We start from the raw sequence: 83,191 nt of genomic DNA, 5'->3' as shown, positions 1-83,191 counted from the left end.
CATCAAGCGTCTCGAGTCGACATTGAAAATTAACTTATCAATTATTTTCTAATATAATGTTCATTGTATATAATCGGACTTCCAGTGTTTATAAATGTTACTTTTATATGATGGTTCATATCAATTCCTCTATACTCATATTATCTATTCCAACTCTTCTATTGATTTTAAAACTATGCTAGGATTATCCAACGTTTCATCGTTAACGATTTAATTAACCATCACTCAACTTACATCATTTCATCTATAATTGACCAACATACCACTCCTTTCAATCATAATTCTTTTTAATTTCCCTAATTTTCTCACTCGCACATCTTTTATTTTTACACTTATGTAGCAATTGCATATTTATCGTACATTATTTTTCAGATTTTTTTGATTAAAAGTTAAATTTGAGGTTTACAGGCTATACGCATCTATGTATAATAAAAAACATATTGAAAAGCTAATAATTCAAAGATGAGGAGCATCAATCATCAGTAAATGTTAGACGGCCTTGATTTCTTTTTTGCTAATAATTATCTGAAAAGGAACACTATTCCCTACCTGCTAGTAGCTAACATTGAAAGGGTGCGATGCCGAAGTGATTTCTCTTAGCAGAGGGAGATCATTGGACTTTCTTGTTAATAGCAAAGAGTCTGTCATTATTGTTAGATAATGGAGTGCATCACTTGTAGATAGATTGAGGACAAGCTCGCATTCCGAACTTGTTCTTTTTTTATTACTGTGATTCTCCCCTAATTGAGGAGGATATTGAAATTGAAACGAAGTGTTTTAAAATTTGGGGGTTCTTCTGTCAGTGATTTTCACAAAATTAGAAATATTGCTGACATGCTGAAAAGTCGAGTAGAGGCAGGAGAACAACTCATCGTGGTAGTCAGCGCAATGGGCAAGACAACGGATGAGTTAATGAACAATGTCTCAACGCTTACTACAAAGCCTAAGGAGCAAGAACTGGCCCTACTACTCACAACGGGTGAACAGCAAACAGTATCATACCTTTCAATGGTACTGAATGATATCGGCGTAAATGCTAAAGCGATGACGGGCTATCAAGCAGGTATCAAGACTGTTGGACATCATCTTAAAAGTAAAATTGCGGAAATCAATCCACAGACGTTTGATCACGCATTTGAAACCAATGATGTACTCGTCGTTGCTGGCTTCCAAGGAATTAACGAACATCATGAAATTACTACGCTAGGTCGCGGGGGTTCAGATACGACCGCCGTAGCATTAGCAGCGAGTAACCAGATTCCTTGTGAAATATATACCGATGTAGATGGCGTTTATGCGACGGACCCGCGTATCTATAAAGACGCGAAACGACTTGAATATGTCTCCTTTGAAGAAATGATGGAGATGAGTGCATTAGGCGCGGGTGTGTTAGAATCGAGAAGTGTTGAAATTGCCAAAAATTACAATATTCCAATTTATCTTGGCAGAACCCTATCAAATGTGAAAGGAACTTGGATCATGTCTAGAACAGAGTTGTTAGAGAAAAAAGCAGTAACCGGGGTTGCATTAGATCGCAACATGATGCATGTAACGATTAGTCATCCCCTACCCGATAATCGTCTGTTGACCGCCCTCTTTGATCAACTAGAAGCAGGGTCAGTCAACGTCGATATGATTTCACAAATTATTAATATCGAAGGACTTCAAATGTCATTCACTATTAAAGATACTGACTTAGGACAAATTAATGGAATTCTCGAACATTTATCGAATGAGTTTAAAGCGTTAGATTACAAGATTAATGATTCTTACGTTAAGATTTCGCTCATCGGTTCAGGCATGCGTGACATGTCGGGCGTGGCATCTCGCGCGTTTATTACCTTAATCGAGAACGACATTCCATTTTACCAAACAACAACGTCAGAAATTAGTATTTCAAGTGTGATTGATGAGGAGAATGGTGATAAAGCTGTTTCCGTCCTCTACGAAGCATTTGATATTTAAATCAATCCAGAGGAGTGTATATAGATGACAAGATTAGCTGTAGTTGGTGCCACAGGACTAGTGGGAACAAAGATGTTAGAAACGTTAGATCGCAAAGCCATTCCATTTGATGAACTCGTATTGTTCTCCTCTGCTCGTTCAGCAGGTCAGGAAATCGATTTCCAAGGACAAACGTATACCGTTCAAGAGCTCACTGAAGCACGAGCGCAAGAACATTTCGATTATGTTCTTATGAGTGCTGGCGGAGGTACGAGTGAGCATTTCGCTCCCCTTTTCGAAGAAGCAGGCGCGATCGTTATCGACAATTCAAGTCAATGGCGTATGACAGAAGATGTGGACTTAGTCGTTCCTGAAGTGAACCAACCACATTTTACTAGAGGGATTATCGCTAACCCAAACTGTTCAACGATTCAATCTGTCGTGCCGTTAAGACTCTTGCAAGAACGTTTCGGACTTGAACGTGTGGCTTACACGACTTATCAAGCTGTTTCAGGTTCAGGCGTTAAAGGTAAAAGAGATTTAACTGAAGGTGCGAATGGTAAAGCTCCAGAAGCCTACCCTCACCCAATCTATAACAACGTCTTACCACATATCGATGTGTTCTTGGAGGATGGCTATACGAAAGAAGAACAGAAGATGATCGATGAAACACGTAAAATCTTGAATGATGAGACTTTAAAAGTGACAGCGACATGTGTGCGTGTTCCAGTACAAGATAGCCACAGTGTTCACATGAGTGTGACGTTAAAGGACACAGCATCAGTCGAAAGCATTCAACAACTATTTGATGAAGATGACCGTGTCGTACTCATCGACAATCCAGAACAAAATGAATATCCTCTAGCGATTCATTCTACAGGTAAAGATGAGATCTTCGTTGGACGAATTCGTCGCGATGATACTTTAGACAATACGTTCCATGTATGGTGTACATCTGACAACCTATTGAAAGGCGCTGCGCTCAATGCAGTTCAAATCTTAGAACAAGTCATGCAACTAAAGAAATAACCGAATTGCAACAATATTAACAACTTGAAAGGAGTTATATATCATGACACATATCTTTGAAGGCGTGGGTGTTGCTTTAACAACCCCTTTTACCAATAACGAAGTAGACTATGGTGCATTACGTGAGCACGTGACATACTTACTAGAGAATAACGCGAAAGCGATTGTCGTTAACGGAACTACTGCAGAAAGCCCTACCCTAACGGATGAAGAGAAAGAGCAAATATTAGAAACAGTTGTAGGACTCGTGAACGGCGAGGTTCCAGTTATTGCAGGTACAGGTACCAACAATACAGCGAAATCAGTAGCAGCATCGAAACGTGCGAAAGAGTTAGGTGCAGATGGCGTAATGTTGATTACACCTTACTACAATAAAACGAATCAACGTGGCTTAGTTGAGCACTTTACGACGATTGCGAATGAAGCTCAAATTCCAGTGGTACTTTATAACGTGCCTTCACGTACGAATATGACGATTGAGCCAGAAACGATTGAAACGTTGAGTAAAAATGAATACATCGTAGCATTGAAAGATGCGACAAATGATTTCGATTACTTTGAAGAAGTGAAACAACGTGTCGATACAGATCATTTCGCTTTACTCAGTGGTAATGATGATAATGTAGTTGAATTCTACAACCGTGGTGGTCATGGCGTGATTTCAGTTATTGCGAATGTGATTCCACGAGATTTCCAAAATTTATACGACGCTAAACAAAATGGGGAAAATATTGAAGAAGCATTTCAACCAATTGGTCGCTTGCTAGATGCGACGAGCATTGATGTGAATCCTATTCCAATCAAAGCTTTAACAGCTGTTGAAGGATTCGGTAAATATGAGTTGCGTTTACCGCTCGTGCCACTTCCTGAAGCTGAGCGCAAAGGATTAGAAGATGCATATCAAAGTTATAAAGCAGGTGATTTATAATGAAGATTCTCTTAATTGGCTACGGTGCGATGAACGAACGTCTGGCACGCTTAGCAGAAGAGAATGGCCATGAGATTGTCGGTACGATCGTAAGGGATGCGTCGAAGTCGTATCCCTACCCGACTTTCCAACATATTAGTGAAGCTAAAGAAGCAGATGTGGCTATCGATTTTTCAAATCCTGAATTATTATTACCTTTACTAGATGAAGATTTCAATCTTCCTTTAGTCGTTGCCACTACTGGTAAAAAGGATGAGATTATCGATAAGCTCCAAGCACTTGGTAAACAGATGCCCGTCTTCTTTAGTGCCAACATGAGTTACGGTATACATGTGTTGACTAAATTATTAGAAACAGCAGTACCTTTACTTCAAGACTTCGATATCGAACTCACTGAGGCGCATCACAATAAGAAAGTTGATGCGCCAAGTGGAACACTCGTTAAGCTATATGATGTAATTGATGAGTTGAGACAGGATTTAGAGCCTGTGTACAATCGACATGACAATGATGAGAAACGCCAACCGAATGAAGTGGGAATTCACGCGATTCGTGGAGGCACTATTGTCGGTCAACATGATGTCTTATTTGCAGGTCAAGATGAAACGATTGAACTCACTCATCGCGCTCAATCTAAAGATATTTTTGCGAATGGCGCATTAAATGCAGCGACGAAGTTAGTAACTAAAGAGAATGGTTTCTATACATTTGATAATTTATAAACAAAGGAGAGAGATGGATGGTACAACATTTATCAGCAGAAGAAATTATTCAATATATTAGTGATGCGAAGAAATCAACGCCTTTAAAAGTTTATGCGAATGGGAACTTTAGTGATGTCACTTTCCCGGAACAATTTAAAGTCTTCGGTTCAGATGATTCGAAAGTCATCTTCTGTGAAGCGGCAGATTGGAAACAATTTTACGAAGCAAATGCATCTGCTATTGAAGAATTAGAAATTGAGATGGATCGACGCAACTCAGCTATCCCTCTCAAAGATTTAACGAATACGAACGCACGTATTGAGCCCGGCGCATTCATCCGTGAACAAGCTATTATTGAAGATGGCGCTGTAGTAATGATGGGTGCTACAATTAATATTGGTGCCGTCGTTGGCGAAGGTACAATGATCGATATGAACGCAGCATTAGGTGGTCGTGCAACGACAGGTAAGAACGTCCACGTAGGTGCTGGTGCAGTCCTTGCAGGTGTCATTGAACCTCCAAGTGCTTCCCCTGTTGTCATCGAAGACAACGTGCTTATCGGAGCGAACGCAGTCATCTTAGAAGGTGTCACAGTCGGCGAAGGTGCAATCGTTGCGGCAGGCGCAATTGTTACTCAAGACGTGCCAGCGGGTGCAGTAGTAGCTGGTACGCCAGCGAAAGTCATCAAACAGACATCAGACGTTGATGATTCTAAACGGGAAATTGTTTCAGCATTAAGAAATTTAGATGATTAAGTATTCAATAATGATAGCATTAAAGATAATTTAAGTGATACTCGGTAGGATTGTGTGAATTTATCGTTATGTAAAATGATTATTTTTTAAGAAACGCTTACACATACTTAGAAGATATTCGTTCACTTCTGCCGAGACATATCACACCAACTTTAAGGGATAACTTTAGAACACTTCTAGCTTTAGACGGTTGTAGCAATGATTTAACTATAACTTGTGTAGAGTGAGGACGCAGTTATCCCTTATACATATTTTAAACAAAGGATAGGATTGTTATGAGTGAATTAGAATTTGTTACGCACCATCGTCGCCATTTACATGCACATCCAGAACTGAGCTTACATGAGTATGAAACGACTGAGTATATCGTGAAGTTTCTTGAAGATTTAGGTATTCATTATGAGCGCCCTCTCGATACGGGTGCTATCGCTTTTTTAGAAGGTAACGGGAATCATACAATTGCTTATCGCGCAGATATCGATGCTTTACCTATCTTTGAAGAGAATGATGTTGACTATCGCAGTCAAGAAGACAACGTGATGCACGCGTGTGGTCATGATGGACATACAACGGCGCTCATGTTGTTCGTTCAAAGATGTAAACGTCTGAGTGACGAAGGTCGATTGCAACAAAATGTCGTGTTTATCTTCCAACCTGCTGAAGAAACAGGCGGTGGTGCAAATCGTTTAATCAAAGCGGGTGCATTTGAAAGTTATGATATTGAAGCTATCTTCGGTATTCATGTTATGCCTTTCGTCGATGAAGGTCATGTCGCTTTACGCGATGAAGAAATCACAGCTAGTGCGACAGAATATCGATTTTTCTTGAATGGCCTATCTAGTCACGTAGCGGACAAAGAGCAAGGGCGTTCATGTGGTGAAGCGTTACAGCACGTGTTGACGCAAGTAGGACAAATTCAACAATTTCATCTCAACGGCTTGAAACGTAATATCGTGCATATGGGACACTTTGAAGCGGGAGAAGCGATTAATACAGTGCCTAGTCATGGTTATTTAGAAGGTACAATTCGTACATATGACACACAAGATCTAGCTATTGTTAAAAATCAAATGGAGCGCATTGCCGAAAGCGTGAAAGCTCTCTTCAATGTTGAATGTGAAGTGAAATTTGAAGAAGGTTATCCCCCTACTTACAATGCGCCTGAACTTAGAAAGTTTGTAGATAAAGGTTTAACTGAAGCAGGTTTAGGTATTATTGATAAACCAACGCCGTACCTCTTTGGTGAAGATTTCAGTTTCTATAGCCAACTGGCGCCAAGTTATTTCGTCTTTGTAGGTACGCGAGATGAAAGTAAAGGTTACGTTACAGGCTTGCATACGTCTCATTTGAACTTTAATGAAAGTATGCTGATTCGTGTGGCAGACTATTATGAACAAATCTTAATGAATTATGAAGAGGTGCTAGCAGAATGACAGCGATTTGGTCAGTAGATCGACAAACTTTTATAAATAATGCGCAAAGCGTTAAAGGTAATAACAATGTGATGGCTGTTGTGAAGAATAATGCATATCACTATGGATTAGAATTCGCTGTTGAATCCTTTCTAGAAGCTGGTATAGATACGTTTAGTACGACTTCTTTAAAGGAAGCAGTTCGTGTACGTGAGTTAGCGCCAGAAGCAACAATCTTTCTTATGAATCCGAGTTATGAGTTCGACACGGTACGTCAGTACGACATTCAAATGACGTTACCTTCTTTGGATTATTATTATCGTCATAAAGAACAACTGCAAGGTATTAAAATTCATATTGAATTTGAGAACTTGCTACATCGCTCTGGCTTTAGAACACTAGATGAGATTCATGAAGTGTTAAGTGCGATCGAGCAAGAAGATGAAGATCAACGCGTGATTGTTGAAGGGTTATGGACGCACTTTGGTTATGCCGACGAATTCGATGTGCCAGAATATCAAATAGAGCGAGAAGCTTGGTTAAAGATTGTCGATACACTGCTTTCAGAGGGCTATCATTTTAACCTGATCCATGCGCAAAATAGTGCAAGCTACTATCGCGAAGAGGGCTTACTCCCCCACCATACTCATGCGCGCATAGGCATCGCGCTCTACGGTTCAAGACCTTACAGCTCGCTTGATCAGAGTGAAATCACGCAAGCACTGACACTCAAGGCGAATGTGATTCAAATCCGAGATGTACATCAAGGCGATTATTGCGGCTATAGCTTTGCTTTCGAGGTGACTGAACCTCATACGCGTTTAGCAGTCGTTGATATTGGTTATGGCGATGGCGTCCTTAAGTCTCGTGCAGCGCATGATGTGTTGATTCACGGCCGTCGTTTCCCTATTCGTGCTTTAATGATGAGCCATATGTTTGTAGAAGTAGATGAGACAGTCCATGCAGAAGATGAGGTTATATTATATAATGGTGATATACGTGTAGATGAATTTACATTTAAAGGTGTGGGCGCGAATTCTGAACAACTCAGTGCGCTCAATCATCATTCATTGATAAAGGAGATACGATAAGTTATGGCTGTTAAATATAATGAGTATGGCGAATTAACGATGGGTGGTACGAGCTTGAAGACGCTCGCTCAGAGCTTTGGTACCCCTGCTTTTGTTTATGATGAAGACGAAATTCGTAATCAAATGCGTCGTTATCATGAGGCTTTTCGTAAAAGTGGTCTGAACTATAATATTTCTTATGCTTCAAAAGCTTTTACTTGCCTACAAATGGTCAAATTGGTCGATGAAGAAGATTTACAATTAGATGTGGTGTCTGAAGGAGAACTATACACAGCACTCGCTGCAGGTTTCGACCCAACACGAATTCACTTCCATGGGAATAATAAGACGAAACGTGAAATTCAATATGCATTGGAAAATCATGTGGGTTACATCGTGATTGATGCACTTGAAGAAATTGATTTGATCAATAAATACGCGAGTGAACCAGTAGATGTGGTCGTACGCTTAAATCCTGGCGTTGAAGCACATACACACGAGTTTATCCAAACGGGTCAAGAAGATAGTAAATTTGGACTTTCAATCAAGCATGGTTTGGCTAAAGAAGCGGTCGAAGCGATTAATGACAAAGAGAAATTGAATCTCAAAGGGGTTCACTTCCATATCGGTTCTCAAATCGAAGGTACTGAAGCAATGATCGAAACTGCGAAACTCGTGCTTCAATGGTTAACAGATAATAATATTGAAGTTGATTTACTCAATTTAGGTGGCGGCTTCGGTATTAAGTATGTAGATGGTGACACAAGCTTCCCTATCGAAGAAGGCATTGCAGAAATTACGAGTGCGATTAAAGAAACAGCTGAATCATTGAATTACCCTGTGCCAGAAATTGGTATTGAACCAGGACGCTCTATCGTTGGTGAAGCGGGCGTGACTTTATACGAAGTCGGAACAATTAAAGAAATCCCAGGTGTAAATAAGTATGTTTCTGTAGACGGGGGTATGAGTGATCATATCCGCACAGCGTTATATGATGCTGATTACGAAGCGCTATTAGTCAATCGTGAAGAAGAAGCGGATGAAACAGTGACGATTGCTGGTAAACTTTGTGAATCTGGCGATATTATCGTACGTGAAGCAAAACTCCCTTCTTCTGTACAACGTGGCGATTATTTAGCTATTCTTTCAACAGGGGCTTATCATTATTCTATGGCTTCAAACTATAATCAAATGCAGAAACCACCCGTATTCTTTATGAAAGATGGTAAAGCACGTGAAGTGATCAAACGTCAATCTCTACGTCAACTCATCATCAATGATACGAAATAAAGATAAAGACACAAAAAAAGAGCCTTAATTAAGGCTCTTTTTTTGTGTCAATTGGTATTAAAATCTATAATTATAGTTTAACAACGTTTGCAGCTTGAGGACCGCGGTCGCCTTCAACTACTTCAAATTCAACTGATTGACCTTCTTCTAATGATTTGTAACCTTCTTGGTTAATAGCTGAGAAGTGTACGAATACGTCGTTTTCTCCTTCAACTTCGATAAAACCAAAACCTTTTTCAGCGTTAAACCATTTAACTGTACCTTGTTTCATATCTGTGAAACCTCCAAGACTAAAATTCAATCAATATGCGTTATTCGCATATTACAAAAAATACGGTTTCACAGTCAAACTGAAATACAATATTCTTTGCAATATGGAATAATACTTATTGCTTGATTACCAGTATACGTTAAAGCATGTTAAAATGCAATACAATTATCAAAAAAGGAATTATTCAATAATTGGTAGATTATAATAAACTTCGTTATTATTTAATACAATGAAACTATAAAATATTTGTAGGTCTTCATCACAGTCTTCACAGAACCCTAGTTCACAGTTATTATAAAAGGCATGAATGTTGTACTTTCCTACAATGTAGTTATCATAGTATGCTTTAGCCTTTGCAATCATTTTGCGATAAGCATTTAACATCTCAGCGTAAGTTTCATAGTTGTAACGTTCAATAATACAGTCTGTCCAGTCACTAAAAAGCCACCAACCTTCGTAATCAGCTCTGATCTTTGTAACTGTCCACATCCCTTATTACATCCTTTCGATTATGTCGCTATACGTAATTTGAATACCATCCTTATGAGACGATACCTAAATATTCAGAGAGTTTCACTACTCATCTCATCAAAGTGAAGATGAGCGATAGCGCACTTTACGTATGTAACAAAGTAACTATAATATTTTCAGAGTTTATAAATCAAGTTTTACGACTCATACTTTTGACCGATGTTACACTCAACGTGCAACGCAAATATTAGTTTTGCGCCTTAAAATTTCGTATAATAAGTATATGAGGTGATATGAATGGAACGTAAGCATATGAAAGTGTATGGTACTGTTCAAGGTGTTGGATTTCGTTACTATACACAAAAGTTAGCTAAAAAGTATGGAGTAGTCGGCACAGTACAAAACGTACAAGACTACGTTGAAATATATGCGCAAGGTGACGCAGAAGCTCTAAATCAATTTGTCGAAGCTGTATCACAAGGCGCTTCCCCTGCTTCTAAAGTCGAAGATGTCGATATTGAAGTATTAGAAGTTGACGAAAGCTTAAAGAAATTTAAAACAATATAAAGGAAGATGAAACTTGAGATATAACATTTCTCGTATTATTGGAGCTGCCTTTGCATTTCCAGTTGCTGTCATCGCTTGGATTGTCAGTTTGTTTGCATTAGACATCTATGTCATTATCGATGTGTTAATCTCAATTGTGACGTTTGGAATCGTTTACTTCCCTACTCAACGTCTTTCTTCACGCAAGTATCTTCAAGAAATCGGTTTATCCCGTAGAGATTATAGATTCGTTCGTCATCAACTTAACGACGCGCAAGATAAGATTAGACGTATCTTGAGAACGTTTATGAATGTACGTTCGATTAAAGATTTTAAACAGGTCAACGAGATTTATCGCATTGCGCGAGCGATTTATTATACTGTAAAGCAACAACCGTCGAAGTTCTTTATCGTAGAGAGTTTCTTCTATTCGCATATCGATAATGCGTTGAATCTTATCGAAGCTTATACACGTCTCACACGTTCACCTAAGAAGACGACGACAGAGAAGCAAAAGCTTGAGCAAACACGTATTACGCTAGATGAAGTCAAGCGTACATTGACAGCAGATTTGAGACGCTTGAATGAAGATGACTATCAAACTTTAGATGTCGAAATGGAAGTTAACCGTATGGAGCAAAAGCGCTATCGTAACTAAAATGTATGAAGAAATGGAGCGAATGACATGTCTAAAGACAAAGATATCATGAATTCTCACCCCTTAGATCAATATTTAAATGATACCTCACAGACAGAAACTCATTTGCACAAACAACAAGATAATTTTACTACTGAAGAGCAACAACAAATCGATCGTTTAGCAGAGCAAATTACTCCGATGGAACATGAATCGTTGTTGAATTATGGTACAGAAGCACAGAACCAAATGTCCCAGTTCTCACATCGTATCTTGAATGAGGTTAAATCAGCAGATGTGGGACCTGTAGGCGAAACATTAAATGGGTTGATGAAAAAGTTAAAGTCTGTGAATCCTGATGATTTAAATGTGGAGAATCAATCCAAGCTCAAACGTTTGTTTAAAAGAGCTAAGGCATCAGTCAATGAAGTATTCTCTCGCATGCAATCAGTGGGTGCTCAAATAGATCGTATTTCAATAGAATTAGATAAGCATAAAGGTAACTTGAAACAAGATATCGATTTACTCGATGAACTTTATGAGCAGAATAAGCACTATTTCGATGATTTAACGTTATATATTGCAGCTGCTCAGAAGAAACAGCAACAGATTGAAAGTGAAACGTTGCCTGAATTAAGAGCGCATGCAGAACAGACAGATAATCAGATGGATGTACAAGCCATCGCCGATATGGAGCAGTTTCAAGAACGTTTGAGCAAACGTATTTATGACTTACAACTATCACGCCAAATTGCCTTACAAACTGCACCTCAAATTCGTATGATACAAAACGTTAATCAAGCTTTAGCGGAGAAAATTCAAAGCTCTATCTTAACGAGCATTCCATTATGGAAGAACCAAATGTCTATTGCACTCACTTTGATGCGCCAACGTCACGCTGTGTCTGCGCAGAAAGCAGTTACAGATACGACGAATGATTTATTAAAAACCAATGCGTCCATGTTGAAAGACAATGCTGTTGATACTGCACGTGAGAATGAACGTGGCGTGGTCGACTTAGAAACATTGAAGACGACACAAAGCGATATTATTGAGACAATTCAACAAACCTTACAAATACAACAAGAAGGACGTGCTCAACGTCAAAAAGCAGAACATGAACTCGTGGGACTGGAACAAGATTTAAAGCAACAATTATTATCAATGAAACAAAACTCTCCACGCCAGTGAGTTGAATAAAGCAATTAAAAGAGATGGAACGATAGCGGTTCCATCTCTTTTCGTATTTATATAGATGTGGCTAGACGTTAGTTGTCTATAGTTTGTTTCATTTTTACTTTGAGACAACCGTATCAATGTGTGCACCCCATCCTCCCTCTCTGCTTCACCACGCTTCTGTATAAATCCAAAAAATGCTAGGATGACTGTTCTGATTCACCCTAGCATCGCTATCATAACGTCTATTCTTTTTCATAATGAATAGGTTCTTGTTTTTTTACAAATGTAGAAATAATGTAGCCAATAATGACTGCAACCACTGCAATTGGGAACCACTCAAGTGAATAGTCTTTTAATGGTAGATTTGACATAAATGGTATTTTAACCCAACCTTGACTGTCAATCACCCCAAGAATTGAGATAATCGTTACGATTAATATCGTGAAGCGCTGTACAATAGGTTTCGTCGGTATGAAACGCGCAAGTAGTATTAAGATTACTACTGTAATAGCGATTGGATAGACCACGCTGAGTACCGGCACAGACATTTTAATCACAGAGTTAAGACCCATATTAGCTAAGATAAAGCTGATCACTGTAAATAGGATCACGTAAGATTTATAAGAAATCTTCGGAAGAATTCTATGGAAGTATTCCGATACAGATACGACCAGTCCGCAACCCGTAGTCAGACACGCAAGTGCAACGATAATACCAAGCAAATATTTACCGAACGAGCCGAAACCGACTGTCGCAATCGTTGTGAGTAGATATGTACCGATATTCTGGTCATTCGCTTTCAACTGATGCATTTGACTATCTGAAATATGCATATGGTTACCGATTGAGCCGACACAAATATAGATAATGATTAAACCAATTGCTGCAATGACCCCTGCCATGGCTGTTTGTTTAAAAATGTTATCGGCATGTGATACACCTGTCGCCTTCACTGCGTTCACTACAATCATTGAGAATGCAATCGCTGCAATCGCATCCATCGTTAAGTACCCTTCAGTAAAGCCTTTAGAAAAGCCACCTAAAGCTGAAGTATAAGGTGTTACGGCCGTGCTTTGTGCATTGCCACCGAAATCAATAAAGCCTTTGATAATCATAGCAAGAATGGTGATGAGTAATAGTGGCGTGAGTAATGAGCCCACTCGATCTACCATCTTATTAGGATTAATACACAAATACAATACGATTAAGAAATAGATTAAACTGAAAATAAATAGTGCTAAACTACTATTTGTATGCGCGATTGGCGTTACTGTCATTTCAAATGATGTAGACGCAGTACGCGGAATTGCGAACAATGGCCCTATTGTAAGATAAACGACCATTAAAAAGATAACTGAAAACTTAGGAGAAATCTTATTTAATGAGCCGATATAACCCTGTTTATCTACTGCGCCGATAATTACAGCCATTAAAGGTAAGCCAATGCCTGTCAAAGCAAAGGCGATAATGGATGGCCAGAAGAATTGACCACTTTCAAGTCCTACATTTGGAGGAAAAATTAAGTTCCCTGCTCCAAAGAACATTGCGAATAATGTAAATCCAATAATCCATGTATTCTTTCTCATGTTAGTACTCCTTTAACCAATTCATTAACAATATTTTATATTCTAACATGATAAAGAACGGGCGTCTATAAAAGTTTCAGAATATTTAAAAATAGTTATGTTAATTGTAGTTTACAATGACTCTATTACTAAAAAGATTTCAATAATAGTTTCTTTAGTAATGGTGCGAGATGGCTTGGTAAATTCTGCACACCTTCAACAAAGATTGAAAATGTACCGTAAATGTTATGAATGGTTTCTTCTATGTCTTCAGTAATCGGATCTTGACTAAGAAAGACATTGAAGACTTCTATACCCATTTTACGTGCAGTTTCAACAGCTTCGTACGTATCTAATATACCATCCTGACTATAGTTGTATGCAGACGGTTCACCATCTGAGAAGACGATAAGAAAACGTTGTTGATGAGAGCGACGAAGTAAACGTTCACTTGCGAGACGTATTGCGACACCATCTCGGTTATCATCTTGTGGTGTCAATGCCATGATACGCGCACTTTCTCTATCAAAGTGTGAGCGATCATAATTGATAATTTCATCGATAATATTAGGTTGTTCTCGATCATCTGCTTCGAAAGCGTCTTCATTGAAAGCGAGAATCTCATGTTTCACTTGTAAAGCTTTAAGCGTTTCGTGGAAGAGCACTACGCCCTTAATGGTTTCATCCATCTTGTCATGCATACTGGCTGACGCGTCGACTAATAGCGTAAACGTGGCGTCAAATTGACGACTGAGATCTTGCTTTTTATAGAATAATTTATATTGGTCGTCGATAAACCAGTTGATGAGATCCCTTTGTAGCCGCCCTTTCGTTAAGTTATGACGCTCATCTTGACGTTCACGTTCAATCGTTTTCTTAATAATTTGAGTGAGATCCTTAATTTCGTATTGTACATCTTTTTCAACTTCTAAATAGTCACTGTAATATTCAGGTAAAATGTCAGGGACATTCCAATCAACAGAGACGTTCTCATTAATACCCTTTAACGCAAAGAGTGAATTCTGACCTACCAAACCACCGAGTTCATTATCAACAGTTTGACGGCTCCCCTTGCCTTTGGTAGAGGCTACGTCAGTAATATCATCGCTCGCATCGCCTTCTCTAGCTGTATCATTATTTGATACGCTATCGCTCGTCTCACCCTCATGCAATTCCATCTCTAGATAAGAACCGCCTTCTGATTGACTGTCTTGTGCTTTCGCTTCAATCTCTGCACTTACAATATCTTCACTTGATTCTTCTGAATGTTGGTCAGTTTGACTGGCGTCCACGCGCTTCAACTGATTATCTTGCCATTCTTCCAATTCAGCATAGACCTTCTTAGGAAGATAATAATATTCATTCAACATATCTTCTTTTAACAAATCATCAATTTGGAACATGATTCTTTGCGCCATATACATACTATCTTCGGAGCATGTACAGTTAAAGAAGTCTGGTAGGTATTGGTACATTGCTACAAAGATGTCATCTAGTGAAGGATGTATCTCAGGTACATCGAAAAAATTTTGCTTGAGCACAGAGCGTTCTAAATGTAGTAGCACTAAATCAGTATACGTCGTCTTCGTTTCATAGACCTTGATTTGCGATTCAGTGTAACTCAATCGTGTCTGATTACGTAACTCAATCGCTGCACGTGTACTCGGTCGTTCTTCCACGATTTGATTCAAGATACGTTGATCTTCCAACATTTTAAAAATCTGTTGATAAAGCTTAGGATGTTTGAATTCTTGTTCTTCTATCACTTCGTTGACAATCGACGTATCCATCCAGTGATAGCCATATGCAGCAAGCATGACATCTGTCTTCAAGCCATTCGTTTCGATATCTTTAGGACGATGGGACCAGAATGTACTCGTAATCAGTGTGTTCTCAATCGGATTATAGTAAGGAAACTTTTGAATCTTCACTTGAGTTTGCGGATTGCGCAGTAACAACCGAGCTAAATCCTGCAACATCATCACTTGTTTCGCATCAAGTTGTTCGTCGTTAAACATGATAAAGCGTTCATTCATAGTTATCCCTCACTAAAAGTTTAGTTCAACTGCATTTTCAATGGCTTGCTGTTCCCGTTCATCTTCAAGTTTGTCGATAATTGTACGTTGAATCGCACGTCTGACTGGCATCACTGTAGCAAGATCACTCAAATCGATTAAGGCACGGATACTCGCAGCATCCTCTGAGATTTGGCCTTGTTTCGTCATCGTACGTAAATCGCTATTGAATTGCACGATTTGTTTAATGAGTGCCATGTCATCCAAACGAGATTGTTGGCGAATAACATCACTTAATATTGAACCATCGATATAATCCACTTGAATGACAACAAAGCGGTTTTTTAATGCTTCGTTCATCGGTAGCGTTCCTATGTAACCTTCGTTAATCGCTGCAATGACATTAAAGCCTGGTGCAGCATGAATCACTTCACCTGTGAATGGATTCGTTAATTTACGGCGATAGTCTAGTACACCATTAAGAATAGGCAACGTTTCAGGCTTAGCCATATTAATTTCATCGATGTAGAGAATATGACCTTGTCGCATCGCTTGAATCACCGGTCCATCGATAAAGACGATCTCTTGTTCACCTTTGTCATTAGTTTGAATCGTCTTGAATCCGAGTAAGCTTTCAGCATCTAAATCAACGGAGCAATTGACTTGGTGCATTGGGATGTCGACAGTTTCACTTAGTGTTTCGGCTAACTTCGTCTTCCCTGAACCCGTAGGCCCTTTAAGTAGAATGTTTTTATTCAAAGCCATTAATGATTGGGCATCTTCGAATACTGTCGCATCATTATTGATATATTGTCCTTGTGCCAAGATGTAAGCACTCCTTTTACCTATAGTTGTATACAGAAAAGAGACTGGGTAACTACGAGTAAGTCACTCCCCAGCCCTTTCCACAGTTCAATATCTTTAGATTTCTTTAAAATATGTCTTGTAGTAACCACCGACTAAACCAGAGTTATCAATAATTTGATAGTACTCTTCTGTCTCGTTAACTACATCATATTGTTGACCGACTGTAAGCATGTCTGACACTGTAAACTTATCAGCATCTGTATGCACAACTTCTACACGCTTTATCGGCGTCTTAGATTTCCATTCTTCATGTAACATAACTTTCGTTCCTTTCACTAAACTAACTATTTAATTATATTCTAAAGTTAAAATGAATGAAATACCACTCGCTTCATTAATTCGTAACGATTTTGTACTTTCTTGATCTAGTGTTTGATATGGAATACCAATATCATCAAGTTCCTCTTTAGCGAGTTGGAATTGACCTTGATCATCTGTCGCGAACTCAACCTGTTCCCCAATACCATAATCAGGTAAATCTAAAGTTTCATCAGATTGATACATGTGCAGTTCTCCGCCTAAGCCACCGTCACCGATTTGGAAGACGAGGACATCTTTATCTTCATCTTCAGACAATGTATATTCCGCAAATGCTTCAATATCAAAGACTCGGCTAAGCACTGAGCGTGTGAGCAGTAAATCATTCACGCGTAGCACTACTGGACCCAAGCCTTGAATTTGATGAAGCGGATTGACTGAACTGTAAGTGGACGGCGTTCCTAAAAGTTCACCGCTATTGTGTTCGTCAGAATAAATGACGACACGATGTCCTTCTGGGCTCATGAAATGAAAGCACTTATGCGTATTCAACATCGTGATCTCACTGTATTGGATACCATGTTCACCCAGAATCGTTTGATATTCCTGTAGTGCTTCATCAGTAGGAACACGTAAACCTAAACTGTAGATGTGTTGGTCTTTCGTGCTGTAATGTGGTATCTCTACAAAGTGAACGCGTGTTCCTGGACTTAAATCAGCATCGCCAAAGCGCAATGCTTCCCCCTTTGTCTTCACACTCATACCCAATTGATCATGGAAGAGCTTAGAAATCTTTTTCAAATTTTTAGCACCAAGTGTTACACTTCGTAACCCTGTCATATTACCACACCCCTTTTATATCTATTAACTTTAATTATAACGTATTCTGATTATGATTTATATGTTTAGACATTATGTGTGATGGATTTAAGTAGTAAAATAAGTTGTTGGAGAATTAACTATTTCTATATTAAAATATATTATAGAATAGTAGTAACGTTAAGTTCAGACGAAGGAGGTCTGTCAGTATGTTTAACTTTTGGGTATTGTTTGGAATAACGTTGTTGATTGCAGTGTACTGTGGTATTACATTCTTTAGTAATATGTCTCAATCTGTGCAGAATCGTAAAGATAATAAGAGCAAGAACAAGAATAATATTTATGGTATTGTGTTTGGTATTTTTATTGTGCTTGCAATTATTGAATTACTTGTCTTTATCTTTGTCGGATAATATCGCTTTATATATTTCAATGACTAGATCCAAGTTGGAAACATTACATTCCTGGCTTGGATCTTTTTTGATGAAAAGTCTTCCAATTAAAACTTATTGCTTTAGTGAAAGTGTTACTGTTTTCAATGCTTTCGCTTTATATATTAATAAAGCTCGGTCGTAATAGACCATTAAGAATAATTACAAATCGACAAAGTAAAGCATTTCCTCATGAACATCTCTAACGTGATTAGCAATGCGAAGAGTTACTTTCTATAGTTGATGTTGTACGATTTGCATTGTGAATCCACGTCAAAAAGCCCTTGAAGATGATTGCTCACCTTCAAGGGCTTTGTCTTATTCAAATTATGATTCAAGTAATAAGTCTTCAGGATTTTCAATTAAGTCTTTAATTGTTTTTAAGAATCCTACTGCTTCTTTACCGTCGATGATGCGGTGGTCATAGCTTAATGCTAAGTACATCATTGGACGGTTTTCAATTTTATCATCTTCAACAGCGATTGGGCGTTTGATGATTGAGTGCATACCTAAGATAGCAGCTTGGTTACCATTGATGATTGGTGTAGACATCATTGAACCGAAGATACCACCGTTAGTGATAGTGAATGAACCGTTCACCATGTCATCTAAGCCTAATTTCTTATCGCGTGCTTTAACAGCTAAGTCTGCGATTGCACTTTCGATTTCAGCAAAGTTTTTCTTATCGCAATCTCTTACGAATGGTACTAATAAACCATCGTCTGTAGATACCGCAATACCGATATCGTAGAATTGTTTAGTAATCATGTCTTCGCCGTCGATTTCAGCGTTAACTTCAGGATATTTCTTCAATGCAGCTACTGCTGCTTTAGTGAAGAATGACATGAAACCAAGTTTAGTACCGTCGTGGTCTTTGATAAATTGTTCTTTCTTGCGTTTACGTAAGTTCATTACGTTTGTCATGTCTACTTCGTTGAAAGTAGTTAACATTGCTGTTTGGTTAGAAACTTCTAAAAGTTTCTTAGCAGCTGTTTTCTTACGACGTGACATTTTTTCACGTACAACTGGTTTAGAAGGTTTAGATGATTGAGCTGGTTTGCTGTCTTCTTTAGATGAAGAAGATTGGCTGCTAGAACCACTTGGTTGATTTTGTTTAGAATCAACGTCTTCTTTTCTAACTACATCTCCTGATTTGCCCGCTAATTCGCTAAGGTCAATACCTTGTTCACGTGCATATCTACGTGCAGATGGTGTAGCGTTAACACGTTGACCTGATTGATCGCTTGAATCATCTTGTGATTGAGTATCTTTGCTATCATCACTTGATTTAGCATCATCAGATTTAGATTCTTGTTTGCTGTCATCAGAAGAAGATGAACCTGAATTACTTGGTTGACCTTCACCTACTACAGCGATAGCTTGACCTACTTCAACAGTGTCACCTTCGTCAAACAAAGTTTCTTGTAATACGCCGGCATCTTCTGATACGACCTCAACGTTAACTTTGTCTGTTTCTAATTCAACGATAGCTTCACCTTTATCAACGCTATCACCTACACTCTTTAACCATTCTGCAATGGTACCTTCTGTAATAGACTCTGCTAGTTCTGGAACTTTAACCTCTGGCATGTTGTACTTCCCCCTACTTATTATTTGTACTTTGTTCAAGTATCATATTTTGTACAAGTTTATGAATTTCGCCATCACCTTCTGCTGGAGCAGAACGTTGTATTCTTCCATGATAACTTAAATCGTATTTATCTGCAGTTAATTCTTTGAGACGTGGGTAAACGAATGACCAAGCACCTTGGTTCTTAGGTTCTTCTTGTACCCATGCAACGTGTTGTAAATTAGATAACTTATCAAGTTCAGCTTGAATTTCTTCTGAAGGGAAAGGATAAAGTCTTTCCACTGCGATAAGCTGAATTGATTCGTCAGGATTTTTAGCTAAATACTCTTTAAGGTCGATAAACATCTTACCTGATGCAAGGATGACTTTCTTCACGCTATCTGCATCGCCTGATTCTGGTAAGATCGGTTCGAATGTACCTTCAGTAAATTTACTGATAGGTTGAGAAACTGTCTTGTTACGTAACAAGCTCTTAGGTGACATCACGACGAGTGGACGCATTGCATCTGTACCTAAGCTTGCTGCTTGTGCTCTGAGTAAGTGGAAATAGTTACTAGAGCTAGATAAGTTAACAACTGTTGCGTTGTTCTCACCTGCAAGTTGTAAGAATCTTTCAAGACGTGCAGAAGAGTGTTCTGGTCCTTGACCTTCAAATGAATGAGGTAAGAATAGAGTTAATCCTGAAGTTTCTCCCCATTTAGCACGAGCACTAAATAAGAAGTTGTCAAAGATCATTTGTGCCATGTTTGAGAAGTCACCGTATTGTGCTTCCCAGATTGTCATACAGTTCTTATTCTCAACATTGTAACCATATTCAAAGCCTACAACTGCAGCTTCTGATAATGGTGAGTTGTAAACAGAGAATGTCGCTTGTTGATTAGGCACATGGTGTAATGGCACGTATTCTTGGCCATTCTCAGAATCGTGGAGCACAGCATGTCTATGACTGAAAGTACCACGTTCACTATCTTGGCCTGTTAAACGGATTGGTTTACCATCTTGAGTGATTGTAGCAAACGCAAGTTGTTCCGCTTGAGCCCAATCTACGAGACCATCTTCTTTTTCAAATGGTTCACGACGTTTTTCAAGTACTTTGTTGAGTTTCTTCAAGACATTGAAGTCTTCTGGATAAGATAACATTGCATCGTTGATTTCTTTCAGATGCTCGAATGAGAATGATTGGTCGTCACCTTTAAGTGGTTCTGCAATCGCATCAGGTTTTTGCATGTCAGGATTATCCATTTTATCGTTTTTATCAATCTTATCGTGAGCAGAACGTAATGTTTTCTTCACGCCATCGATAACTTCGTTCATTTGGTCTTCAGAAATAACGCCTTCTTCAACTAACTTTTTACCGTAAAGGATTTCAACTGAATCGTGTTTACGGATGTGTTGATATTGAACTGGGTTCGTAATTGAAGGTTCGTCCATTTCGTTGTGACCATAACGACGGTAACCTACTAAGTCGATTACGACATCTTTATGGAATTCTTTTCTAAACTCCATAGCGATTTCGATAGCTTCAATTGTCGCTTCTACATCGTCTGCGTTAACGTGCATGATTGGTACATCGTAACCTTTAGCGATGTCAGAAGAATAAGTTGTAGAACGGCCGTCATTAGGTTCTGTAGTGAAACCGATACGGTTGTTCGTAATAATGTGGAGTGAACCACCTGTTGAGTAGTCTTCTAAGCCACCTAAGTTCATAGATTCAAAGTTAATACCTTGACCTGGATATGCTGCGTCACCGTGAATGAGGATTGGCATTGCATCCTTAAAGTTTGTAGTGACTGCACCAGCTTGTTCAGTATCATCTTGAACTGCACGTGTCTTACCTAAGACAACTGGTGAAACGATTTCTAAGTGACTTGGGTTGTTTGCAAGTGAAATACTTTGTTTGATGCCGTAAGAATCTGTCGTCTTCACGCCACCTAAGTGATATTTCACGTCGCCAGACCAACCTGAAGTGAGTTCTAAACTGCCGTCTTCAGGTAAGAATTTCATTGGGTCAGTGTGCATGAACTCTGAAATCATCATTTCATATGGCTTTTCAAGCACGTGAGTTAAGACGTTTAAACGTCCACGGTGCGCCATACCGATTTCGACATTAGAAATACCTTCGTCACTAGCTAAGCGTAACGTTTGTTGAAGCATTGGTACGAGTGCGTCAACACCTTCAATTGAGAAACGTTTAGCTCCTACGAAGTTTTTGTGTAAATACTTTTCGAAACCTTCTACGTGCGCTAAATTTTTAAATAATTCAATTTTTTGTTCATTGTTTAGTGAAGCTTGGTATGGTGTCTCAATACGACGTTTCAACCATACACGTTCTTTACTATTATTAATGTGTGTATATTCAAAGGCAATTGGACCTTTATAGCGGTCTTCCATGCGTTCGATAGCTTCGTATGCATTATCGTAAATATCTTCAAAGTGATCAGATACGATACCTGCAGAAATTGTTTCTAAAGTTTCTTTGTCTAAATTAAAGTCTTCAATGTTTAATTTAGGAACATGTTCTCTGACTGGACGATTTACTGGGTAAATGTCAGCTAATAAATGCCCGTATTGACGGATGTTGTCGACTAAGCGCATAACACGTTTAATCGTGCTGTCGCTTTGTGAACTAGTTGCATCCGAGCTTGCTTTGTTTACGATGTTAGCTTCACCGTCTTTAATTGTACTAAAAAGGACTTGTAAATCTTCAGGAACTGATGATGGATCTTGTAAATAAACATCATATAGGTCTAACATATATCCAAGATTTTGCCCGAAATTTACAGGTGCCTCAGTTACCTGTTTTTCGTTGCTCATTTATTACACCCTCCACAAAATAGTTGAAACGCTTACAACACAATAATAGCATTAAAAGTGTTCAAATTAAAGTACTTATCACACCTTATATAAAAAAGCAGGACTCCGAATTATAAATTTTTTAATCAAGGTACGATGACCAAGATTGAATTTAAACTTAGAGTCCTGCTAAGTACTGTTACTTACTTTATTCACAATTATTTACAATTCAAACATCAATACGCGCTCATACGACTAGAAACGAATATGGAACGTCGTATATTCGCCTACCACACTTTCAACTATAATTGAGCCTCCATTATGTTCGATGAGTTTCTTCGCTATGGATAATCCCAGTCCATTACCACCGAGTTTGCGTGAACGTGACTTGTCTACGCGATAGAAACGGTCGAAGATAAACTCTAAATCTTCTTGAGGAATTCCAACGCCATGGTCAGTAATGCTAATCGAAATTTGCTTGTTGCGTAATTGAGTTTTGATCTTAATGTATTTATTGTTCTGGTCATATTTAATCGCATTATCGATGAAGATGATCAGTATTTGCTCAAGTTGATAGCGATTAATTTCTTTCAGTAATGGCTTAGGGTAAGGCTCAAATTTAAAGGTGTAGTCTTCATGTAAGCGCGCCAGTGATTTAATTCGCTGTTTAATTTCTTTATTAATATCGACACACTCTACTTCAGATGCGTGTTGTGTGACATCATCTTTCGTGAGTAAGAGGAGTTCTTCAACGAGTTTCGTGATACGTGTCATCTCTTCAAGCGAGATATTGAGTGATTCTTCGAGGACTTCCGGGCTTTCCTTACCCCAACGTTTAATTAAATTCAGATGTCCTTGAATGATTTGCAGTGGCGTTCTGAGTTCGTGTGACGCATCTTCTACGAATTGACGTTGTTGGTTAAAAGAATCTTCTAAACGGGTCATCATGGCGTTAAAGGTTTCGATTAAATTGTCTGTTTCGACATAATTGGTCGGTAACTGTATCTTTTCTTGAAATCCATTACGTCGAATGAGCTGCATTTTATCTGATAAAGTGACTAGAGGCTTTGCAATCTGAGATGAGAAAAAGTAACTGATGAGTGCTGTGATTACTGTAGCCAAGATTCCAAATGTCACCGCAAAGAAGTATAACGAATTAACGAGCGTATTATAGTTCTCTAACGAGTGAATAACCACACTATAGCCGTGGAATTTAGCAGAATCGATGCGCTGTGTGAGAACGAAATAAGCGGTGTGATGATTCTTAACCACTTTCACCTTGTTTAAATGATGCGTGTGTAACTGAGGATGATACGTAATCGAATTGTCATTGGACGCATCAATTAGTTCTTTGCCTTTGTCGTTAAAGACGATGACCTTCTGGAAGTTGCCTAGAGAGGCATTTAAATCGACGGTCGAGATATGCTTGTAAGGTGTTTCTTCAAATAATGAACCGATATCGTTAGAACTACGTTGCGCTTCCTCTAACTCATTGTTGCGTAATGCATTACTCAAATAGAAGATAATGATGATACTAAAGATGAGGATGGTCGTAAATGTAATGGTCGTAGTGATGACCATCCATTTGGTACGTAATCGCCGTTGCTTCATTGTCGTATCACATATCCTACACCGCGGACGGTCTCAATGTATTTATCCATATGATAAGGCTTTAATTTGTTACGCAAATAACGGATATAAACGTCGACCACATTCGTTTCTACTTCGGTGTTGAATCCCCACACGTTTTCAATGATTTGTTCCCTGTGCATGACATGATTACGATTGGTCGCAAGTAAGAAGAGAAGATCATATTCCGTCTTGGTCAATTCTAAAGTGTCATCATCTACCGTCACTTTAAAGGCGTCGATATCGATGACGAGACCATTAATATTAATTATATTCTTCTGCGGTTGTCTACGCATCGTTGCACGGATACGCGCCAACAATTCCTCTATTTCGAAAGGCTTCACAATATAATCGTCTGCGCCGTAGTCAAGGCCAGTTACTTTGTCATATGTATCGCTTTTCGCAGTGATAATAATGATAGGCGTTTGTTGCTTTTGGCGGATTTGACGGCAGATTTCTAATCCGTTCACGTGTGGCAACATTAAGTCTAATAAGATTAAATCATAATTGTGTTGGAGCGCACGATCTAGTCCACTTCTACCATCGTTCTCAATATCTACTAGATAATTCTCATGTTTGAGTTCGAGTTCGATAAAACGTGCTAAGTTCTGTTCATCTTCAACAATGAGTATTCTCGTCATATTTTACACCTCAGAGTTTAATTCATATGATTACGTAATTGTTTGTAAACAACATCATATCGCAACTCGGTTAAAAGGTAAACGTCTTTTTTCTGACAATCTTTAGAAAAATGAAAGCGTGAGATTGCTTTAATAGCGCCTTTTAAGAAGAAGTTAAAAATTTTCTTGAAAAAAGTTGCCATTTCTAATTGACAACCATTCTCAGTCATGTATAATTGTAGTTGAAAATGATTATCAATACCAAATGAACTATTCCCCCCACACATATTTCGTTCTAATTGGATTGATCATTTTCACAATATCCCCTTTTATATGCCCGTAAAAGACTAACGTTGCGAGACAACGTGTTATTAAATAAAAACCGGTTTGCCATACATAAACCGGTTTTTATCATACGTATTACAAAGACTTAAAGACACATGAAAGCGACACAAAGTTTCCAGTGAACGGAAATTGTGTCGCTTTTTTGTTGACTAAACGTGTACTCAAACTTAAGGAGATGAACGCCCTCCTACTACACCCTTAAAGTTTTCTATCTATAAAATACCGCTCTAGGCCGTTAACCATTCTAGAGCGGTACTCATATGATATATATTTACTTTGTTATCACTAGTGAGTTTTATTTTATACAACAATAACGTCACTAAATCTGCAGTTTGTGTCGTAAAATGAGTGTCGAAAGTATCAAGGAACTGCCGCCACCTAATAGTCCTGCCATGATATCAGTCGGATAATGTACGCCTAAATAAATGCGTGAAGAACAAATACCGAGAATAAATAGCGTACAAATGATATAAACGACAATTCTTGCTTTCGATTTGATTAAACGATGAGCTAAGTAAATCAAGCTACCAAAGAATGCAATGGAGCCCATCGCATGCCCGCTCGGAAAGCTATAACCTGATGCTTCAACGAGTCGCAATACAGTCGGTCTTTCACGATCAAAGATGTTTTTTAATAGCGGATTGAGAATCGTTGAAAGTCCCATCGTAAACACGAAGAACAGCATTTCTACATAATAGCGTTTGAGCGCAAGATAGATGACCAAGATCAATGATAAGACGGCCATCGTATAAACTTCACCGATCTTCGTAATTCCTATGAAGAACGTAGTTGTAAGAAAGCTTTCAGATGAGAAGATGAAATGATAGACACCATTATCAACTTCACGTCCGATTTGGGCGCCGTGATATAAGGCGATTAAACTAAAGAGTATGATACAAATGATCAATATGAGTATACGTTTCCATCTCGTCATAAATACTACCTCTTTCGTTTAACCTAATGCATCTGTAATAAATTTATTAAATAAGTCTTCTTTAGTATAGCTTTCTTTGTAATCATGCATTGCATCAATGATCGTTGAACGATGTGCTTCGATATCTTGCAACTCATCAATCAAACGATGTTCAGTGAGTTGATCTTCAGCTATCATACGTCCGTAACCTTTAGCTTCAAAGTTCTTCGCATTATCAATTTGGTCGCCACGTGATTGGTCTAAGCCAAGTGGAATGAGTAACATTGGGATATTTAATGTTAAAAACTCATAAATGGCATTAGAACCGGCACGACTGATAACCGTATGCGTGATAGCGAGCAAATCAGTTAAATCATCTTTCACGAATTCAAATTGCTTATAACCTTTCACATCATTGAGTGACGAATCGAGCAATCCTTTACCTGTTAAATGAATAACTTGGTATTTTTCGAGTAATAAATCGAGATTTTGACGAATAATGTCATTTAACTTTTTACTTCCTAAGCTGCCACCCATCACCAATAAGACAGGTTTCTTATCAGTGAACTCAGTGAGTTGGTAACCACGACCTTTGTCACCGTGAAGTAAATCTTGGCGTACCGTGGCACCAACGAAGTCAGCCTTGTCTTTCGGTAAGTATTTGACTGTATCCTCAAACGTCGTATAGATTTTTTTGGCGAATTTGAGTGCAATCTTATTCGCTAAGCCTGGTGTTAAATCAGATTCGTGAATGATCGTAGGAATCTTTAAAGATTTCGCAGCGATAACTACAGGGACTGACACAAATCCTCCCTTAGAGAATAAGGCATCAGGACGTTCTTTCTTCAGCACTTTGCGCGCATCTAGAATGCCTTTCAGCACTTTAAAGACATCTTTAATATTTTCGAAAGAGAGGTAACGTCGTAGTTTACCACTTGATATTGTATGATACGTGATATCAGGAAGTTGTGACTCAATCATTTCTCTCTCTATTCCTTGCTTTGAACCGATGTAGAATGCTTGATGGCCTTGTTCGATAGCAGTGGGAATAAGACTGAGATTGACTGAAACATGTCCAACTGTTCCTCCACCTGTAAATGCTATTTTTGCCATAATTCAACCTCTATTCTTCTAGTTTTTTATAATATGCGTAAAAGGGCTCGCCCTTATTAAACGGATGATAATCAATTTCTGCTTCTCCAGCTTTAGAGAAACCGAACTTTTCAAACAAACCTTGAGCCGGCTTATTTAAAGCGAAAGTGTCAGTTAAGAGCACATGGATATCGTGATCGAGCGCGAGATTCACCGCAAAGTCAAAGAGCGCTGTCGCTGCTCCTTTATAATCTTGAGAGCCTGCTAAGCGATGAATCACGTATGCACCTTCACGATCGACAGGCCAATCAATCTTATCATACCAGTCAGATTGAACTTGGTCGATGACGATAAAGCCATAAATGTGCTGGTCAATATCTAATACATAAAGCGTTTCTTTCTCGATATCTTCTTCAAAATGTTCTTCCAAAGGATAAGCATCATCCCACTGATGATTATTGTCCTGCTTCATCAACGCTTTCGCTTCTTCAACAAGTTCAAGAATTGTCGGAAGATCTTCTGTCGTCGCTAATCTTATCATAAGGGCAACACCTCTTTATTATTGTAGTTTGTGTAATAAGTCATCTAATACAGTATCATGTTTATTTGATTTATCGACTAATGCTTGAGTAAATTTCTCATTTGTTGATTTATCAAACTCACCTGTTTCATCTAACTGATGATCTTTCTGGAAAGCTTTCACTTGGCGTTCTAAATTAGAATCGAACGTCTTACTTTCATCATCAGTGTGATAACCTAAGGCATTCAAACCAATCTTAATCGTTGAAACATGTTGATTGTTATCACCGACTTTTAATGTTTTATCCGTCGGAATCACACTCAGTTGTTGATATTTAGGTGGTTTGATTGTGTGGTCAGGTTGAATGCCTTTTTTATGAATGTAATGGCCTTTCGGAGTTAACCATTTCATGTTGGTAAATTTCAAGAGTGAGCCATCTTTAAATTCATGCGTTGTTTGTACGATACCCTTACCAAATGACTTAGAACCATAAATTGTAGCTTTATTATAATCTCTCATCGCACCGGTAAAGACTTCAGAAGCACTGGCTGAACCTTCGTTAATGAGGATAGACACATCCATATCTTGTGCTTCTTTAAGTGTATTATTAGATGTTTTAATTTTCTCTGTATGGTCGCCCTTTTGAAGTTCAACGGCAGTTTTATTTTTATCGACGAAGACATTAATCATCTTCACAGCTTCATCTAAGAGCCCACCTGGATTGTTTCGTAAATCAAGCACGACCTTATTAATACCTGCTTTATGTGCTTTAAGCAATGCTGATTTCAATTCTCCTGAGGTGCTACTTTGGAATTTATTAATTTTGAGCACAGCGACACTGCCATGTTTGGAATAATCGACACTCTTCACATGAATTTTATCACGTTTGATTTTGAAATCTTGTTCATGTGTACCACGTTGAATCGTTAACGTCACAGTGCTGCCTTTTTTACCTCTAACCTTTTTCACAATCGCTTCTAAAGGTTGCCCTTTCACAGATTTACCATCAACTTTTTTCACGATATCTTTAGGTTTCAACCCGGCTTTTTCAGCGGGTGATCCTTTCATTGGACTAGTAATTTGAACGTGTTGATCTTTCTTCTGCATTTCTGCACCAATGCCAACGAAATCTCCCGACACGTCCTCATTGAAAGACTTCGTTTGGTCTTTCGTCATGTATTCAGAATAAGGATCGTCGAGTTCTTTCACCATGCCATCAATAGCTGCTTTCGACAATTTATCGGGATCTTTCTTTTTATAGTAATCATTCGTTAAGGTTTGATACACATTTTCTACTTTGGAAAATGACTGTCGTTGATGCTTGTCTAAACCACTGCGCCAATGTTGGAAACCTAGAGTAGCCGCAACAGCGATCAAAGTAGTGAGAATGATAGTGACGAGTAAAAGTAGTACTAATCTGCTCTTTCTTATATGTAAAGGTCGAGCTGAACGCTGTTTCTTAGGGGGATTGCTCTGTGTCTCATGTTCTTTAGAATTTGCCATCGCATTCACTCCTTCCTTTTAGTATAAAATTGAAACAATAATAAATTTATAGTTACTTCACAATAAAGTAAGCTAAGGTTAGAACATAAACTGGCGTAGACGTAATTAACTCTACTTTGCACATGTCGGAATGGCGCTACCAAAGCTTGTGCCAACAACGTGTGTGAGTCAATCACAGAACTACTACAGTGAGATTGACTGTCATAACCTTAGCTTAGAGTATGAAATTGCGTATTCATTTGCTGATAGATCTGGCTTATCATCTCACGTGTCGAAGTACGAGAGATAGACCTATCATGCTCTTCTGAGTAATGACAATTACAATGGTTAAGTGAACTAGAATTTCAACCACTCTTGGTAGTCCTCGTACATATCATCAAAGACGGACATGGATACTGAGTAACCACCTTCTGTTTCAATATAATCACTTAGCACATTAAAGTCTGATTCTTGTTTGGGAAATGCCAAATCATCAAAGATTTCTTCAGCGAGTACACCTTTGTCATCTTTTTGACCTCGAACTGTCATTGCATAATGATAGAATGAATGATCTTTCATTAGCTCATAGTCACATCAGCAAGTTTCGTTTCACCTTTAACTAAAGCTTGCGCATCTTCGAAATGCACTGAAGCAGCTTGGTCTGAGTTAGTAATAATAACTGGTGAAACAGTGGATTTCGCATTGGATTTGATGTGTTCAAGGTCAAATGTGAGTAAAGGATCTCCAACAGATACTGTATCTCCACTTGCGACTTCGACTTCGAAACCTTCGCCGTCAAGTTGAACTGTGTCTAAACCAATGTGTACGAGCAATTCAAGCCCGTTATCTGCTTTCAAACCGATAGCGTGTTTCGTTGGAAAGACGTTATCTACTTTACCATTGATTGGTGAAACAACGTGACCTTCAGTAGGGTCAATACCAAAGCCTTCCCCCATCATTTTTTGAGCGAAGACAGGGTCAGGGATATCGTCGATTTTTACATATTCGCCTGTCATCGGCGCATAAATTTCAATATCTTTACTTACTTCTTTATCTTTACCAAATAATTTCTTAAACATGTTCTAATACTCCTTACTTTTTAAAATGAGATACTAATTCGCCATAGCCTAGCTCTTCAAGTTTATCATACGGGATAAACTGAATCGCAGCTGAGTTGATGCAGTATCTCAGACCGCCTCTATCTTTAGGACCGTCGTTAAAGACATGACCCAGATGGCTATTTGCATCTTCAGAACGGACCTCTGTTCTAAGCATACCATGAGATTTATCCGCTAGCTCGATAATTTCGTCATCATCGAGTGCTTTTGAGAAACTCGGCCAGCCACAACTGGATTCGAATTTGTCCTCAGAAGTAAATAGCGGTTTACCTGAAATCTTGTCCACATAGATGCCTTTCTCAAAGTGATTCCAATATTCATTCTGGAATGGCGGTTCTGTGCCATCTTCTTGTGTTACAAGATATTCGATATCATTTAAATCTGCTTTATCTTTTTTAATCATTCTGTTTCCCCCAGTGCTTTTCAATAAATGCTTGTCTGCCTGAACCGCGTTGATACTGTTCGTAATGCATCGGATTCTTTTTATAAAAGTCTTGATGATACGACTCAGCGGGATAGAAGTTCTTATACGGACGAATGGGTGTAATGACAGGTTTGTTGAATATCGCAGCTTCGTTGAGCTCTTGAATCTTAGCTTCCGCTGCTTTCTTCTGTTCTTCATCGTGATAGAAGATTACTGGAGCATAGTGCTCACCACGATCGAAGAACTGTCCACCGTTATCAGTGGGATCGAACGTTTTAAAATAAATATCTAATATATTGTCGAAACCAGTGATGTCTGGGTCATAAGTGATTTGTACAGCTTCAACGTGGCCTGTTTGATCAGAACATACTTCTTCATAAGTTGGGTTCTCTACATGACCGCCACTGTATCCTGAGACGACACTTTCAATGCCTGGATAAGAAGTGAAGGGCTTCACGAGACACCAGAAACAACCACCGGCTAATGTTGCATAGGCCATAGTTAACCTCCTTTGATAAGCTGTCAGATTGATTCTCTAACAACGACAAAGCCAATCGCACCTTGTCCAGTATGATTAGAGATTACTGGCGTAGTTGTATTAACATCGAAATCATCAAACTGAAATTCTTCTTTAAATTGTTCTTTAATCTTGTCGACAAACTCAATGATATTAGCATGAGCGATGCCGACTGATTTCAATTGATGACCTTCAATAAATTGATGTACTTCTTTTTTAAGAAATTGAATCACAGATTTCTGCGTTCGTGAATTGTGAATCATCTCTAGTCGACCATCGATTAATGTGCCGATGGGTTTAATCTTTATCATATTACCGATTAACCCTTTGGTCTTACTGATACGACCGCCTTTGATTAATTGACTGAGTTGACCGATGACGACAAAGAGTTTCGTATTATCTTGTAAATGTCGAATCTTCTTGAGTATTTCATCTACAGTTAAGCCTTGTCGTGTCCACTCTATTAAGTGTTTGATTTGATAACCTAGACCGAACGAAATCGATTGAGAGTCGACTACAGTAACGTCACTGTCACTCATATGACTCGCTTGCACAGCTGTTTGATACGTCCCACTAAGTTGTGACGTCATATGGATGCTAATAATCTTTGAGCCATCAGCCCCAAGATTGTTATAAGTTTCGATAAATTGTCCAATAGCAGGCTGGCTCGTCTTCGTATCTGCACCTGCTTCAAGGCGCTTGAGAAACTCATCTGACGTAATATCAAGCTGGTCAGTATACGACGTTTGATCAATCGTTATGTTTAATGGAATCACATGCACGTCATGTTGTTGTAGAAACGATTGTGGTAAATCTGACGTAGAATCAGTGACGATTTTATATTTAGTCATTTAAGGAAGTCCTCCTAGTTCTCTGTCTTACGCTTGAGGTGTAAAAATGTATGTGGAATCGTATTCTTCTCATCAAGCTCGCCTTCTTCTGAAGACTCTACTTCCCAATCTTCAAAAGTATATGGTGGGAAGAATGTATCCCCTTTATGTTTACCTTCAACCACAGTAATATACATATCATCGACTTTATCAATCATCGCTTCAAAGAGAGATTGACCGCCGAAGATAAAGACGTGGCCTGGCAGTGCTTTAATGTCATCTAAAGAATGGATGACATCGACACCTTCAGGATTGAAAGAATGATCGCTCGTGAGTACCACATTACGTCGATTTGGAAGGGGTTTACCTATAGATTCATACGTTTTACGCCCCATCACGAGTGTATTACCAGTACTTAACTTCTTCACGTGTTTCAAATCATTCGGTAAATGCCAAGGTAGTTGATTGTCTACACCAATGACACGCTGTTCGTCGTGTGCAACGAGAATAGATAATGTCATAATAGTCATCTCCTTAAAGTATAGTTCATCTCAAATCTTACACAGCAATCGGTGCTTTAATAGCTGGATGAGATTGATAGTCGACGATTTCTAAATCTTCATAATCGATATCAAAGATCGATGCATCTGAGTTGATACGAAGTTGAGGTGGTTCATAACCGTCGCGTGAAAGTTGTGTGTTCACAGCGTCAAAGTGATTACTGTAAATGTGTGCATCACCAAAGGTATGGATAAATTCTCCAACCTCTAAACCACATTCTTTCGCGATAAGATGCGTTAATAAGCTGTAACTTGCGATGTTAAACGGTACGCCGAGAAAGACGTCGGCACTACGTTGGTAAAGTTGGCAGCTTAATTTACCATCATGAACATAGAATTGAAACATCGTATGACATGGCGGTAAAGCCATGGTATCAATTTCAGCTGGATTCCATGCTGAAACGATATGACGACGTGATTCTGGGTGGGCTTTAATTTGTTCAATGACTTGTTTAAGTTGGTCATAATGGTTGCCATGTTGATCCACCCAATCGCGCCATTGTTTACCGTAAACATTACCGAGATTGCCATAACGCTCAGCAAACGCATCGTCCTCTAAGATGCGTTCTTTAAACTGCTTCATCTGTTTCTGATATTCTGCTTTAAACTCAGCATCTTGCTGTGCTCGATGCCCGAAATTCGTCATATCTGGACCATCATAATCAGATGATTGTACGTAGTTCTCGAAGGCCCATTCGTTCCATATATTGTTATTGTATTGCAACAAATAACGTATATTTGTATCTCCTTTTATAAACCAGAGTAGCTCAGTTGCTACGAGTTTAAAGGAAACTTTTTTAGTAGTGAGAAGCGGGAACCCTTTGCTGAGATCAAATCTTAGTTGGTGACCAAATTTAGACCGCGTACCTGTCTTGGTACGATCATCTCTATTATTGCCACACGCAAGGATTTCCTCGCATAAGCTATGATAAGCTTTATCGAATGAATTTAACAATCGTTGGCTACTCCTTTCGAATATCCTTTTATCATTATCCTAAAATAAATCGCTCTGAAATGGAAATATCTTATATACCTAAGGCTCAACTTTTTCTAGAGAATAACTGATAATGAAATAAAAAAGACAAAAACAGTACGCTTGCCACAATAAGAAGAAAAGGTTTGTTATGTTAATCCTCCTCTTATCGTGATGAGCTCGTGTTTTTGTCTCCTTACTATAGCTATTTATTTAGCAATGCTCATCAAAGGCATCTTTAATATCCATACAGATATCTTGGATGTCTCGGCCTTCAATGTGTTCGCGTGGAATAAAGTGCTTCAGTTCTTGCCCTTTAAATAACGCATATGATGGGCTAGATGGCACTTGATAAATATATTCGCGCATTGCTTGAGTTGCTTCTTTGTCTTGACCAGCAAAGACAGTGACTTTGTGATCAGGTTTCTTATCGTTCTGTTCAGCCACAGTTACAGCTGCAGGTCGCGCAAGTCCAGCTGCACAACCACATGTTGAGTTGATAACTACAAAGGTAGTTTCATCATCGTTTACTGATTGCATATAATCATTCACTGCATCGGCAGATTCTAAGCTAGTGAAATCGTGTGACGTGAGCTCTTCACGCATTTGTTTAGCTAAATCTTTCATGTAAGCTTCATAAGCATTCATCATAGAATCTCCTCTCATTATTTGTTTCTATTAGCGATTTGTTTCCAGACAGAACCGAGTGCTTCGTCGCCACTTTCAATTCGAGAAATAGCCATCTCGATTTGCAGTTTAACTTCATAAGCTGGATCATCTTCGTGCGCTTTGAGTGCTGGTAATTGATCATGACCGCCTTCATCAAATAAGAACATCGCGGCACGCCAACGCACGATTTTTTGCGGGTCATCTAAAGCCTTTTCCATCTCTGGAAGCGCATCTTTAAAGCCTAAATCACTGAGACAGTCACCTGCTGTACGTCTGACAGCTGGACTTTTATCGTGCAAACCTTTATAAATATATGGCAACACTTCTTGATCTTCAATCATGCCCAGTAACACGACTGCTTCACGACGAAGCGGCACTTTAGTTTCTTCATCTAACACGTAACCGAGTAAGTCAAAGTCTTCTTTCGTCGGTGTAGTAAAGTTCTTCAACATTCTCAAACGTGCTTTCCAATCGTCTGTTTGACGATACTCATCTAATGTCACGTGTTGATATTGCTTTTCAGGAATCACGACATCCGTATTTAACGCTTCAGTGACCAAGCGTTGTAATTCCTCATCTGGATAAAGCGCTTGGATCTCTTCAGAAATATCTTCCATGATATCGTCAAGTTCTCCGTAACGGATACCGAAATCTTCCCACTTTCTTAAAAATACAACGTTATCACTATCTTTTTGAGCGCTTAACATACTATCTACGAAGCGTTCAGGTAATTGTTTACGTTGTTCATCTTCTTGTGTCGTGAGTTTAATTTGATACGGGATACCTTTAAACATGAGCACTTCTGCTTTAACTTCACCATAATGTTCATCAGGTGTAGCTTCTGTAGTTTCTGCTGTTTCGTCGTTAATCGCAGCAGTGACTTGAGGTAAGACGTCTTCCCAGTCAAATTTCGGTTCTTTATCGACAGCGAGAAAGTCCATAACGTGGAAGATGGATTTCACACCTTCAAGTTCAAGTACATTATTAATATATGTTGGCTGGTCGTCTTGTACTTGTGTGTATGTGTTTGATTTATTATCTTCGCGTTTTTCACTTAAGACAATCTTCATCGTATTTGGACTTGGTGTCGGTTCAACTCGTACTATTTCCATAACGCTCACTCCCTATTGCAGTTCATTGCCTAATTGTTTAATCTCTTTGCCTATTGAGCATTCATTGATGCAGAAATAATGGGCTTGGTTTTTACCTTGGGTCTTTCTTAAGTGTGTTTTTAAAATGCAGTCTTTGCAATAATCGTTCATTAATTGATCAATTTCATTAAGTGCTCGTTGTTCGGTTGGTGAAAACAATGTATCACACTCCTACCTGCGAATCGTGGATTATCATATCTTGAATGCGTGTGAAATACAAGGATTCAGCCTAAGAACAAGAAGGCGATATTATGTCTTATTATATCATTAGTGCCCTATCTTGTTTAATATCTGAAATGAATTTTTTGGATAGATGCTGGGTTGTTTGTTAGTAAAAGCTTTGACATTTTAATTTAGGAGTTCAACATAATTTTGTTTTCAGTTTGACGACTTTCCCTTGCTTATGGGGCTGCATTCAACTAATTTTTTCTCACTTTCCAAGTTCAAAAAAATGGATTTTCATTGCAGCCTTAATCCATCAAGCGTGTCAAGTCGTCTTTTGAAAACAATAGAGTTCGGGGCAATAAAGATATATAAATCTAACATAGTATACAAATAATTCTGCTCGATATTAAACTACGGATTGTTGTATAGACATAATAAACACATCTCACTTCTTATAATTTTCAAATCTCTAATGAGATATAAATGAATATTATTATCGTTAGTTATTTAAGTTGAAATACTTACTGCTTTCATATTTTTAATATTCAAGCGCTTAGTAAAAGCTTTGACATTTTAATTTAGGAGCTCAACATACTTTTGTTTTCTCTTTGACAATTCTCTCTTTCTTAGGGGGCTACACTCAACTAATTATTTTCGTTGTAGCCTTAATCCCTCAAGCGTATCGAATTGTCTTTTGAAAACAAGTATATTGCTAAAGTATTTAATAATTAATGAATGTAATTGTAATATTAAAAATATTTCATCGGTATTAAACCTAAATTTTTACCATATATAATAAGACAAAATCGCTCCTTCTTATCTTTAAATTTATTAGAAGATCTCAGTAGTTATTACAAGAATACTCACACTTAATTTTAAGTATAGGGTATGTGAGTATTTAGAAGCTCCATTTTAACCTAAGTAATGAACAGTTGTACATCATTGACGAATGTAAATGTTAGCTTTATTCCTTTTAATTTTATCTCTGACGCTATTGATTTCTCACTATTTTAGGTATAGAATGAGCAAGTTAGTTTAACGCGGTTTCTAAACACCCGCTTAACCAAAATTTAGGAGGAATTGAATTGTTTAATGAATTATTTGGTGTGCTCACTTTTCTAGTGACGTTTATCTTACTCGTCTTGATGTATCGTCTCTTTGGTAAACATGGTTTGATAGCGTGGATTGCGATTGGAACTGTGATTGCTAATATTCAAGTTATCAAGACGATTGATTTATTCTCAATATCAGCGACGTTAGGAAATGTGATGTTCGCCTCTATCTATCTGGCTACGGATATTCTCAATGATATTTATGGACGTCGTTTAGCTAAGCGAGCGGTGTGGCTCGGTTTCAGCTCAACTTTAGTGATGATTATCGTGATGCAAATGTCGCTCACTTTCATCCCTTCACTGGTCGATCACACACAACATGCTTTGGAAACGATTTTTAACGTCGTTCCACGTATTGCACTCGGTTCAGTGATTGCTTATATTATCGGTCAACATCTCGACGTCTTCTTATTCCGTATGATTAAGCGTGTCTTTAGTTCAGACCGCACTTTCATTGTACGTGCTTATGGGAGTACGCTCTTGAGTAATATCGTCGATACAGCGTTGTTTGTGTTGATTGCTTTCGCAGGTTCAATGCCGGCTATGGCAGTTTTTGAAATCTTTATTACTACTTATCTACTTAAAATGATTTCAACTATTTTCAACGTGCCTTTCGGTTATGTAGCGAAGTCGATGTATCGTAAAGGTAAAATTGATCACATAGATGCCTTTGATAAGTAAGTATTTGAATTCATATCGTCAATAAAATAATTGTAAAATGAAAGAGTGAAACGTGCATCGTTGCGATGTTTACGTTTCACTCTTTGAGTTTATTCTACTTATCTATGTTAACTAACATATCCTTTAAAGCTTCGAATGAGGTAAAGCCTTCACGCGCAAGGAAGTGACCTTGATGTTGCACGATAGTAGTTGAAATATTTAACCCATGTGACACTCTATTCGTTGCAGCTAAAGGTACAGCCGGGTCTTCGGAAGCAGCAATCGTATACATATGTTGTGCTTGGACTTTACTAAAGCGCACATCACAACGATGAATAAACGTATCAAGTTGTGGAATGTGTGGTAGTGGTTCATTGAAACCGGCTACAAGGAACAGCCCTTTTAATTTGATAGATTGTGGTAAAGATGTGAGGTAACTTAAGATAGCAATCACACCTAAACTGTGGGCAACGATGATTGTGTTCTGATCAATGTGTTGATCTAAATATTGATGTAATGTCGCTTGCCACTCTTCATATTGTGGTTGATCAGAATGAGGTAACGGAATTGAAGTTGTTTGATAACCTTCTTTACGCATTTCTTCGGCTAACCAAGGGAACCAATGATCTTGAGGTGTGGCTTGGTAGCCGTGGACGATAAATAATTGTTTGTTCATTGTTCTCACCTTTTATACAAAATATTAAAGAATATAAACCCAACTTAGTCTAAAGTGAGCTTATCATAAATAAAGTTTAACTTAATTTGTGCTTTATACATAATATTATATGATAAGATGGTTGCGACAGATGTTGTAAGCTATTGATAAAGGAAGTGAACCATGGCTAAGATTTATTTCGACGCAGCGACGAGTGGTAACCCAGGGCCGAGTGTCGGTGCCGCAGTCATTATAACTGAGACCGAACGCAAGATTGAAACGACGTATTTAGGTGAGATGGACAATCACACGGCAGAATGGGCGGCTTTCAAATTTGCTTTAGAACTGGCCTCTCAACACCAAGTCGACAATGCGTTAGTCTATACGGATTCTAAATTAATTGAAGATAGCATGCAGAGTGAATCAGTGAAGAATCCCCTCTTCAGACCGTATTTCGAGCAAATTCAACAACTTGAATCCCACTTTCTTCTTTTATTTGTAAAATGGATTCCGAGAAAGTCTAACCGTGAAGCCAATCACTATGCACAACAAGGATTATTTCAATATTTAAAGAGCAATAAGAAACGCTAATGTCGCATACGCCTTCATATCGCATTAAAAAACGGCTCATCGAATATTTCACCTCTTCTTGCAAGGTGAATATCGATGGAGCCGTTTCTTTCTGTGCATTTAATTATTACTAAATCACTTTTATAGAAAATGTGTCGCAAGATAACTACCTGAAACTTTGAGCTCATGGTACTCACACACATCTAAAGCATGAGAGATATCGTTATTATAAACTAAATGTTCGAGTAGTTGTGTCGTATCGATAGGAACTTCTGTATGAATTGTCGCTAACGTTTTAGACATCTTAAGTGCGGCCATATCTTGTTCAATCTTCTTCTGCTGTCCTGGCGTAAGTTGATCTAAAGACTCAATGACTTGTTCTACAGAACCATATTGTTTAATGAGCTTTAATGCGGTTTTTTCTCCAATTCCTTTGACACCTGGATAACCGTCTGAACTATCACCCATAAACGCTTTGACATCGATTAACTGATGCGGGGTAATACCGTATTCTTCTTCAAATCGATGTAGGTCATATTTGTTATAAATATTAAAACCTTTCTTCGTAAGCCAAATTTCAACATTTGAATTGAGACATTGTAATATATCCTTATCCCCGGTAACCACGAAGACGTCATGTGCGTCAGAATAGTTGCGGGCTAAAGTCCCTATGACATCATCAGCTTCGTAATTCGTCATTCCGATATTTGCAAAGCCTAAAGCTTCGGACACCTCTTTGACTTTGTCGAATTGGGGAATGAGCTCCTCAGGCGGTGCGGGGCGATGTTGTTTGTAACCTTCAAACATGTCATTACGAAACGTCGCTTGCCCCATGTCCCAACAAACAGCAACATGTGTAGGTTGGATGTCATCGATTGCTGAGAAGACGTGACGGACGAAACCTTGAATGCCATTGGTAGGTGTTCCTTGAGAGTTTCTCATAAATTGCTGTTGTAAACTTGTGGCATAGAAATGGCGAAATAGTAACGCCATTCCATCCACCAGTAATATTCTATGTGTCATAACTACGTGCCTCTTTCTAGTCGTCGATTGATATTGCAGATTTAAGATTTGTGTTTGCTTCTCGGATTTGATTGATGAGCGAAGCATCGATATCGAATGCAAGCAGTGACTCAATTTGTGATTGAATGTCAGCTTCAAGTTGATCGAAATCAGTTTCTGATGTTTGAATCATTTGGTCGACGTATTCTGCAAGTGCTTGTCTTAAGTTGCCGATTTGTGGTTTTAACAACTCAGTCGTATTGTCAGTGATGGTCTGTTGGATATCACGCTGTACTTTCGGTTGAATGATCTTCTTCTTCGTCAATGATTTAGGTAACGCATTAAACATATCATTAAGTTCTAAGTGCATATATGGTTCTGTAATATCACTTTCAGCGAGATTGAAATCTGGGTCAATAAAGACGTGCACTTGATTGAGTGAGCGTTGAAGCGGTGCAAATTCGTCTTCAAGCTGCTCTAGATAATATTTCTTCGTACGCTCTACGAGTAAGGACTGTTCGAGATATAAACGTTGATGGATTTGATCTAAATACAATTTCGTTGAACGTCTCTTCTCTTTATTAAAGTCATCAAATTTCGTCATCTGACTATTATAAATTGACTTCACTTCATCTAATAATTGAAGATTTAAACGCTGAGTTAGATGATAAATTTGGTCTTCCACTTCATTTTGACTACGCTGTTGTACTGTGTTGAGTAAATTCGGTTTCAACACACGTTGTTGAGAAAGTTGGTTGAGTTTCTTCTTACGTTCTTCAATTTGAGATTGATTTGTTTCAAATTCATTGATCATTTCCTCAAATGCCACAGAGACCTGTTTCAACTGATGCATCATATGATCTTGAAGAATAAATTTAGATTCTACTGAGGCGAAGTGATCGATACTATCGCGTAAAGCGTCAATTCCCTCATCTCCACTGCGTAATGCTTCACGACTTGAAACGCCGAAGATTTGAGATTTCATATTAACTTGAGCCAGCGCATCACGGACGTAATCCTTAACCGCATTGAGATCGTCTTCACTTTCAGCTAAGTCAGTCGCATTAATAATCATCTTGAAAGCTTGATTCTCATTCAACTGATTCATGTCTTTCATGTGTTCAATAAAGCGTTTGTCGTTATCAGTAAATGAGTGGTTAAAGTAGCTTACGTAGAGAATTAAATCAGAAGACGTCAGGATCTTCTCAGTTTCATTCGTATGACGTTGGTTGTTGGAATGTAAACCGAGTGAGTCCACGATAATCTTATCTTTGAGCCAGTCAATCGGTAGCTGAATGTGCACAGTGTTGACGAACGTCGCATATTCGTCCTCTGAACTCCATTTACGTATTTCTTCCTGTCCAATTGTATGTTTCTCGCCAGATTGCAACATTTCTCTGTAGTCATCATAATTTTTTTCAATTGCGTTGATAAAGGCGAGTTGGTTCTTTTCAAGTTTGTCTTTCAATTTCTTCGTATTAGATTGTAAAAATGTTTCAACTGACTCAAATGATTCATCATGTACTTCAAATACGTTGTTCAATTCTTCGAGTAATTGTTCATCTGATTTGAGTGTAATCGCACTATCTTCACCATATGTGAGTTCTGTTGTTGCCGCCGTTGTTGGGTTTGGTGAGCTTACTAAATAGTTATCACCAAGTAAAGCATTAATCAGACTACTTTTACCTGCACTGAACGTACCAAAGACACCAATCTTAATTATCTTGTTCTCGAGACGATTCAACGTACCCTCGATATCTTTCTTCGTCTGATCGAAGAGCGGAACATCTTGTATCGCTTTGAGTCCTGCAACGATCTCGCTACTTTGATCTTGACTAGATGTTTGGCCTGTATCCGCATCGTTCGCCTCTTCTGTACCGTTGTCGGCTGTAGTTGATGACGGACTGTATTGAATTTCTGTACGGTCGATCAGTTTGTCGAGTGAGTCGTGAAGATGGATGTAATAGTGTTGATAGTTGCGTGTCGTCAGTGACTCTCTCAAGTTACGCAACTGGATAAAATGCTCATAGTCATTCATATCTTGCTCATCATCCATAGCTAAGTCCTCAGCATGCGCATGTTCAATCGCATCTTTAAATAATGGCTCGGACTCTTTCTTCACAAACTGTTTGATAGATTTCATTAAATCATCTGAGAATGTGAGCACATATTGGTTACTGATGTGAATTTGCTCTTGATAAAGAGATGTAATAATTTCAGGTTGAATTGTATAGTGTTGATTTAAGATACGTTCATTCACTTCAGTATCGTTGATAAAACGAGTGAGGAATGACATGTCTTCACGCAACGGTTGTCTAATTTGTTGGTCGACTTTCTCTTGTAATTGATCGACCACATTATTAAGGCGTGTTTCTTGTGCTTCAGCCGTCTTTTTCTTCTTATTAAACAAACCGCCTACTTTGAAATCTTTCGTTCTACTTTCGAGATAAAGACGAATCGTTTCCCGCGTGTCATGTGTCATGACGTAGGCATTATCTAATATGTCTTTACGCTTTTCTTTTAAAAAGTTATAAAGCTGATCAGGATTATTTAATAACTGCGCTTCTTCGCTGACCTCTTGATGTTGTTGGAAGTTTAAATAAGCTTGGTCGAAATCTTCTTCATGAATATCCAACGTATCGAGTATTTGTTGGATTTCAGTTTGAATATAAGACAGCTGTTCATCTGTGATAAATTGAACGATGCGTTCAACGTAATCCTCAATACTTTCGCGGTGGGTATCTTTCTCAACCATGTAATCAGAGAGTGCCTGCATCTGGTTCTCTGGGTGGTCGAATTTCGTTACGTAAAAGATCTTATCAAGGTTAAGGTCCCAATCATGAACCGACTTCTCTACACGTGATTTGAACGTATCAAACGTAATTTCCTCTTCGTTATGTTTATCAATCTGATTAATGACGAAGACAACTGGAATTCCGGCTTTGTTGAGCTGTTTCATAAACTCAAAGTTCAACGCGGACTGAACGTGGTTATAATCGACCGTGTAGAAGATAATGTTACTTGTATACATGAACTGTTCTGTACTTGTCTGGTGAGTAGCGACGTTGGAGTCTACCCCAGGTGTATCTTGGAGTGTGAACCCTTTATTGAATTTCGATGATTCAAATTTAATCTCTACAGACTCAACATCGACATTCTCACGGTTCATCACTTTCACTTGATCATAGTTATCTAGAATGGTGTAACGTTGCTTATCTAAGTTTGCGATGATTCCCGGTTCATCAGAAACGGAAACGATGGCAGTGTTACTCGTCGTAGGAACGGGTGAACTTGGTAAGATGCTTTGTTCCAGTACGGAGTTAATTAATGTAGATTTACCTGCTGAGAAATGCCCTACAAACGTCGCAGTGTATTGTTCGAGATAAACTTTCTTAATTACTTGGTTAATGATATGTACGAGTCGAGAATTATTTGATTTCTCTACTTCTTTCTTCAATTTATAAAGTATGTCTAATTGTTCGGTGTTCGCCATGCTTGTAATCCCCTTTACTACCGATTGTTGATTAGTTTAATTGTATAATAAAAAGTGATGTGTCTAAAGTGTTAAATTCAGTGAGCGTAGATTATTGACTATAGAAAGAGACAATTTCTATAGCCTATCCATAGAAATTGTCTCTTTAGCATTAATATAGTGATATAAAATTTAATATCTTATTGAAATTGTAATACTTTTAAATTATAAATCTCGTGGTGCATCTCCATCGGTATTGGGCTTGTTTACACCGATATCTTCACGTGAATAGAGCTCTGGATGTTTCGCAATTTCCACCATGAGCGCACCTATACTTTTACGAGAAACCTCAGTACCTTTAAATGTTTCGTCCTTTTTAGTGATTTCGTAATCGACTTCGTTTAAGTTTGTTAACCAAGCAGGACGAATCAATGTGTAATCAAGACCAGATTGTTCGATCGTCTGAGCTGCTTTACGGTAAATATCTAAACGATTACCTAAGTGTTCTTCAACCCAATCTTGGAACGGTTGAGGGACTTCGTTATTCACACCTAGCGCAGTGACAAAGAGCAGACGTTTCACTTCGTTCTCTTGCATTGCTTGGACAATCGTTTCAGCTTCTTGATCTAAGTCACCTGAAAGACTTGCAATAACGATATCGACATCTGCCATTGCTGCACTAACAGCTTCGAAATCTGTCGCATCGCCCTCTCTTACACGAATACGGTCAGATGCATAGTCTGGCAATCTGTTTGCATCTCTGAGGAAAAGTCTTAAAGTATAAGTTGTATTTTCTAGAAATGAATTGATAGCGGCTTTAGAAACTTTGCCGTTTGCCCCTAATATGAGTACACGTCGTGTCACTATTAATCACTCCTATTCTAAAGATAGATATACTACATATTAATCATTAAAGTAATTTCAATCGCATTTTTAATATGGTGCTTGAAAACGAGAACAGAATTTTGCTATTTAGGTTGATCTTCGTTCAAGCTCTAATTATTACTTTTATAATTGATTTTAATTAATGATTATTTAATGCTAACTCTCTTTCTTTTCCCATATACCTTACTACACTTTGATAAATATTACTAATTAAATACTTATAATTACCGAAGTTATAACGTGATTGAAATGTATAATTAATGTAAAGGTTTTCAAGTTATTTAACTAACGGATTTTTACTTTTCTTCATTTTAATATACTGGGAGATACTGTACACGATAATACCAACCCAGATAAAGACAAAGGTGATAAACTGATGGATATCGAATGGTTCTTTGAAGACAAAGATACCGAGTATAAAGATTAACGTTGGACCTACATATTGAATAAATCCTGTTAATGACAACGGGATGCGTTGTGCACCTGCAGAGAATAGGATGAGTGGAATTGCTGTTATGGCACCTGAGAATAACAACCAGAATGTTGGCATGTTGATACCAGATGTCATATGACCTTGTTGCCAGATCACCCATAAATAAATGAGACCTGCCGGCGCAGTCACGATACATTCGATAGTGATACTACTGATAGAGTTCATTGGTACTACCTTTTTAATCAACCCGTAAAAGCCAAATGAGAAAGCGAGTAATAGAGATATCAATGGGAACTCGCCGACTTGAATTGTCATGTAAACGACGCCAACGAACGCAAGAATAATGGCTAACCACTCAAACTTATTAAAGCGCTCTTTCAAGAAGATGAGCGCGAGTAAGATGCTCACGAGAGGATTGATATAGTAGCCGAGACTCGTTTGTAAGACGTGCCCATTGTTGACGGCCCAAATAAATGTCCCCCAGTTAATCGTTATCACGTAACCCGCGACGATAATCGCTATGAGTTGTATAGGATGTTTGAAAAGTTGATTCACATCTGCACCGAAATGTGTTTGTTTGGAGACAATCGCAACGATGAGCATGAAAATCATCGATAGGACGATACGAAATGCGAGAATCTCGAAAGGTCCTATGCCGTGAATTAAATGCCAATAGAGCGGCAAGATGCCCCATAAAATATAAGCAGATAGTGCAAAGAATATGCCCTTTTTCATTTCGTTATTGTGCATATAGGCCCTCCTTTAAATGATTACTTCTTAGCACCCCAATATTGGTAATATGTGCATTCGATATAACCGTTAAAGAGCTTACGACGCTTTGTAGCTTTACGGTTTACAAGATGTTCGAATTCTTTATTGCTCGTTAAGATATAGGCAGAAAGATGTGGATGAGCTTTCATTAGCTTTCCAATGTAGCGATACATCGTTTCTACTTCTTCACGATCTCCGATACGTTCACCATATGGTGGATTACCTATTAAAGCGACAGGGTCGTCATGATCGATAGAAAGCGTGTTAACATCTTTGACTTTGAATTGAATAATTTCAGAAAGCCCCACTTCTTCTGCGTTTCGTTTAGCGATTTCGACCATTTCTGGATCGATATCATAAGCATACACTTCAACTTCTCGATCGTAATCTGCAGCTTGATCTGCTTCAGCTCTGAGTTTGTCGTACATATCGTCAGGCATAAACTCCCACGATTCAGAGACAAATTCACGATTGAAGCCAGGTGCAATATTTTGAGCAATCAAGCATGCTTCAATTGCAATAGTTCCTGAACCGCAGAATGGGTCGATCAGTGGTGTTGAACCTGTCCAGTTCGCGAGTTTCACTAGACTTGCAGCCAACGTTTCTTTCAGTGGCGCTTCACCTTGAGCGACACGATAACCTCTTTTATTCAAACCTGAACCAGAAGTATCGACCGTGAGTAAGGCTTCATCTTTCAACAAAGCGACTTCAATAGGGTATTTAGAACCTGTTTCATCGATCCAGCCTTTAATATTAAAAGCTTGCTTTAAACGTTCTACGATGGCCTTTTTAACAATCGCCTGGCAATCTGGAACACTGTGCAATGTGGACTTCACACTACGACCTTGTACTGGGAATTGACCGCCCTCTTCGATGATCGTTTCCCAAGGTAATGCCTTAGTAGATTCGAATAAATCTTCGAATGTTGTAGCTTTAAAACGCCCTACGACAAGCTTGATACGATCGGCCGTACGCAACCATAAATTGCACTTCGCGATCGCTTCTTCATCACCTTCAAAGAATATACGTCCGTTCTCCACTGTCGTCTCATAACCTAAATCTTGAATTTCGCGTGCGACGATAGCTTCAAGGCCCATCGGACAGACTGCTAATAATTGGTACATGATTTCGCTCCTTTATCTCTTCTTGTATAGTTATATTATCAAATGTTACAGGGATTGAATATGCGATAATAGCTATTCTTATATGTAAAAAAGCTCTCCTGAGCATACAGGAGAGCGATCAACTAGTGATGGTATTTATATAAGCCATGTTCTGTACCATCGTACTGCTACGTGCACTAGTTACACTTGTACTCCGGTGGTAATCATCTGTCTGAGATGAGCACATGACTCATCTCCTCGTTAATACGTTGAATTCCGCTTAACAAGTGCTCCTACCAAATTTGGATTGCTCACTCGAGGGGTTTACCGCGTTCCACCTTTTGTGTTTCCACAAAAGCTACGTCACTGTGGCACTTTCAAACTATTCTAATCTTATCTCTCGACTTAGATTATTTCATTGCCGTCAATTATTTGCCTTGACTTATGATTTCATCAAGCACGAACACTACAGTCGTCTCAGACTGTGTGAGCATGGACTTTCCTCTATATTGCTATAGCGATTACCCTAAATACCATCTTTCAAATTATATCATTTCACTGGGTCACTCACAATAGACATACCTTAATCCGATAAAATGCGAGTCTACGACAATCACTAGATTTGATTGCACTTAGACTCGCGATTATGTGTTTTACTGTACGTAAATGTCCTTGTTTACATAAGTATTATTTCTTTTGTCCAAAGACTGCTTTTTCTAAATTAGATAAACGTTTAAGAATATCCACGTTGTTATTGCCACTATTTGAAGAGAAACTTTTATTCTCTTGTGGACGTGAAGTAGCAACACGTAAACGTAATTCTTCAAGTTCTTTCTTTAGTTTATGATTTTCTTCTGAAAGTTTAACGACTTCACTATTAAGATCAGACATTTTTTGATAATCAGCAATGATGTCGTCTAAGAAAGCATCCACTTCCTCACGACGATAACCACGTGTCATTGTTTTTTCGAAGTCCTTTTCATAAATATCCTTTGCAGTAAGCTTTAAAGATACATCTGACATATCTCTCACCTCATTTATAATATTCATCAAAAAATTAGGACACCTTGTTATCTATTTCTCATTTATATAGCTTTACTTTAGCGAGATCTTCTCACGCGAAATGTGAATATACATCGAATAAAGATGATGTAGAGTTAAACGCTTCACGTATGCATATGCATGTCGCTAAATAGGTGTGTCCTAATATTAAATTGCATATAACATTATATTACCCATTCACTTTTAAAGTATGCTTGTCCTCATACCTTATCTTTATCATATAATCGAGCCATGCAATGGAATCGACGACCTTTCAGCTACGGCCTATTCTACTGTTAAAAATCACTTTGTTCCCATTGCAAATCGTTCACGAACTCGCTCAAATCGTCGAGTGTAACAATGTCACAAGTATAATTTGTTTTATCCATAAAATCAACTAACTTCTTCTTGAAAAACTTTGGTGTGGCCTCTCTCTCATCATCATAGACTAGAAGTGTCATGTCTGTGTGATCTAACATGAACTGATCCGTGCGTTGAAACTGATATGGACCTTGGTACCCCTCATGAAATACGCTATCGACGAAATCTGCTTGTTCAGTGATTTGCATGTACTTGAGTTGATTTGTCTCATTCCAACGCTCAGTATGGTGTTCAAATGGTGTGACAATGCCGAGTTTCACCTCTGGGTACGTCTCTTTAAGTTGGATGACTGTTTCAGCTGCCCAGAGCTCAATTCCCATTTGACCTTGAATCAATACCCACTCTAAACCTTCCTCTATCAACGCAGTTAGACGACGTTCAAGGAATGCTTTAATGTAATAGACTGCCGGATCGTCATCTTTGAAGATGCCTAGTTCGAATGATTTATATCCTGTTACGTAAATCGTCTTAATCATTGCATTCACCATTTCGTTTAATTTGATTTAAATCATAGCGTACGGCTTTTAATTTCTCATTAAAGAGTTTACGGCTTGTTCGTGCGAAGTGACACTCTACTGACAAGTCTTGAAGATTTGAAATGAGTAAAGAGAATTTGGATTCATTAAAGTAATTCACTTTCTGAGTAATTACATTTTGATATGTTTTTAAGTCAGCTATGAGTGCATCAATACGTTCAGCATACGGTAGCACTATACTATAGAATGAATCCTCTTCCTGTTCATGTTTCACTGCATCGAAACGTTGTTCCATGTATTGGAGTTCATCAAGAAATTGATTGATGAGTTCGTACAATTAAATCACCTACCTCATTTAATTTATCACATTCCTCAGTTCCACGTCATGTCGCACTCTAGTCCACGATGTATTTGTTTAAAGTTGATTTTAAAGGTAAAATAATGAGAGGAGATGCGTCGCCACAACATAAGGATGCTCAACTCAAGAAATGATTCATCTCAAATATAGTTAATTTAAACTCACCATTGAACTACAGTGAGAGCGTAAACATCGTCCTTGTTTAAGTGTGGTATGGCGAATTGATTTGGAAAACACGCATTTTTAATGTATAATAAGTAAAGTTTTGATTAACTATTAAAAGTGGTGACAATGATGAATTATCCAAATGGGAAGCCATTTTTGAGAAATAAGACTCAAGACGGACGTTCTAAGCCTAAGCAACATAGTAACATTGACTATGGTGGCCGAGGTATGACGCTTGAGAAGGATATTGAACGTTCGAACAAGTACTATTTGCGTGAAGGTCGTGCGGTAATACATAAGAAGCCGACGCCCGTTCAAATTGTCAATGTTCATTATCCTAAGCGCAGTAAGGCTGTGATTAACGAAGCTTATTTCAGAACACCGTCAACCACAGATTACAATGGAATCTATAAAGGTTATTATATTGACTTTGAAGCGAAAGAGACAAAGAACAAGACTTCCTTTCCATTAAGTAATATTCACGACCACCAAGTTGATCATATGCAGGCGTGTTATTTACAACATGGTCTGGTGTTTTTACTCATTCGTTTTAAGACGCTTAACGAGGTCTATCTCCTACCTTTCTCGAAGTTCAAATACTTCTGGGAGAGATATAAAAATGGAGTGAAAAAGTCGATTAAGGTTGAAGAAATGCGTGAAAATAGTTACTATATTCCGTATCAGTATCAACCGAGATTGAATTACCTCGAAGCTGTAGATAAGTTGATATTAGATGAAAGTGAGGACCGCGTATGACGGAAAAGAAAGGGGCTTCTCAATCTAATAAGAACAATGGGAAGTCCAATCAAAAAAAGAATAGAAACATCAAGAGAACGATTATCAAGATTATCGGCTTTATCATCATCGCGTTTATCATCCTAGCACTCGTAGGTATCTTGCTTTTTGCTTACTATGCATGGAAAGCACCTGCTTTTACCGAATCGAAACTGCAAGATGATATCCCAGCGAAGATTTATGATAAAGATGGCAATCTGATGAAGACCTTGGATAATGGTCAGCGTCGTGCACACGTGAAGTTAAATGATGTTCCTGAGAACATGCGTAACGCTGTTCTGGCAACAGAAGATAACAGCTTCTACAAACATGGTGCGATCGACTATAAACGTTTCGTCAAAGCGGCGTTAAGTAACGTCACTGGTGGCTTTGGTGCCCAAGGTGGTTCCAGCTTAACGCAACAAGTTGTGAAACGTTCCTTCTTAACTGATAAGAAGACAATTGGTCGTAAGGCGCAAGAGGCATACCTATCCTATCGTCTTGAACAAGAGTACAGTAAAGATGAAATCTTCGAAATGTACTTGAACAAGATTTACTACTCTGATGGTGTAACTGGTATTAAAGCAGCAGCTAAATACTACTTCAACAAAGACTTGAAAGACTTAAACTTAGCTGAAGAAGCTTACCTCGCAGGTTTACCACAAGTTCCAAACTCTAACAATATTTACGATTACCCTAAACAAGCGGAACATCGTAAAGACGTTGTGCTTTATCTCATGGCTCGTCACCATAGAATTTCTGATAAAGAGAAGAAAGAAGCACAAGATACGTCATTACAGAAGAACTTGGTTAAACGTAGTGCAGAGGATCGTCAAGTTAAAGACGAAGATAAGAATCCAGAGTATGCTTCATACATCAACTTTGTGAAATCTGAGTTAATGAACAACAAAGAATTCAAAGGTAAAAACCTCGGTGATGTATTAAACAGTGGTGTTAAGATCTACACAAACATGGATGCCGACGTACAGAAATCGTTACAGAACCGTATTGATAACGGTAACTACTACAAGAACGATGACCAACAAGTTGGCTCTTCTATCGTAGACAGTCAATCTGGTGCCCTAGTCGCTATTTCAGGTGGACGTCATTTCAAAGACATTGTTGATCGAAACCAAGCGACAGATGCTCACCCTACTGGTTCATCACTTAAGCCATTCTTAGCTTACGGACCAGCAATTGAGAACATGCAATGGGCAACAAACCACGGTATCCAAGACGAATCTTCTTATCAAGTGGATGGTACGACATTCCGAAACTATGACACGAATGGTCACGGTCTCGTGAAGATGTATGACGCATTACGTCAAAGTTTCAACATCCCAGCGCTTAAAGCTTGGCAACAAACGAAAGAGAATGCCGGTGAAAGTGCTCCGAAAGATTTCGCATCTAAAGTCGGACTTGATTATGAGAAGAATCCAACTGCGCCAGACGTTCTTGGTGGTGCGTCTTCAGAATTCTCACCTACTCAATTAGCTTCTGCATTCGCATCATTAGCTAATGGCGGTGAGTACAACAACGCACACTCAATCAAGAAAGTCGTTAAGCAGAATGGTGATACAATCGAATACGACCATACAAGTCATAAAGCAATGCAAGACTATACGTCTTACATGTTAGCTGAAATGCTGAAAGGTACATTCGAAGCATACGGTTCAGCTTACAATCATGGTGTAGACGGTGTTAACCTTGCTGCTAAGACAGGTACAAACAACTACGACCCTAATATTCAAGCGAAATACGGTTTACCAGACAACGCAGCACCTGATACTTGGATTAACGGTTTCACTCCTAAATACAGCATGTCTGTATGGATGGGCTTCAATAAAGTTAAACAAGGTGGTACGAACTCATTCGTTGGTCACAGCGAGCAAGAGTATCCACAATTCCTCTTACGTGATGTCATGAGTGACATTTCACCTAAAGATGGTAAAGACTTTAAGAAACCTAGCTCTGTATCTGGTGATTCTAAAGATAGCCTTTCTGTTGCAAACCATCCTGACGGTAATACAACAAGTCAGAAACCAAATGGCCAAGGTAGCAGTAGCTCTAGTAGCAATAGTAGTTCTAGCAACTCAAGCAGCTCAAATAACTCAAATAGCTCTAATCGCCAAGGTCAACAACAAACAGGTCAGCAACAACAAGGTAATCAACAACAGACAGGACAACAAACTGGTAACAACGGTGGCAATGCACTAACAAGATTGTTCCATTTAAATTCAGTCTTTGATTTCTTCAAAGCATCATAATTAAATGAGAGCATAATAAATACCCTTCAGTTATTTCTTAATTGAAATAGCTGAAGGGTTTATTTTTTAGTTTGAGGACTTTTTCTATTTAGTTGCTTAACTTCAGTTACGTAAGCATGCTATCCTCTTTTCTCTCTCTTGCGGCGAATTTGATACGACGCGTTCATTTTGATGAGCTCATCTTTCATCGTCTTCATTTGACGATAACCCATAAAGTGGTATTTACGCATTTGAATATAATCATAACGTTCTTTGAAGTTCATAGGAACGACAGGATAATCGTTTAAGTGGTCAAAGTCGATCTCGTCTATTTCGTTGATCATTTTAAAGAACGACAGGATTAACTCTAAATATTGATCTAAAAGTTGTTGAGCTTCAGAAGATTTCAGTTGTTTCCGTTTCACATAGGGATCGATTTGCGCTTCAAGTTGTTCGAAATCCGCTTTCTTAATCATGCTTTATTTCGCCTCTCTTAACTTCGCTTTATAGCGTTTCTGCCCTTCTCTACAATCATCAAATAAAGGACATACATCACATTTGGGTGAACGAGCGAGACAGTGATAGCGACCGAAGAAGATGAGTTGATGATGCGTACGATTCCAACGTTCACGTGGCACGACTTTACAGAGTTTCTCTTCAACTTGACGCACATTATCTTTCCAACGACAAATACCAAGACGTTTAGAGACACGTTCAACGTGTGTATCCACGGCTAAGGAAGGTTCGTCGAACGCAACACTCATCACGACATTCGCTGTCTTACGTCCCACTCCAGCAAGACTTTCGAGCTCTTTATGAGTTCGCGGGATTTCCCCATTAAACTTATCAAGAAGTGAACGACATAGCTTTTGAATATTCTTCGCTTTGTTCCGATAAAGCCCAATAGTGCGAATATCATTCTCTAACTCTTCTTGAGGCACTTGTAAGAAATCCTCAGCTGTATGATATTTTTGGAATAACTTTGCTGTGACTTTATTCACGGAATTATCCGTCGTTTGAGCTGAAAGGAGAACTGCAATCGTCAGCTGAAATGGGTTGTCATGTTTCAGTTCACATTCAGCATCAGGAAACATGTCACTGATGACATCTATCATTTGTAACGCTTTCTTATTACTTACCATCTTTACTCTCTCCATTTAACCAATCAAACTTCGGTATTTTTTTAACTTTGTGGGTCATTTGAGGCTGTCGGTACTGTTGACTCACCTTTTTAGATTCTTCCACAGTCTTAACATCTTTCTTCTTCCAATTGAGTAATATGCGATCCATATATTTAAAACTGAGCTTATCATGACTCTCAGCCTCATTTAACGCTGCTTGAATAATTTCTAAATCGTGTTGATCAATATCTATCCACTGATTCAGCGTCTCGATTTCATAAGGAGATAATGGACGTCCAAAGGCTTGTTCAATTCGTTGAAAGAGCGTATTAAATTGCAATTTCGCTTCATCTTCAGCTTGAGTAAGTTGTGTGGCTTCGATTACCTGACTGAGCTTATCGTAAAATGGATCGAGATTCATATACTCTGTGAACTTACCTTCTTCATTTTTATTTACGTTCAACTCAAGAAGTTCACATTGTATTAAGCGCTGAATAATAGCCGTGATTTCTCTAGCGGCTAAAGTTGTACCTTGTTGTAAGACTTCGATTGAAGGTTGCTTATTTGACGTTTCAGCAGCGTACAATAACTTAATGAGTATGACGAAATCCGTTTCGTTGATACCTAACTCGTTGTAATGATCTAACAATGCTTTGTGTATCACAACAGGACGCTCTCTTAGTTGGTACTTATCCACTTCTATCTCCCTCCTTTCTCGGCGCGCTATTTATTTTAAAGTTATTATTTATTCCGTAACTTTGATAGAATTTTTTCAAACTGTTTAATATTGCCCTGACGTTGATGGTAGCTTTCTAACGCTTGTGTGAAGAACTTACGATAGTTGCTCGTCGTTAAGCGATTATCGAATGATACGATAATGCCTTGATCATCTTCACTACGGATCAAGCGGCCTAATCCTTGTCTAAAACGCGTTACTGCATCAGGCAGAATGTAGTCTTTAAATGGTGAGTCAAATTCAGATTGCATTAACCAATAGCGCGTGCTGTGTTGATTCATGAATGGTAGTTTGGCAATCATCACACATTTTACCCCGTTCGCTTGGAAGTCAAATCCTTCAAAGAACGTATTTGTGCCAAGCAAGATCGCTTTGTCAAAGCTGTTGAACTGCTGTACCACTTTGTAGTTCTGATTCTGCTGTTGGGTGAGCAGAATGTAGTCTTCAAATTCTGGTAAATCATAGAGCATTTCGTAAACTGCATACATCATGCGATAGCTAGTGAATAGTATGAGACACTTAGACTCTACTTGTGTGACATAAGACACGATGTAGTTAATCATTGAGTGAATATAATCTTCAGTACTTTGAGGATTATAGCTTGCTACATCATTGGGTATGAAGACAGTCGGACGTTTCTTCGAAGACAACGTAGGTGCGTCAATTTCATAGCTTTTCATCGGTTTATCTGTATTAAACCACTGTTGAAAATGCTTAAACGAATGATTAAATGTCAGTGTACCAGAGATAAATGTGAGTGCTTTAAATTTATCAAGCACTTGAGACTTCAAGATATCTTTCACTGCAAAGTCTTTGATATGCAGCTGAATTGTTGATTTTTCATATTTATTTTTAAGCGACAGATAACAAGTGTGTTGATCTTTCAAACTTTGATAAATCGCTTTAAATTGATCGTTAATATACAGAAGTTGTTTACGGAAGTTCTTAATGATCTTATGACTCATTCCGTTAAAATATTCTAAAGTCATATTCAGTTTATGAATAATAAGCTTAATCTTCTCTTGAATTAACTCCGTATCAAATTCATAAACGAAGTGCAGTTTCTGTGTTTCATCGTCATACATATGCTCAGGAAGTATCGAATTATAAATTTCTGTGAAAAGTGCTTCATTTAACTCATGAAGTTCATTAATATCAGTTTTCAAGCCAAAGACATCAATCGGTGGAATATCTAATTTCTCTAGTATGCGTTGTTGTTCCAGTTGATCTACATCATAAAGCATCTTCTCATTCTCTGTCTTTCCTATTAAACCGAGTTGATACTTCACATCAGCATAACTTAGCGTCGTTGTAACTTGATTTAATGCGTACTCAGGTAAGCGATGTGCTTCATCAATGATACAATCGTCAAAGAGTTGATAAATTGCATTATCTTGAGACGCGTGAATAAGATGAGCATGATTCGTAATACCGATTTGAATATTATGCGCATTACGTTTGATGTAATTGTAATAATGTAAGTCATTTTTGACAGGCACATACGTCTCAATCTTTTGGTCAAAATACATCTTTTGACCACCCTTGAGATTGAGCTCGTGAATATCCCCTGTTTGCGTCTCAGTAACCCAGATGAGAAGTTGCATTTTTAAAATATTCACTTCATAGTTCGTTGACGGTTCTTTTAAAATTTCGCTGATTAAACCAAGTGAAATGTAATCTTTCTTACTTTTAATCATAGATGCATTAATTTTTAAATTTAGCGCTTCTTTCAGTTTAGGTATATCTTTTTCTAATAATTGATGTTGCAGCAACTTCGTATTCGTAGAAATCATTACATATTGACCTGTTTCAAAGTTGTACATTAAAGCCGCCAATAAATAAGCGAGAGACTTTCCACTACCGAGTGGCGCTTCAATCATCGCTTTATCGCTATGCATGAGCTGCTCTAATATAAGCTCAGTTAGATATAATTGTTGCGGTCGATAAGTCAAATCTAAAGCTGCAGTCACTTGTTCATATAACGATTTGAGTGAATGAATCGTAGGCTTTGAAGGTGCTTTGAAATCCACTTGCTTACGATATAGGACTTGCTCGAATTGCTCGAAGTCTTTGGAAATCGTTGTTTGATTGCTGTGACGTACCATATTAAAGATGATATCGTGCAAATCATACTTGAGATTTTTACTTAAATAATATATTTGCTTTAACGTATCGACAGGGAGCTGCTCTAGCTTTTGAAATGCAGTAATCATCAGTTGAGCTGTCGTCGTTGCGTCCTCATCCGCACGATGTGCATGCGCCAAGTCGATATTGTGTCTTTCAGCAAGCTCACTTAGTTGATAACTTTTATCTGTAGGAAAAGCAATCTTGAATAATTCAAGTGTATCTAGCACTTTCTTTGGTTTGTAAGTGATATGACAGTTTTTAAAAGCACGTTGAATAAAGTTCAAGTCAAAGGCAACGTTATGTGCCACGAAGATACAATCTTGCAACTTCGCATGTACCGTTTGAGCTATATCTTTAAAATAAGGTGCTTGATCAATCATTTCTTGTTCAATAGCTGTTAAAGCCTGAATGAAAGGAGGAATCTCAATATCCGTATTGACCATTGAATGGTACGTATCGATAATTTCATTGTTACGAACGAAAGTGATTCCAATTTGAATAATGGCATCTGTCTCTAGCTGGTTTCCGGTCGTCTCTAAATCGACCACGGCATAGCAAGGTTGCATAGAGTGTCCCTCCTCTCTGTGTTAAAGCTCTATGTCTGCACTCATTAATTTACGTTGTTGGCCTTGTTGATCTTCGATGATTAAGAAACCATCCTGATCAATATCAATTGCTCGTCCATCAATCGTTTCATCGTTTTCAGTAAATCTTAAAGATTTATTCCAAATATTTGAAGCTTTGATATATTCTTCTCGAATGTCGCTGAAGGGTTGTTTCACGAATTGATTGTAGCGATAATTAATTTCTTTGATTAAACGTTGTAAGAATGCATAGCGATTAATCTTCTCATTCGCATGTAGGCGCATACTTGTGGCTTTAGTGCTCAACTCGCCCTCAAAGTCTTCCGCATGATGGTTCATATTAATCCCAATACCACATATCACGGCTTCAATACCATCATTATTTGCAACCATTTCTGTTAAGAAACCACAGACTTTGCGCCCATCAATATAGACATCATTAGGCCATTTTACCGTTACTGGATCGAGTGAGAAAGGTTGAATTGCATCTCTTATACCTAAAGCGATAAATAAATTGAAAGTCGTGATCATTGAGAATGGCACTTGAGGTCTCAAGACGAGTGACATCCATAATCCTTTCCCTTTCGACGAATTCCAAGGGCGGTTGAAACGTCCGCGTCCTTTCGTTTGTTCGTCGCTTAACACGAGATAAGAATCATTGTTGCCGACTAACAATTGTTTCGCGAGTAACTGAGTTGAATCGACGGTTGAGTGAACTTCAATGTGGTCGAAGCAATCTTGCTGCTGAATCAATGGGAGCACGATTCCACTATACCATTTGTCTGGTAAATCAATTAAGCGATACCCACGCTGATTGACGGATTCGATGTGGCATCCCTCTTCTTTCAAACGATCAATGACTTTCTTCACAGCTGTGCGTGAAATGCTGAGTTGTGTTGCAATATATTGACCGGAGATATACTCTGATTGGTGTTCGTATAACATTTGTATAACATCTTTACTGTATTTCGACATGTTGATCCATCCATTCTAATAATGCTTTGTGTTGATTGATGACCTGTTCATTAACTACAGCGAGTTCTAACTCTCTGAGTGCATGTTTCACCCATTTGCCGCCTTTAAGCCCTGTATGAGACATTAAATCTTTGCCAGTTACATCAAGCTCGTTACGTTGACGAATCGGAAGTTGTTGTGCAATTTCTTCTATCGTTTGCATATTAAATATGAGTGGTGAAGCAGTAGCGATATCATTGGCTATGAGAGATTCTTGTAATTGGAAACACATCTTAGCTTCTTTGGCGCCATAATCATAAATATATGTACGAAGTTGTTTCTTCGTAGTCAGTGACGGGAGTGCTTGAATCATAGCTGTTAATTTTGCAACTTCTTTTTTCTCGTCATTACTTATTTTAAGATGTGCAAGCGGCATCTCGAGCGGTTGCTGTACGTTCAGTATCGCTAGAAATGTAGTGAATGCTAAAGGTTCAACGACTTGCATCTTGTTCATATCATAATGGTTAAAATAAGGTAGATAATTGAAAGCTTCCATACCCACCATATTACGATAACCTCTCGACGCTTCATCACCCGATAATAATTTACGTAATTCGACGACCACTCGTTCTACAGAAAGATACTCAAGAGACGAACAATTCTCTTCCATAGCAGTATAAGTTGTTTGCTCGATATCAAAACCTAACTGTGCTTGAAAACGCAATCCACGAAGTATACGTAATGCGTCTTCATCAAAGCGTTCTTGCGCCTCTCCTACTGTACGAATCACCTTGTGATGGATATCTGTACGCCCGTTAAAGTAATCATGCAATTGATAATCTGTATCCATCGCAAGTGCATTCATTGTGAAATCACGTCGTTTTACATCTTCGTATAACTCGCGTACGAAATACACTTCACTTGGTCTACGATGATCAGTATATTCAGCTTCGGCTCTAAAGGTTGTAATTTCGTAATTCTCACCTTGATAAACGACATTTATCGTACCGTGCTCCTTACCTACAGGAATAGTCTTATCAAATAGTGCTTCGACTTCGTCAGGTGTAGCGCTTGTCGTGATATCAATATCATGAATAGGTCGCCTCATTATATAATCACGAACACACCCACCAACGTAATAAGCTTGGTAGCCGTGATGTTCTAACTGTTCTAAAAGTGGTTTCGCTTGTTCAAATAACGTATTAGTCATAAACTCCCTCGATTAACTGTTGATAATAATGTTCGTATTGATCTGTGATGAGTTCAGAACCGAAGCGCTGTTCAATATCTGCCAACATACTGTGTTGCAGACGTTGATATAACTCTTGATTGTTAAGAAGTTTCAAAGCATAACGGCTCGCTGCATCACTGTCACCTACGTCGACGATATAACCCGTTTCGCCATGTTTAATCACTTCTTTGATACCGCCAGCGTTAGACCCAATAGGTACCACACCTGTCTTCATAGCTTCAAGTAAAGTTAAACCGAAGCTTTCTTTCTCACTGAGTAATAATACTAAATCAGCCATTTGATAGAACTCACTGACCCAATCTTGCTTACCTAAAAATAGAATGTCATCTTGGAGATTCATTTCATGTGCTTTCGCTTTCATATCCATAAGTTCTGGTCCATCGCCGAGTAAGAGTAATTTAGCTGGTTGCTCTGCTCTCACTTTAGCAAAAGTGTCAATAATCGTATCAATACGCTTTACTTTCCGGAAGTTGGATACATGGATTAGTACCTTTTCTTCAGGCTGAATATTATAATATGATTTCAACGAATCGTCATGTTTCGTTTCAAATTCCGTTTCTCTAACGAAATTGTAGATTGTTACAATGTCTTTATCAGGTTGGACGATATCATAAGTTTGTTGTGCTAAAGCATTGCTGACACTGGTAACGAGATCACTTTGTTCAATACCGAATTTAATGCCATTTCGCAACGTATGATCATAACCGAGCACGGTGATGTCAGTACCGTGTAAGGTTGTCATAATCTTAACATCTTTCTTCTTCGCCATTTGTCTGCCTAATATACCACAAACTGCATGGGGCACAGCATAATGCATGTGCAGAATATCTAGGTCGTATTCATCAATGACTTCAGCGATTTTGGTGCTGAGTGTGATATCGTACGGTGCATAGCGAAAGACGGCATACTGATTCACTTCGACCTGATGGAATGTAATATTTGGAAGCGGCTTACGTATTCTAAAAGGTATGTTAGACGTGATGAAATGCACGTCATGGCCTCGTTCGGCAAGTTTAATTCCTAATTCAGTTGCTATAATTCCTGAACCACCCATCGAAGGATAGCATGTGATACCTATCTTCATACGTGGGCCCTCCTTTATCTCTCTTAACGGCTCTACATATTATTTACGTTCAAAACGATTTTTATCACGAGTATTGAATTTCTTCATCGTTTCATCAAAGCTTTGTGTCATATCAATCCCTAATGAATTGGCGATACATAATAACACAAACAGGTTATCGCCTAGTTCAGCTTCAATCGTATTCTCTTCTTCTGTCGATTTCTTTTTCTTTTCACCATAATAATGATTGATCTCTCTAGCTAACTCTCCAACCTCTTCAGTGAGACGGGCTTGAAGTGCGAGTGGTGAGAAATAACCGGTCTTAAATTGGCTGATATACTCATCCACTTCCTGTTGCATTTCTGACATCGTCTTCATGTAAACTCGCTCCTTGATTTAATAAAGATTTCTTATCTAGTATAGCTTAAAACGAGTGTCGATGCATTATTCATGCAATGACTTTAGGGGATGTATTAAGGTTCGAAAATATAGGCACTTCAGGTGATATTGGTTAGTAGGTTTGCATTTTACGAAGAAAAATATGGGGAATTTAAAAAGGAATGTAGATAGAGAACGCCTGAAAACGCGCCGCATTGAACGATAAAAAAGAACCGTCCCAAAACGCTAAGGAACGGGACGGATCAGTATTCATTGATAAGCTATCTAAGGTTATTCACTATTACGTGCCATTAAGATAAATCTTGCGAGTTCGGCCATAGCTACTGCAGTTGATGCAACGTAAGTCATTGCTGCAGCTGATAATACTTTCTTCGCGTGCTTGTGCTCTTTCTCATTCACAATGTTCAAGCGTTGAATTTGTTTCATCGCACGATTACTTGCGTCAAATTCAACTGGTAATGTAATCACTGAGAAGAGTACCGCGAGTGAGAACAATGCCACACCGATCCACATTGCTGTTGAACCGAGTGGTGAATGTACAAAGCCAGTTAAAATGATACCAGCAAAGATACATAAATAACCGAAGTTACTGCCAATATTCGCAAGTGGTACGAGCGCTGAACGGAACTTTAAGAAGAAATAACCTTCCGCATGTTGAATAGCGTGACCAACTTCGTGGGCCGCAATCGCTGTACCAGCTACTGATGGGCGATCATAGTTCTGTGGAGACAAGACAAGGACTTTCTTACTTGGATCGTAATGGTCAGTTAGGAAGCCTTCTCCTCTCGCAACCTCGACATCATAAATACCATTGGCGTGAAGGATTTCGAGTGCGACTTCACGACCTGTCTTACCACTAGTTGAACGCACTTGCGCGTATTTTTCGTAGTTCGACTTCACTTTGTGTTGTGCCCATAATGGAATAACCATCAGGACGATAAAGTATATAATCATATAAATAAAAGACAAAATACTCACTCCTTAATCATTATTTTACTGACTTCCTTTAAACCGGTCAACTAATTGCTCCCCTACGTGACGCGTCATTACAATGTACAGAATGATAGCGCTGACACTTAACCAAAACGTGAAATAAGCAATCAGATTTAAATGTGAAGCGATAAATGGATAAACTGGGTATTGTAAAAAAACGTAGTCAATCACATCATTATGGAATAGCCAAATTACTGCAATGATAAGACCTAACCAACTAAAGCGCATCCTCGGACTCAACAGTATAGCTTCAAGCGCCATTATACCGTGTGATAGCATCAACAACATGCCAGTAATCGTCCACATATCGTAATTAATCATGAGTATCAAATTAATGGCTACTGCCCATATACCGTATTTAAATAAACTTGTAAAAGTAAGTGCTTCGACGACGGTAGACCTTTTACCCAACAGATAAAGACCAAGTATGAGAGTCAGAAATAAAGTCGCTGTTGGACTATCTGGCACAAATACTTTAAATAACCAAGGTGCGACCACCAATTGATCTTTGTACCAGATATAGCCATAAATGGTCCCTGCTAAGTTGCAGATAAATAGCAACCAGAGCATGCGTTTAGAATACAGTAGATGAAACCAAATCGTTTGATAAACCATAATATTAGTCTCCTGATGACGAATTGAGTGAGCGTAAAGAGAATTGGTTGAGTAAATGTGAGAATTGGAAAAAGAGTTCACGTTCGTTTAATTGTAAACTTAAATCAATATTATCTTTCAAGTAATCAATAATCAATTGCTCTCGCTGCGTAGTCAAATTCAAGCGTTGAATATCTTGGGTATAAGCTCGATAATGCGGTGAGTGTAAGAGTTGTTGTAACAGTAACTCGTCTAACCGTAAGTCTCTCACTGCATCTTGAGGGAAATGAAGTTTGATATCAAATGACTCTAGCTCCGAAGTGATTTCGTAAAAGATTTCGTTCGTATTAATGAGCGTAGAATAATCATTTGAAAAACGAATGCCTTGAGCAGCTGCACCTTCCATACTTAATTCAAGTGTGGGATGAGACGGAATCATTTCATCTACGAAGTGTACTTGGCTAAGTAATTCTGGCGTTGCTTTGATGTAATTCAGCACCCATACACTGATTCGCGATTTGAAGTGATAGTTAAACAGCAAATATTCAATGTAATTGACTTTAAACTGTGTTAATTGGTTCATACCCACACCTCCTTTACCGTGATATAGCTCAACTATCAAGCGACCTATATTGCACAATTATTACAGACATAGCCTTACTCGTTGTTGGATCTTTTAAACTTTGATTTTACACACACGTCACTCTATCAACCATTATTGTTGTAAACGTTCAACTTCCTCATGCCAAGTTTCGTTTGCTGGATCAAGGTCGAGTAAGCGATTTAGAATTTCTCGACCTTCTTCTACATGACCGATTTCGATAAGATAGAAGTAATAATCGCCTAAGAAAGCGGATTGCGTCTTAAGTGTTGGATAAGCCAATTTGAAGAAATGTTGTGCTTCTTTGTCGCGCTCTTCATGACCGTACGCCACTGCGAGATGCCATTCAAACACTGGATCGAGATCCTCTTCGTCTACATAGGATAAGAGGTTAATGATGGATTCATAATCTTCTTCTTGACGGTAAAAGTCACTGAGTACAAGCACGGGTTCGTGATATGCAGGATCTACTTCTAATGCTTGAATTAAGTGTTCAACGCCATCATTGGCATCACCGTGTTCTAATTCTAACGTACCTGTTGAAACCATCAATTCTTTGTAGAACTGACTTAAACGTAAGCCTTCATTTCCGATTTCAATGGCATCTGGATAATTTTTTTCTTCTGAATATAGATGTTGTAAGTAGAGATACCCTTGCATGAAATCAGGGTCTTTAGATAATAACGTACGCACGAGTTTTGTCGCTTCTTGTATTAAATCATTTTTCTCATAAGCGATAGCTTTCTTGAAGTAATCCTCAGAATCCATTTCTTCTTCGCTCATCTCATCGAAGAGTTCAATCGCGTCCGTATAGTTACCACTTTGTAAACTACATACTGCTAAACGCGAGAAGAGATTCACATGATTAACTTCATACTCCCCTGTTTCAAGCACGGTTTCGTATTCACTCGTCGCACGTAAATATTGACCGTCATAGAAGAGGAGCTCTGCTAAAGCGAAATGGATGATTGGATCGTTAGGCTCAAGATCAATCGCTTGATTTAGCTTATCAATCGCTACTTCAATCATGTTGATTTGTTGGTAGAGGTCAGCTTCCAACATCAGACGTTCTGGGGACAATTCGACTTCAGTTAAATACTCAAGCGCTTCATCCGTCTCATTTTCCGCCATCAAACCTTCGATAAAGTAGATTAAGACTTCGCTTTCGTCAGGATATTTATGATAGAGTGTGCGGAAGACTTCTAGTCCTTGAGGTGTTAGCCCGAAATTATAAAGTGTTTCACCTAGGATAAACAATGCATCATCGTTTGAAGTTGTTAGAACCTCATTCACTCTTGAATCTAAATTGTCGAGTTTCTGCATATTGATATCATCAATTAATTTGTAAATCTCTTGCATAATTACCCCTCATTCTTCAAGTTTTGTAAGTGTGTTAAAAAGTCAGGGAAAGACACGTTGACGGCATCAAAGCGTTCAATCGTTAATGCTTCGTCTGTCAATAGTGATGCTACAGCGAGCATCATACCAATACGATGATCCGTATGGCTATCTACTGGGACATTATGAATGAGTCGAGATGGACGAATGATCATTCCGTCTTCTGTTGGAGTCAAATCAAAGCCCAATTTATTGAGTTCAGAAACCGTCGTATCGATTCGATTTGTCTCTTTGACTTTTAATTCTTCAGCATTGCGTATGCGGCTCGTGCTTTGCGCTTGCGTACACAATAACGCAATAATGGGTATTTCATCAATTGCTCTAGGAATCATACTACCTTGAATATCTATGCCTTGTAAGGACTCAGTATAACGGACACGAATGCTCGCAGTAGGTTCTGGCCCATCGGTAATATTAAAAAGTTCAATGTTCCCTTTCATTTGTTGAACGATATCGATGATACCAGAACGTGTCGAGTTAATACCAACATTGTGAATGACGATATCGCTTCCTGGAACAATTAAAGCTGCGACTATGAAATATGCAGCTGATGAAATATCGCCAGGTACATGAAAATCATTCGCCTGAATGTACTGAATGGCGTGGGATGGTAGAGTTATCACCTTACTATTGACTTCTATCGGTATATGATAATGTGTGAACATCGTCTCAGTGTGATTACGTGTTAAAGCTTTTTCAGTAATCTGTGTCGTTGATTGCGCAAATAATCCAGCGAACAGAATAGCGCTTTTAACTTGAGCGCTAGCTATAGGCATTTCGTAATTAATACCTGATAAAGTTGCCGGTTGAATGATTAATGGCGTAAAGTTATTGTCCACGCCGTGAATACGTGCTTGCATTTGGGAAAGCGGTTGAATAATGCGATCCATCGGCCTTTTACCAATAGATGCGTCCCCCGATAGCACGGCTTCAATTTGTAACCCTGATAATAACCCTGTTACTAAACGTGTCGTCGTGCCAGAATTACCTGTATACAGAACCTGATGAGGCGTATGGAAGTGTCTATAACCTTTGGAATTAACCTCTAAGCGATCTTTCTTAACTTCAATATCGACCCCGAGCTGCTGAAAGATCTTCATCGTCCGAAGACAATCTTCGCCTAATAATGGCTTATAAATAGTTGACTCACCTTGCGCTAGAGAACTGAGCATCATCGCACGGTGTGTCATCGACTTATCTCCTGGTACTTCGAGTTCACCTCGTAAAGGACCTTTAATATTTATCGTTTCATTATCTGCCACGTTCCTCACCTACTCTTTAGTTACTTGCTGCAATTCAGCGAATGCTTGTGCAAGTTCAGATTTCGTTACATGATGTGTCGTCGGTTGACCCAAGACTTTGAGCAACACCATTTGAACGCCTTGGTCATTATTCTTCTTATCTACGAGCATCAATTGATAAAGAGATTCGAATTCAAACTCGTTAATGTGTTGAAGCGGGTACGCTAACTGTTGGAAATAACGTACATAGTGTGTAACATCAAACTTTGCGTCATAAATAAGGTTAGACATGATAAATTGATAGAGTAAACCTATCGCTACAGCATGACCGTGTGGAAGATGATAGCGATATTCTACCGCATGCCCGAATGTATGGCCTAGATTGAGATATTGACGCACGCCACTTTCACGCTCATCCGCAATGACGAACTTTAATTTCGTTTCGACACCGCAGTACAAATACTTGTCGATGTCTTGCATTTCAGCTAACGCCTGTTGATTTGGATACGCATTTTCCACATCTTGAACTGCTTGTGCACTGTCTAACAACGCATGCTTATACACTTCAGCATAGCCACTCAATATTTCGCTATACGGTAGCGTTTGTAGAAAGTCTAAGTCATACAGCACTGCACTTGGCCGGTAAAATGCACCGATCAAATTCTTGCCGTGACTCGAATTAATCGCTACTTTACCACCGATACTTGAATCATGCGCTAAAAGTGTCGTCGGAATTTGAATATAATCGACACCACGTAATAGTGTCGATGCGATGAAACCGGAGAAATCACCTGTAGCACCCCCACCCATCGCAAGAATGCACGTGTTACGCGTGATTTGATGCGCTAATAAAGATTCGATTACTTGATTATAATGCTCAAGCGTCTTCATTTCTTCGCCTGCTGGTAATGGGTAAACCTGTATATCCCACTGTTTGGCAATGGATTGTATACGTTCTGACCATAAACGGTAGATATGATCATCCACAAATAAAAAGACAGTTTTATAATCTTTAATGTAATCGTCAAGTTGATCAAGTACGTGATGTGCGATTACGATAGGATAATTGCGATCAGGGTAAGTCGTAGTTAATTGCATAGTGTCACCTGCTTTACTTTAAAAGGTTTGGTTAAGTTGACGACGCTCTTGAATTTGATCAATGAGTTGAGACATATGGTTGGCTTGAAATTCCTCGAGAATCGCTTTCGCAATTTCAAATGCGACTACATGTTCAGCTACCACACTTGCTGCTGGAACTGCACAACTATCTGAGCGTTCAATAGACGCTTTAAATGTTTCTTTAGTATTAATATCTACAGAATTGAGTGGTTTATAGAGTGTAGGAATGGGTTTCATGACGCCATTAACGATGATTGGCATACCATTGGACATGCCCCCTTCGAGTCCTCCAAGGTGGTTAGAACCGCGATAGAAGCCTTCTTGCTCACTATATAGGATTTCATCTTGAATTTGACTACCTGGTTTACGAGCTGCGTCAAATCCTTCGCCAAAGCTCACACCTTTGAAAGCATTGATGCTCACTACCCCTTGAGCGATACGTCCGTCGAGTTTACGGTCATAGTGAACGTAACTACCTATTCCAATTGGCATGCCCTCTACAACAGTTTGTACGACACCGCCGATAGAGTCACCAGCTTTCTTCGCCTCGTCAATCTTATCACGCATTTGCTGCGCTATCGATTCGTCGATGACACGAACATCGTTTTGGTCGACACCTTCTTTTAAAGTTTCAAGGTCATAAAGTGATTGATCTGCTACTCCACCGATTTCGACGACACGACTATATAAATGAATGCCTAATTGTGATAATAATATTTTAGCTACAGCACCTACTGCTACACGTGCAGCTGTCTCTCTAGCGGAAGAACGTTCAAGGACGTTACGTAAATCGCGATGGTTGTACTTCATCCCTCCAATGAGATCTGCATGACCAGGTCTTGGTTTCGTAATCACACGTTTCATATTCTCTTGTTCTTCTTCGCTAATCGGCGCGACGCCCATAATTTTACGCCAGTGTGTGAAATCGTCATTAGTCACGACGATAGTAACCGGGCTTCCCAGTGTGTAACCATTGCGTACACCTGAGACAATGTCCACCGCGTCTTTCTCAATCTTCATGCGACGCCCTCGACCATAACCGCCTTGGCGTTTAAACATTTCTTTGTTAATATCTTCTGCTTTCAGTTGTAAATTTGCAGGAACTCCCTCGATGATCACTGTAAGTTGTGGACCGTGGGATTCACCAGATGTTAGAAATCTCATCGTTATGTCACCTCATTCGATAAACTTTCGCGTTAACCTTTATCTTACCATATAGTGAGTTGGAATAGAAAAAGGGCGAGACGGCGACCCTGTACAGGTTAAACGTCTCACCCAGATGACTAGGCTTGAGCCTCAGTTGTAGTTATTAGCTAAAAATGTCACTTACTAAGAAGTAGCTTGTGATGGACAACAGTGTTAGCTCTTCCTAACCTATCACATCAAGTTAGTTGATGTGATTATTCGTACAACCAAGCTTCATTATTTGCAGTGTAGTCACTTAATTCTTCTGGATTGAACCATAAGTTAATTTCTTTATCAGCAGACTCAGTTGAATCTGAACCGTGAATAATGTTACGGCCGATAGTTAAACCAAAGTCACCACGGATTGTACCTGGTGCAGCTTCAGAAGGATTTGTTTCACCGATAATATGACGAGAAACGTCTACTGCATCTTCACCTTCTACAACCATTGCGAATACTGGTGCTGATGTAATGAATGATACAAGACCTTCATAGAAAGGTTTACCTTGGTGTTCAGAGTAATGTGTTTCTGCTAATGAACGAGGTACTGTCATTAATTTCGCACCTACAAGCTTTAATCCTTTACGTTCGATGCGTGAAACGACTTCACCGATAAGGTTACGTTGTACAGCATCTGGTTTTAACATAAGAAATGTTCTTTCCATAATCGTTTGCCTCCTAATATGTATAGAAATAATTTTCTGACTAACCTAAATCATACCAGTTTCACCCTAGGCATTCAACGTTTTTTCAGCCTTAAGTACTGCGTTTACTCATTTTTTGAATGAGTTTTTTGAAAAGTGATTTCGGATGTTCATTGTTCAATGTTTCAATTAAGTGTTCCGCTTTGGCTAAATATTTATCACTGATTTCCTGAGCTGTTTGGATAGAAGAAGATGCTTGGATTGTCGTAATACAAGACTGGAAATCTTCAGCAGGACTCTCAGGACTCAATGCTTCTATCTGAGATTTAAAGGTAGCGTTGTGACGCATTTCAAGTAATACTGGCAAAGTGAGATGGCCATTGAGTAAATCGCTACCTACAGGCTTTCCGAGTTGCTTCTCAGAACTTGTGAAATCAAGAATATCGTCGACAATTTGGAAACTCATTCCGATGTAGTAACCAATCATCTTTAACTTACGTACCGTTTCATCATCGGCACCTGAAGTGATAGCACCTACTTCGGTCGCTAGTTGAATGAGTAGCGCTGTCTTCCGTTTAATACGGCGTAAATAATTGGTCATCGTCTGTTGACTATTGAATTGATCTTGAAATTGGAAGAGTTCTCCCTTACATACATCGATTATCGCGCTAGAAATCACACGATGAACACGCACATCTTCAATTTCAGACATGTGTTCTAAAGCGAGTGCAAGAAGGAAATTTCCTGTGAGGATAGCAGTGTTTTGATCCCACTTCTTAGCGATGGTCAATCTCCCGCGTCGTTTATCACTGCGATCAATAACGTCATCGTGTACGAGTGTGGCCATATGGATGAGTTCGAGTGCTACAGCTACACGATACGTATCTTCACTCATAGATTTTCCAAATTGACTGCTCAAAACGACAAAAACTGGGCGTACACGTTTACCACCAGAAGTAAGAAGATGGTTTGAAGCTTCTTCGAGCACAGCATCATTACTTACTATGGCCTTTTTGAGTCGTTTTTCAATATACTTGATTTCTTTGTTCATGTTTAACTTTGCCACATCGATCACCTTTGGAGTTAGAATATTTACTTATAGCCAAGGTGCATTGCAGCAACGCCACCTGTAAAGCTACGAATCTTAATATGTGAGAAGCCTGCTTGACTAAAGAGTCGTTTCAACTTCTCTTTGTCAGGAAAGTCAAATGTAGATTGTTGAAGCCATTCGTATTCGTCTTTGGACTTAGCGAAGACTTTACCAAAGATTGGCATCACAAATTTGAAATAAAGTTTATACAGTTGCTTGAAGCCTGGAGCAGTCGGTTGACTTGTTTCTAAACAAACGACTTTGCCACCAGGTTTAAGCACACGATAGAGTTCCTTTAATGTCGCTAAATAATCAGGAACATTGCGTAACCCGAAACCAATTGTGACATAATCAAATTCGTTGTCATCAAATGGTAAGTTCATAGCGTCACCATGGACGAGATGGATGTTCGTCATATCTTTCGTCTTCTTCTTACCTACTTCGAGCATGTTCTCACTGAAATCGAGTCCAGTTACTTCACCAGTAGGCCCTACAGCTTTACTGAGCGCAATCGTCCAGTCTGCCGTACCACAACAAACATCTAAGGCTTTACTCCCTCTCTTGACGTTCATTTCTTTCATCACACTTTTACGCCATAGTTTGTGTTGTTCGAAACTTATAATATTATTTAAGCGATCGTATTTACCAGAAATGTTCTGAAATACGTGATGCACTTGCTCTTTTTTAGCTTTATTTTCAGTCATATTGTCTACCTCATTTATTAAATATGTCTTGCTTCTAATTCTTGCAACATAGCATCGAGTTCTTCACGAGAATACTGCGATAGATAAGATGGATGGTATGCTTTCAAGTCAGTAACGATTTGTTGATTAACCTGTTCGTAATCGACGTGAGGTGAGAAGTACTTTAAGGTAATCATCGGAAATTCGCTTTCTATAGTTAAAATGGCTTGAAGCAATGCTTCGTTGGAAAGCACACGTTGATGAATCGATGATTTCAATTCGTTGATTCTAACGATAGCTGAACTGATTTGTTGTTGAAACTGGGGTTCGTTGAGTTCAGCTAATAACGTGTAGAAATGCGCACTTAATAGATCACCTATGAGAATAGCATTTTTTGATAAATGTTTATTGGTTATCGAATCTAAATGACGCATCGCAGTATCGATAGCGAGGCAAGCTAATTTAGCTTGAACTGGAATATCGTACTGGTCTAAAAGTTGACCCAAACTTTGATTATAATCGATGGGTTCATATGTATTTACACCTTTAAGGCGTTCTTTAATTTGCTGTTCGAGTAAATTGTATGTAGAATCCATGCTTACACCTCACGTTAGTATCACTATACATGTTAACATTATACGCCTAAAAATTAAATCAGTGTAACTCAAATCTCTAGTGGGTTGTAGGAATTTATATTTTTTAACTCAAGTGGGAAGATATTCTCATTAATTCATCCTACGTGGAAAATGACGGAGACCCTGTAATACACAATAGTGCGCCTATATGAATACAATGTATATAGTATAGCTGAAGTGTTAATGCGTGTCACAGCGAGTCTCTACACATTTTATGCAAAGCGATATGTATCACCACAATGAATGCAATAAAAAGTGAGATATCTCCACACAAATAGTTGTGGTTAGAGATATCTCACCGAACGATAAGCGCGTGAAACTGATAGTGAGCTATGTATGTTCAATGGTAACTAGTTTGAACAAGGGGCACGAAGTCTTCACAAGTAATCACAAAGAACTTCTCCCCCACGATCAAATACTTCACTTACGCTTAACAAAGATTAAGAGGTAGGGTTAGCACTATGAATCTCAATAGACGGTACTCGTCTCTCATCATGATCAACTTCATAAGCGTTAGCCCCTACCTCTTCTTGGTAAGTAAAGAATTATTTAACTGCGTCTTTTAAAGCTTTACCAGCTTTGAATGCTGGAACTTTGCTTGCAGGGATATCAATTTCTTTACCTGTTTGAGGGTTACGACCTTTACGTGCAGCACGTTCGCGTACCTCAAAGTTACCGAAACCAATTAATTGTACCTTTTCACCTTTAGAAAGTGAAGATTGAATTGATTCGAATACTGCATCTACAGCAGCGTTAGCGTCTTTTTTAGTTAAATCAGCTTGTTCTGCTACAGCATTGATTAAATCTGTCTTATTCATTACAAGTTCACCTCCCCTAGGATTGATAATGATACCTTAATATCATTATGCTATGACTTTAACACACGCATCACTGTCACTGCAATGATTTATACGCAAAATAGGCCCTATTTATAAGAATTTTATTAAAAGTGAACCTTAATTTTATCAAAAGTGTAATTATGCTAAATTATTCTGCTTTTTTATCGCGGCCCATTAAGTAAGCCACACTTTGATCAACTGGTTTATCATCGAACAATACGCCATATAGCGCGTTCGTAATTGGCATGTCTACATGTTGTTCTTCGGCAAGATCGTGTACAGATTTGGTTGTGTAGATCCCTTCCACGACCATATTCATTTCGTTTAGAGCTTCATCTAAAGTCAAACCTTGACCCAACTTATAACCCAACGTGAAGTTACGTGAATGTGTGGATGTACAAGTTACGATGAGATCACCAATACCTCCAAGACCTAAGAATGTCATCGGGTCAGCACCAAGCTGCTCGCCCAGACGACTAATTTCAGCTAAACCTCGAGTGATTAGCGCTGCTTTCGCATTGTCACCATAACCCATGCCAGCTACGACACCGCTAGCGATCGCGATGACGTTCTTTAAAGCGCCCCCAAGTTCTACGCCGACTAAATCATCATTAGTATATACGCGTAGATAGTTGTTCATAAATAAATCTTGAATGAGTTGACTTACTTCTGATGATTTAGAAGAAGCAGCAACAGTTGTCGGTTGTTTAATCACGACTTCTTCTGCGTGACTTGGACCTGATAACACGCCAATACCGCCATTATACTCAGGCGCTAATGCATCTTCAATCATCTCGGATACGCGTTTGAACGTGTCATTCTCGATACCTTTCGCCACGTGGATAAATGTCTTCTTACCATTTAGTAAGCCATCAATTTGACCCACGACCTCACGAATCGCTTTCGTAGGTAATGCGATTAAGTAGATATCCGCAAAGTCAACAGCTTCTTGAAGGTTTGCTGTCGCTCGTATAGCTGGATTAAGTTGTGCTTCCTTTAAATAACGTGAATTCTGATGACGTTCGTTAATATCAGTAATAGATTGCTCATTCTTTCCCCACATGAGGACACTATGGTCGTTCTCGGCTAGCACGTTTGCTAGTGCTGTACCGAAACTGCCCATTCCAAATACTGTCACATTAGACATCTCGACCCCTCCTACTTAGTTTCTCTTTCTCGGTATAATGTGTACGGGTGTACCTTCAAAGCCAAATGCATCTCGGATTTGGTTCTCTAAATAACGCTTATAAGAGAAGTGCATCAATTCGACATCGTTAACGAAGACGATGAAAGTGGGCGGTTCGATAGCCACTTGAGTTGCGTAGAAGACGTTCAGTCGTCTGCCTTTATCAGTAGGCGTTGGGTTCATCGTAATCGCGTCTGTGACTACTTCGTTAAGCGTTGAGCTCTTCACACGTTTCTTATGATTTGCGCTTGCTTCATTGATATAAGGGAAGATCGTTGTTAGACGTTTGCTTTCTTTAGCTGAAACGTAAGCGATTTGCGCATAGTCTAAGAATTGGAACTCTTGGCGTACTTTATCTGTAAAACGTTTCATCGTATTGCTGTCTTTCTCAACGGTATCCCATTTGTTCACGACGATGACAATCGCTTTACCTTCCTCATGCGCATAGCCAGCGACGCGTTTATCTTGTTCAATGATTCCTTGCTCTGCATCAAGCACAACGAGAACCACATTAGAACGTTCAATGGCTTTCAGCGCACGTAATACAGAATACTTTTCCGTGGATTCATACACTTTCCCTTTTTTACGCATACCTGCCGTATCAATTAAGACGTAATCTTGACCTTGATAAGTATATTCTGTATCAACTGCGTCTCGTGTCGTACCTGCTACATTAGAAACGATGACACGTTCTTCGCCGAGTATCGCGTTGATTAAGCTAGATTTCCCAACGTTCGGACGGCCAATGATAGATAAGCGAATGGTATCTTCATCATAAGGTTCTGGTTCTTCTTTAGGAAAATGCTTCACGACTTCATCTAGCAAGTCACCTAAGCCTAATCCATGGGAGCCAGAAATCGGATAAGGATCGCCGAATCCAAGTGCGTAGAAATCATAAATATCATTGCGCATTTCTGGGTTGTCCACTTTATTCACTGCTAGCACGACAGGTTTCTTAGATTTATAAAGCATTTGAGCTACCATTTCATCGCTTTGAGAAAGACCTTCACGTACGTTGACCATAAAGATTATGACATCAGCTTCGTCAATCGCTATTTCAGCTTGTGCTCTAATTTGTGTTTGAAAAGGTGCATCGCCAATTTCGATGCCACCTGTATCGATAAGGTTGAATTCATGTGTGAGCCATTCTCCGCCAGCATAAATTCGATCTCGGGTTACGCCCGGTGTATCTTCAACAATCGATACACGTTCGCCCACAACCCTATTAAAAATCGTAGACTTGCCGACATTTGGACGGCCTACAATAGCTACAACAGGTTTCGTCATATGGAACTTCCTCTCTACTTTAATCTATATCATTCTATCATAACGTGTAGTAAAGCTAAAGAAATACTAGAAGTACGTCCATGTTTTAAAAATTATCTAGATTTAAGATAAATATAGCTCCTTGAGTATTTAGAAAGAAAAATAGCGGCATATCAAAAAACGGTTGGTGACATCATCACCAACCGCTTTACAGAGCTATAAATCATTCAACATTAGAATTTAAAGTCTTTCAATTTATCTCCGAAGACATCACCGATTGTAGGATTGTCTTCGTCTTCTGATTTACTTGAAAGGTAGCTTTCAGTAGTTTCTTCATCACTTTCGATAACGTCTTCAGCTGGGAGAGTTGCTTTAATTGAAAGTGAAATACGTTCTTCATCTACATTGATACCAAGGATTTTCACTGAAACAGCTTGTCCTGGTTCTAATACTTCGCTTGGAGTACCGATGTGTTTGTGACTGATTTCTGAAATGTGCACAAGGCCTTGTACACCAGCACTGATTTCAACGAATGCACCGAAGTTAACGAGACGTACTACAGTACCTTCGATAGTGTCACCTTCGTTAAATTGTCCTTTAATCGCTTCAAATGGACTTGGTAACGTATCTTTAATAGATAGAGAAATACGTTCGTTCTCTTTATCTACAGATTTCACTTTAACTTTCACTTCGTCACCGATAGATACGGCATCTTCAGGTTTTTCAACATGCTCATGAGATAATTCAGATACGTGAACTAAGCCGTCAACGCCACCGATATCAACGAATGCACCAAAGTTAGTTAAGCGAGCAATCTTACCGTCGATAACGTCGCCTTCTTGTAGCGAATCAAATAATTTTTCTTTTTTCTCAGCATTTTCAAGCTCTTCTACAGCTTTATGACTTAAGATTACACGATTGTTTGCTGGGTCAAGTTCTTCTACTTTTAATTTTAAAGTTTGACCTTCATAGTCTGAGAAATCTTCGATATATTCAGTTGAAATTAATGAAGCAGGTACGAAACCACGTTGGCCTACGTCTACAACTAAGCCACCTTTAACTACTTCAGTAACTTCTGCTTCAATAGTTTCATTGTTATCGAGTTTTTCTTGTAAAAACTCATAAGATTTTTCAGTTTCTAATTGACGTTTAGATAAAATATAAGCACCTGTTTCGTTCTCATCGTCAATTTCAATTTTAGTTACGTAAGCACCAATTTCGTCGCCTACTTTAACTGCTTCTTTAGGGTCATCAATACGGTGTGTAGATAATTGGCTAATAGGGATAATACCATTAAATTTACCACCGTTCACATGTACGATTACTTGCTTATCTTCAATCTCTTGTACCTCAGCAGTAACCTTGTCTCTCTCTTTAATGTCTGTAATCATCGATTCATTGAATTCTTCAGTCATCTTGTCTGCCTCCTTATACACTACATAGTTATAACATCTTATAATCAGACAGAATTGTCAAGAAATTCCCCTTTATCGCGGGAATTCTATGCTAGCGCATTTATAAATTATGATCTATGTGTGAATGCTGTCTCAAATTATTTAATAATGAATTCTATGACTCAATTTCCACACCTTTACTTATATCATATACCCCACTTTGACACGTCTATAAACGTCTTTTGGGAGATTAATTCGCTATTTCGACTAACTTATTGAATGTTATTAACTAATTGTAGGATTTCCTGAGTGACTTCTTCGATAGATTTGCCTGTAGTATCAAGTGTGACTGCGTCTTCAGCTTTTTGTAACGGTGAGATGTCGCGATTCATATCATACTCATCACGTTCAGCAATTTCACGTTTGAGTTGTTCTAATGTTGATTCAATACCGCGTTCTTCGTTGTCTAATTGTCTACGGTGCGCACGCTCCTCTACAGAAGCCACCATATAAACCTTTAATTCAGCGTCTGGAAGTACCACCGTTCCGATATCGCGGCCATCCATCACAATGCCCTTTTGACGTGCGAGCTCTTGTTGCTTATTTACCGCAAAATGTCTCACAGGTTCTTTAGAAGCGACGTAGGAAACGTGTTGAGTAACATCATTCTCACGTAGATAATCTGTGACATCATTGCCATCTAAAAGAACAAGTTGCCCTTTTTCTCCATCATAAGTAAGTTCCAATGTCGTTTCGTTAACTAACGCTGCGAAATCTTCAGGTTGCCCTTGTTGAAGATATTTATAAGTAATCGCACGATACATCGCTCCTGTATCGACATAAATCATAGATAATTGAGCAGCCACACGTTTGGCGATTGTACTTTTACCAGCAGCTGCTGGACCATCTAAAGCAATATTGATTCTCTCCATTAATATAACCCTTTCTTGTTGAATTATAGATAATATTCTATCATATTAAGGTAAGTTATTTATAGGAGGAATACCCACATGAAGCAACTTCTTGTTATCCATACTGGTGGTACGATTAGCATGTCCCAGAATGAAGCGAATCAGGTTACGACAAATGACGTAAACCCTATTTCAAGTCAACAGGAAATCATCCGTCGTTACGCGCAAATTGATGAACGTATGCCTTTTAACGTCCCTTCCCCACACATGAATACGGAATACGTGAGTCAACTCAAAGATATGATTATTCAAGCTGAACAAGACGCGAAATATGATGGCTATGTCATCACTCACGGCACAGATACGTTAGAAGAGACTGCTTTCTTACTCGATTTGACATTGGATGTTTCCAAACCCATTGTACTTACTGGAGCGATGCGTTCTTCAAACGAAATCGGTGCAGATGGCTTATATAATTATATGAGTGCGATACGTGTCGCATCGAATGATGATGCCTATGATAAAGGTGTGATGGTCGTTTTTAATGACGAAATTCATACAGCACGTAATGTGACTAAAACACATACCTCAAATACAGATACTTTCAAAAGTCCGAGTCATGGCCCTTTAGGTATAGTGACAAAGACAAGTGTGCAGTTCTTTCATACGCCTTATCTGCAACATGTGTACCCGTCTATCAATAGTCAGATGAATGTACCTTTAATCAAGGCTTACATGGGTATGCCGAGTGATGTCTTACACTATTATGTAGAGCGCAAGGTAGATGGCATAGTAATAGAAGCATTAGGCCAAGGTAATTTACCTCCTAGTGCGTTATCTGGTGTAGATGCTTGCTTAGCTCAAGACATTCCTATTGTGCTGGTGTCGCGTTCAATGAAAGGTGTTGTTGCGCCTATTTATAGTTACGAAGGTGGCGGCGTTGATTTAGAACAGAGAGGTGTCATATTCTCTAATGGCTTAAATGGCCCTAAAGCCCGTCTCAAATTATTGGTTGGTTTAAGCAATCATCTTGATTATGACAGTCTTACTACGTATTTTAATAGTTAATGTGTAAGAATTTTAGAGGGTAAAATGCGTGAGTTAGTGGATGATCATTTGTACGATTAATAGCACTATGATACGAAGAAAGCCATAAGCTAAAGTGTGCAATGTCACTTAGCTTATGGCTTATTTTATAAGTTAAGAAATTATGATTCGAGCGGCGTTTGTTTTTTAGCTAAAATGCTTTGAGTGATGATGCCGCCATGATATTTACCATTTTCAATAAAAATCGTATTGGCATCGTTACCTGCTGCGATAACGCCAGCAATGAAGCAGTTCTCAACATTAGTCTCGAACGTTTCACGGTTATAAACAGGTGCTGTACCGTATTCGTTCGTATGAATATCAATGTCGATAGATTGTAAGAAATCATAGTCTGGATGGTAACCAATCATCGCAAAGACATGATCGTTAGGAATTTCGTGTGTTTCGCCCTCTTGTTCGTAAACCACACTATCTTCAGTGATACGTGTCACGTTGGCATTGAAGTGCATGTCAATCTTCTCATGTCTCACGAGAGATTCGAAATTAGGTAAGATCCACGGTTTAATGGCTTTCGGATAATGATCCCCACGGTATAGAACTGTCACATTCGCGCCAGCTTTCTCAAGTTCGAGTGCTGCGTCGACTGCTGAGTTCTTACCACCGATAATGGCAACATCTTGGTTGAAGAATGGATGCGCTTCTTTGAAGTAATGAGAGACTTTAGATAATTCCGCCCCTTCGACTTCAAGCGTGTTATGTTGACCGTAGTAACCTGTTGCCACAGTTAAGAAGCGAGACTGATAAACACCCTTCGTTGTTGTAATCGTAAAACGGTTGTCCACTTTATTGACTTTCAATACTTCTTCAAACGGATTGACGCGTAATTGATGATGTTTGACTACTTCACGATAGTAAACGAGTGCCTGATTACGGCGTGGTTTACTTTCTTCAACTATAAACGGAATATCGCCTATGCTTAATTTATCACTAGATGAGAAGAATGTTTGATGTGTAGGATAATTATAAATAGCTTCAACTACATTGCCTTTTTCAATAACAAGTGTATCAATACCTTTTTTCTTTTGTTCAATTGCAGCGCTTAGACCACAAGGGCCGCCACCGATAATAATACTTTCTACTGTTTCCATAACAGTTAGCCCTCCTTTTACCACTCATCTATTATACCAGTACATTTATTAAAACCAAATGATTGATTTGTGAACAATATAGATATGTAATTGAAAGGAGCTCAGTAGCGATAATACCAGTAATTTAAGAACGGACAAATCACTTTATGAGTTACTTGAGAAGCGGTGTATACAATGATAGCTCGAGATAATTTCTCAACAAAAAAGTGAGATAGAAAGCGCAATGCTTTCTATCTCACTCGCCCTCATATCTATTATTGAGGAATAACTAAACGTTGACCATTATGAATGTTGTTACCTTGGATGTTGTTGGCTTTACGGATTTTTTCAACGTTTTCTGGTGAACCGTTACCGTAATATTGGATTGCGATACGGTATAAGTTTTGACCTTGTACTACGTGAGTACGTTGGCCGTTAGAATTTGTTGATTGGTTACCATTTTGACCTTGACCATTTTGTTGACCATTAGAGTTGCCATTTTGACCTTGGCCTTGACCTTGGTTTTGGCCGTTGTTAGCAGTAGCTTGACCATTTTGTTGACCATTGTTTTGTGATTGGTCATTACCTTGGTTGCCATTGTTGTTGTTAGCAGAAGCGTTGTTATCACTATCATTGTCGCCTGCTGCTGCTTTATCTTTATCAGACTTATCTTTATCTGATTTATCCTTGTCAGCTTTGTCTTTGTCTGACTTATCTTTGTCGCTGTCTTTATCAGATTTGCTGTCGTTAGATTTCTTATCTTTGTCAGATTTATTTGTATCGTGGTTGGCTGTTTTATTATCATTATGACTCTTATGGTCATTGTGATTTAAAGCCATGCCACCAAAGATAGCAAGTGCTGCTAAGATCAGAATTGCAGCGATGATTGGTAACAAGATACCTAGTAAGCCTTTTTTCTTCTTACCATCGCGATGATCATTATGCTTAGGATCTTTGTTATGACCGTGGTTAGATGCTGCTTTAGCAGTTCCAGCTGCACCTGCACCCGCAGCGCCAGCTCCTGCCGCTCCAGCTGCTTTCTTACCAGTGCTACCTTTGTCATTAGGTGATTTGTTTGACGCTTTCGCATCATGTTTATCACCTTTATGGTTATCATGAAGTTTCTTTGCACCTACTGCACTTGCACCTGCCGCAGCAGTACCACCAGCAACAGCGGCACCTTTCTTACCTTTATTGGATTTCTCTTCACGACGCGCTTTCTCTTCTTCTGTTAATCTGTTGTCATCAGTCATCTTACTTGCATCTTGACGTTCTGTAGAAGATTCAGCGCCTTGATGACGTGTCTGTTGAGCTGAACTTTCATGATTGCGATCATGTTTGTCATCAGCTACAGCATGATCTTCATGTTGTGTGTGTTCATCATGGTCGTTCTGATTTGTCGCTTTATCTCTACGACGTTGGCGACGTTGTGCATTACGTGGCGGGAATTGTTCGTCCGCGTGATCTTTAACATCGTCCTTATGGTCTTCGACAGTTTCTTTAACATCGTCTTGATGTTTGTCAGCGTCGATAGACTGACGATTCTTTTCAAATTCGTCTCTAAAGTTATTGGACACAAGTCTCATCCTTTCTATGTAGTGTGTTATTATCTCTTGTTTATACTGTATACCCTATGTGCATAGAGATATGTATAAAAAAGCACGAAATATGCTAACTAAATAGTATTATAGCTCTAAACCCCGTCATATCAAAGCGGAAACATGTTATTCAAATAAATTATTTAGTTTTTCAACATATGTCATTCGTCTTTTTACCTTTTTACGATTAAGAATGGTTAAAAATTCAAAGTTCGTGTCATTGTCACAACAAATATTTGGACGGTGAGTAAGCGTTTCGGAAAAATAGTTGAGTAAAAAGGCGCGTCGACACGACGTTAAATGCTTATACTGCATCATTTTTTGATAACCGAATTGTTTACGCTTTGAAGCGGTATTAAAAATCTCGTTGATTTCATCATATTGATAGCGCATTAGTAAAGTCTCGATAATGTTACTTTTAAAATCATCGAGAAGTCGACCTTGCTGATGAAGCTGAATATCTTCTTCAAGAATCGCATCACTAAACAGAATTGTCTCAAGAAGAAACGCATCATCAGGTTGAAATAAACTGATCGCTTGGCTCGGCTGACCATCTCGTCCTGCCCGACCAATCTCTTGTAGATAACTGGATGGGCTCGGTGAGAGATGGAAATGGATAACTGTACGAATATCTGGTTTATTGACGCCCATACCGAAAGCACTAGTTGCAACGATAATAGGAATATGATTCTGAATAAATTGATCTTGAACGGATTGACGTTCTTGATAACTCAAATCACCGTGGTAGATGCCTGTTAAGTACCCTTCTTGATAAATCGCACGAGCGAGTTGCAAACACATCTTCTTGCTCGAGACATAAATAATCGTCGGCCCTGAATGTTCGATAAACTCAAGTAGCCAGTCAATCTTCTGTTGTTCATCTTGAAAGTTAAAATGCGTAAAACTAATGTTGTCACGGTTCATCGTTGTCTTAACAACTTTGAATTGACGGTTAAGAATGTGTTCGAGATCCTTCTCTAAACTTGGCGGCGCTGTTGCTGTTAAAGCGAGTATAGGCGTTTGCGGATAGCGATCAGTAAGCTGACCTATCAAGGCATAGTGCGGTCTGAAATCATAACCCCATTCTGATAAACAATGTGCTTCATCCAGAACAATTAGGCCGAAATGAATATTTTTCAATAACTTCATTCGATGAGATTGCAGAATAAATTCCGGACTTAGAAAGATAAAGCGACTATGCGGTAACATCTTTATATTCTGGTATCGTTCAGATTCATTCATACCAGAGTGAATGTAGCATACACGTGATTCACCTTGCGCTTTCAGTTGCATCACTTGATCATCCATGAGTGAAATTAAGGGCGAAATAATCAAGGTAGGCTGTTGCTTAATATACGTAGGTAGTTGATAACATAGACTTTTACCACTACCTGTGGGCAAGATGCCTAGCGTATGCTGGCCGTTGAGAATAGACTGAATCACCTCAGCTTGACCTGGCTTAAATTGTTCAAAGCCGAAATAGGCTTTAAGTGCTTGCTTTAACACTGACGTCCCCTCTTTCTATACCTACAATCATAAGCTTAATGGCGAAATAAGTTAAATTTGGAAATGCTTCTTTATAAACTTTGAGTCTCGCATCTGACTGTTGTTGGTAAAATGTATTGAAAGCTGCGAGGTCTTCGCTAGATACAAAGGTTGAATAGTTATTTAAATAGCCTTTAATAAACATTTCAAGTAAATGATCTTCTATCGTATTGAGCTTGACGTTTTGAATGTTTGCAATTTGTTCGAGCGATTGTCTTTTACGTAAAAGTTGTAATGATTTAAATGTATTATGTGATAATGAGGGCAGCATGATGAACTGGGATAATATAGGATATGTAGACTTATCTTCCAACGCTTTAACACATAGGACTAACTCATTGTATTCTTGGAGCTTGATGTCTGAGAGAGGCTCACCTTCAATGAGACTCACCTGCTGACTTGTATTCATACTATCTTCATAACCGGTTAAGTAATAATGCAGTACAGAATGCGTCATTTCTGAGTTTAACTGTTGAAAAAGCTGATAAATTTCTGACTGAGCGTCTGTTTCGAGATGTTGCGCGCGCACTTCTTGAAAGACGTGTTTCACGCGTTGTTGGATATGGCGTTGCTCTGTGATTGGCGTAAATTGATATGTATCGTGTACGTGATGTGAGAGTGTTTGCACAAAAAGTTGCAGTGCTTTGAAAGTCAGCACTAAACTTTCGAAAGTATGTCTAGGATGAATGTAGATTGTCGGGTTATTGTCCTCGTAATTGTTCTGAAATTCCTCAAAAAATCGCTCAAACGACGTATATTTTAAATGAGGTAAACTATGATATAATGACAATAATTGTTGACTAGAGGCATCAAAAAAGGTTTGATGAGATTTTTTACCTGTGATAATATTGTATATGCTTTTTGCAGTCTTATGATGGTGGGCATGTGTTAATGCGTAATAAATTAGTGCTTTCATATGTCTCCCTCATTGAATTTGTACAGATACGTTGAAAATTAAGTATGCTGTACTTAAAATATTAGATAGCAACGTATTATTCAACATCAAACGAAATCGTAGCAGTTACATGGCTAATGTGAACGATGATGCTCAAAAGCCATGACTACTTATAGATTATGTCATTAGTTTAGCATTTTTATCAAAGGAGGCGAAGAGATTGGCTAAATACACAATTGTAGACATGGATACTTGCATAGCGTGTGGTGCATGTGGTGCCGCTGCCCCTGATATATACGACTATGACGACGAAGGTATTGCTTATGTCATATTAGATGACAACCAAGGTACTGAACCTGTACCTGAAGAATTATACGAAGATATGGAAGATGCTTTAGAAGGTTGCCCTACTGATTCTATTAAGATTGAAGAAGAATCCTTTGATGGTGACCCATTGAAATTCGAATAAAGTGTAACAACAGTGTTGAGACTGTTAAACATAGATGATGCCTGGGCATAGATGTGCTCAGGTTTTTTCATGTTTGAAATGCTTTTAATAGTTAAAAACAAGCTACGTCATCGAAGTGATCACGTAGCTCATCAGTTACTGTGTAATGAATTTAATGCGTTTACGGTTTCAGTACATTTTTTAAACGTTTGTATAATAATAAGAAGATAATCGAAATGACAATCCCTTTGATGATGTTAAATGGTATCACACCAGATAGTACGATGATTTTAACATTTTTAACAATATCGTCTAGGTTAACAATCATGCCGTAAAGCGGTAATAGCACAAAGTAGTTGAGAATACTAAGCACGATGGTCATCACGATAGTAGCGCTAATTAGACCTATAATCATTGACTTCCAAGTATTGTGACGGCGTGCAACAAAGTATGCAGTGAGAATGAAACTTGCTGCAGCGAGGAAGTTTGCCAGTGGCCCAACAGGCTCACTAATGTTGACGATTAAATGTAAGATGTTCTTAATCGCTTCGACAACAACACCGGCTACAGGGCCTAGTGTAAATGTAGCGAGTAAAGCGGGTACATCGCTGATATCAAGTGTTAAATATGGTGGTAGAAACGGTAATGGAACGCGAATCCACATGAGGATAAAGCCGATTGCACTAAGCATGCTAATCGTTATGAGCCGTTTCGTTTGTTTCTGCATTGAATATTCTACTCCTTTCATTCATCTTACAAAGAATAGGAGGAATGATTGCAACACAAAGAAACCTCCATCTTCTCCCATCCAGACTATACTGTCGGCTCT

The 83,191-nt window shown here is 38.7% G+C and carries 81 protein-coding genes, 1 other RNA gene and 2 riboswitches (1 of these 84 cut by a window edge); of the genes, 18 read left to right on the top strand and 64 right to left on the bottom strand.

Going from position 1 to position 83,191, the window contains the following annotated elements; genetic code table 11:
• The first annotated feature begins 454 nt into the window (after positions 1–454).
• Positions 455–679, top strand: a riboswitch (Lysine riboswitch).
• 83 nt (positions 680–762) lie between these two features.
• The 8 genes from HMPREF2802_RS01535 to lysA all read left to right on the top strand — a co-directional run bounded on the left by HMPREF2802_RS01535 (position 763) and on the right by lysA (position 9,132).
• The gene (locus HMPREF2802_RS01535) at positions 763–1,965 is read left to right on the top strand and encodes an aspartate kinase (RefSeq protein ID WP_070502537.1); all 1,203 of its coding nucleotides are present in this window, start codon (positions 763–765) and stop codon (positions 1,963–1,965) included.
• Positions 1,966–1,989: 24 nt separating this feature from the next.
• Positions 1,990–2,973 carry an aspartate-semialdehyde dehydrogenase gene (locus HMPREF2802_RS01530; protein WP_002472068.1) on the top strand — a complete coding sequence of 328 codons (984 nt, stop codon included), beginning with the start codon at positions 1,990–1,992 and terminating at the stop codon, positions 2,971–2,973.
• A gap of 43 nt (positions 2,974–3,016) precedes the next feature.
• The gene (dapA, locus tag HMPREF2802_RS01525) at positions 3,017–3,901 is read left to right on the top strand and encodes a 4-hydroxy-tetrahydrodipicolinate synthase (RefSeq protein ID WP_070502536.1); all 885 of its coding nucleotides are present in this window, start codon (positions 3,017–3,019) and stop codon (positions 3,899–3,901) included.
• Positions 3,901–4,623 carry a 4-hydroxy-tetrahydrodipicolinate reductase gene (dapB, locus tag HMPREF2802_RS01520; RefSeq protein WP_070502535.1) on the top strand — a complete coding sequence of 241 codons (723 nt, stop codon included), beginning with the start codon at positions 3,901–3,903 and terminating at the stop codon, positions 4,621–4,623. The genes dapA and dapB overlap by 1 nt, the downstream gene beginning before the upstream one ends.
• 17 nt (positions 4,624–4,640) lie before the next feature.
• Positions 4,641–5,360, top strand: a complete 720-nt coding sequence (gene dapD, locus HMPREF2802_RS01515) for a 2,3,4,5-tetrahydropyridine-2,6-dicarboxylate N-acetyltransferase (protein ID WP_070502534.1) — start codon at positions 4,641–4,643, stop codon at positions 5,358–5,360.
• Positions 5,361–5,635: 275 nt separating this feature from the next.
• The gene (locus HMPREF2802_RS01510; protein ID WP_070502533.1) at positions 5,636–6,793 is read left to right on the top strand and encodes a M20 metallopeptidase family protein; all 1,158 of its coding nucleotides are present in this window, start codon (positions 5,636–5,638) and stop codon (positions 6,791–6,793) included.
• On the top strand, positions 6,790–7,863 hold the full coding sequence (locus tag HMPREF2802_RS01505; protein ID WP_070502532.1) for an alanine racemase: 1,074 nt from the start codon (positions 6,790–6,792) through the stop codon (positions 7,861–7,863). The genes HMPREF2802_RS01510 and HMPREF2802_RS01505 overlap by 4 nt, the downstream gene beginning before the upstream one ends.
• Before the next feature lie 3 nt (positions 7,864–7,866).
• Positions 7,867–9,132, top strand: coding sequence for a diaminopimelate decarboxylase (lysA, locus tag HMPREF2802_RS01500; protein ID WP_070502531.1), 1,266 nt, complete (start codon positions 7,867–7,869; stop codon positions 9,130–9,132).
• Between the two features lie 70 nt (positions 9,133–9,202).
• Here the strand turns inward: lysA and cspA are convergent, their stop codons facing one another.
• On the bottom strand, positions 9,203–9,403 hold the full coding sequence (cspA, locus tag HMPREF2802_RS01495; protein ID WP_001831260.1) for a cold shock protein CspA: 201 nt from the start codon (positions 9,401–9,403) through the stop codon (positions 9,203–9,205).
• Between the two features lie 180 nt (positions 9,404–9,583).
• Entirely contained in the window at positions 9,584–9,892 is a 309-nt protein-coding gene (gene msaA, locus HMPREF2802_RS01490; protein ID WP_049406108.1) for a regulatory protein MsaA, read from the bottom strand.
• Positions 9,893–10,171: 279 nt separating this feature from the next.
• Here msaA and HMPREF2802_RS01485 point away from each other — a divergent pair, with 279 nt between their 5' ends.
• From HMPREF2802_RS01485 to HMPREF2802_RS01475, 3 genes are read left to right on the top strand one after another with little or no spacing between them, the layout of a single operon-like run.
• Positions 10,172–10,441, top strand: a complete 270-nt coding sequence (locus HMPREF2802_RS01485; protein WP_070502530.1) for an acylphosphatase — start codon at positions 10,172–10,174, stop codon at positions 10,439–10,441.
• A gap of 13 nt (positions 10,442–10,454) precedes the next feature.
• Positions 10,455–11,078 (top strand): 5-bromo-4-chloroindolyl phosphate hydrolysis family protein, encoded by a 624-nt coding sequence (locus HMPREF2802_RS01480; protein ID WP_002471694.1) that lies wholly within the window; start codon positions 10,455–10,457, stop codon positions 11,076–11,078.
• Between the two features lie 27 nt (positions 11,079–11,105).
• Positions 11,106–12,248: a toxic anion resistance protein gene (locus HMPREF2802_RS01475; RefSeq protein ID WP_070502529.1), complete on the top strand. Its 1,143-nt coding sequence runs from the start codon at positions 11,106–11,108 to the stop codon at positions 12,246–12,248.
• Positions 12,249–12,478: 230 nt separating this feature from the next.
• On the opposite strand, the gene brnQ is transcribed toward HMPREF2802_RS01475, so the two are convergent.
• The 5 genes from brnQ to HMPREF2802_RS01450 form a co-directional block, all read right to left on the bottom strand.
• Entirely contained in the window at positions 12,479–13,822 is a 1,344-nt protein-coding gene (gene brnQ, locus HMPREF2802_RS01470) for a branched-chain amino acid-like transporter carrier protein BrnQ3 (protein WP_070502528.1), read from the bottom strand.
• A 128-nt stretch (positions 13,823–13,950) separates the two neighbouring features.
• The gene (locus tag HMPREF2802_RS01465) at positions 13,951–15,837 is read right to left on the bottom strand and encodes a vWA domain-containing protein (protein WP_070502527.1); all 1,887 of its coding nucleotides are present in this window, start codon (positions 15,835–15,837) and stop codon (positions 13,951–13,953) included.
• Between the two features lie 12 nt (positions 15,838–15,849).
• Positions 15,850–16,581 carry an ATP-binding protein gene (locus HMPREF2802_RS01460; protein WP_070502611.1) on the bottom strand — a complete coding sequence of 244 codons (732 nt, stop codon included), beginning with the start codon at positions 16,579–16,581 and terminating at the stop codon, positions 15,850–15,852.
• A 156-nt stretch (positions 16,582–16,737) separates the two neighbouring features.
• Positions 16,738–16,941, bottom strand: a complete 204-nt coding sequence (locus HMPREF2802_RS01455; RefSeq protein ID WP_002471003.1) for a DUF6501 family protein — start codon at positions 16,939–16,941, stop codon at positions 16,738–16,740.
• A gap of 30 nt (positions 16,942–16,971) precedes the next feature.
• On the bottom strand, positions 16,972–17,781 hold the full coding sequence (locus tag HMPREF2802_RS01450) for a VOC family protein (protein ID WP_070502526.1): 810 nt from the start codon (positions 17,779–17,781) through the stop codon (positions 16,972–16,974).
• A 188-nt stretch (positions 17,782–17,969) separates the two neighbouring features.
• Here HMPREF2802_RS01450 and HMPREF2802_RS01445 point away from each other — a divergent pair, with 188 nt between their 5' ends.
• On the top strand, positions 17,970–18,173 hold the full coding sequence (locus HMPREF2802_RS01445) for a Mid2-like cell wall stress sensor domain protein (RefSeq protein WP_002470988.1): 204 nt from the start codon (positions 17,970–17,972) through the stop codon (positions 18,171–18,173).
• Between the two features lie 345 nt (positions 18,174–18,518).
• Here the strand turns inward: HMPREF2802_RS01445 and sucB are convergent, their stop codons facing one another.
• The 18 genes from sucB to HMPREF2802_RS01350 all read right to left on the bottom strand — a co-directional run bounded on the left by sucB (position 18,519) and on the right by HMPREF2802_RS01350 (position 35,577).
• Complete coding sequence (sucB, locus tag HMPREF2802_RS01440; protein ID WP_049410446.1) at positions 18,519–19,781, bottom strand: dihydrolipoyllysine-residue succinyltransferase; 1,263 nt, start codon at positions 19,779–19,781, stop codon at positions 18,519–18,521.
• A 13-nt stretch (positions 19,782–19,794) separates the two neighbouring features.
• Positions 19,795–22,596, bottom strand: a complete 2,802-nt coding sequence (locus tag HMPREF2802_RS01435) for a 2-oxoglutarate dehydrogenase E1 component (protein WP_070502525.1) — start codon at positions 22,594–22,596, stop codon at positions 19,795–19,797.
• 234 nt (positions 22,597–22,830) lie between these two features.
• The gene (locus HMPREF2802_RS01430) at positions 22,831–24,186 is read right to left on the bottom strand and encodes a HAMP domain-containing sensor histidine kinase (protein WP_070502524.1); all 1,356 of its coding nucleotides are present in this window, start codon (positions 24,184–24,186) and stop codon (positions 22,831–22,833) included.
• On the bottom strand, positions 24,183–24,845 hold the full coding sequence (locus HMPREF2802_RS01425) for a response regulator transcription factor (RefSeq protein ID WP_002470995.1): 663 nt from the start codon (positions 24,843–24,845) through the stop codon (positions 24,183–24,185). Before HMPREF2802_RS01425 ends, HMPREF2802_RS01430 begins: the two co-directional genes overlap by 4 nt.
• Positions 24,846–25,488: 643 nt before the next feature.
• Entirely contained in the window at positions 25,489–26,103 is a 615-nt protein-coding gene (locus HMPREF2802_RS01415; protein ID WP_049406089.1) for a phosphatase PAP2 family protein, read from the bottom strand.
• Between the two features lie 18 nt (positions 26,104–26,121).
• Positions 26,122–27,195 (bottom strand): undecaprenyldiphospho-muramoylpentapeptide beta-N-acetylglucosaminyltransferase, encoded by a 1,074-nt coding sequence (locus tag HMPREF2802_RS01410; protein ID WP_070502523.1) that lies wholly within the window; start codon positions 27,193–27,195, stop codon positions 26,122–26,124.
• A 10-nt stretch (positions 27,196–27,205) separates the two neighbouring features.
• On the bottom strand, positions 27,206–27,715 hold the full coding sequence (locus tag HMPREF2802_RS01405; RefSeq protein WP_070502522.1) for a GNAT family N-acetyltransferase: 510 nt from the start codon (positions 27,713–27,715) through the stop codon (positions 27,206–27,208).
• A gap of 18 nt (positions 27,716–27,733) precedes the next feature.
• Positions 27,734–29,197: a S41 family peptidase gene (locus HMPREF2802_RS01400; RefSeq protein ID WP_070502521.1), complete on the bottom strand. Its 1,464-nt coding sequence runs from the start codon at positions 29,195–29,197 to the stop codon at positions 27,734–27,736.
• 336 nt (positions 29,198–29,533) lie between these two features.
• Positions 29,534–29,755: a YozE family protein gene (locus HMPREF2802_RS01395; protein ID WP_002470999.1), complete on the bottom strand. Its 222-nt coding sequence runs from the start codon at positions 29,753–29,755 to the stop codon at positions 29,534–29,536.
• Positions 29,755–30,255 (bottom strand): PTS sugar transporter subunit IIA, encoded by a 501-nt coding sequence (locus HMPREF2802_RS01390; protein WP_070502520.1) that lies wholly within the window; start codon positions 30,253–30,255, stop codon positions 29,755–29,757. Before HMPREF2802_RS01390 ends, HMPREF2802_RS01395 begins: the two co-directional genes overlap by 1 nt.
• A 13-nt stretch (positions 30,256–30,268) precedes the next feature.
• The gene (gene msrB / locus HMPREF2802_RS01385) at positions 30,269–30,697 is read right to left on the bottom strand and encodes a peptide-methionine (R)-S-oxide reductase MsrB (protein WP_070502519.1); all 429 of its coding nucleotides are present in this window, start codon (positions 30,695–30,697) and stop codon (positions 30,269–30,271) included.
• Positions 30,690–31,217 (bottom strand): peptide-methionine (S)-S-oxide reductase MsrA, encoded by a 528-nt coding sequence (gene msrA, locus HMPREF2802_RS01380; protein ID WP_002470992.1) that lies wholly within the window; start codon positions 31,215–31,217, stop codon positions 30,690–30,692. Before msrA ends, msrB begins: the two co-directional genes overlap by 8 nt.
• A gap of 23 nt (positions 31,218–31,240) precedes the next feature.
• A complete protein-coding gene (locus HMPREF2802_RS01375) occupies positions 31,241–32,086 on the bottom strand; it encodes a DegV family protein (RefSeq protein ID WP_070502518.1) in 846 nt (281 codons plus the stop codon).
• A 14-nt stretch (positions 32,087–32,100) separates the two neighbouring features.
• Positions 32,101–32,586: a dihydrofolate reductase gene (locus HMPREF2802_RS01370; protein WP_070502517.1), complete on the bottom strand. Its 486-nt coding sequence runs from the start codon at positions 32,584–32,586 to the stop codon at positions 32,101–32,103.
• Between the two features lie 37 nt (positions 32,587–32,623).
• A complete protein-coding gene (locus tag HMPREF2802_RS01365) occupies positions 32,624–33,580 on the bottom strand; it encodes a thymidylate synthase (RefSeq protein WP_002471005.1) in 957 nt (318 codons plus the stop codon).
• Positions 33,581–33,811: 231 nt separating this feature from the next.
• Positions 33,812–34,246, bottom strand: a complete 435-nt coding sequence (brxA, locus tag HMPREF2802_RS01360; RefSeq protein ID WP_049410431.1) for a bacilliredoxin BrxA — start codon at positions 34,244–34,246, stop codon at positions 33,812–33,814.
• A 17-nt stretch (positions 34,247–34,263) separates the two neighbouring features.
• A complete protein-coding gene (locus HMPREF2802_RS01355) occupies positions 34,264–35,379 on the bottom strand; it encodes a conserved virulence factor C family protein (protein WP_070502516.1) in 1,116 nt (371 codons plus the stop codon).
• 12 nt (positions 35,380–35,391) lie between these two features.
• Complete coding sequence (locus HMPREF2802_RS01350) at positions 35,392–35,577, bottom strand: zinc-finger domain-containing protein (protein WP_002470990.1); 186 nt, start codon at positions 35,575–35,577, stop codon at positions 35,392–35,394.
• Positions 35,578–36,668: 1,091 nt separating this feature from the next.
• On the opposite strand from HMPREF2802_RS01350, the gene HMPREF2802_RS01345 reads away from it, so the two are divergent.
• Positions 36,669–37,376: a queuosine precursor transporter gene (locus tag HMPREF2802_RS01345; protein ID WP_070502515.1), complete on the top strand. Its 708-nt coding sequence runs from the start codon at positions 36,669–36,671 to the stop codon at positions 37,374–37,376.
• 94 nt (positions 37,377–37,470) lie between these two features.
• Here the strand turns inward: HMPREF2802_RS01345 and HMPREF2802_RS01340 are convergent, their stop codons facing one another.
• Positions 37,471–38,031, bottom strand: coding sequence for an RBBP9/YdeN family alpha/beta hydrolase (locus tag HMPREF2802_RS01340; protein ID WP_002472136.1), 561 nt, complete (start codon positions 38,029–38,031; stop codon positions 37,471–37,473).
• A gap of 162 nt (positions 38,032–38,193) precedes the next feature.
• Here HMPREF2802_RS01340 and HMPREF2802_RS01335 point away from each other — a divergent pair, with 162 nt between their 5' ends.
• Positions 38,194–38,601, top strand: coding sequence for a ribonuclease HI family protein (locus HMPREF2802_RS01335; RefSeq protein WP_070502514.1), 408 nt, complete (start codon positions 38,194–38,196; stop codon positions 38,599–38,601).
• 120 nt (positions 38,602–38,721) lie between these two features.
• Here HMPREF2802_RS01335 and HMPREF2802_RS01330 read toward each other — a convergent pair whose 3' ends face one another.
• The 9 genes from HMPREF2802_RS01330 to HMPREF2802_RS01290 form a co-directional block, all read right to left on the bottom strand.
• On the bottom strand, positions 38,722–39,603 hold the full coding sequence (locus HMPREF2802_RS01330; protein ID WP_070502513.1) for a 5'-3' exonuclease: 882 nt from the start codon (positions 39,601–39,603) through the stop codon (positions 38,722–38,724).
• A gap of 16 nt (positions 39,604–39,619) precedes the next feature.
• Complete coding sequence (locus tag HMPREF2802_RS01325; RefSeq protein WP_070502512.1) at positions 39,620–43,075, bottom strand: dynamin family protein; 3,456 nt, start codon at positions 43,073–43,075, stop codon at positions 39,620–39,622.
• Between the two features lie 204 nt (positions 43,076–43,279).
• On the bottom strand, positions 43,280–43,918 hold the full coding sequence (locus HMPREF2802_RS01320; protein WP_002472164.1) for an SDR family oxidoreductase: 639 nt from the start codon (positions 43,916–43,918) through the stop codon (positions 43,280–43,282).
• Between the two features lie 298 nt (positions 43,919–44,216).
• Positions 44,217–45,122: an EamA family transporter RarD gene (rarD, locus tag HMPREF2802_RS01315; RefSeq protein WP_070502511.1), complete on the bottom strand. Its 906-nt coding sequence runs from the start codon at positions 45,120–45,122 to the stop codon at positions 44,217–44,219.
• A 20-nt stretch (positions 45,123–45,142) separates the two neighbouring features.
• Positions 45,143–46,267, bottom strand: a complete 1,125-nt coding sequence (locus HMPREF2802_RS01310) for a THUMP domain-containing class I SAM-dependent RNA methyltransferase (protein ID WP_002472146.1) — start codon at positions 46,265–46,267, stop codon at positions 45,143–45,145.
• Positions 46,268–46,402: 135 nt separating this feature from the next.
• Positions 46,403–46,779, bottom strand: an RNA gene (gene rnpB / locus HMPREF2802_RS01305) — RNase P RNA component class B.
• Positions 46,780–46,933: 154 nt separating this feature from the next.
• Positions 46,934–47,269 carry a cell division regulator GpsB gene (gene gpsB, locus HMPREF2802_RS01300; protein WP_002472140.1) on the bottom strand — a complete coding sequence of 112 codons (336 nt, stop codon included), beginning with the start codon at positions 47,267–47,269 and terminating at the stop codon, positions 46,934–46,936.
• A 314-nt stretch (positions 47,270–47,583) separates the two neighbouring features.
• Positions 47,584–48,144, bottom strand: coding sequence for an SLOG family protein (locus HMPREF2802_RS01295; RefSeq protein ID WP_070502510.1), 561 nt, complete (start codon positions 48,142–48,144; stop codon positions 47,584–47,586).
• Positions 48,137–48,481 carry a DUF1798 family protein gene (locus HMPREF2802_RS01290; RefSeq protein ID WP_070502509.1) on the bottom strand — a complete coding sequence of 115 codons (345 nt, stop codon included), beginning with the start codon at positions 48,479–48,481 and terminating at the stop codon, positions 48,137–48,139. Before HMPREF2802_RS01290 ends, HMPREF2802_RS01295 begins: the two co-directional genes overlap by 8 nt.
• A gap of 315 nt (positions 48,482–48,796) precedes the next feature.
• On the opposite strand from HMPREF2802_RS01290, the gene recU reads away from it, so the two are divergent.
• Together recU and HMPREF2802_RS01280 are read left to right on the top strand one after the other, a co-directional pair.
• Positions 48,797–49,423 (top strand): Holliday junction resolvase RecU, encoded by a 627-nt coding sequence (recU, locus tag HMPREF2802_RS01285; RefSeq protein ID WP_002472148.1) that lies wholly within the window; start codon positions 48,797–48,799, stop codon positions 49,421–49,423.
• Complete coding sequence (locus HMPREF2802_RS01280; protein ID WP_070502508.1) at positions 49,420–51,708, top strand: transglycosylase domain-containing protein; 2,289 nt, start codon at positions 49,420–49,422, stop codon at positions 51,706–51,708. The genes recU and HMPREF2802_RS01280 overlap by 4 nt, the downstream gene beginning before the upstream one ends.
• A 119-nt stretch (positions 51,709–51,827) precedes the next feature.
• Here the strand turns inward: HMPREF2802_RS01280 and HMPREF2802_RS01275 are convergent, their stop codons facing one another.
• The 24 genes from HMPREF2802_RS01275 to cmk form a co-directional block, all read right to left on the bottom strand.
• Positions 51,828–52,163, bottom strand: coding sequence for a YpoC family protein (locus tag HMPREF2802_RS01275; protein ID WP_070502507.1), 336 nt, complete (start codon positions 52,161–52,163; stop codon positions 51,828–51,830).
• 3 nt (positions 52,164–52,166) lie between these two features.
• On the bottom strand, positions 52,167–52,829 hold the full coding sequence (gene nth, locus HMPREF2802_RS01270; protein ID WP_070502506.1) for an endonuclease III: 663 nt from the start codon (positions 52,827–52,829) through the stop codon (positions 52,167–52,169).
• On the bottom strand, positions 52,819–53,505 hold the full coding sequence (locus HMPREF2802_RS01265; protein ID WP_049410413.1) for a DnaD domain-containing protein: 687 nt from the start codon (positions 53,503–53,505) through the stop codon (positions 52,819–52,821). The genes nth and HMPREF2802_RS01265 overlap by 11 nt, the downstream gene beginning before the upstream one ends.
• Positions 53,506–53,549: 44 nt before the next feature.
• Entirely contained in the window at positions 53,550–56,237 is a 2,688-nt protein-coding gene (locus HMPREF2802_RS01260) for a helicase C-terminal domain-containing protein (protein WP_070502505.1), read from the bottom strand.
• A gap of 21 nt (positions 56,238–56,258) precedes the next feature.
• Positions 56,259–57,230: a biotin--[acetyl-CoA-carboxylase] ligase gene (locus HMPREF2802_RS01255; protein WP_002472142.1), complete on the bottom strand. Its 972-nt coding sequence runs from the start codon at positions 57,228–57,230 to the stop codon at positions 56,259–56,261.
• Entirely contained in the window at positions 57,214–58,419 is a 1,206-nt protein-coding gene (locus HMPREF2802_RS01250; RefSeq protein WP_070502504.1) for a CCA tRNA nucleotidyltransferase, read from the bottom strand. The genes HMPREF2802_RS01255 and HMPREF2802_RS01250 overlap by 17 nt, the downstream gene beginning before the upstream one ends.
• Positions 58,412–59,545 carry an N-acetyl-alpha-D-glucosaminyl L-malate synthase BshA gene (gene bshA, locus HMPREF2802_RS01245; protein WP_070502503.1) on the bottom strand — a complete coding sequence of 378 codons (1,134 nt, stop codon included), beginning with the start codon at positions 59,543–59,545 and terminating at the stop codon, positions 58,412–58,414. Before bshA ends, HMPREF2802_RS01250 begins: the two co-directional genes overlap by 8 nt.
• Before the next feature lie 39 nt (positions 59,546–59,584).
• Positions 59,585–59,902: a nucleotide pyrophosphohydrolase gene (locus HMPREF2802_RS01240; RefSeq protein WP_002472157.1), complete on the bottom strand. Its 318-nt coding sequence runs from the start codon at positions 59,900–59,902 to the stop codon at positions 59,585–59,587.
• A gap of 291 nt (positions 59,903–60,193) precedes the next feature.
• Positions 60,194–60,892, bottom strand: coding sequence for a zinc metallopeptidase (locus tag HMPREF2802_RS01235; RefSeq protein WP_049410400.1), 699 nt, complete (start codon positions 60,890–60,892; stop codon positions 60,194–60,196).
• Between the two features lie 24 nt (positions 60,893–60,916).
• Entirely contained in the window at positions 60,917–61,531 is a 615-nt protein-coding gene (locus HMPREF2802_RS01230; protein WP_070502502.1) for a DUF1405 domain-containing protein, read from the bottom strand.
• 4 nt (positions 61,532–61,535) lie between these two features.
• Entirely contained in the window at positions 61,536–62,093 is a 558-nt protein-coding gene (locus HMPREF2802_RS01225; RefSeq protein WP_070502501.1) for a YpiB family protein, read from the bottom strand.
• Between the two features lie 132 nt (positions 62,094–62,225).
• Entirely contained in the window at positions 62,226–63,470 is a 1,245-nt protein-coding gene (locus tag HMPREF2802_RS01220; protein ID WP_070502500.1) for a tetratricopeptide repeat protein, read from the bottom strand.
• 2 nt (positions 63,471–63,472) lie between these two features.
• On the bottom strand, positions 63,473–64,771 hold the full coding sequence (gene aroA, locus HMPREF2802_RS01215; protein WP_070502499.1) for a 3-phosphoshikimate 1-carboxyvinyltransferase: 1,299 nt from the start codon (positions 64,769–64,771) through the stop codon (positions 63,473–63,475).
• Between the two features lie 9 nt (positions 64,772–64,780).
• Positions 64,781–65,848, bottom strand: a complete 1,068-nt coding sequence (gene aroB / locus HMPREF2802_RS01210) for a 3-dehydroquinate synthase (RefSeq protein ID WP_070502498.1) — start codon at positions 65,846–65,848, stop codon at positions 64,781–64,783.
• An 18-nt stretch (positions 65,849–65,866) separates the two neighbouring features.
• On the bottom strand, positions 65,867–67,033 hold the full coding sequence (gene aroC, locus HMPREF2802_RS01205) for a chorismate synthase (protein WP_070502497.1): 1,167 nt from the start codon (positions 67,031–67,033) through the stop codon (positions 65,867–65,869).
• 236 nt (positions 67,034–67,269) lie between these two features.
• Positions 67,270–67,719, bottom strand: coding sequence for a nucleoside-diphosphate kinase (gene ndk, locus HMPREF2802_RS01200; RefSeq protein ID WP_002472168.1), 450 nt, complete (start codon positions 67,717–67,719; stop codon positions 67,270–67,272).
• Positions 67,720–67,810: 91 nt separating this feature from the next.
• A complete protein-coding gene (locus tag HMPREF2802_RS01195; protein ID WP_070502496.1) occupies positions 67,811–68,764 on the bottom strand; it encodes a polyprenyl synthetase family protein in 954 nt (317 codons plus the stop codon).
• A gap of 26 nt (positions 68,765–68,790) precedes the next feature.
• Positions 68,791–69,492, bottom strand: a complete 702-nt coding sequence (locus tag HMPREF2802_RS01190) for a demethylmenaquinone methyltransferase (RefSeq protein WP_070502495.1) — start codon at positions 69,490–69,492, stop codon at positions 68,791–68,793.
• A gap of 17 nt (positions 69,493–69,509) precedes the next feature.
• A complete protein-coding gene (locus HMPREF2802_RS01185) occupies positions 69,510–70,067 on the bottom strand; it encodes a heptaprenyl diphosphate synthase component 1 (RefSeq protein ID WP_070502494.1) in 558 nt (185 codons plus the stop codon).
• Between the two features lie 584 nt (positions 70,068–70,651).
• Positions 70,652–70,924: an HU family DNA-binding protein gene (locus HMPREF2802_RS01180; RefSeq protein WP_002472176.1), complete on the bottom strand. Its 273-nt coding sequence runs from the start codon at positions 70,922–70,924 to the stop codon at positions 70,652–70,654.
• Positions 70,925–71,093: 169 nt separating this feature from the next.
• Positions 71,094–72,092, bottom strand: a complete 999-nt coding sequence (locus tag HMPREF2802_RS01175; protein ID WP_070502493.1) for an NAD(P)H-dependent glycerol-3-phosphate dehydrogenase — start codon at positions 72,090–72,092, stop codon at positions 71,094–71,096.
• 15 nt (positions 72,093–72,107) lie between these two features.
• Entirely contained in the window at positions 72,108–73,418 is a 1,311-nt protein-coding gene (gene der / locus HMPREF2802_RS01170; RefSeq protein ID WP_002472174.1) for a ribosome biogenesis GTPase Der, read from the bottom strand.
• 212 nt (positions 73,419–73,630) lie between these two features.
• A complete protein-coding gene (gene rpsA / locus HMPREF2802_RS01165) occupies positions 73,631–74,812 on the bottom strand; it encodes a 30S ribosomal protein S1 (RefSeq protein WP_070502492.1) in 1,182 nt (393 codons plus the stop codon).
• A 251-nt stretch (positions 74,813–75,063) separates the two neighbouring features.
• Positions 75,064–75,723, bottom strand: a complete 660-nt coding sequence (cmk, locus tag HMPREF2802_RS01160; protein WP_002472161.1) for a (d)CMP kinase — start codon at positions 75,721–75,723, stop codon at positions 75,064–75,066.
• 78 nt (positions 75,724–75,801) lie between these two features.
• Here cmk and HMPREF2802_RS01155 point away from each other — a divergent pair, with 78 nt between their 5' ends.
• The gene (locus tag HMPREF2802_RS01155) at positions 75,802–76,770 is read left to right on the top strand and encodes an asparaginase (RefSeq protein ID WP_049410381.1); all 969 of its coding nucleotides are present in this window, start codon (positions 75,802–75,804) and stop codon (positions 76,768–76,770) included.
• Positions 76,771–76,910: 140 nt separating this feature from the next.
• Here HMPREF2802_RS01155 and ypdA read toward each other — a convergent pair whose 3' ends face one another.
• The 4 genes from ypdA to HMPREF2802_RS01135 form a co-directional block, all read right to left on the bottom strand.
• Entirely contained in the window at positions 76,911–77,897 is a 987-nt protein-coding gene (gene ypdA, locus HMPREF2802_RS01150; RefSeq protein ID WP_070502491.1) for a bacillithiol disulfide reductase YpdA, read from the bottom strand.
• Positions 77,898–78,151: 254 nt separating this feature from the next.
• Entirely contained in the window at positions 78,152–79,462 is a 1,311-nt protein-coding gene (locus HMPREF2802_RS01145; RefSeq protein ID WP_070502490.1) for a LysM peptidoglycan-binding domain-containing protein, read from the bottom strand.
• A gap of 138 nt (positions 79,463–79,600) precedes the next feature.
• Positions 79,601–80,980 (bottom strand): RecQ family ATP-dependent DNA helicase, encoded by a 1,380-nt coding sequence (locus HMPREF2802_RS01140; RefSeq protein WP_070502489.1) that lies wholly within the window; start codon positions 80,978–80,980, stop codon positions 79,601–79,603.
• Entirely contained in the window at positions 80,961–81,935 is a 975-nt protein-coding gene (locus HMPREF2802_RS01135) for a helix-turn-helix domain-containing protein (RefSeq protein WP_070502488.1), read from the bottom strand. The genes HMPREF2802_RS01140 and HMPREF2802_RS01135 overlap by 20 nt, the downstream gene beginning before the upstream one ends.
• A gap of 199 nt (positions 81,936–82,134) precedes the next feature.
• Between HMPREF2802_RS01135 and HMPREF2802_RS01130 the strand changes: the two genes are divergently transcribed.
• Complete coding sequence (locus tag HMPREF2802_RS01130; protein WP_002472145.1) at positions 82,135–82,383, top strand: ferredoxin; 249 nt, start codon at positions 82,135–82,137, stop codon at positions 82,381–82,383.
• Between the two features lie 160 nt (positions 82,384–82,543).
• On the opposite strand, the gene HMPREF2802_RS01125 is transcribed toward HMPREF2802_RS01130, so the two are convergent.
• Positions 82,544–83,089 carry an ECF transporter S component gene (locus HMPREF2802_RS01125; protein ID WP_002473179.1) on the bottom strand — a complete coding sequence of 182 codons (546 nt, stop codon included), beginning with the start codon at positions 83,087–83,089 and terminating at the stop codon, positions 82,544–82,546.
• A gap of 65 nt (positions 83,090–83,154) precedes the next feature.
• A riboswitch (FMN riboswitch) is annotated at positions 83,155–83,191 on the bottom strand (it continues 211 nt past the right edge of the window).

This window comes from Staphylococcus sp. HMSC071G07 (assembly GCF_001811435.1).
Lineage (GTDB): Bacteria > Bacillota > Bacilli > Staphylococcales > Staphylococcaceae > Staphylococcus > Staphylococcus pettenkoferi.
This window is presented reverse-complemented; position numbering and strand designations above follow the sequence as displayed.

What these genes read in the sequence shown, in the direction of transcription:
- HMPREF2802_RS01310 (WP_002472146.1), bottom strand. Translation starts at nt 46,267, where the DNA reads ATGTACCAATTATTAGCAGTCTGTCCGATGGGCCTTGAAGCTATCGTC.
- HMPREF2802_RS01455 (WP_002471003.1), bottom strand. Translation starts at nt 16,941, where the DNA reads ATGTTACATGAAGAATGGAAATCTAAGACGCCGATAAAGCGTGTAGAA.
- msrA (WP_002470992.1), bottom strand. Translation starts at nt 31,217, where the DNA reads ATGGCCTATGCAACATTAGCCGGTGGTTGTTTCTGGTGTCTCGTGAAG.
- HMPREF2802_RS01325 (WP_070502512.1), bottom strand. Translation starts at nt 43,075, where the DNA reads ATGGCGAACACCGAACAATTAGACATACTTTATAAATTGAAGAAAGAA.
- dapB (WP_070502535.1), top strand. Translation starts at nt 3,901, where the DNA reads ATGAAGATTCTCTTAATTGGCTACGGTGCGATGAACGAACGTCTGGCA.
- dapA (WP_070502536.1), top strand. Translation starts at nt 3,017, where the DNA reads ATGACACATATCTTTGAAGGCGTGGGTGTTGCTTTAACAACCCCTTTT.
- HMPREF2802_RS01155 (WP_049410381.1), top strand. Translation starts at nt 75,802, where the DNA reads ATGAAGCAACTTCTTGTTATCCATACTGGTGGTACGATTAGCATGTCC.
- HMPREF2802_RS01460 (WP_070502611.1), bottom strand. Translation starts at nt 16,581, where the DNA reads ATGGCTTTGAATAAAAACATTCTACTTAAAGGGCCTACGGGTTCAGGG.
- HMPREF2802_RS01145 (WP_070502490.1), bottom strand. Translation starts at nt 79,462, where the DNA reads ATGAGACTTGTGTCCAATAACTTTAGAGACGAATTTGAAAAGAATCGT.
- HMPREF2802_RS01225 (WP_070502501.1), bottom strand. Translation starts at nt 62,093, where the DNA reads ATGAACCAATTAACACAGTTTAAAGTCAATTACATTGAATATTTGCTG.
- HMPREF2802_RS01340 (WP_002472136.1), bottom strand. Translation starts at nt 38,031, where the DNA reads ATGAACAAACAATTATTTATCGTCCACGGCTACCAAGCCACACCTCAA.
- HMPREF2802_RS01510 (WP_070502533.1), top strand. Translation starts at nt 5,636, where the DNA reads ATGAGTGAATTAGAATTTGTTACGCACCATCGTCGCCATTTACATGCA.
- HMPREF2802_RS01505 (WP_070502532.1), top strand. Translation starts at nt 6,790, where the DNA reads ATGACAGCGATTTGGTCAGTAGATCGACAAACTTTTATAAATAATGCG.
- HMPREF2802_RS01390 (WP_070502520.1), bottom strand. Translation starts at nt 30,255, where the DNA reads ATGTTTAAGAAATTATTTGGTAAAGATAAAGAAGTAAGTAAAGATATT.
- HMPREF2802_RS01355 (WP_070502516.1), bottom strand. Translation starts at nt 35,379, where the DNA reads ATGGAAATAGTACGAGTTGAACCGACACCAAGTCCAAATACGATGAAG.
- HMPREF2802_RS01370 (WP_070502517.1), bottom strand. Translation starts at nt 32,586, where the DNA reads ATGACATTATCTATTCTCGTTGCACACGACGAACAGCGTGTCATTGGT.
- HMPREF2802_RS01530 (WP_002472068.1), top strand. Translation starts at nt 1,990, where the DNA reads ATGACAAGATTAGCTGTAGTTGGTGCCACAGGACTAGTGGGAACAAAG.
- HMPREF2802_RS01330 (WP_070502513.1), bottom strand. Translation starts at nt 39,603, where the DNA reads ATGACACATAGAATATTACTGGTGGATGGAATGGCGTTACTATTTCGC.
- dapD (WP_070502534.1), top strand. Translation starts at nt 4,641, where the DNA reads ATGGTACAACATTTATCAGCAGAAGAAATTATTCAATATATTAGTGAT.
- rpsA (WP_070502492.1), bottom strand. Translation starts at nt 74,812, where the DNA reads ATGACTGAAGAATTCAATGAATCGATGATTACAGACATTAAAGAGAGA.
- HMPREF2802_RS01125 (WP_002473179.1), bottom strand. Translation starts at nt 83,089, where the DNA reads ATGCAGAAACAAACGAAACGGCTCATAACGATTAGCATGCTTAGTGCA.
- recU (WP_002472148.1), top strand. Translation starts at nt 48,797, where the DNA reads ATGAATTATCCAAATGGGAAGCCATTTTTGAGAAATAAGACTCAAGAC.
- HMPREF2802_RS01260 (WP_070502505.1), bottom strand. Translation starts at nt 56,237, where the DNA reads ATGCAACCTTGCTATGCCGTGGTCGATTTAGAGACGACCGGAAACCAG.
- cmk (WP_002472161.1), bottom strand. Translation starts at nt 75,723, where the DNA reads ATGGAGAGAATCAATATTGCTTTAGATGGTCCAGCAGCTGCTGGTAAA.
- HMPREF2802_RS01220 (WP_070502500.1), bottom strand. Translation starts at nt 63,470, where the DNA reads ATGCAAGAGATTTACAAATTAATTGATGATATCAATATGCAGAAACTC.
- lysA (WP_070502531.1), top strand. Translation starts at nt 7,867, where the DNA reads ATGGCTGTTAAATATAATGAGTATGGCGAATTAACGATGGGTGGTACG.
- aroC (WP_070502497.1), bottom strand. Translation starts at nt 67,033, where the DNA reads ATGAGATTTCTAACATCTGGTGAATCCCACGGTCCACAACTTACAGTG.
- HMPREF2802_RS01485 (WP_070502530.1), top strand. Translation starts at nt 10,172, where the DNA reads ATGGAACGTAAGCATATGAAAGTGTATGGTACTGTTCAAGGTGTTGGA.
- HMPREF2802_RS01425 (WP_002470995.1), bottom strand. Translation starts at nt 24,845, where the DNA reads ATGACGAGAATACTCATTGTTGAAGATGAACAGAACTTAGCACGTTTT.
- brxA (WP_049410431.1), bottom strand. Translation starts at nt 34,246, where the DNA reads ATGAATGCTTATGAAGCTTACATGAAAGATTTAGCTAAACAAATGCGT.
- gpsB (WP_002472140.1), bottom strand. Translation starts at nt 47,269, where the DNA reads ATGTCAGATGTATCTTTAAAGCTTACTGCAAAGGATATTTATGAAAAG.
- HMPREF2802_RS01450 (WP_070502526.1), bottom strand. Translation starts at nt 17,781, where the DNA reads ATGACAGGGTTACGAAGTGTAACACTTGGTGCTAAAAATTTGAAAAAG.
- HMPREF2802_RS01185 (WP_070502494.1), bottom strand. Translation starts at nt 70,067, where the DNA reads ATGGATTCTACATACAATTTACTCGAACAGCAAATTAAAGAACGCCTT.
- HMPREF2802_RS01175 (WP_070502493.1), bottom strand. Translation starts at nt 72,092, where the DNA reads ATGTCTAATGTGACAGTATTTGGAATGGGCAGTTTCGGTACAGCACTA.
- HMPREF2802_RS01410 (WP_070502523.1), bottom strand. Translation starts at nt 27,195, where the DNA reads ATGGCAAAAATAGCATTTACAGGTGGAGGAACAGTTGGACATGTTTCA.
- HMPREF2802_RS01395 (WP_002470999.1), bottom strand. Translation starts at nt 29,755, where the DNA reads ATGAAAGATCATTCATTCTATCATTATGCAATGACAGTTCGAGGTCAA.
- HMPREF2802_RS01240 (WP_002472157.1), bottom strand. Translation starts at nt 59,902, where the DNA reads ATGAAGACGATGTCAGAAATGCAACAGGAAGTGGATGAGTATATCAGC.
- aroB (WP_070502498.1), bottom strand. Translation starts at nt 65,848, where the DNA reads ATGCAATTAACTACGACTTACCCTGATCGCAATTATCCTATCGTAATC.
- HMPREF2802_RS01275 (WP_070502507.1), bottom strand. Translation starts at nt 52,163, where the DNA reads ATGATTAAGAAAGCGGATTTCGAACAACTTGAAGCGCAAATCGATCCC.
- HMPREF2802_RS01375 (WP_070502518.1), bottom strand. Translation starts at nt 32,086, where the DNA reads ATGACTAAATATAAAATCGTCACTGATTCTACGTCAGATTTACCACAA.
- bshA (WP_070502503.1), bottom strand. Translation starts at nt 59,545, where the DNA reads ATGAAGATAGGTATCACATGCTATCCTTCGATGGGTGGTTCAGGAATT.
- HMPREF2802_RS01230 (WP_070502502.1), bottom strand. Translation starts at nt 61,531, where the DNA reads ATGGTTTATCAAACGATTTGGTTTCATCTACTGTATTCTAAACGCATG.
- HMPREF2802_RS01295 (WP_070502510.1), bottom strand. Translation starts at nt 48,144, where the DNA reads ATGATTAAGACGATTTACGTAACAGGATATAAATCATTCGAACTAGGC.
- HMPREF2802_RS01255 (WP_002472142.1), bottom strand. Translation starts at nt 57,230, where the DNA reads ATGTCGAAATACAGTAAAGATGTTATACAAATGTTATACGAACACCAA.
- HMPREF2802_RS01435 (WP_070502525.1), bottom strand. Translation starts at nt 22,596, where the DNA reads ATGAGCAACGAAAAACAGGTAACTGAGGCACCTGTAAATTTCGGGCAA.
- der (WP_002472174.1), bottom strand. Translation starts at nt 73,418, where the DNA reads ATGACGAAACCTGTTGTAGCTATTGTAGGCCGTCCAAATGTCGGCAAG.
- HMPREF2802_RS01280 (WP_070502508.1), top strand. Translation starts at nt 49,420, where the DNA reads ATGACGGAAAAGAAAGGGGCTTCTCAATCTAATAAGAACAATGGGAAG.
- HMPREF2802_RS01405 (WP_070502522.1), bottom strand. Translation starts at nt 27,715, where the DNA reads ATGATAAGATTAGCGACGACAGAAGATCTTCCGACAATTCTTGAACTT.
- HMPREF2802_RS01475 (WP_070502529.1), top strand. Translation starts at nt 11,106, where the DNA reads ATGTCTAAAGACAAAGATATCATGAATTCTCACCCCTTAGATCAATAT.
- HMPREF2802_RS01335 (WP_070502514.1), top strand. Translation starts at nt 38,194, where the DNA reads ATGGCTAAGATTTATTTCGACGCAGCGACGAGTGGTAACCCAGGGCCG.
- ypdA (WP_070502491.1), bottom strand. Translation starts at nt 77,897, where the DNA reads ATGGAAACAGTAGAAAGTATTATTATCGGTGGCGGCCCTTGTGGTCTA.
- msaA (WP_049406108.1), bottom strand. Translation starts at nt 9,892, where the DNA reads ATGTGGACAGTTACAAAGATCAGAGCTGATTACGAAGGTTGGTGGCTT.
- msrB (WP_070502519.1), bottom strand. Translation starts at nt 30,697, where the DNA reads ATGATTAAAAAAGATAAAGCAGATTTAAATGATATCGAATATCTTGTA.
- sucB (WP_049410446.1), bottom strand. Translation starts at nt 19,781, where the DNA reads ATGCCAGAGGTTAAAGTTCCAGAACTAGCAGAGTCTATTACAGAAGGT.
- HMPREF2802_RS01445 (WP_002470988.1), top strand. Translation starts at nt 17,970, where the DNA reads ATGTTTAACTTTTGGGTATTGTTTGGAATAACGTTGTTGATTGCAGTG.
- HMPREF2802_RS01250 (WP_070502504.1), bottom strand. Translation starts at nt 58,419, where the DNA reads ATGACTAATACGTTATTTGAACAAGCGAAACCACTTTTAGAACAGTTA.
- HMPREF2802_RS01180 (WP_002472176.1), bottom strand. Translation starts at nt 70,924, where the DNA reads ATGAATAAGACAGATTTAATCAATGCTGTAGCAGAACAAGCTGATTTA.
- HMPREF2802_RS01190 (WP_070502495.1), bottom strand. Translation starts at nt 69,492, where the DNA reads ATGACTGAAAATAAAGCTAAAAAAGAGCAAGTGCATCACGTATTTCAG.
- nth (WP_070502506.1), bottom strand. Translation starts at nt 52,829, where the DNA reads ATGGTAAGTAATAAGAAAGCGTTACAAATGATAGATGTCATCAGTGAC.
- cspA (WP_001831260.1), bottom strand. Translation starts at nt 9,403, where the DNA reads ATGAAACAAGGTACAGTTAAATGGTTTAACGCTGAAAAAGGTTTTGGT.
- HMPREF2802_RS01415 (WP_049406089.1), bottom strand. Translation starts at nt 26,103, where the DNA reads ATGACGAGATGGAAACGTATACTCATATTGATCATTTGTATCATACTC.
- rarD (WP_070502511.1), bottom strand. Translation starts at nt 45,122, where the DNA reads ATGCACAATAACGAAATGAAAAAGGGCATATTCTTTGCACTATCTGCT.
- HMPREF2802_RS01465 (WP_070502527.1), bottom strand. Translation starts at nt 15,837, where the DNA reads ATGAATGAACGCTTTATCATGTTTAACGACGAACAACTTGATGCGAAA.
- HMPREF2802_RS01135 (WP_070502488.1), bottom strand. Translation starts at nt 81,935, where the DNA reads ATGAAAGCACTAATTTATTACGCATTAACACATGCCCACCATCATAAG.
- ndk (WP_002472168.1), bottom strand. Translation starts at nt 67,719, where the DNA reads ATGGAAAGAACATTTCTTATGTTAAAACCAGATGCTGTACAACGTAAC.
- HMPREF2802_RS01400 (WP_070502521.1), bottom strand. Translation starts at nt 29,197, where the DNA reads ATGGCAAATTCTAAAGAACATGAGACACAGAGCAATCCCCCTAAGAAA.
- brnQ (WP_070502528.1), bottom strand. Translation starts at nt 13,822, where the DNA reads ATGAGAAAGAATACATGGATTATTGGATTTACATTATTCGCAATGTTC.
- HMPREF2802_RS01430 (WP_070502524.1), bottom strand. Translation starts at nt 24,186, where the DNA reads ATGAAGCAACGGCGATTACGTACCAAATGGATGGTCATCACTACGACC.